Origin of the sequence: Streptomyces sp. NBC_00249, assembly GCF_026342355.1 — a bacterium.
Lineage (GTDB): Bacteria > Actinomycetota > Actinomycetes > Streptomycetales > Streptomycetaceae > Streptomyces.
Genome location: NZ_JAPEMV010000003.1, coordinates 454003 through 566412 on the forward strand (window position 1 = coordinate 454003; position 112410 = coordinate 566412).

A 112410-nucleotide genomic window follows, 5' to 3' on the forward strand; every position below is an offset into this window, starting at 1 on the left:
CTTCACATCGGACAGGCTTGGCCATGTCAACCAGCGATATCGCAAGCAGTTGTCGCAATCAATCATGGAATCGAAAGTGAGTCTCGTCGTGCGTCGCTTCACCGCAGTCTCCGCGTCCGCCGTCCTCCTCTGCCTGGCCGGGGCTTCCGGCGTGGCCCAGGCCCAGCCCACGAGCCTGTACGCCCCGTCCGCCATGGTCTTCACCGTCACCCAGGGCGACGCTGCCACGGACACCGTCCTGCGGGCCTCCGTCCTCAGCTGTACGCCGACCGCCAAGGGCACCCACCCCGACCCCACCGCCGCCTGCGGGGCCCTCAAGGCCACAGGCGGCGCCTTCGAACGCCTGCTGGCCGCCCCGGACGTGGACAGGGCCTGCCCGATGCACTACGACCCCGTCACCGTCACCGCGGACGGCGTGTGGCAGGGTGGCCGCGTCGCCTGGAAGCACACCTTCTCCAACGCCTGCGCCATGTCCGCGACCCTGAACGGCAACGCCGTCTTCGCCTTCTGACGCGGAGCCGTCCCGTATGGCAACAGCCGCCCCCGCTCCGTAGGCTCGGGTCCCGGAGCACTCGACGCGCCCGGGACGCACGGTCGCGTCGCGTACGGACTGGACGGGGAGCCTTCATGACCACACCGCGGGACCTGCTGATCGTCGCCGTCGACAGGGGGTCCGGCCGCCCCGTCGAGGAGGGCGACCTGTCGCTCGCGCTCGCGGGCGCCGAGGTGATCGACCTCCTCGCCGCCGATGCCGTGCGGCTGGCCGGGGAGCACATCGTGCCCGGCTACCAGCAGGACCTGGCCGACCGGATGCTGGACGAGGCGGCCGCCTCCCTCGTCCGGGAGGCGCCCTACGAGTCGGTCACCGACTGGCTGTGGCGCAGGGGCCGCGACCTGTCCGCCGCCTACCGGGCCGCCCTGGAGGCGGACGGGCAGCTCACCCGGCAACGCCGCCGCGGGCTCTCCCCCAAGGCCGGCGAGCTGATGCCGGCCGACTCGCCCGCCCGCCGCCGGGCCGCCGACCGCTGGACGTCCGACGAACCCGTCCTCGCCGCGCTCGCGGAGGCCGTCGGGCTCCGCGGCGAGCGCGCCGGGGACTCCCCGGACGTCACCGACGAAGCCGTGGCGACCGTACTCGCGGCCGTCAGCGACGCCGTGGTGGAGCTGGGGAGCGTACGGCAGCGCCGTGCCGTCGAGCAGGCGGCCTTCGACAACATCTGGCGGGGCGGCGGGCAGTGACGGGCGGGCACTCCCGCGGCCGGTGAACAGTCCGATAATCGATCTTCCCCGCACGGTAACTGAACTATCGTCAGGAAGGTGATCCACCTCCCTCTCGTCGTGCCCGCCCTCATCCTCCTCTTCAGCGCCGTGGCGTCGGTGTGGGCCGTGGTCCGCACCCGCCGGCTGCGGGCCGCGTGGCACAGCGGGGTGCAGGTCGGCGGGCGGTGCGTGAGCGGATACGTCGTCACGCGCCGCCGCAGCGGCGCGGCCCCGACCCGTACGCACCGTCACGTGTACGAGTTCGCCACCGCCGACGGCCGCGTCCACCGGTTCGAGGAGGCGGGCGGCCCGGCCACGACGGTGCCCGGCGACACGGTCCTCATCCGCTACCCGGCGGACCGGCCCGACCGCGCCACCGCCCTCGCCCCGAGCCCGGGCAAGGCCACGGCCGCCCTCGTCGTGGTCCTCACCTTCAGCGGACTCCTGGCCGCGGGGGCGCTCGCGTTCGCCGTCTTCTACGAGACGCAGGTCGCCGACCGGATCGACCGGCTGCCCGGCCTCCCCTCGCTGCCGCCCCCCGGGCCGGCCACGCCCTCCGCGGAACTCCCCCCGGGCTTCCCGACGGACCTCCCCACCGGCCCGCCCCCGGGCTTCCCCACGGGCCCGCCGCCCGGCTTTCCCACGGACTTTCCGACCGGCCCGCCGCCGGGCTTCCCCACGGACCTTCCCGCCGGCCCGCCCCCGGGCTTCCCCGCACCCCGCGTGCCGTAGGCCGTCCCCGAAAGGGACGGCCCGGGGTCACGGCCGCGTCGGACGAGCGGTCCACTTCGGCGCCCATTGGCCCGTGCGGTGCGCCCCAGCCTCGGATTGGCTGGTTCCGGACCTACCAGTTGATCTTGTCCGACCCGAGGAGTCCCCCGATGCCAGTACACGGACTTCCGCCCGGCACGCCGAGAGCACGCACCAGACGCCGCGGGGCCGCCCTCCGGGCGACGACGGGAGTTTGACGACAGGCCCTGGCGGGCCCGCGGCCGGATACCCTCGCCCTGGCTCGCGTACGACCGACTCGCCTGGGGGGCAGGGCACATGGACGTGGTGGTGGCGGCGGCCGACGCGCCGGGGACACGTTGATCACGACCGGGCCGGTGGCGGGCCTGCGCCCCGGCGATCCCGCCGTGCTGGGCGCCTGGCGGCTGGCGGGCGTACTCGGAGAAGGCGGCATGGGGACCGTCTACCTCGGCCGGGACGGACGGCGGGTCGGCGCCGTCAAGACCCTGAAGGCCGGCCTGACGGCGGATCCGCACCTCCTGGCGCGGTTCCGGCGGGAGCTGGAGGCCACGGGGGCCGCGCGCAGCCCCTACCTCCCCCGCCTCCTGGGGGCCGACCTGAGCGGGGCCGTGCCCTGGATGGCCACCGAGTTCGTGGCGGGGCCGACCCTGGAGCAATGCGTCGAAGGGCGCGGCCCGCTGCCGGCGGACACCGTACGGCAGCTCGGCGCCATGCTCGCCTCGGCGCTCGACGCGCTCCACCGGGCCGGCGCCGTGCACCGGGACCTCAAACCGTCGAACGTCCTGCTCGCCGTGGACGGGCCGCGCCTGGTCGACCTCGGGATCGCCCGGATGCCCGGCAGGACCACGCTCACCCTGACCGGACAGCGGCCCGGGTCCGCCGGGTACATGTCGCCCGAGCAGGTCATGGGGCGCGAACCGGGGCCGCCCGGCGACGTGTTCACACTGGGAGCGCTCCTGGTGTACGCGAGCACCGGGCACCACGCCTTCGAGGGCGGGCCCGCGCTCGCCGACTACCGGATCGTGCACGAGGAACCCGACCTGTCGCGCGTACCGGACCCGCCGGCCGCCCTCGTACGCCGCTGCCTGGACAAGGACCCCGGCCGCCGTCCCGCCCCCGCCGAACTGGCCGCACGGTGGCAGGCGCCCGCCCGGCGGGGCCCGGCGGGGTGGCTGCCCGAGGACGTCGCGCGGGACATCGAGACCATTCGCCGCCGTACGGCCCGGGCGGCCGGGCAACGGCCCGCACGGATGGGCCGGCGCCGGATCCTGGGCCTGACGGGAGCCGCCGCCGTGCTCGCCACGGGCGGCGGCGCGGCCTGGCGGTGGTACGGCGCCACCACGGCACGGGAAACCGGCACGGTGCCGCTGTGGGACGGGGCGCCCGGCGAACGCCCCGAGCCGCTGTGGAGCGTGACGGGCCTCGACCCGGAAGTCCCCTTCGGCCCCGCCCGGGCGGGCGGCGTGCTGCTCGTCGCGCACACCGGCCGGGTGAGCGCGCTCGACCCCCGCACCGGGAACCGCCTCTGGTCCTACGCCGGGGGCCGTGCGCCCGCCCCCTCCGCGCCCTGGCCGGTGCTGATCGGACCGGACGGGGTGCTGCGCGCGTTCGAACCCCGCACGGGCGAGGTGAACGGGCAGGGCCCCGACGGGCTCGCGCGGATCCTCGCCGCCGACGCCGACACCGTGTACGCGGCGGACACCGCCGGGCACCTGGTCGCCGTACGGCATGGCACGCGAGCGCCGCTGTGGCGCTCGCGTGACCCCCTCGCCCCGGCCGGCGCGGTGGCCGCGGCGGGCGCAGGACAGGTCCTGGTCACCCTCGCCGACGGCGCCACCCACGCGCTCGACCCGGCCACGGGGGAGCGGCGGTGGGCCGCCCCGGGCGGGAAGGGCGGCCTGCCCGCCGCGCCCGACACCGCCCTCACGGTCCTCGGCGGCCCGACCCTGCGCGGCCTCCTCCCCGCCGACGGGACCCGCCGCTGGGAGGTCCGGCCGATCGGGGTCACGGGAGGGTTCGGGGCGCCACGGATCCACGACGGGCACGTCTACGTCGCCGACGACGACGTGGTCCGCTGCCTGCGCCTCGCGGACGGCGCCGACGTACGCCAGCTCACCGGGGCGGGCGGCGGCTACGCACCCGCGCAGCCGGTGGCCGCCGCGCACGGCCTCTACGTCCCGCTGGCCGTCGCCGCGGCCGGCATCGCGGCGTTCCCCCTGACCGGGGACGCGGAACGCTACCGGTTCGCGCCCGCCGCCGAGCGGGACCGGATCTGTGAAGTGGCCGCGGTGGAACCGGTGATGGCGGTGCAGAGCGGCGACCGTCTGTACGGGCTGCCGCAGTTCTGACCCCCGGATTCCCTGCGGGACCGGAACCGATCACTTCCCGTCCTCGTCCTGCCCTCTCGGGATAACGTGTCGCGCAGGCCGCTGCGGACACAAGTGCCCAGCGGAGAAGGGGGTTTGAGGACGCGATGGCCGCGATTGCCGATGGTCTGGAGCAGTTACGGGAGGCCGACCCGCGCCGCATCGGACCGTACGCGCTGCTCGCGCGGCTGCGGGAGAACGCCTGCGCCGTCGAGTTCGTGGCCCGGGACGCCGACGGCCTCACCGTCACCGTCACCGCCCCCCACCCCCGCCTGGCAGGGTCCCGCGGCTTCGGCCGGAAGTTCGACGCGGAGTCGGCCCTGGCCGCCGAGGTGTCCGGGCCGTGGGTCGCACCCGTACGCGAAGCCGCGGACGGGCGGCTCGTCGCCGCCTACCGGCCGTCACTCACCCTCGGCTCCGCCGTCGACCGGCACGGCCCGCTGCCCGAACACACCCTGCGGATCCTCGGAGCCGCGCTCGCCGAGGTCCTCGTACGCCTGCACCGGCACGTCCCGGTCCACCAGGGACTCGCCCCGCACACCGTGCTGCTCGCCGCCGACGGACCCCTCCTCGCCGGATTCGGCCCGCTCGCCGCGGCCACCGACATCGGCCCGGACGGCGCAGGGCTGCGGCTCAGCCTGGGATTCCTCACCCCCGAGCAGGTCGCCCGGCACACGCCCGGCCCCGCCTCCGACGTGTTCATGCTGGCACTGCTCCTCGTCTACGCCGCCACCGGACGGACCCCCTTCGCCGCGGCCACCCCCGACGGCATCGCCACCACCGCCGCCGACCTCACCGGCGTACCGGAGCCTTTGCGCCCTCTGCTGGCGCGCTGCCTCGACAAGGATCCGGACCGGCGGCCCGCCCCGGCCGACATCGCCGCCGCCTGCGCACCCGGCGGGGCCGCCGCGCTGCTGGAGGCCGGCTGGGTGTCCGGACCGGTCGTCGCGGAACTGTCCGGACAGGCCGCCGCCGTGCTGGCCCTTGAGGCCCCCGACCCGGACCAGGAGACCCCACCCCCCGACACCCGGACCACGACGGAGCCCGGACCCCAGGCCCCTCCCGCGCGGCCCCCGCTCCTCACCCCGGGCCGCCGCGCCTTCCTCGGCACCGCGGCGGGCCTGGCGGTGGGCGCGGGCGGCGGCTGGGCCCTCGCACGCTCCCGCGAGGGCCGGGCCGCACCCGAGGCCAAGGCCGCGCCGGGCAGCCAGGCACCCCAGCGCGTCGCCGGGGCGCCGCCCGCCGCGCTCTGGTACTACAAGGCGCAGGACCTGATCGGGAATCCGTGCGTGGCCCACGACCGCACCCTGATCCTGCCCGCCTACGGCCGCACCGTCGGGCTGGACCTGCGTACCGGGAAGGAACGCTGGGCCAAGGAGATCCTGTGCGCCAACGGTCCCGTCCCCCTCCGCGACGACCTCATGCTCGTCTCCACCGACCGGGGACTCCTGCGTTTCTCCTCCGAGACGGGCACGGTCCGCGACACGGACGCGAGGCTCTACGGAGCCGGCGAGATCCTCGCCCGGGACGGCGACCGGCTGTGGTTCATGGGCTATGTGAAGGACGCCAAGGCCGATGCGGACAAGGGGAGTTTCCTCATCTGCTACGACGCCTGGGCGCGCGAGGAGGTGTGGCGCGTGGAGGTCCCCGACGGCTACGAGAAGGACGGCGTCACCGGCGTCCTGGGCGAGACGGCCCTGTTCCTCCAGCGCTACACGGACCCCACCGTCGGCGAGGGCAAGGACAACCCCGCCGTCTTCCTCGCCGTGGACCGCGCCACCGGACGTACCCGGTGGGAGAAGTCGTACGGCGAGGTGGCCGTCAAGAACTACGCGTGGCTGTCCTCCGCCGGCGTCCTCTACGCGGAGGACCGGTCGGCGCTTCGGGCGTACGACCTGGAGAGCGGCAAGGAACTCTGGGCGAAGGGCGGCGGGGGCGACGACGAAATCGTGGCCCCGCGTGCCCTCCTGGCCCTCGGCGGGGCGCTGTACGTCGCCGACAGCGCCAGGCGCACGCACCGCGTCGACGCCCGGAGCGGCCAGACCCGCTGGACCATGCGCCCACTGAACGAGTACGGCGAGCCCACCAACTACGAAGGCGTGGCGGCCGGGTTGTCCGGCACCCCGCTGTACCGCCTCGACTGGGAGGAGATCACGGCCCACGACCCCGAGGACGGCAGGATCCTGTGGGTCTTCCAGGGCGTCGGGGCCTCCCCGGAGCAACGCGGTCTGCTCTGGCGGATCTTCAGCGGGACGCACACCGCCGTGTTCTCGCAGGAGTACAGCAGCGACTACTTCGGCCTCCCGGTCGGATGAGCGCCGTGGACGGGGCCGAGGGCGCCGCACCGCTCCAGCCGCTGGGCCCCGCCGATCCGGAGAGGGTCGGCGGCTTCACCCTGCTCGGCCGGCTCGGCAGCGGGGGGATGGGTACCGTGTACCTGGCCCGGTCGGCGGGCGGGCGCGTCGTCGCCGTGAAGACGGTGCACGAACGGCTCGCCCGCGAACCGGAGTTCCGCGTACGGTTCCGGCTGGAGGCGGAGGCGGCGCGCACCATCGGAGCCCGCCACGGGGCCAGTGTCGTCGACGCCGACACCCAGGGGGCGCTGCCCTGGCTGGCCACGGAGTACGTCCTCGGGCCCTCGCTCGCCGAGACCGTCGAACGGTACGGCCCCCTGCCCGAACCCGCCGTACGGGCCCTCGGGGCCCGCCTCGCCCGCGCGCTCGCCGACCTCCACGCGTCGGGCATCGTGCACCGGGACCTCAAGCCCTCCAACATCCTGATCACCGCCACCGGCCCGAAGATCATCGACTTCGGCATCGCCCGGGCCCTCGGCGCCCGCCGGCTCACCCGCACCGGACAGGCGGTGGGCACACCCGCCTACATGTCCCCCGAACAGGCCACGGGACAGGAACACGACCCGCCGGGCGACCTGTTCGCCCTGGGCGGCGTCCTGGTGTTCGCCGTCACCGGCCACGGGCCGTTCAAGGGCGCCCAGGGAGCCGACGTCCTGAACCGCGTCCGGTACGAGGACCCGGACCTCACCGGGGTCCCGCCGTCACTGCTCCCGGACCTGACGGCATGCCTGGCCAAGGCACCGCCGACGAGGCCCTGGCCCACGGACCTCGCCGACCGGCTGGAGGACGGCCCCGGCGACTTCGCCACCCTGCTCCCCGGCCCGCTCCTCGCCGACCTCGGCCGCCGCGCCGCCGGGGTGTGGGACCTGCGCCCCGCCAGACTGCCCGGCCCCGCGCGCGAGCCGGACGGACCGCCACCCGCCGCACCCCTGTCGAGGCGGCGCCTGCTGCTCGCCGGCACGGGCACGCTGGCCGTGCTCGGCACGGGGGGTGCGCTCTGGGCGCGCTACGGCGCCGGCCCGGCGGGAACACCCCGTGCGGCGAAGCCGTCCCGGCCGCCCGGCCTGGCCCCCGACCCGCTGTGGACCTTCCCCGCCGGGGCCGAGACCACCGTCCAGGGCGTCAGCAACGGGGTGGTCGTCGTCTCCGTCGGCAACGAGGCCAAGCGGCGTTCGCTCGTCGGACTGGACGCCAGGACCGGAAAGCCGGTCTGGCACCAGCCCCGCTACGTGGCCTTCGTCGACTCGGGGGCGGGACAGCTCCTCCGGGAGTCACAGCTGAGCTGGGACGGGGACCACGACGGCCCGCTCTTCCGCCTCGACCCCGCCACCGGGGCCCTCACGCCCCTCTTCGGAGCGTTCGGCGCCGTGCTGCCGCTGTCGGACTGCGGTGTCACGGCCGTCGCCGACGGCACGCTGTACCTCAACGGCTTCGTGCGCCAGGGCCCGCGCCTGAGCCGGGTCCCGGCACTCGCCGCGTACGACATGGCCGGCGGGAAGCAGCTCTGGCTGAGACGGACGGGTGACCGGTACCCGTCGGGGCCCGGCGCGGCCACCGGCGACCTGCTCCTGTACAAGACGACCCAGGAAATCGTCGGCGTCGCACGCTCCGACGGGCAGGAACGCTGGCGGGTCAAGCTCACCACGGACGTCCTCTCCGACAACGTCCCCCTGACCGCCCGGGCGATGGCGGACGGCCGTGTCCACATCTGCGGGACCGAGGTCAGCGCGGTGGACACTGCCACCGGAAAGCTGCTCTGGCAGGCCCTCGCGGACCGGCCCGCGCCTCGCGGTGTGAGCAAGCGCTACGGGCATCCGGTCGTCCAGGACGGCACCGTCCACCTCATGGCCCTCGACGCCCCCGATCCCCGTGACCCGAACCCGCTCGCCTACACCAGCCTCATCGCGCTGCGGGCATCCGACGGCGCGGTGCAATGGGAGTACCAGACCCGGGTGCCCCTGCGGTACGACACACTGCCGCACATCCACGGGGGCACCTTCTACCTGGACACCGGCCAGGTCGCCCAGCCGCTGCTCCCCATCGGGCTCACGGCGCACCGCCCGCCCTGGACCTACCGGCGCGACACCCAGGACGACGGCCGCTCCTCCCCGACCGGGAACGGGAGCCGTACCGCCCTGCGCCTCGCGGACGGACGGCTCCACCTCTCCTGCGGCCCGGAAGTGATCACACTTCCCCTGGGCTAGGGAAGCTGGATGGCGTTCCAGTTCCAGCCGGCGTTGGCGGGGACGCTGTAGCTGGCGGTGAAGGGTTGGATGTGGCCTGCGTTGTCGGCGAGGCCGGTGAACATGGTGATGGCGCCGTCGGCGTAGCGGTACATCATGCCGATGTCGGTGCGGCGGTCTCCGTTGAAGTCTCCGGAGATGAGCTTCATGGAGTTCCGGTCCCAGCTGTTGGGGGGAACGGTGTAGCCGACGGTGTAGTTGCCGAAGCCGCCGTCGGGGTTGGTGAGGGAGCTGTAGAAGGCGATGGAGGAGTCGGCGTGGTGGTAGACCATGACGGCGTCGGAGCGGCCGTCGGCGTTGAGGTCGCCGGAGTGGAGTTCGATGGCGTTCCAGTTCCAGCCGGCGTTGGCGGGGACGCTGTAGCTGGCGGTGAAGGGTTGGATGTGGCCTGCGTTGTCGGCGAGGCCGGTGAACATGGTGATGGCGCCGTCGGCGTAGCGGTACATCATGCCGATGTCGGTGCGGCGGTCTCCGTTGAAGTCTCCGGAGATGAGCTTCATCGAGTTACGGTCCCAACTGGCGGGCGGAACCGTGTACCCGACGGTGTAGTTGCCGAAGCCGCCGTCGGGGTTCGTGAGGGAGCTGTAGAAGGCGATCGACGAGTCGGCGTGGTGGTAGACCATCACCGCGTCCGAGCGGCCGTCGCCGTTGACATCGCGCTGCGCACCCGGCCGGCGGGTCGTGTCCTTGACCCAGGCGTCCAGGTTGTCGATGCGCGCGGAGACCGCCCCGGTACGGGTCTCGGTGGCGGGCATGCCCAGGCAACCACCCTGCCATGAGCGGCTGTTGACGCCGACCAGCTCACCGGCCGCGTTCACGAGCGGCCCCCCGGTGTCGCCCTTGCAGATCGCGTCCGTGCCCTTGCCGGTGACCGCGAGGGTGGTGGCGTCGGCGGAGTTCGCGGTGAAGGCGCCGGTGTGGAGCTTGTCCGGCACCCACTGCGTTCTCGTACGTCCGAACCCGGCCGCGGTCATGTCGGCGCCCGCCGCCGGGGCGGCGCCGGCGCGTCTGATGCCCGTGATCCCGGTGGCGGGGGCGGCGAGCCTGGCCAGCACCAGGTCGCGGTCGGTGCGCGGTACGAGATCGGCGACCTCGACGGTCTTCCCGGTGCTCAGGGTGGCGGTGCTCCTCGACGCGGGCTTCCCGGCGGGGAGCGTGCTGCCGGGGGTGGAGGCGAAACAACTGGCGGCGGTGGCGATCCACCACTCGTCGAGCAGGGTGCCCGTACAGGCGCGGGAGGTGGCCTCGTCACCGATGTTCAGCCGCACGACGGAGGCGTACGATCCGGCGGCGGCCTCGGGACCGGCCACCGCCTGTGCGGGGGCCGCCGACATCAGGCCCGCCGAGACCACGGCGGCCGACAAGAGGAGGCCGGTCATCCGCGCCGGGCGCGGACGGGGTGCAAGCATGCTTCTTCCTTCGGTCGGACAGAGGTGGGGGAAGCGCGTGAGGCGGTGAGGCGGGTGAAGAGGTGGAGCGGCGGGCCTACTTGGCCGTGCGGATCTCCATCAGCATGAAGTCGCGGCCCTGCTCGTCCGCGCTCTCGCCGACCGGGGTCCAGGCGTTCTTGTTCACGTCGAACGTCTTCGACTCGGTGCCGACGGACATGTCCACCTTGGTGGTGTAGTCGTTGCCCTTGACCGCGAAGACCGCCGGGATCTCCATCGTCAGGTAGCCCTGGGTGCCGGTGACGCGGAAGCAGATCTTGTCGTTCGCGCGGGACCAGATCTCCAGCAGGCCGGTCGCACCGGTGCAGTCGGCGAGTGTGATGTGGCCGTCGCCGCGCTTGAGGGTGATGTGCTGCTCGGCGAGGATCTTGTCCGCGTTCGGGTAGCCGAAGTCCTCGATGGCGTAGCCCGGCCCCTCGTCGGCGACCGCCTGCAGGGAGGCGGTGTCGCCGGCGGCAGCCCCGCCGGTGGGCGCGCTCGCGAGCGCGAACCAGGCCAGGGCGCTCGCGGCCACGGCCGCGCAAGCGGTCCGCACCATTGCCTTACGTGCCTTCATCACTGTCCTCTTCGTCGGTCCCGGGGATTCCGGAACATGTTTCGGCGCGGAGGGGAAGGCCACTCTTAGGCCACATTTAAATCCCGCGCTCCCGTAAAGATCAAATCAATGTGACCGGTGTGTTTCGGGTCCCGAAAAAATACCGGGCGGTGGGAAAGCGGCAGGATAGTGAACCCCCGCGGCCACCCGTATGGAAACACCCGGTACGGCACTCGTCCATACGTGCAAACACTCTCAAACAGGGGCGATTTGGCTTCATTGAGAGTGAGCTGCGCCACTTTTGTTGGAAGTGGGGATTCCATATTCGGGGCGGGCAGAGGGATGCGGCCCTATTGCGTTGCGACGTCTGGTCAATACGCCGTGCGCCGCATAGGGTCCGATGCGCATCCGCCGTGTCCTCGGTCAACTCACCGACATGCCGCAGGCGCGGGAATGGCCAGAAAAACCCTCTGTCTGGCGACATGCCGACGTGCGCGCACTGCCCGCCAGGCGCCGATCCCGAAGGAATGTCTTGGACACCACCTATTGGAGCAGGCGGCGCATTCTCGGCGCCGTCGCCGCCACCACGGCCGCCGCCACCACCTCCAGCCTCGTCCTCAACCCCTCGGCGGCGTGGGCCGCCACACAGCGGGCGGGATCGGGCTTAGCCGCCGACGGTGGCGAGGGCGACCCCTTCCGGCTGCCCGACACCGACCGGGCCAAGGTCGTCAAGGCCTGGCTGCTGGGCGGCAAGGCCGTCCGCGCCGCCGCGGCCGCCGCACTGACCGGTTCCGACGCCGACGTACAGAACTTCCTGACCGTCAGACTCCCCGCGGAGACGGCGGTGGACAACCGCGTCGCGATCGTCACCTCCCTGGCGGGCGGCGGCAAGGGCACCCGGCGCGAGGCCGCCGCCGCACTCGGCGGCGGCGACGCCGCCATCGCCGCCTACCTCGCGGGCGGCTTCAAGAGCGCCATCGCCGAGGACCTGCGCGTGGCCACCTCCACCGTGATGGCCGTCGGCGGCAAGGCCGTCAACCGGGCGGGGAACACGGCGCTCAACGACGGCGGCCAGGGCGCTCTGGAGACCTTCCTCCTCGACGGCCAGTACACGGCCCGCCTGGAGGACATGCGGGTCGACGCCTCCAAGCTGATGGTGCAGGCGGGCCCGGAGGTGCAGAAGTACGCCTCCCGGGCCCTGTCCGGCACCCCCGGCGACATCGAATGGTTCCTGGACACCGGCCAGCACATCGCCCGGGCCCGCGACCAGGAGGCTTCGAAGATCCAGGAACTCGTCGCGGTGGTCCAGCGCGAGGGCAAGAGGGCCGACGCGATGACCAAACAGGCCGAAGAGGCCTCCGCCCGCGCCGTGGAGGCCGCTGCGAAGGCCAAGGAAGCGGCGGAGAAGGCCGCGTCCGAGGCCCAGGCGGCGCAGCAGGACGTGGCGAAGGCCGGCAGGGCGGCCCGTAAGGCCTCCGAGGCCGCGCAGGGTGCGGCCGACGCGGCACGGGTCGCCACCAGCGCCTCCCACGCCGCCATCCAGGCGTCCCGCCGCGCCGCCTACGCCGCGGCCGGCGCGAGCCAGGCGGCGGCCACCGCGGGCTCCGCCGCCGCCCAGGCCTACAGCGCCGCCATCGCCGCCTCCCAGGACGCCTCCCGGGCGGCCTTCGCCCGGGACGCCGCCGTCAACGCCCGGATGGCCGCCTCCCAGGCCCGCACCGCAGCCCAGGCCGCCGACCAGGCCGCGACCGCCGCTTCCCAGGCCGCGGGGGCCGGGTCGGCGGCCGCGTCCGCGGCACGCAACGCCGCCGCCGCGGCGGACGCCTCCGCGGCCGCGGCCGGTGCCGCCGGAGCGGCTCAGGCCGAGGCCGCCGAGGCCAAGCGCCAGGCGCAGATCGCCGGTGCGAACGCCCAGATCGCCACGAACGCCGCCGGTACGGCGCAACTGCTGGCGAACACCTCCGCGACGGCAGCCCGCGCCGCCCGCGACGCAGCGAACAGCGCGGCCGGACACGCCGACAAGGCCGCCACCGCCGCCGAATGGGCGGTCCAGTACGCGGGCCAGGCCGTCGACCACGCCAACAAGTCCACCGAGTTCGCCAACGAGGCCACGATGGCCGCGAACACCGCCACCGACGCCGTCACCCAGGCGGTCGCCGTGGAGCAGAGCGCGCGGGAGGCCGAATGGCAGCGCCTGGACCACGACATGCGACAGGCGACCGTGGAGACCCGCCAGCTCGCCCAGATCGAAGCGAGCGAGAAGGCCGGGTTCGCCCAGCGCCGCACCCAGGCCGAACAGGCCGAGCAGGCCACGAAGGACCTCGTCGCCCAGGCCGAGGCGGCGCTCCGGGCCGGTGATCTGGCGGGCGCCGCCACCCTCGGGCGCAAGGCGGCCCTCGCACTGATGGGCTCCCGGGGCTCCTGGTCCCAGGAAGCCGCACGGTTCGCCCTGGCCGGTACGGACGCCGACGTGCACGTCTGGGTCGACACCGACCGGCGGATCGCGCAGCGGCAGGACGACCGGGAGACCAGCCTCTACCTGGCCCGGACCTGCGCCCCGGACATCGCCCTGGCCGCCAGCCAGGCGCTGGCGAGCAACGACCCGGACGCCGCGACGAAGTTCCTCGGCGCGGGCGTCGTCCAGGCCGCCGCCATGGACAACCGCGTGGCCGTCAGCCGCGTCGCGGGCAACAGCCCCGGCCGGGCGGTGGCGAAGGCGGCGAACGACGCACTCGACGCCGGCACGCCCGAGGCGATGTACACCTTCCTCAGCAGTACGTACGAGGCGGCGCAGCAGGAGGACGACGCCGTCGCCACCGCCGCCCTCATCAGCACCGGAGGCCCTTACACCAAGGCCCATGCCCAGGCCGCGATGGAGGGACCGGCATGGATGCGCCGCAACTTCCTCGCCTCCGCCCAGTACAGGACGGCGCAGCTCGACCACGACTCGGCCACCCACATCGCCGCCATGCAGGGGGCGATCGCCGCCGCCGCGAAGATCGCGTACCGGGCGCAGGAGGACGCCGCCCGGGCCCAGGAAGCCGCGGCGAGGGCCCGTGACGCCGCCGCGGAGGCCGTGGAGTGGGCCCAGCGGGCGACACAGTCGGCGGCGCAGGCCGCCACCTCGGCACAGCAGGCCAACACCCTCGCCGCCAGCGCCGAACAGTCGGCCCGGTCGGCGCAGGCCTCGGCGGACAGGGCGAAGCAGGCGGCCGCGGTCGCGCGCACCGCCGCACGCTCGGCGAACCACTCCGCCAACCGCGCCGTGGACTCCGCCTTCCAGGCGGTCGCCTCGGCCAACTCCGCCCAGTCCTCCGCCACTTACGCCTACACCTCGGCCGCCCAGGCGGGCCGGAGCGCGCAGGAAGCGGCGCAGGCCGCGCACGAGGCGCTCGGGATCGCCGTGCAGCAGCGGGCCGCCGAGGTCGCGGCGGAGGCCAGGAGGGCGGCGGAGGAGGCACAGGCGGCCAAGGACGCCGGCCGCAACCCCTGCGACATCCCGGACAACGACAGCGTCAAGGGCGGCCTTCCCTGGTGGAAGGAGGACGCGCGGTGGCTGGCGGACGCCACGAACGCCCTCAGCATCATGTTCGGGTTCGCCGCGGCCTTCACCGGCCTCGCCGGCCTGGCCATCGGTGTGTTCTTCCCGCCCGCCGTTCCCTTCGTGGAGCACCTCGCCAGCGGCTTCGCGTACACCTCCCTGGCCTTCGGCGGACTCAGCACCCTGTTCACCGGCATCGGCTACGGATGGACGAGCAGCCAGTTCAAGTCGTCCATGGCGAGCACCGCCCTGGGCGTCCTGACCTTCGGCCAGTCCTTCTGGATCGGGAAGCTCGGCACCCTCGGCGGCAAGGCCGTGGCTCCTGTGGCCACGAAGCTCACGCAGTTCGGGCACGACCTCATCTCGCCCGTGACCGGGGTCCTGTCCATGTTCTAGACGGCGGGAGGACGGCGGGAGGACGCGGGCGGGAGGACGGCACGCACCGGGGCGGGGCCGACGGCGGACGGGCCGCCGGCCCCGCCCGGGCTGCCACGGCGCTCACTCCAGCAGCGCCGCCACCGGGGACATCGGGTCCCAGCCGGGGTCCCGTCCCGTCAGTCGGGCGGTGACGCGCGACCAGGCGTCCGGGTCGGTGCCGAGGCGGGCGGCGACCAGACCGGTCAGCTCGGCGAGGGCCGCGCCCGCCTGGGCCGGGGCGTCGGTGCGGCGTCCGGCCGCGCCCAGGTAGGCCAGCGTCACCGCCGCCGGGGCCGCCGTGTGCAGCAGGTCGGAGCCGGTGAGCGCGCCCGACGCCAGCAGCCCGTCCAGCTGCGCGGTGGGCGGGCAGTGGTACAGCCCGCCCAGACCGTACCGGGCGCGGGCCCGGGTCAGCTCCGGGCCGCCGGGCAGCCCCTGGGCTCCGGGCTCGTCCAGCAGACGGGCGTGGCGCAGCCGCAGATCCGCCGGGGCGCCCCGCAGGTTCACCAGGAGCCGCCAGTTCGGGAGCGGATCCTCCTCGTGCGCCGCCTCCAGGGCCGCCCAGTCGTACCCGACGAGCGCGGCCCCCGCGGCGCTCGCCGTCTGCCAGGGGTGCTCGGCCTTCCGCAGCCGCGCGACGAGCTTGGCCGGAGCCAGCTCACGGTCGGCCCGCGCCCGCAGCACCGCCGCCGGGTCGGCGGATCCGAGGGCCTTCACGCACAGCTTCGTGACGGCCTGACCGAGCAGATCCCGGGACACGAGAGCGGCCAGCCGCCCGGCGCCGCCGTGCTCGACCAGGTTCAGGCAGCCCAGCACCTGCTGGACGAGGCCCAGTTCGGAGCCCTGGCGGACGAACACCTCCTCGATCAGCTCCGGTTCGGCCGAGGACAGCCAGCGGGTGCCGCCGGCCGGGGAGGCGGCAGGGTCGGCCCGCAGCTCCGCCAGGGCCAGGGACCCGACCGTGGGGCCGTCCCCGGCGGACCGGGGACGGGACCGGGCCACGACGCGGCGCGCGAGGTGCTGCGGGCAGCCGCGGTGCAGCAGGACGAGGTCCACCTCGGGATCGTCGAGGCCGACCAGCCGCTCCGCCGTCGCCTCGGACAGGCGGCGCCCGTACGAGGCGAGGAGCCGCAGCGCCCGCGGCTCGCGCAGGGCCAGCAGCCGGTCGAGGACCACGTCCGGGACGGTGTCGTGGCGCAGCGCGTACGCGGCGAGCAGCCAGGGGCCGTCGGGCCCCAGGAGCGGGAGGACGGCGTCGACCACCTCGGCGTCGGCCAGGCACAACAGGGTGCCCGCCGGCCAGACCCACAGGTGGTTGCCGCGCTCCGCCAGCCGGATCGCCTCGTCGGGAGTACGGGGGCGGGGCGTGGACGTACCCGCCGCCGGCTCCTCCAGCGGACGGCCGAGGCCGGCTCCTCCCGCGCCGCCGGACCGGGCGAGGCGCAGCAGCTCCACCCAGCTGAGCCCGTCCGGGCCCGTCCCCGCAGCCGGCCCGCCGGCCGCCGCAGCCGTCTCCGCCAGCCGCAGCCAGGCCTGCGGATCGGCACCGAGTTCGCTGCGCAGCAGGCGGGCGACGGCGGCCCGCCACGCGCCGGGGAAGCACAGCCGCCGCCAGTCGTGCGGGAGCCGCAACAGCCGCCGCGCCGGGATCAGGCCCGGCAGCTCGTCCGCCGGGAGGAGGCCCTGGACGTAGGCCCGTTCGGTGGCTTCGGCGCTGGAGCCCCAGGTGTCCGGAAGCTCCCGCCGGACCTCGTCGCGGTCCGGCGGGGTGTGCCAGCCGCCCGCCGGGGCCGCCACGCCCCGCGCCGCGCAGGCACGGACCAGCCACTGCGGGGTGCCGAGTCCGGGGGAGTCCGCCTGGCGGTGGTGCGCGAGGAACCGCAGGACACCGGGCTCGTCGGGCAGCGGGGCGCCCTCGGGCGCGAGGGCGCGGAGCAGGTCGAGCGCCGCGAGCCCGGCCCGCTGCACCGGCGTACCGGGAGCCCGCGGCGGCTCGAAGACCACCGGCGGGTCGGCCGGCGCGGCGGGACCGGCCGCGGGCCCGTCGGGCCGGGCTCCGGTCCGGCCGGGGTTCGGGGCGGTGGGCGAGGGCGGGGCGGTCCGGGCCGCGGCGGTGATGAGTTCCCGCAGGGTGCCCCGGTGTTCCGGCAGCAGGGTGTCCAGTGCGGTCCAGGCCTCGGGGTGGTCGCCGAGGTGGGCGGCGGTGAGGGCGCGCAGTTCGGCGAGGGCGGCGGCCGGGAGGAGGGAGCGGTCACCGAGCACCGCCAGCGCCTTCACCGCCTCCACCGCCGGGCGGGCCGTGCGGATCAGCTCGACGGGATCGAGCAGCCCGGCCGCGACCACCCCCTCCGCCCACCGTGCGGCGCCCGGGTCGAGGGGCTCCTCGGCCAGCCGCCGCGCGGGAAGGCGGACGTTCCCGGTGCGCCGGCCCGCCGTCCGCCAGGGCTCGTTCAGCACGCTCAGCCGGAACGCCAGCCGCTGCGCGTCGTCGGCGTCCTGGTGCCGGGCCAGCTCCTCGCAGGCCCTCGGCATGAAGGGGGACTTCGCGTGCGCCTCGGCGAGGGCCGCCACGTCCTGGACGTACGGCTCCGCCAGCAGGTCGCGCAGGCTGCTCGTGCCCCGGGTGGTGGCCAGCAGGCCCGGCAGCCGCGCCGGGTCCTCGTACGGTTCGCACCGCTCCCGCAGCCGGCGCAGCGCCCCCGGACCGTCCGCCTCCGCCTCCGCCTCGGCCAGCGCGCCGGTGACGGCCGCGACCACGGGCCCGGCCAGGTGCCGGGCGGTGGCCGGGTCGGCCAGTAGAGCGCGCACCGCCCCGGCCCCGGCGCACTCCCACACCCTGACCAGCGCGTACTGCTGGGCGACCGTGCGGACGCCGTGGTGCAGAGCCCGCGCGACGAGCTGCGGATCACCCGAGCCGAGCAAGGGGGTGAGCCAGGTGCCGGGGAGGCGGGCGCCCGGGTCGGTCAGTTCGGCCCGCAGCTCCGCGTCCATGGGTACGGCGGCCGACCGGTGTGCGAGGGTGCGGCGCAGCGACTGGGTGGCGCGCGGGTTGCGGTACACGGCGGCCCCGACACGGGCGTCCCCGACGGCCACCAGCCGGGCCAGCACCCGCGTGTCGAGGCGGGAGTGGCGGGCGAGCGCGACCCGGATCCGGGAGTCGCCGTACTCCGTCACGGCGCGGACGGCGACCGGGCCGGGCAGTGACCCCGAGGCCAGCAATGCGTCGAGGGTGCGGTCCGGCAGCGCGGCCAGGGCCACCGCCGCGTGCTCCGCCGGGGCGTGCTCCAGCAGCAGGGCCAGCGTGGTGTGGACGCTGCGGGGCGCGGGCGCGCGGACCTCACCCGGCGCGGCGGCCGGGGCGGGCGGCGGTACCTCGGCCAGCAGCGCGGGCAGCGTGCCCTTGTGGGCGGCGAGCGCGTCGTGCGCACCGAGCCACCGCTCGGCGCGGTCCCCGAGGTGTTCCCGTACCAACTGCCGCAGCAGCGCGGCGGTTTCGCCGTCGACGCCACCGGCGGCCGCGACGCCCGCCCCGACGGTACGCGCCGGGCGCCCCTCCGCCACGAGCCGCAGCCCGGTCCCCATCGGCACCGAGGGTGCCGGGGCAGGGGTGGACGCGAGGAGGGTGCGCAGCACCTGACCGGCCGAACTGTCATGCGAGTACGTCATGGAGCCATGCTAGGAAGGGGGTCTGACATCCTCAGCAGACCGGCCGCCGCCCCGCGTCCCGCGCCGCCTCCTCCTCCGCCGCCACGGGTGTCGGAAGCTCCAGGTCCGGCTGGCCGAGCGCGATCAGATGCCCCGTCAGCCCGGCGCTCACCCCGCCGCCCTTCGCTACGACCCGGCCCGTCGACACCGCCGTCAGGGTGCCGAGCGCGGCGACGTACGCGACGAAGCTGTCCGTGTCCCGGCGGTGGCGGGCCGGATCCCGGAAATCGCCGAGCGCCGGGTAGCCGTCCTGCCCGGTGAACGTGTACGAGGTGGTCACCAGCCGGTAGCTGACGTCCAGCCGCAGCGCCGCGCCCCCGATGCGCACGTCGGCGGGGGACACCCGGTCCCCGGCGCGCCCCGCCGCGTCGAAGGAGTACCGGACGTTGTCCGACACCGCCAGCGGCGCGTACGTCAACCTGCCGCCCGCGTCCAGCGCCCACTGCTGCTCCAGCGCGTCGTGCAGCTGCCGGCCGCTGACGGTGGCCGTGACCAGGGGGCTGCCGTACCCGACGGCCCGCCAGGCCCGTTCGAAGCTGACCGGGTCCTCCACGGCGGAACCCAGCAACAGGTCCGTGTTGACGACACTGCGGCCGGTCCTCGGGGCCAGCGCGATCAACGCCAGGTCGGCGTGGCCGCCCCCGGGGCGGGGACTGGTGTCGAAGGAGTCCGGGGCCTGCCCCGACGCCCACAGCGCCCAGTCGGCGACGAGGTTGCCCATCGTGCTCTCGCCGGACGGTGACAGGGCCCGGCGGAAGGAGGCGCGCTGCCGGCCGATGGCCGCCGCCCCGTGCCGGGCCGCGTAGCCGTTCCAGTGGTCGACCACCGTGTGCATCTGCGGATCCGGGGTGACGTCACGGGTGTTGGGATGGTTCGTCGAGGTGGTCAGCTCGCGGACCACCGCCCCGGTGTCCGGGTCGAGGCGCAGCACGATCTCGTTGACGATCTGCCCGTGGCAGCCGGCCTCGACGAACGGCCGCGGCCGCCCCGCCGGGTCGGGCAGCATCATCGTGAAGGCGCAGTGCCAGTGCCCGGTCACGATCGCGTCGATGTCGGCGGACACGCGCAGCGCCAGGTCGTACGCCGGTCCGCTCGGGTCGGTGCCCGAGTCGAAGGCGGATCCGGCGACCGCCCCGTCGTGCATGCTCAGCACGATCGCATTGACCCCGCGCGCCTTCAGCTCGGCGGCGCAGCGGTCGGCGGCGGACAGCTCGTCCAGGGTGGTCAGGCCCGGCTGGAAGGAGTTGGAGAACCGCTCCGTGCCCACGGCCGTCAGATGGATGAAACCGACGGGCAGCTGACGGCCGCCCGGGGCCTGGACCCATTCGATGTGGTACGGCGGCAGGACCGTCGCCCCGGCCGGGCCGCCCGCGACGGCGTTCGCGCTGTAGTAGCGGAAGTCGGCTCCGGGGAAGCGCCGTCCGCGCGAGTCCGGGAACGAGTTGGTGCTCCCCGCCCCGTCGTACGGGACGCCCTGCTCCATGTGCTGCACGAGGAACCCGGGCGTGCGGTCGAACTCGTGGTTCCCGGCGGTCGCGAAGTCCAGCCCCAGCAGGTTGAGCGCCTCGATCGTCGGCTCGTCGGCCAGGGTGAAGGCGGGGAACTCCCAGCCCGAGAAGAGGTCGCCCGGCGCGAAGAAGAAGGAGTTCGCCCGCCCGGCCCGCAGCCGCTCCAGGTGCGTGGCCATGTACGCGACCCCGCCCACCGTGTACTTCTGCCCGCCCGCCCCCGTGAGGACCGAGTCCCGGGCCGGGGCGGCGCTCAGGTAGCCGTGCAGGTCGGTGATGTTCAGCAGCTGCACGTCCACGTACCCGGCCGCGCTCGCGGCGTCGGACGCCGCGCGGGTGGCCGCGGCGGCGGTACCGGTGACGGTCCGCAGGCCGAGGGCCCCCGCCGCGGTCAGGAACACGCGCCGGCCGATTCCGTCCATGGCCACTCCCGGGGCGATGTGCGAGGGGTACGAGGGGTAGGAGAGCTGCGATGAGACACGCTCCCGCCCAGTCTTCCCGCCCCGTACGGCCGTCCGGTGTGCGGCGCGGGCCCGCGGGACGAAACTCGGGCGAATTCCGTTCCCGCGGGCCCCTGTTCGGGTGTGTCAGTGCCCGAAGGCGAACCAGTTGACGCTGACGAAGTCGGCGGGCTGGCCGCTGGTGAAGGTCAGGTACACGTCGTGGGTACCGGTGACCGCCGAGATGTTGGCCGGGATCGTCCGCCAGCTCTGCCAGCCGCCCGTACCGGCCACCGAGAAGCTGCCGACCGGGGCGTTGGAGCGGCTGTCGAGGCGGACCTCGACCAGCCCGCTGACCCCGCCGGACGCGCCGCTCGCGACCCGGGCGTAGAACTGGGTCGCCGCCGTGGAGCCGAAGTCCACCCCCTTGTACTGGGCCCAGTCGCCGTTCGCGGCGGCGGCGACGGCCTGGCCGCCGCCGGTGTCGGTGGTGGTCGTGGTGGTCAGGCCCGCCTGGGCGTCGTGGGACTCGGCCTGGAGGGTGGCGTACGCGTCACGGTGCCCGGCCGGCGGGGGACTCGAGGGCGCAGTGCCGGTCGGCGTGGGCGTGGGGGAGGGCGGGGTGGTGCTGTCCGTGCCGCCGCGCCACACGGCGACGTAGTCCACCGTCATGGGGTGGCCGGGCTGCGTGCCCGCGTCGGGGCCGCCCCCGAAGGCAGCCGGGAACTGCCCGCCCATGGCGACGTTGAGGATCAGGAAGAAGCCGTGGTCGGTCGCCGCGTTCCAGGTGGAGGCGTCCATCTGGTCCGCGCGGACGGTGTGGAAGTTGACGCCGTCCAGGTAGAAGCGCACCTGCTGCGGGCTGGTCCCGCGGTCCCATTCGGCGGCGTACGTGTGGAAGCCGGCCTGGCAGCTGAGCGGGGAGCAGACGCGCTGGCCGCCGATGCCCGAGGTCTCGTTGCAGGGGCCGCCGGGGCTGGTGCCGCAGTGCATCGTGGCCCACTCGTTGTTGATGCCCTGGACGTTCTCCATGATGTCGATCTCGCCGACGCCCGGCCAGTTCCACCAGTTGCCGCGGTAGGGGGCGCCGAGCATCCAGAACGCGGGCCAGTACCCCTTCGCGGCCGCACCCGTGACGTCCGGCATCCGGATGCGGGCCTCGACGCGCAGCTTGCCGCCCGCCGGGGGCTGGAAGTCCGAGCGCCGGGACTCGATCCGGCCCGAGGTCCAGTTCCCGGCGGCGTCGCGCTGCGGGGTGATGCGCAGGTTCCCGGCGCCGTCGAGCGACACGTTGGAGGTGGAGGCGGTCATCGTCTCGATCTCGCCCGTACCGAAACCGGCGGGTCCGCCCGGGTAGCTCGTGCCGGTCGTGTACTGCCAGTCGGCGCCGTTCACCCCGGAGCCCGCCGGACCGTCGAAGTCGTCGCGGAAGACCGACGTCCAGCCGGGCGGGTCGGCGGGGACGGAGGCGTTGGCGGGCATCGAGACGAGCACGGCGGCGGCCGGGACGAGTAACGCGGCCACGGCGAGGGCCAGACGCCTCAGCGTCCGGCGGGGCGCGGAGCCCTCGCGCGGGGGATTCTCTCTCATCGGAACCCTCTCTCAGGGGTCGGCTGTGCACAGGGACGAGAGCGCTCTCAGCCATCGAGTGCGCGGCAGCTGTGCTCCTCCGTGCCGTCTACGGGCAAGAAGTGAACACAGGGACAGGGGGGAGCGGCGCTGCGCCTTCGGCTACTGAACCGCCGCGGCCTCGCCGGGCAGTTCGCCCCGGGCGACCACCTCGGCGTACCAGCGGGCGCTGTCCTTCGGGGTCCGCCGCTGCGTCGCGAAGTCGACGTGCACGATGCCGAAGCGCTTGCTGTAGCCGTGCGCCCACTCGAAGTTGTCCAGCAGCGACCAGAGGAAGTACCCGCGGACGTCGGCCCCGTCCGCGATGGCCCGGTGCACGGCGGCCAGATGGGTCCGCAGGTACGCGATCCGCTCGGTGTCGCGGACCCGGCCCCGCGGATCGACGTGGTCCTCGTACGCCGCCCCGTTCTCGGTGACCAGCAGCGGGACGCCGGGCAGTTCGTCGCGCAGCCCCGTCAGCAGCCCGTGCAGTCCGTCGGCGTCCACCGGCCAGTCCATGGCGGTCCGGGGCCCCGGCAGACGGGGGAACCGTACGTGGCCCTCGGCCGCGGGCCAGGGCGAGGGCCGGGCGGAGCTGCCGGCCGCGACGACGGTGGGCGCGTAGTAGTTGACGCCCAGGGAGTCGATCGGCGCGGAGACGGTCCGCAGGTCGCCGTCCCGGACGAAGGACCAGTCCGTCAGCGGCGCGGTGTCGCGCACCAGGTCCTCCGGGAGGCGCCCGTGGAAGACGGGATCGAGGAAGATCCGGTTGCCCAGCGCGTCGATCCGCCGGGCCGCGTCCCGGTCGGCCGCCGAGTCCGTCAGCGGCCGCACCGCGTGCAGGTTCAGGGTCAGGGAGACCTCCGCCGGAGCGGGCAGCGCGGCCCGCAGCGCCCCGACGCCGAGCCCGTGCGCGAGGTTGAGGTGGTGCGCGGCGCGCAGGGCCGCGGCCGGGCTGGTGCGCCCCGGGGCGTGCTCGCCGGAGGAGTAGCCGAGGAAGGCCGCGCACCAGGGCTCGTTGAGGGTGGTCCAGGTCGCCACCCGGTCCCCGAGCGCCTGCGCCGTGAGCGAGGCGTACGCGGCGAAGTGCTCGGCGGTCTCCCGCCGGGGCCAGCCGCCCGCGTCCTCCAGCTCCTGCGGCAGGTCCCAGTGGTAGAGCGTGGCGACCGGCCGGATCCCGGCCTCCAGCAGGGCGTCGGCCAGCCGCCGGTAGAAGTCCAGGCCCTTCTGCACGGCGGGCCCGCGCCCGGTCGGCTGGACCCGGGGCCATGCCACGGAGAAGCGGTAGTCGCTCACGCCGAGGCGCTTCATGAGGGCGACGTCCTCGCGCATGCGGTGGTAGTGGTCGGTGGCGACGTCCCCGGTGTCACCGCCGCTGACCCGGCCCGGCGTGTGGCTGAAGGTGTCCCAGATGGACGGCGTACGGCCGTCCTCGGTGGCGGCGCCCTCGATCTGGTAGGCGGCGGTGGCGGTGCCCCAGCGGAAGCCGCGGGGGAAGCGCAGCCCGGCCGGGGTCCGGGGGCGCGGGTCGACAGTGGTCATCAGAGCGGAACTCCTCGGGGAGGAAGGATGGTTGCCATGGGGGGGAGGGAGGGCTCAGCCCTTGACGGCGCCCTGCATGATGCCGCCGACGATCTGCCGGCCCAGGAGTCCGAAGACCAGCAGGACGGGCAGGGTCCCGAGCAGGGTGCCCGCCATGATCACGGACTGGTCGTGGACGTAGCCGCCGCCGAGCTGGCGCAGCGCGACCTGGACGGTCGGCTCCTGCGAGGAGAGGGCGACGACGGGCCAGAAGAAGTCGTTCCAGGAGGTCATGAAGGTGAGCAGGCCCAGCACGGCCATGCCGGGGCGCGCGATGGGGAGCACGACCGACCGGAAGATCCGGGCGGTGGAGGCGCCGTCGACGCGGGCCGCCTCGATCAGCTCGTCGGGCAGGGACTGCACCAGGATCTGCCGCATGAAGAACACGCCGAAGGCCGACACGAGCCCGGGCAGCACCACGGACTGGAGCTGGTTGACCCACTGGAGCCGGGCGATGAGCATGAACAGCGGGATCACCGCGAGCTGCGGCGGGATCATCATGGTCGCGACGGTCAGGCTCAGCAGCATGCCGCGGCCGCGGAAGCGCAGTTTGGCGAAGGCGAACCCGGCGAGCGTCGAGCACAGCACGGTTCCGACCGTGACGGAGCCGGAGACGATCAGGGAGTTGAGCAGGGCCCTGCCGATGTCGGCCTCCACCAGGACCTGTCGCAGGTTGTGCCCCAGGTTCGGTCCGGGCAGCAGGGAGGGCGGGGTCCGGGCGAGGTCCGCGTTGGAGCGGGAGGCGGCGACGATCGTCCAGTAGAACGGGAACGCCGAGACGAGGACCGCGATGCCCAGGACCGCGTGGGCGATCCGTCCGCCGTGCCGGCCCCGCCCGGCCCGGCTCCGCGGCGGCCTGCCCGGCCCGCGCCCGGACCGGCCGCGGCGTCCCTCCGGGGCGGCGGGAGGCCCGGCGGGCGGTGCGGCGAGTGCGGTCATCGGCCCGTCTCCTTCCGTGAACGGCGTCGCGCGGCCAGGGCGTTGGCTCCGACCAGCAGCAGGATCAGCAGGAACATCACCCAGGCCACGGCGGCCGCCCGGCCCAGGTGGAAGAAGCCCCACCCCTGTTCGTAGAGGTAGAGGCCGAGCGTCTGGTACTGGTGCGAGATGCCGCCCGAGACCGAGCCCTCGAAGAGCAGCGGCTCACCGAAGAGCTGGGTGGCCCCGATCGTCGAGACGACGGTGGTGAAGACGATCGTGGGACGCAGCCCGGGCAGCGTCACGTGGACGAACTGCCGCCACCGGGAGGCCCCGTCGAGCTCCGCGGCCTCGTACAGCTCCTCGGGGATGGTCTGCATCCCCGCCAGGTAGATCAGCGCGTTGTAGCCCGTCCAGCGCCACACGACGATCGAGGAGACGGCCAGCTGCGAGGCCAGTGTGCCGCTCTGCCAGTCCACCGGGCCGACGCCCGCCAGCGAGAGCAGCTGGTTGACGAGCCCGAAGTCCCGGCCGAAGAGCTGGGCGAAGACCAGGGTGGCGGCGGCGACGGAGGTGGCGTAGGGCAGCAGCATCGCGGTACGGAAGAAGGTGCGGGCCCGCAGCTTGTGGTTGAGGAGGTGCGCCAGCCCCAGGGCCATCGCGAGCTGCGGGACGGTGGACAGCACGCCGATGGTGAAGGTGTTGCGCAGCGCGAGCCAGAAGTAGGTGTCGGAGAGCAGCGCCGTGTAGTTGCCGAACCCCCGCCACCGCATCTCGCCGGGTGTCTGGAGCTCGACGCGGTAGAGGGAGACGAAGGCGGTGTAGAGCAGCGGGAAGAGGCCGAAGGCCGCGAAGAGCGTGAAGAACGGGGCGACGTACGCGTACGGGGACAGCGCGCTCCAGGAGCGGCGGCGGGCCGCCGCCGGCCGGGGCACGGGTGTGGACGGGGGCGGCGGCCCGGGTGCGGGCGGGCTGGCGGTGAGGGTCATGGGCGCGGCCCTTCGGAGGAGGCGGCGGACGGGCGTGCGTGCGTACGGTGGCGGGGGGAGGGGCCGTCAGCCGGTGGCGTTGCGGACGCCCTTGCGCGCGTTCTCCCAGGCCTTGTCCGGTGCGGTGCCCTTGCGCTCGACCTCGCTCAGCGCGTTGACGATCTGGTCCGCCACGCTCTTGTCGCCGACACCGAGCACCTGCACGGGGGAGGCCTTGGCGGCCTCGCCGAAGATCCGGCCGATGGGCGCGTCGGAGAAGTACGGGTCCTTGACGTCGGCGACCTTCGCGATCGCCCCGGTGGAGGACGGGAAGGAGCCCTGCGCCTCGAAGAGCCGGGCCTGCTGCTCGGGAGCGGTGAGCCACTTGACGAGCTCGTACGCCTCCTTCTTGTGCTTGGCGGCGCGCGGGACCGCCAGGTAGGAGCCGCCCCAGTTCCCCGCGCCGCCCGGCAGCCGGGCGACGTCCCACTTGCCCTTGCCGGCCTCGCCCGCCTGGCCCTTGATGTAGCCGAGCATCCAGGCCGGGCACGGCATCGTCGCGAAGGACCCGGCGGCGAAGGCCTGGTTCCAGGGCGGCGACCACTGGTCGAGCCCGGCGCTCAGCCCGTCCCCGGCGGCCCGTACGGAGGTGTCCCAGGCGCGCTTCACGGCCGGGTTCGACTCGTAGACCAGCGCGCCGGAGGAGTCGTAGTAGCGCTCCTTCTCCTGGCCGACCATGACCTGGTAGAGGCTGCCGACGCTGTCGATCCAGGCGCTCTTCTCCGGGGCGTTCTTCTTGTACTGGCGGCCCAGCTCGAGGTAGCCGTCCCAGCCCGGCCACTTCGCGGCCAGCTCCTCGCGGTCGGTGGGCAGCCCGGCCTTCTCGAAGAGGTCGCGGCGGTAGCACATCGCCTCGGGGCCGACGTCGGTGCCCAGGCCCAGCACCTTCCCGTCCCCGGTGACCGCAGCCGACCACTTGGCCTCGGCGAAGGAGTCCTTGAGGGACTGCGCCCCGTACGCCCGCAGGTCCTCGAACCTGTCCGCCTGCTGCCGGGTGACCGAGGCGATCCGGCCGACCTCGATGCCCTGCACGTCGGCGAGACCGCCGCCGCCCGCGAGCCGGGTCTGCAGCGACTTCCAGTAGTCCTGCTCGTCCTCGGTGTCGGTCTGCTTGACCTTCACTCCCGGGTGGAGCTTCTCGTACTCGGCGTAGAGCCCGGCCTCCTCGTAGCCGAACGAACCGAACAGGTCGACGGTCAGCGTGACCCCGCCCCCCGGACCCGCGGCGTCGGAAGGGCCCTGCGGGGAACCTGATCCGCAGGCGGCCAGCAGCGCTCCCGCGAGGGCGACCGCACCCAGGCGGACGGCGGCGCTCCTGGCGCTGGCGGTGGCGGCTCGGGCTGTGGGCCGGGCTGTGGGCATGGGTGACCTCTCCTCGACGTGGGGCGGGGTACGGCCTGAGGAACGAGAGCTTGAGAGCGCTCTCAAAGGCTGCGTCAGGAGCGTGCCCCCGGCCGGAAGGTCCCGTCAAGACCTGAACGCGTAACGGCTGCGCACAGCGCGCCGGTTGATGACCGGAAACCGGTGGTGTGCACGCGCCGGGCGGGACCCTCCCCGGCGGGATCAGGCCGAAGCCCTGCGCACCAGCCTGGTCGGCGTGATCAGCGAGGACGGGGTCACCGCACCCGCCCGGTCCCGGTCCAGCGCCCGGAGCAGCAGCCGGGCCATCAGCCGGCCCATGCCCTCGATGTCCTGGTGCACCGTGGTCAGCGGCGGATCCGTCGACTCGGCCACCGACCGCATGTCGTCGAAGCCCACCAGCGCCACGTCCTCGGGCACCCGGCGCCCGCGCTCGCGCAGGACGCGCAGCGCCCCCACCGCCATCAGGTCACTGGCGGCGAACACGGCGTCGAGGTCCGGGCGCCGGTCCAGCAGCTCCGCCATCGCCCGCGCCCCGCCCTCCTCCGTGAAGTCCCCGTCGGCCACCATCAGCGGATCCGTGTCCACCAGCGCGTCCCGGTAGCCGTCGAGCCGGTCCGTCGCCGACGTCATGTCACCGGGGCCCGCGATGTGCGCGATCCGCCGGCGGCCCAGACCGATCAGGTGCCGTACGGCCTCACGCGCGCCGCCGCGATTGTCGGCGTCCACGTACGCCACCGCGCCCGGCCCGCCCGGACCGGGCGTCCAGCCGGGACGCCCGCCGTACACCGTCGGCAGGCCGATCCGGCCCGCGATCGAGGGCAGCGGGTCGTCGGTGTGCAGGGAGAAGGCGAGGGCGCCGTCGACGTGGCCGCCGGCCAGGTACCGCGCGATCCGGTCGTAGTCCTCGGGCCCCTCCACCAGCAGCAGCACCAACTGGGTGTCGTTGGCGGTCAGTTCCTTGCTGATGCCGCGGATCTGGACGGAGAAGAAGGGGTCGGAGAAGATCCGCGGCTCCGGCTCGGCGATGATCACGGCGACGGCCCCGGTGCGCCGGGTGACGAGCGTACGGGCCGCCGGGTTGGGCACGTAGCCCAGCTCCTCCACCGCCTCGCGCACCTTCTCCACGACCGGTCTGCGGACCCCCGCGCCGCCGTTGACCACCCGCGAGACCGTCGCCCGGGACACCCCGGCGCGCGCGGCGACGGCTTCCAGTGTGGGGCGCTGTCCTGTGGGCTGCTGCGGCACGGCGGACCTCCTCGTCGGTCGCAGTCGGCTGCGGGCGGCTGCGTCGGACCCAGCGTATCCGCTGCCTCCGAGCCCTGAGAGCGCTCCCGGCAACCCGACGGGCCGACCCCGGACGGAACCCGTCGCGGCCCCGCACCGGCCGCAAGGCCACCCGGCCGCGCGGACGTTCAGGTGCGGCGGCCACCCCGCCGCCGGGCCTTCGCCGCGTGCGACGGGGCGTCCGAGTCGGACAGGGCCGCCGTCAGCGCGGCGTGGTCGGAGACCGTCAGGTCGGCGTAGCGCAGGGCGAACCGGCCGACGGCCTCGTCGAAGACGTCCCCGGCCCCCAGGTAGCCGGCGATGGCGAACCGGTCGCCCGTACGGGCGTGGGCGCGGGCCAGGGTCCGGCCGCACAGCCGCGCGTAGCCCTCCAGCATCAGCGGGTCCATGGTGGCCACGTCCGCCGTGCCCTTCATGTCGCGCAGCTGACGCCAGTAGAAGTGCCGCCCCCGGGCCCGGTGGCCCAGCCGAGGAAGATGTCGCCCGCCGCCTGCAGCAGCCGCTGCCCGGCCACCACCCGGTGCCCGGCGTGGCGGTGCCGGGAGGCGCCCGCATGGGCCTCAAGGACCGACGGGCCGGCCTCCTTGACCTGGAGGAACAGCGGATCGCCCGGGTCCCGGCCGGTCAGCAGCACCACGTAGCAGCGGGTCCCGACGCTGCCGACCCCCACCACCTTCCGCGCCACGTCCACCACCTGGAAGCGGTCCAGCAGCAGACGCCGTTCCTCCGGGAGCGTGGACCGGTAGTCCGCGAACACCCGCCGCACCGTCTCGGAGTCCGCCTCCCCGGCCGGGTCCAGCAGCGGCGGATCGCTGCGGATCCGCAGCGATCCGTCCACCAGCTCGGTCAGCTTCTCCAGCGCCTGGAGACTGGTCCGCCGCCGGGCCCGCTCCAGCGCCGACGCCACCCGCTCCCGGTCCCGCCGCCGCACCAGCGGCAGCACCTCCGCGCTGTCCACCCGCTCGTACCAGACGGCCAGTTCACCGAGCCCGGCCAGCCGGCGCATGTTCCGCCGGTACGCGGCCGCGGCTGCCGCCGCCGACCTGCGGGCGGCCTTGTCGCCGTGCCCGTTCTCCCGCGCGGCGACGGCCACGCTCGCCGCCAGCCGTTTGACGTCCCATTCGAAGGGGCCGGGCTGCGTCTCGTCGAAGTCGTTCAGATCGAACAGCAGGGCCCGCTCCGGCGAGGCGAACAGACCGAAGTTCAGCAGGTGAGCGTCCCCGCACAGCTGCACCAGCAGCCCGGTGTGCGGCATCGCCCCGAGGTCGCCCGCCATCACGGCGGCCGCTCCCCGCAGGAAGGGGAAGGCGCCCGCCGCCATCCGCTCGTACCGGATGGGCAGCAGCTCCTGCACCCGGTCGGCGCCCTGCGCGGCCAGTACCGCCACCGGATCCGGGCGGCCCTCCAGCCGGGGCGTCGCGGCGTGCTCCGAGCGCGGCAGCCGCTTGCGCCGCGCCCGACCGCGCCGGGCCCGCTCGTCGGGGGAGGCGGGCAGGGACATCCTCCAGTCATACCATCGCACCCACACGCCCGCCCCCGGACGCCCGCCGCCCCCCGATCATTCGACGACGAGGTCCGCCCGGGCGCGGCCCGGCGCGATCAGGGCGGCGTTCGCCTCGTCGGAGCGCGAGACCCACGAGGCGGCCTGCGCGGGCTCCTTCCCGTGCCGGACGTGCCGGTCGATCAGCCGGCGGACGCGCAGCGAGTCGTCGGGGGCGAGGAACCAGACCTCGTCGAGCAGCGGCCTGACCCCGGCCCAGGCGCCGTCCTCGTGCAGCAGGTAGTTCCCCTCGGTGATGACGAGGGGCACCCCGGGCGCGACGGCGATGCTGCCGGCGACCGGTTCCTCCAGCTCCCGGTCGAAAGCGGGCGCGTACACGGCGCCGGCGCCGGTCTCCGGGGCCCGCAGCCGGCGCAGCAGGGCGACGTACCCGGCCGCGTCGAAGGTGTCCGGGGCGCCCTTGCGGTCGGCGCGGCCGAGCCGGACCAGTTCCCGCTGCGCCAGGTGGAAGCCGTCCATGGGTACGACGGCCACCAGGCCCGGACCGAGGGCCGCGGCCAGGCGCCCGGAGAGGGTGGACTTTCCCGCGCCCGGCGCCCCCGCGATGCCCAGGATCCGCCGCCGGCCCGACGCGGCCAGCGCACGGGCGCGGAGCTCCAGCGCGGCGAGGTCCCCCGGCCCCGCCATCAGGACTGCCCGTGGAAGCGGAGCTGGAGGGCGCGCACCTCGCCGGTCAGCGCGGCGACCGGGCCGACGACGGGCAGCCCGGGGACGATCTCCCCGACGGGCAGCGTACGGACCGGGGGCGCGGCAACCCCCAGCCCGGCCAGCCAGCCGCCGAGCTGCGCGGAGGAGGCGGCGTACACGAGCCCCACCCAGCCGTGGGCGGCGGCGCACATCGGGCAGTGCTCGTTGGAGGTGTAGACGGTGGCGGCCGCGCGTTCGTCCGGGGACAGGTGGGCGGCGGCCCAGCGGGCCAGCTCGAACTCCGGGTGCCGGGTGCGGTCGCCGCCCGCCACCCGGTTGCGGTCCTCGGCGAGCACCGTCCCGTCGGCGTGCACCAGGACGGAACCGAACGGCTCGTCGCCCGCCGCCAGGGCCTCGGCCGCCAGCTCCAGACACCGCCGCAGGTGCCGCAGCCCGGCTTCGTCCACCTCGGCGCCGGCGGCGTCCGGGTCTGCCGCCCGGTGGCGGGATTCCTGCTGGTCGGCCATGGCGGCATCCTCCGGCTCGGCTCGTCGGGCGGTCCCGATCCTATGCGCCGCCCGCAGCCCCGGACCGGCTTCCGCTCCACCGCCCCGGGACATCGGCGGAGTGCCGGGGCGCGGTGGGTGGCGGATCCTGATGTCATGCGTGCCCACGGTGCCGGCGGTGCCAAAGGCGACGCCGACGCCGCCCGCGCCGGTGGCGCCGCCCGCGCCGGTGGCGCCGCCCGCGTCGGTGGCGCCGCCCGCGCCGGAGATGCCGAGGGACCCGCGCCCGTCGGCCGGCTGCGGCTGCCCGTGGCCTACGCGGGGGCGGCGCGCCGTTCGCTGCGGGTCACGTTGGCGGCGGGGGCCGGGTTCTACCTGTTCCTCTACGGCTTCGGGCAGACCGTCGGCGCCACGTACGCCCTGTTCACCGCCGTGTCCCTGGCGGGCCTGTCCCGCATCCCCGGCACCGGGCGGCAGCGGGCCGCCGTCCTGGTGCGGCTGGCACCGGCGGCCTGGGCGCTGGTGGCCGTCGGCACCTTCCTGGCGGTACGGACCTGGAGCGCGGTGGCCGGAATGCTGGTCATCGGCTTCGCGCTGGCATTCGTCGCCGTCGGCGGACCCCGCCCGGCGGGCGCCGCACCGGGACTCCAGCTGCTGTACATCCTGCCCTCCTTCCCGCCCTACGCCCCGGACACCCTGGGCGAGCGGCTGACGGGCACCACCGTCGGCCTCGTGCTGCTGGTCCTCGCCGAAGCCTTCCTCTTCCCCGACCCGCCGACCGTGCCGTACCGGGAACTCGCCGCCCGCGCCGCGCTCGTCGCCGAACGCTGCACCGCGGAGCTGGCCCGTGCGCCGTACGGGCTGACCCCGGCGACGGCGGACGCGGCCCGGACGGCGGGCGAGTCCCTGCGGCCCTCCCAAGTGCCGGAGGCCGAGCGTCCGGCCGGGCCCGGGGTCCGCGACCGCGGCCTCGCCCACACCGGGCTCGCGGCCCGCACCCTGCTCAACCGGCTGGCCCGGCTGCCCGCCCTGCCGCCGGCCCGGGCCCCCCGCGAGGCGGGCCCGGACCTGCTGCGCGCCGTAGGGCGGTCGGCCGCCGACAGCGCCGCCCTCCTGCGCGGGGAGCCGGGCGAGGGTGCGGAGGACGCCACGCCCGCCCGGGAGCGGGCCCGGCTCGCCGCCGCCCCGACGCGGGGCGCGAGCCCGCAGGAGCTGCGCCGCCGCGCGGCCCTGCTGGAACTGGCCGACGCGGCGCTGGCCCTGGCGACCGCGGCCGGGCTGGCGGTGCGGGGCCGGGCGGCCGCGTCGTCCGGACTGCCGTACGGGCGGTTCTGGTACGCGCGGATGCGGGCGCCGCAGCTGTGGTGGCACCGGCTCGGCGGGCACGTGGGCAGCAGGTCGGTCTTCTTCCAGAACGCGGTACGGATCAGCCTGGCGCTGGCGGCCGCCCGGGCCGTCGCCGGACTGGACACCCTGCCGCACGGCTTCTGGGCGATGCTGGCGACGCTGACGCTGACCCGCACCACCCTGGGCGCGACCCGCACCGGCATCCGCCAGGCCCTCGCAGGCACCCTGATCGGCGCCCTGTGCACGGCGGGCCTCCTCGCGCTGTTCGCCGGCGACACCACCGTGTACGCGGCCGTGCTGCCGCTGCTGCTGCTGATCACCTTCACGGTGGGGCCGGTGAAGGGCGTCGGCTGGGCCCAGGCGATGTTCGCCGTCACCGTCGCCCTGGTCTTCGCCCAGCTGGCGCCCGCCACCTGGAGGCTCGCCGAGGTCCGGATGCTGGACGTCCTGGTCGGCAGCGTCATCGGCGCGGTGTTCGGGCTGCTGGCCTGGCCGCGCGGGGCGCGGGACGAGGTACGCCGCTCCGGCGCCGTCCTGCTGCGCTGCTCCGCCGAGGCGGTGGTCACCACGGCGTCCGCGGTCGCCGCAGGCGGGGTGCGGGGCGCGGGCGCGCTGCCCGGGTACGGAACGCTGCGGCACGCGCTGGTCATGGCGGAGTCGGCGTTCGCGCAGTTCCAGAGCGAGCCCGCGGAGCCGGGGGAGGAGCCGCCGGCGGTCGACTGGCAGGCGGTGCTGCTGGCCGGGCACCACACCCTGTGGGGCGCGGAACGGGTCCTGGTGCCGCCCGCGCCGCCGCCGGGCCTGCCGCGTCCGGTCGCCGCCGCCCCGCCGGCGCCCGCCGCGGCCGCCGGGATCGCCCGGCTCGGGGACCGGGTAGCGGGGCGGATGCTGCTGCTGTCCTCCGCCCTCGACCCGCTCGGGGACACCCCCGGGAGCCCGGTGGCGCCGCCCGCGGCGTACGCGGAGCCCGGACCGGCCGGGGCGCCGGGCGGCGCCTACGCCGCGGACGCCTGGCTGCGGTCCCTGCTGCTGGACCTGGAACGCATCCCCGGCGGCCCCGGCCCGGGCTCCGACCGGGCCACCCGCCTGTGGTGAGCCCGCACGGGATGCCTTAGCAGACCGGCGGCCATGCCGTCAGCTCAAGGCCGGATACCGCCGTGCCCGGACCGGGGCGGTGGGACGATGGCTCGCGGGGTCGACGTCACCAGGGGGTGCCATGAACGTGGACGTGCGCAAAAGGCTCGCCGAACTCGGACTGCGGCTGCCGGCGGTCAGCCCGCCCAAAGGCGCGTACGTACCCGCCGTGCGCAGCGGGCCGTTCGTGTTCGTGGCGGGCCAAGTCCCCCTGACTGATGGCGAGTTGACCGAGACCGGCCGGGTCGGCGCGGAGGTGTCCGCCCTGCGGGCCAGGGAGCTGAGCCGGCAGTGCGCGCTGGCGGCCTTGGCGGCCGTGGACTCGGTGGCCGCGCTGGAGTCGGTGGTGCGCGTGGTGAAGGTGGTCGGGTACGTCTCCTCCGCGCCCGGGTTCACCCGGCAGGCCGGGGTGGTGGACGGGGCGAGCGAGCTGTTCGTCGACCTGTTCGGCGAGGCCGGCCGGCACGCGCGCAGCGCCGTCGGGGTGGGCATCCTGCCGCTCGACTCGCCCGTGGAGATCGAGATCGTCGTGCAGGTCTCCGGGCCGGAGGGCCCGGTCAGCTGATGCTGATCGGGACGGCCGTGCCGGTGACTTCGATGCCGGCGGCCGGATCCGCCGGTACGCCCACCGTGATGAGGCTCGGGCGTCCCATGTCGGCGCCCTGGTGGATCGTCAGGACGGCGGGCGTCTCGACGAGCCGCAGGTCGCGCAGGTAGCCGCCGAGCGCCGCCGACGCCGCGCCGGTCGCCGGGTCCTCGAAGACACCCCCGGGCGGGAAGGGGTTGCGGGTGTGGAAGACGGTCGGTGACTCGCGCCGGACCAGTGTGACGGTGGTCCAGTCCCGCCGCGCCATCAGTTCACCGAGGGCGGCCGTGTCGTAGTCGAGGTCTGCGAGCCGTTCGCGGCTCGCGGCCGCGATCACCGGGTGCCAGGCCCCCGCGTACGCGACGCGCGGCGGCAGCTCCGGGTCCAGATCGTCGGCGGACCAGCGCAGCGCGGCCAGGAGGGCGGCCAGATCGACCTCTTCCAGGGCCACGGTACGGGGTTCGACGCTCACCAGGGTCGCGGTGACCGCTCCGTCCGGGCCGGCGGACGTGCTCACCGGGACCCGGCCCGCCTGCGTGTGCAGCAGCAGATCGCCCACGCCGTGACGCTGGGCGTGGGCGACGGCCGTGGCGATGGTCGCGTGCCCGCAGAACGGCACCTCGGTCTGCGGGCTGAAGTAGCGGATGTCGAGCGCGCCGTCCTGGCGGGGGAAGACGAAGGCGGTTTCCGAGTAGCCGACGTCCGCCGCGGTGGCGGCCATCGTCGCCTCGTCGATGCCGGTGGCGTCCAGCACCACTCCCGCCGGGTTCCCGCCCAGCGGGTCGGTGCTGAAGGCCACGTAACGCAACAGGTCCATCACCCGAACGTAGCGGGATTCCTGGCGGACCGTCAAAATCTGGCTGTGGTCGCCGAGTTGACGCCGAAAAAAAGGGAACGTGCAGTTCGGCGGGATGGAGTCAGGCCCAGGTGAGCAGCTGACCGGACGTACCGATCCCCACCGCGAACCCCAGTGCGATTCTGCGGTCCCCGTGGCTGGGGCGGACCGCGTGGAAGTTGCGGGGGTCGATGAGCAGGGCCTCGCCGACCTCCGGGGCCAGCTCGATGGACTCGGCGCCCCGCACCACCGACTCGTCGTACCCGTACGAGGCGTTGGGCAGCCGGTACGCCTCGTCCCCGGGCTGCCAGCGGTGGCGCCAGAGCACCGTCTCGCCGCCCGAGGGCGGCACGCTGAGGTACAGGTTGAAGGCGAACTGGCCGATCAGCGGGGTGTCGAGGAGGTCCTCCTCGTACTCGCGCAGGGCGTCGTCGAAATGGACCCGGAACCCCTGGTTGGGCTCCCGGGCCACCCCGTCGCCCATCTCCCGGCCGCCCCGGCGGCCGACCTCCACCCCCTGCGGCCAGTGCGTGGCGAGCCCCTCCCGGCAGGTGCGGAAGGGGTCGAAGGACAGTCCCAGACTCTGCCAGGCCTCGTGATGCCCTTCCAGGGCCTTCCAGTAGCTGTCGGCGACCCCGCCGTCCGCCATGTGGTCGCTGACACCCACGCCGAACCGCATCACCGGCGGATGGATGCGGGTCGTGCCGTACGAGTCGAACGCCCTTTCCTTCAGGGCGCCGAGCACCTCCTCGCACCAGGCGCGGGGCAGGAAGCCCGGCACCCGGACCGCCGCGTACCGTCCGGCGGCGAGGCCGGCGAGGAGGTCGTGGGTGAAGGCCGGCGCGGTGGCGGCCCGGAAGTAGGGATCGTGCGGCGCCTGCGGTAACGCGCCGTGCGTGGATTGCGCTGAGGTCATGCGGTCGCCCCCCGGTCGTCGAGAACAGAGAACCGAACAGAGTGCAGAGAACAGCGGCTGTACGTCCGTGCGTCGATCCGTGCGTGGTTACCTCGTCATGTCCGTGCGTTCACGCGGGATGCGCCGCACTGGTGACGCGGAACGCGGTCTTGGCGTCGAGTTCGAGTGCCTGGCGGCCGGCATCCAGCGCTTCCAGTGCGATGCGTCTGCCGACCTCCGCCTGAAGCTCTTCCAACTCGCTCCCCGGGGCACCCCATGGCTGGGACTGGTCGTCGTTCGTATCGGCGGGGAGAGCGTTCATCGGCGGACCTCCGTGCATGTTCGTTCGGTGTGGGGTGCGTCACACAGGGTGAGGCACCGTCAGGCTACGCGCAAGCCCGCCACCGACGGTGGAGTTCCGCGCAACTGGCCCCGAAAACGGCGGGTTTCAGTTGGGCATCTCCCGGTCCAGTTTCTCCAGCACCGCCCTGGCCTGCACGGACAGCGGATGCTCCGAGGCCACCACCCGGTCGAGGTCGCGCACCAGTGCCCGCAGTTTGTTCACCGCTTCGGTCGTACGGCCCACGATGGGCAGGAGCACCAGGACGTGGGTCCACCGCAGGCGCATCACGAGGTTGGAGTCCGGGGGCTGGGACGCGTCGTGCAGGGCCTCCTGGATGATGTGCTCCGCCTCGCGGTGGCGGTTCTGATACAGCAGCGCGTGCGTCATGGTCTCCCGTACCCGCAGGATCTCGGGGGTGGACGGCGGCCAGTGGTTGCGGCGGCTGATGTCCAGGATCTGCCGGGCTTCCTCCTCCGCCTCCGCGTAGCGGTCGAGGGTGATCAGCGCCCGGGCGAGGGTGTGGCGTACGACGAGCGTGTCGTAGTACTCGGGGCCGCGGACGTTCTCCTCCGCCTCGACGATGGACCGCAGCATCTGCTCGACCTGCTCGTTCTTCTTCCGGTCCCCCTCCTGCTCGTTGATCGCGCGGGCGAGCTTGTGCCTGCTCGCGAGGGTGTCGGCGTCGTTCTCCCCGAGGATGCGGGTGCGCACCTCGACCACGAGCCGCAGCTCCTCCTCGGCCAGTGTCAGCCGCTCCCCTTCGAGGTGCATGCGGCCCTGCTCGTGCCGCAGTGCCAGGATCTCCCGGTCGTCGCGGTCGAAGCCGAAGGAGGCGCAGCCCTCGATCAGCGGGTGGACGAAGTCGTACGCGGGTGTCAGCAGCCCCATGGCGATCAGGTAGCGGGAGGTCAGCCGGGCCAGTTCGAGGGCGGCGGTCCGCACGGTGCGGTCGGACGGCTTGAGCTCGCCGATCAGGCAGGCCCGGACGACCTCCATCGCGTGCGGGGCGAGCGCGGACCACAGCGGCCAGTTGGTGGGGTGGTCGGGATTGCGGTGGTGGGTGGCCGACAGGACCATCCGTACGGCCAGTCCGTAGTAGTCCGCGGACCGGTCCCGTACCTCCTCGTCCTCCCGCAGGACGCCGTGGACCACGGGGTGCAGGGTCAGTACGTGGGCCAGGTCGTGTTCCGCGAAGCCCTCGCGGTGGTAGGCGTCCACCAGCCCGAAGTCCTCCAGGCCGGTCAGGGCGATGCGGTTCCGCTCCGGGGTGGCACCGGGGAACAGCGGGGAGTCGCCGAGGGTGGAGCCGCCGAGCAGGCAGCGGTAGGGGATCGGGGCGATGCTCAGGCAGGCGAGGACCTTCAGCAGGGTGGCGGAGCGGGCCAGTTCGCGTCGGCGCAGCAGGTCCAGGGCGATCCCGCAGACCTTTTCCACGATCTCCCGGCCCAGCAGCTCGCTGAGGTCCGGTCCGGCCTGGTGCGCGGAGGTCTCGACCCGGGCGGCGAAGGTCCGGCGGAAGGTGTCGAAGTCCCGTATGTCGCTGTCCAGGGAGACGTGGCCCCCGTTGACGGCCTTGATCACGTCGGCGGCGTGGCGCAGCGCCAGCGGCAGCCCGCCCAGCTCCCGCGACAGCCTGCGGGCGTCCTCGTTCGTACCGCCCAGGCCCCCGGTCCGCTCCAGCAGCAGGGAGGCGCCGTCGTCCTCGTGCAGGGGCAGGACCTGGTGGACGGTGCTCCAGTCGCCCCAGGTCTGCTGACGGCGCACCCGGCTGGTGACCAGGACGGTGCCGCGCGCGTTCGGCGGCTTGCGCAGCCAGCCGGTGCCGTCGGAGACCAGGCCGTCCTGGGGGCCGAGCCGGGCGGGGTCGTCGACGTTGTCGAAGATCAGGAGCCAGGGGTCGGGGCAGTCGCCGAGCAGCTTCCAGACCAGGTCCATGGAGTTGCCGAGCCGCCAGGCCCGTTCGACCACGATCGAGGGGGCGCCGAGATCGTGCGCCATCATCCGCATGCGGAGGTTGAGTTCGGGCATCGACACCCACCACACGCGGTGTCCGGCGCGCTGGGCGCGGTCGGCGACCTCCAGGGCCAGCCGGCTCTTGCCGGACCCGCCGAGACCGGCCAGGACGTGCACCTGCTGCGGGGACTGCCCGGACAGCAGCGACGAGGCCAGGCTGTGCCGGTCCCGGCCCTTGAACTGGCCATCCTCCAGCTGCCCGTACGGCGGCGGCGGGAAGGGCGCCAGGTCCATCTCCCCTGCGGCGGGCGGCGGCAGCGAAGGCCGCCCCGAGGCCTCGGCCGGGGAGAGGGGCCGCGCGGACGACGCCCCGAGGGGCAGCGGGGCGAACTCCTCCTCGGGGCGACGGTCCCGGGCCGCTTCGAGGAGGGCTCCGCGTACGGCCATGTAGGAGTCCGCCGTGCGGTCGGCGGGCTGGACGATCGAGAAGTGGTCGGCGGTGACCACCCCGCCCTTGGGGAAGACCCCGCGGGCCACGACCGGCGGGACGATGTCGTCGGCGGAGCCCCCGTAGGCGCGGACCGGGATGGGGCACTCCTGGTCGGTGTGCGTGCGGGCGTGCACCACCGCGCTCAGCACCGTGCGCTGAGCCTCCGTCACTGCCCGGTCGAAGGGACGCAGTTGCTGCTCCTGCGGGTTGCGCCAGAGCTTGAGGAACTTGCGGACGGTGAGGAAGAAGCCCGAACCGGTATTGGGGCAGGCGAACATGGTGAAGTGCTTGATCCGGGCGAGTTCCGCGCCCTCGCCGTTCCACAGTTTGCGGGCCAGGAAGCGCTGGACGACCAGCCCGCCCTGGCTGTGGGTCACCAGCACGATCCGTTCGGCATCGGCGAGCCGGGTCTCCAGGTACGTGCCCAGCTGGTCGGCGACGTCGTCGGTCTCCGCGACCCGGCGGTCGGGCCGGAGCCGGACCATCGGGGAGTCGTACTCGAAGCGGTGGACGCTGACCCAGTCGGACAGCTCCGGATCGGTGGTGATCAGCGAGTGAAAGGCCTTCCACACCTTCGCCGAGGAGAACAGGCCGTGCACGAGCACGAGGTGGACGCGTGTCCGTACCGCCATCGCGAACCTCCGCAGCCATAAAGCGTGTTGAAGCAGATGGAATTCGGTCGCAGATGAAGAAGCAGCCGGGTCAATGATGCATGAGGGACGACCTGAGGGGCCAGAACGAGACAGTCGCGGTTGCGCGGGGCGCCCGCGCCGGGCGGAAATCCGTGGCGGGACTCCGCTGCCCGCCGCGATCATGGACCGCTGCAGCCCCCCGCCACGATCATGGACCGCCTCCGCCCCCGGGGCGGTCGAGGGCCGCGTCCTGGCGTACGGAACCGGCCCCTCCTGAGCCCCTGACCTGCGGATATTCGGATCCCGCGGCCGGAAGAGGCCTGTCCGGTCACTGTGGTAATCGTTACATTGAGCCCCAAAACGGACGTTTTCGCGAGATCGTCGTAGTCCGGAAACGTCATCTAGGGGCTGCCAGCGGCGGCCCGCGCCCCGCTCGGCCGGTCGGCGCCACGAGGAGACACATGGGACGCGCGGGCAACTGGACGAGCAATTGGCGGATCGCCCTGCCGGTGGCAGGCGGAGCCGTCGTACTCGGGCTCGGCGGCCTCTACGTCACCGGGCTCGTGACCGGCGGCGACATCGACCAGGGCACGCGGGTCCTCGGCATCGACCTCGGCGGCATGAGCCGCGCCGAAGCCCGCCAGGCGCTCGACCGGGAGCTCGGCCCCACCGCCGCCGCGCCCGTCGCCATGAAGATCGGCGACCGCGTGGAGCAGGCCGATCCCGCCACGCTCGGGCTGTCCCTCGACACCGGCGCCACCGTCGACCGCGCCGCGCACAGCGGCCACGGCCCCGTCACCGTCATCGGCAGGCTCTTCGCCTCCGGCGACCGCGACGTCGAGCCCGTGGTCCGTGTCGACGAGGACGCCGCCAGGGCCGCCGTGGACCGCCTCGGCGCCACCACCCGGCAGCAGGCCCGCGACGGCCTGATCGCCTTCGACGGGGGAGCCGCGAAGACCGTCGCCCCCCGGGGCGGCGTCACCCTCGTCGAGGACCAGGCCCTCACCACCCTGCGCGCGGCCTACCTGCGCGAGGACACCGCCCCCGTCGTCCTTCCCGTCGAGCGCACCGAGCCGCGCGTCGGGGCCGAGGAGACCGGACGGGCCATGCGCCAGTTCGCGGGGCCCGCCATGTCCGGCCCCGTCACGATCACCGTCGCCGGCACCCGCATACCCATAAGCGCCGCCGTCCTCGGCGAGCACCTCAGCATGAAGGCCGACGGCCAGGGCCGTCTGGTGCCGGACCTCGACTCCAAGGGCCTGCTCGCCGACCCCGCCGTGGCCGGGCCCGTCGGGGAAGCCGCCCGGAGCCCGCGCGACGCCGCCCTGGACGTCGACCCCGCGGGCCGCGTCGTCGTCCAGGACGGCCGCCCCGGCATCCAGGTCACCGAGGCCGCGCTCGGCCGGACCGTGATGCCCCTGCTCACCCGCACGGGCGCGGCCCGCAGCGGCGAGGTGGCCACCCGGACGGTCCAGCCCGGCCTGACCGCCGCCGACGCGCAGCGCCTGGGCATCAAGGAGAAGGTCTCCTCCTTCACCGTCGCCTTCCCCGCCGCCCCGTACCGCACCACCAACATCGGCCGCGCCGTCGAGCTGATCAACGGCTCCGTCGTCCTGCCCGGGCAGGAGTGGAGCTTCAACAAGACCGTCGGCGAGCGGACCAAGGAGAACGGCTTCGTCGACGGCATCATGATCAACGACGGCCAGTACGTGAAATCGCCCGGCGGCGGCGTCTCGGCGGTCGCCACCACCATGTACAACGCCGCCTTCTTCGCCGGCGTCAAGCCCGTCGAGCACGGCGCGCACTCCTTCTACATCGAGCGCTACCCCGAAGGCCGCGAGGCCACCGTCGCCTGGGGCACCCTCGACCTGCGCTGGCTCAACGACTCCGGCCACGCCCTCTACGTCAAGGCCGAGTCCACCGACACCTCGCTGACCATCACCCTCCTCGGCACGAAGAAGTACGACGAGATACGCGCGACCAAGGGCCCCCGCACGAACGTCACGCCCCCCGGCAAGCGCACCGGCAGCGGCCCCACCTGCGAGGTCCAGACCCCCCTCGAAGGATTCGACGTCTCCGTCGGCCGTATCTTCGTCCAAGGCGGCCACGAGGTGAAGAACGAGGAGTTCAAGACCCACTACACCCCGCGCGACGAGGTCACCTGCACCCCGCAGGGCTCGGAGAGCCCGCAGCCCCCGCAGGGCTCGCAGACCCCCTCCGCGCCCTCCGCCACGCCCGGCGACACCGCCCGCACCGCGAGTTAGCCGCTGTCGGGGGCCCCGGCCCCCGGGAAGTGCTACAACTGGTTCGTGACCCTTCCTCGCCACCCGTGCCGGGCATGCCGGTGCGGTCTCCCCTAGGCAGCAGGACCAGGAGCGTCGCCGGACAGGTATTCGTCCTCCAGGTGGCGATCGTGGTGTTGCTCGCCGCCGGAGCCCTGCTGGCCCTGCTGCTCCAGACCCGGCACGACATCGACCGCGAGGCACGCAACCGCTCGGTGGCCGTCGCCCAGACCTTCGCCCACTCCCTGGGCCTCCAGCCCGCGCTGAAGACCTCCGACCCGTCCGCCATCCTGCAACCGCTGACCGAGACCACGCGCAAGGACGCCGGCGTGGACTTCATCGTGGTCATGGACACCCAGGGCATCCGCTACACCCACCCGCAGCCCGACCGCATCGGGAAACGGTTCGTCGGCACCATCGAGCCCTCCCTCGCCGGACAGGTCCACACCGAGAGCGTGCAGGGCCCCCTGGGCAAGGAGATCCAGGCCGTGGTGCCCGTCACCGCCCCCGACGGGCAGGTGGTCGCACTGGTGTCCGCCGGCCTGACCGTCAAGAACGTCACCGGCGTCGTCGACCGCCAGCTCCCCGTCATCCTCCTGGCCATCGCCACCGGCCTGGCCCTCGCCACCGGCGGCACCGCGCTCATCAGCCGACGGCTGCGCCGCCAGACCCACGGGCTCGGCACGCAGGAGATGACCCGCATGTACGAGCACCACGACGCGGTGCTCCACTCCGTCCGCGAAGGCGTGCTCATCACCGACGGCGAAGGCCGGCTACTGCTCGCCAACGACGAGGCCAAACGGCTCCTCGGCCTGCCGGAGGACGCCGAGGGCCGCCACATCGGCGAGGTGCCGGGCCTGGACCAGCGCATGGCGGACCTGCTGCTGTCCGGCCGGGTCGCCACCGACGAGGTACTGGAGACCGGGGACCGGCTGCTCGTCGTCAACCAGCGGCCCACCCACCCCCGGGGCCGCCCCGAGGGCACCGCCGTCACCATCCGCGACTCCACCGAGATGCAGGTCCTCACCACCAGGGCGGACACGGCCCGCAGACGGCTCAAGCTGCTCTACGACGCGGGCGGCGACGTCGGCACCACCCTCGACGTGGTCCGCACGGCCGAGGAACTCGCCGCCGTGGCCGTACCGCGCTTCGCGGACTACGCCACCGTCGACCTCGCCGACGCCGTCCTCGACGGCGACGAACCCGGACCCGGCGCCGACATGCGTCGCACCGCCGTCAGCGGCATCCGGCCCGACCACCCCCTCTACCCGCGCGGCCGGCTGATCGACTTCCTGCCGTCCACCCCCCAGGCCCGCGGCTACGGCACCGGCCGCGCCGAACTGGTCCCCGACCTGGCCGACGCCCCCGGCTGGCACGCCCAGGACCCCCCGCGCGCCCGGGCCATCGTCGACTACGGCATCCACTCCCTCATCGCCGCCCCCCTCAAGGCCCGGGGCGTCGTCCTCGGCGTCGTCAACTTCTGGCGCTCGGAGAAACCGGAGCCCTTCGACGAGGACGAACTCTCACTGGCCGAGGAACTCGTCGCCCGCGCCGCCGTCAGCATGGACAACGCCCGCCGCTACACCCGCGAGCACGCACTCGCCGTCACCCTCCAGCGCAGCCTGCTCCCGCGCGCCCTGCCCGAGCAGAGCGCCGTCGACGTCGCGCACTTCTACCTGCCCGCCCAGTCCGGGGTCGGCGGCGACTGGTTCGACGTGATCCCGCTGCCCGGCAGCCGCGTCGCCCTCGTCGTCGGCGACGTCGTCGGACACGGACTGCACGCCGCCGCCACCATGGGAAGGCTGCGCACGGCCGTGCACAACTTCTCCTCGCTCGACCTGCCGCCCGACGAGATCCTCGCCCGCCTCGACGCCCTCGTCCAGCGCATCGACCACGACCACGACGGCGACGGCGCGGACGCCGACAACGCCGGCGTACTCGGCGCGACCTGCCTCTACGCCATCTACGACCCCGTCTCCCAGCACTGCACGATGGCCCGGGCAGGCCACCTGCCGCCCCTGGTGGTCGCCCCCGACGGCACCACGGAGATCGTGGAGCTGCCCACCGGACCCCCACTGGGCCTCGGCGGCATGCCCTTCGAGACCGCCGAGATCTACCTGGCGGAAGGCAGCCAGCTCGTCCTGTACACCGACGGCCTCGTCGAGGAACGCACCCGCGACATCGGCGTGGGACTGGAACTGCTGCGCACGGCCCTCAGCCGGCCCGGGACCGACCCCGACGAGAGCTGCTCGGCCGTCCTCGAGGTCCTGCTGCCCACCCGCCCCACCGACGACGTGGCACTGCTCATCGCCCGCACCCGCACCCTCGGCCCCGACCGGGTCGCCCAGTGGGAGGTGCCCTTCCAGCCCGACGCCGTCGGCGTCATCCGGAACGCCGCCACGAAGAAGCTCGACGAATGGAAGCTGACGGAGCTGAGCTTCGCCACGGAACTGATCCTCAGCGAACTGATCACCAACTCGCTGCGCCACGGCAGCGCCCCCGTACGGGTCCGCCTCCTGCACGACCACACCCTGACCTGCGAGGTCTGGGACGGCAGCAGCATCGCCCCGCACCTGCGCTACGCGGCCACCACCGACGAGGGCGGACGCGGACTCTTCCTCGTGGCCCAGCTCAGCGAGCACTGGGGCACCCGCTACACGCCGTACGGCAAGGTGATCTGGGCGGAGCAGACCCTCCCCGGCGCCCCCGGCACCAAAGCCCCCGCCGACCCTCCGCTCGCCGCCTTCCTCGACGACATCGAACCCCTCTGACGGCGCACGAGCGCGTCGGGCCCTCACGCCGCCGTCCAGCCGCCGTCCATCGGGAGGGAGGCGCCGGTCACGTGCCCGGTGTGCGGGCCGCACAGCCACAGGGCGACCGCGGCCACCTCCGCCGGCTCGATCAGCCGCTTGATGGCCGAGCCTCGCAGCAGCACCTCGGTGACGACCCGCTCCGCCGGGATCCCGTGGGCCAGCGCCTGCGCCTCGATCTGCCGCTCCACCAGGGGGGTGCGTACGTAGCCGGGGTTCACGCAGTTGCTCGTCACCCCGTACGGGGCGCCCTCCAGGGCCGTGACCTTGCTGAGCCCCTCCAGCGCGTGCTTCGCCGTCACGTACCCGGACTTGAACGGGCTGGCCCGCAGCCCGTGCACGCTGGAGATGTTGACCACCCGGCCCCAGCCCCGCCGGTACATGTGCGGCAGGGTCCGCCGCAGCAGCAGGAACGGCGCGCCGACCATCACCCGCTGCATCCGCTCGAACAGCTCGGGCGGGAACTCCTCGATGGCCGACACGTGCTGCAGCCCGGCATTGTTGACCAGGACGTCCACCGCCTCCGGCAGCCCCGCGAGGGCGTCCGGATCCGCGAGGTCCGCCGTATGGGCCCGCCCGCCGACGAGCTCGGCGACCGCCCCGGCGGCCCGCCCGTCCACGTCCACGACGTGCACGAGCGCACCGGCGGAGGCCAGCGCCACGGCGCAGGCCCGCCCGATACCGCTGCCGCCACCGGTCACCAAGGCCACGCGCCCCGTCAGATCGACCCCCGCGGAGGCGGAAGCCGTCACCCCGGGCACCGTGGAGAATCCGCTCGTCATGACCCGAACGTTAGACAAGCGCGCCGGACCGGCCGATGTGCGCCACCGCCACAGTCGGCCCGCCACCCATGGCGTCCGCCACCACCGGGCCTACCGCGAAGTGGGCCGCCAGCCCGGCATCCCGGTCGGAGGCCGGCCCGCCATCACCTGGGCCAGGGCATGGAGGATCTCTTCCGCATCCCGCCGGACCTGCCCGGGTACGTCACCGCGCTCCCGTATGAGCTGGGCGTAGATCGGCGCGTCGCTGCTGCTGGTGCTGCTCACTTAGGACTTCGCTCCCCTGAAGCCGGCACCTTCGGCCGGGCGGGCACCAGTGTAGGAGGCCCGGTCCGGTCGACCGAACGAAGATCGGCACTGGTTAGGGTGCTCCATGAGCTGGAACCCGCCGAGCGTGATCGAACAAGAGCTGTACGAGGCCAGGTTGAAGGGGGACTGGGCGCTCTACCACGACGTGCTCGCGCGCAGCGAGCTCTTCCTCGCCGCCCCCCGACAGGACGTGGACGCCGAACCGGACGCCGTCCGCTTCTACCCGGCCAACGACGTGCAGCTGCACGTCTGGACCGAGGGCGCCCTGCCCGACCCGACGGACGACCTCGTCTTCCACGGCAGGGACTTCGGCTGGTTCGCCGCCGTCTGGGAGGACGGGGACCCGCCCTACCTGACCGTCAACCCGGGCACCCCCTGCGAGGCCAACCTCCCCGCCGCCGACCGCGCCCGCTGGACCCGGCACGCCGAGCGCGCCACCCGCTACGGCCTGGAACAGGGCCGGGTGCAGACGCTGCGGCCCGCCCGGCCGCTCCCCGCCCCCGTCGTCCTGGGCCTCGCGGCAGGCGCCCACCTCTCCGTACGCAACGGCCTCTTCTGGAACGCCCTCGGCTACCAGGGCCAGGGCTACCTCCTCGAACAGGAGAAGCTCCGCGACTCCTGGGGCGTCACCACCCGCGAGGAGTGGCTCGCCTCCACCGAACGCCTCCTCGCCGGTGAGGTCGTCGACCCCCTGTGGGAGCTCGCCCTGCACGTCCGCAACGTCCTGCACGAGCACCACGGCGAACCGCCCGCCCCCGAGGAGTGGAGCCAGGAGCTGGCCGACGGGATGCGGCGCAGCGCCGCCCGCACCGGCAACCCGGGCTCCGCCCGGGAACTGGAGAGCCTGATCGGGCAGGGCCGCATGCTCGTCGGACGCATCGGCCGCTACGAGGAACGCTTCCGCGCCGACGGACTGCTGGCCGACGGCGCGTACGTCCGCTCCGTCCTCGCCTGGGACTACGGCCGGGCCTCCCAGATGGCCCGCTGGGGCCTCGGCGCCCGCTTCGGGACCCTCGCCGAGACCGAGAAGGCCGTCGTACGCGCGGGCGAGGCCGCCCGGGCCGTGTACGGCTCCTGGGAGGACCTCTCGGCCGGATTCGTCCTCGGGCGCTGCCTGCACTTCGACGAGGAGCGGTTCGGGGACTGGTACGAGGAGATGGTCGTCGCCCACCACGAGCTGACGACCGATCCCGACAGCCCCTGGCTCGCCATCAGTCTCTAGGCCGGCCTGCCGGTGCCGCACCGCGTGGCGATCACCCGTGGACGGTCCGAGAATGGGACTGCCGGGAAGACATCCGCCCGACGCCGGACGGTCCTGCACGTCCTGGAGGGCTGATGCGTCCCTATCCGCCGATTGCCGATCACGGTCTGATCGGGGACCTCCAGACCTGCGCGCTCGTCTCCTCCGAGGGCGTCCTGGACTGGTTCTGCGCGCCCCGCTTCGACTCGCCCAGCATCTTCGCCGGACTGCTCGACCACGACCGCGGCGGACATTTCTCCCTCACCGCGGACGCCCCGGACCTCCCGGACGCCGTCGGCGCGGGCGGGCCGGGCGCCGGGGGCGGGGTCGTCACCCGCCAGCTCTACCTCGCCGACACGGCCGTCCTCATCACCCGCTTCCTCACTCGGGCGGGCGTCGGGGAGGTGGTCGACTTCATGCCCGTCCACACTCCCCACACCGCCACCGACCGGCACCAGGTGGTGCGCGTGCTGAGGGTGGTACGCGGCTCCGTGCGCTTCGCCCTGGAGTGCCGGCCCCGCTTCGACTACGGCCGCGCCCCCCACCACCTCACCCTGGACGGCCCCACCGCCCGCTTCGACGGCCCGGGCGTCACGGCACACCTCCAGGCCCTCGGCTCCCTCGCGCCGGAGGCCGACGGCGACGACGTACGGGCCACGGCGACCCTGAGCGCCGGCGAGCGCGCGGCCGTCGTCCTGACGGTGTGCGACGCGGGGGCCGCCGCCCCGCCGCCCCTCGACGCGGACGCCCTGGCGCAGGAGTTCACCGCCGTGCGCCGCTTCTGGCACGACTGGATCGGACGCTGTACCTACCGCGGCCGCTGGCAGCAGATCGTCAACCGCTCCGCCATCACTCTCAAGCTCATGACGTACGCGCCCACCGGCGCGCCGATCGCCGCCGCGACCATGGGCCTGCCCGAGGAGGAGGGCGGCGAGCGCAACTGGGACTACCGCTACACCTGGGTCCGCGACGCCTCCCTGGCCGTGCGCGCCATGCTCGACCTCGGCTTCACCGAGGAGGCGAACGCCTTCCGCCACTGGCTCCGGCTCCGGCTCGAGGACGGGGGAGCCCCCGGAGGCGAACCGTTGCAGATCATGTACCGCGTCGACGGCGACCCGCACCTGGCCGAAGAGGTCCTCGGCCACCTCACGGGCTGGCGCGGCTCCGCCCCGGTGCGCGCGGGCAACGGGGCCGCCGGGCAGCTGCAGCTGGACATCTACGGCGAGGCCTACTACGCCCTCGCCCAGGCGGGCCGGGCAGCCGACGTGGGCGGCTACGACGGATGGCAGCGCGCCGCGGCCGTACTGGACTGGCTGTGCGACCACTGGGACCGCCCCGACGAGGGCATCTGGGAGACCCGGGGCGGCCGCAAGGACTTCACCTACAGCCGCCTCATGTGCTGGGTCGCCCTCGACCGCGGCATCCGCCAGGCCACCGCCTTCGCCCGCCCGGCGGACGTGCCCCGCTGGACCGCCGCCCGCGACGCCGTCATGCGGCAGGTCATGACGCGCGGGTGGAGCGAGGAGCGCCAGGCGTTCGTCCAGTACTACGGCGGCAGCGTCCTGGACGCCTCCCTGCTGCTGATGCCGATGGTCGGCTTCATCGCCCCGAAGGACCCCCGCTGGCTGTCGACGCTCGAAGCCATGGACGACGAGCTCGTCTCCGACAGCCTCGTCTACCGCTACGACCCCGCCGCCTCCCCCGACGGCCTGCGCGGCTCCGAGGGCACCTTCTCCCTGTGCACCTTCCTGTACGTGTACGCCCTGGCGCGGGCCGGCCGCCTGGAGCAGGCCCGCTACGCCTTCGACAAGATGCTCACCTACGCCAACCACGTGGGACTGTTCGCCGAGGAGATCGGCCCCACCGGTGAGCAACTGGGCAACTTCCCCCAGGCCTTCACCCACCTCGCCCTGGTCGCCGCGGCCCTCGCGCTCGACACGGAACTCGACCGCGCGGCGAGCCGCGGCTAGGGCGTCTCCTGCGGCCCTACTTGCAGACGGTGCCGTCCGCCGGCGCGGTGCCCTCGACGAGGAACGCGTCGACGGTCTTGGTCGCGCAGCTGTTGTTCCCGTACGTGCCGTGGCCCTCGCCCTGCACGGTGACGTTGACGCCGACGCCCTTGCCGAGGGCCTCGGACATCCGCTTCGCGCCCTCGACCGGGGTGGCCGGGTCGCCGGTGTTGCCGATGACCAGGATCGGGTCCGCCCCGGCCGCGCCGACCTGCGGCTTGTCGGTGGCGCCGCGGACCGGCCACTCGGAGCAGCCCAGCAGCCCCTCCACCGTGGACGGGCCGAAGACCGGGGAGGCCGCGCGGAAGGCGGGCTCCTGGGCCTTCATCTCCTCCACCGTGTGGCGGCGGCTGGTGTCGGCGCAGGTGATCGCCGCCTGTGCGGCGTTGCTGTTGCTGTAGCGGCCGTCCTCGCCGCGGCCGCTGTAGGCGTCGGAGAGGGCCAGCAGCAGGTTGCCCGTGCCGAGCTTCTGCACCTCGCCCAGCCCCTGGACGAGGTACTCCCAGCTCTCCTCGTCGTAGAGGCTGGCGACGATACCGGTGAGGGCCTGGTCGGAGGTCAGCTTGCGGCCGCCGTCCGTGGGCGCGGGCTTCGTCTTCAGCTTCTCCAGCATCGCGGATATCCGCTGGTTGCCCTCCGCGTCGCTGGCGCCGGTCGGGCAGTTGGCCGTGTACTTCCCCCGGCAGTACTTCATGGCGTGCTCCAGGGCCTGCTGGAAGCCCTTGGTCTGCCCCAGGCCCTGCTGGACGTCGTCCGCCGTCGGGTCCACGACGGCGTCGAAGACGGTCCGCCCGACGTTCTTCGGGAACAGGTGCGCGTAGACGCCGCCCAGTTCGGTGCCGTACGACATGCCGAAGTAGTTCAGCTTCCGGTCGCCCAGCACCTGCCGCATGAGGTCCATGTCGCGCGCGGTGTCGGCCGTCCCGACGTGGGGGAGGAGCTTGGCGGAGTTCTTCTTGCAGGCGTCCGTGAACTTCTTGACGTCGTCGAGCGGGTTCTGGCTGCCGGCGCCCTCGTCGAGGGTCTTGTCGTCGAGGCAGGTCACCCCGGCGGTGTTGCCCACACCGCGCGGGTCGAAGCTGACCAGGTCGTAGACGGTGTTCAGCTTCTTGTACTCGGCCGCGGACTGGGGCAGCGTCTGGACGCCCGAGGCACCCGGGCCGCCGAAGTTGTACACCAGCGAACCCAGGCGCTTGGCCGTGTCGGTCGCCTTCTTGCGGATCAGCGCGACGTCCAGGCTCTCACCGCCCGGAGCGGTGTAGTCCAGGGGCGCCTTCATCGTCGCGCACTCCCAGCCGGTGCCCGGGGCCTTGCCGCCGCCCTGGGCCGCCGACGGCGCCGGGCAGGGCCGCCAGTCGGGCTTCTGCGAGGTCAGCGCGGCGGGCAGCACCGCCGGGACGGCCGGGGCGCTCGTGGCGGGCGAGCCCGAGGGCTTCGCGTCGGCCTTCTTCCCGGCCTCCTCGCCGCCGCAGGCCGCCAGGACGGGGACCGCCAGCAGTGAGGCGGCGGCCAGGAGCGCCGTACGGACGGGGCGGCGGACGGTGCGGCGTGCGGCGTGCGGCATACGAGGGCTCCTGCGCGGGTCGGACGTGATCAGGCAAACAGACAGTAAAGGTCATGGTTGGTTTCTCGCCAAGTCCTCCCGGTCGCGATCAGGTCACGCCTGTGCACTCGCTACGGCCGGCCCCGCCCGGCTGCCCGACGTCAGTGACACGTCAAGGACACCGCGGACCGCGTCAGGAGAGCGTCAGGAGCCGCCCGCACCCCGTGGACCCGCCCGTTTCATGGAAACCGCCGCAGCGGAGAACACAGAGGGAGCGGGCCGTGCGCAGAGTCGTGGTCGGAGTCAGTGGAACCCCGGGCAGCCTGGCCGCCCTCCACCGGGCAGCCGTCGAAGCCCGGACGCGGTCGGCCGAACTGTGGGTGGTCATGGCCTGGCAGGCGCCCCGGGCCCCGACGGCGCGGCGCTGCCCGCGCGAGGACCCGGTCCTCGCCGCCTGCCGGGCCGCCGCCGTCCAGCGCCTGCGCGAGGTACTGGACACCGCCTTCGGCGCCGGGCCGCCGCCCGGGGTCACCCTGGCCGGCCTCGCGGTACGGGCCACCCCCGGCGCCGCCCTCGTGGACACCGCCGACGGCCGCGAGGACCTCCTCGTCGTGGGCACCGGCTCGCGCTCCGCGCTGCGCCGCCTGCGGCCCTCGGTGGCCCGCCACTGCCTGGCGCACGCCGCCTGCCCGGTGCTGACCGTGCCGCCGTCCCCGCTGGAGGCCGAGCTCGACGCCGCACGCCGCCGCAACCTGTGGCGGCTGCCGCTGGACGCGCGCGAGCTGACCCCGTGAGACAGGCCCCAGGGGCGTCAGGCCGTCGGGAGGGGGGCCGCCCCCGTCAGCGCGTCCCGGTACCTCCCGGGGGTCGTCCCGAACTCCCGGCTGAAGGCGTGCGAGAAGGCGTACGGACTGCCGTAGCCGACCCGCCGAGCGACCGCGGCCAGGGGGTCCCCGGTGTCGCGGAGCTGGGCGGCGGCGAGGTTCAGCCGCCACCAGGTCAGGTACGCCATCGGCGGCCGCCCGACCAGCGAGGTGAACCGCCGGGCCAGCGTGGGCCGGGAGACACCCGCCTCGGAGGCCAGCCGCTCGGTCGTCCACGGCGCGGCCGGGTCCGAGTGCAGCGCCCGCAGCGCGGCGGCCGCCACCGGGTCGCCGAGGACCGCCGGCCACGCACCGGAGGAACCCTCGGCCAGCCACGAGCGGACCATGTAGACGAGGAGCAGGTCGAGCAGGCTGGGCACCGCGACACAGGCGCCCGGCCGCTGCTCGCCCACCTCACGGCCCAACAGGTCGATCGCCGACCGGAGTTCCGGATGGCTGCCCACCCGGTTCGGCAGGTGCACCACCTTCGGCAGCTCCGCCATCAGCGGGTGCGCCCGGCTCCGGTCCAGCCGGTACTTCCCGCACAGCATCTCCACCGCGCCCGGCCCGCCGTCCGGGCCGGCCGGCCGCGCCCAGTCGCGCGCCGCGACCTCCTCGAACGGCACCGCCCGCGCCACCGCCGCCGGGTCGGCGGGGGAGTCGGCGATCACGTGGCCCGTCCCGTGGGGCAGCAGCACCGCGTCCCCCGTCCCGAGCGACAGCGGGGCGCCGCCGTCGGGCAGCAGCCAGCAGCCGCCCTCCAGGACGATGTGGAACCCCGCCCCGTCGTACGGGGCGAAGCGCGCGCACCAACGCCCGCCCACCCGCACCCGGTCGGAGGAAGGCCGCCCCACACGCACGGCGGAGATCGCGTCGCTCACCACGTCCATCGCCCCAGAGTAGGCCGTCCCGCCGTCCCGTCATCGATGAGCGGATCGCGTATCCCCCTGATCCGATTGAGCATTGAGGCGATCAGAGCGCCTGCCTAAGGTCGGATCATGAACAACGAGACGCAGAACGAGAACACGCCGGGCATCCAGCTGGGAGACGTCGAGGTCATCCGGGTCGTCGAGTGGCAGGGCGCCTTCATACCCGCACGCGGCCTCGTACCGGACTCCCCGGAGCGGCTGTGGAAGGACAACGAGGACTGGCTCGCCCCCGACCACTGGCACCCCGAGGACGACACCGCGGTGGCGGCCCTCCAGAGCTGGGTGCTGCGCAGTGGCGGACGGACCGTCCTGGTCGACACCGGTGTGGGCAACGGGCGCGAGCGGCCCGGCTCGCCGCAGTTCCACCACTGGCAGGGCGACTTTCTCGGCAGCCTGGCCCGGGCGGGCGTACGCCCCGAGGACGTGGACCTCGTCGTCAACACCCACGTCCACGGCGACCACGTCGGCTGGAACACCAGGGACGTGGACGGGGAATGGGCGCCGACCTTCCCCAACGCCCAGTACCTCGTGCCGGCGGCCGACGACTTCCACTTCGGCCCGCGCGGCGGCTACGGCGGCGGTGCCCGCGAGGACGACCGGCTGATCTACGAGGACAGCATCGCCCCCGTCCACCGGGCCGGCCAGGTCGTCCTGTGGGACGGCGCCCACCGCATCGACGAGCACCTCACCCTGGAGACGGCCCCCGGGCACACCCCCGGCTCCTCGGTCCTGCGCCTGGACTCCGGCGGCGAGCGGGCGGTCTTCGTCGGGGACCTCCTGCACAGTCCGGTCCAGATCCTCGACCCCTCCTGCAACAGCTGCTTCTGCATGGACCCGCGGCAGGCGGCGGCCACCCGCCGGCGGATCCTCGGCCGCGCGGCGGCCGAACGCGAACTGGTCGTGCCCGCCCACTTCGGCGGATCCGGCGCCGTCGAGGTCCGCGAGGACGGTCCGGACTTCGCCCTCACCCGCTGGGCCCCCTTCGGCCCGCGCGGCTGATCCGGCCCGGAACGCGCCGCGGCGGCCGTCCGTCGTCCATCGTCCGTCGTCCGCAGGACGGATTGATGGGTCGGATGATCCGACTGTTACCGTCCGAGGTATGCCCGAGCTGATCGCCCCCACGGCCCGACTGCACTCCTCCTGGCTGGACGCCCAGCGGGAGTGGGGCCTCGACGCGCACATGGACGGCGCCGGACTCGGTGGCGACGACGACGTGGACAGCCCCGAGGGCTTCGCGGCCTGGGCGCAGCGGCTGCGCGGGTACGCGGACCGGACGGCGCCGCTGGAGCAGGGCCGGGTCCACGCCACGTACTGGTGGATCGCCGAGGGCGACACCTACCTCGGGGCGATCGACCTGCGGCACTACCTGAACGGCTTCCTCCTCGACGCGGGAGGCCACATCGGCTACAGCGTCCGCCCCTCCGCACGCGGGCGCGGACTGGCCGGCTGGGCCCTCGGCGAGGTCCTCCACGAGGCGAAGCTGCTGGGAATGGACCGGGTCCTGCTGACCTGCGACCCCGGGAACGCCGCCTCGGAGCGCACGATCGAGCGCGCCGGCGGGGTGTTGGAGGACGTCCGCGAAACCCTGATCGGGCCGAAGCGGCGCTACTGGATCGACCTCTGACCGGCTTAGGGCCTGTCGTCCTAGCGGCCCGGTGAGGTGAGCCGGCGGGTGAGCGCGACGAGCATCCCGCGCCGCGCGTCCGGCCCGGCCCCCGCCTCGCCGGCGGGGGGTTCGGGCAGCAGCATGCGGGCGATCTGGGGCAGCGTGAACCAGCTGCTCGTGAGCGCGATCACGGTGTGCATGAGCTGAGCCGGAGGCACGTCGGCGGTGAGGGCCCCCGCCCGCTGCGCCTCGGCGATGGCGGCCACCTTCAGGGCGTAGTGCTCGGTGCGCTCGTACTCCGCGACGACCCGGTCCTGGCACATCAGCCCCTCCCAGGCGAGGAGCCGCAGGAAGTGCGGGTGGGCGCGGTGGTAGTCGTAGGTGCGGCCCGCGTAGTCGCCCAGGTCGGCGGCCTGCTGCGGGGTCAGGGGCACGGCGGTGGCGAGTTTGGCCATCTCGGCCTCCAGGACCGCGGCGAACAGCTTCTCCTTGTTGCCGAAGTACTGGTAGATCCGCTCCTTGTTGACCCCGGCGCCGGTGGCCACCCGGGCGACGCGGGCGCCCTCGGGCCCGTACTCGGCGAACTCCTCGACCGCGGCGTCGAGGAGGAGCTGCTTGGTGCGTGCGGTGTCCCAGGCCATGCGGCCATCCTACGTTATTCCCAACCATCCGGTTGGATTTGGGGATCCGGCTGTGCCACACTCCAACCAGATGGTTGGAAATCCCGGTTCCGGCCGCCGTACCAGGGGGAGTACCCGTGTCCGCACCCGCACCCGCACCCGCACCCGCAGCCCCGTCCGTCCACCGCCGCGCGCTGATCACCTGGCTGGCCGTCTATCCGACCATCACCGTCGCCCTCGCCCTGCTGCGACCGGTCATGCAGGGTGTGCCCCTGCCGGTGCAGACGCTGGTCCTGACGGCGATCGCCATACCCCTCGTCGTGTACCTGCTCGTCCCGGCGCTGCTGAAGGCGAACGCCGCCCTCTCCGCCCGCTCGCGCTGACCCGGCCGCGACGGCGTCAAGATTTCCTTGACATTGTGATCACGTCAAGGAAGTCTTGACGCATGAACGTTTCCCGGGAGCCCTCGGCTGCCTCCAGCACCCCTTACGTCAGCCTCGTGTTCGGTCTCCTCGCGGTGGCGGTGAGCCTCATCAGCGTGGCGCTGACGCTCGCCGACGGCCTGGGGGCCGGCCCGACCGCCGCGCTGATCGCCGCGGACCTCGTCCTCGTCGCCGCCATGGGCGCCCTGGCCGCCACCCTGCGGCCCGAACCGGCGCGCAGGAGCCGTGACGAGCGGCTCCTCGACGAACTGGAGCCGCTGCTCCCCGCGGAGGGCCCCGCATCCGGCCCGGCGGGCGGCGGACGGTGACCGGCGCGGAAGGGGCTGGCGCGGAAGGGGCCGACGCGGAACTGATCGGCGCGGCCGAGGCGGACCGCATCCGGGAGGCCGTCGCGAGCGCGGTCCTCGGAGCGTCCGAAGGGCTCGCCGCGTCACTGGAGCACGACGCCGAGGGCTACTTGAGGCTCGTGGCCGCCGCCCGTATCGGCGCCGAGGAATCGAGCCGGCTCCTGCGCGAGGCCATCCAGGGCGCCCGGGCCGCCGGCCACAGCTGGGACGCCGTCGGCGGAGTCCTGGGCGTCAGCCGACAGGCCGCCCAGCAGCGCTTCGCCGTCAAACAGCCCTCCGGTCCCACCGGTGCGGGGGACGGCCCCGAGCGCAGGGAGATCACTCCGGTGACGGCCTTCACGGAGATGGCGGCCCTCGACGAAGCCGGGAAGGACGGCTGGCACCTGGTCGACTACGGCTCGTTCCGTCTGGTCGTGGAAGCCTCCGAGCACACCTGGGAACACCGCAGGGCCGTCGGCGGCCACCGCCGGCTCGCCGCCGAGGGCTGGACCCGGGTCGGCCCCGGATCCTTCCCCTGGAGCTACTACAAACGCCGCTGCGACCCAGCGTCCTAGGCGACGAACTCCTCGTCTCCGTAACGGACCTGGGCCCGGTTCCAGTCGACGCCCAGCTCCGCCGTGAACTTTCGGGCCAGGTCCAGCTCCGACAGCGGGGCCACGAGGACCAGCCGCCCGCCGAGGGTGACCGAGCCGCCGCCGAGCCGTTCGCGGGCCTCGGTGTCGGCGGCCAGCGCGTCGTGCAGACGGGTCGCGTCGACGCCGTCGGCCTGGATCTCCACCGCGTCGGTGTCCGGCGCGTCACGCGGCAGGCAGCGGAAGGTCAGCACCGACTCCTGGTCGTACCGCTTGCGGATGACGTCCGCGATGTGGTGCAGCCCCTCGCGCCCGACCCGGGAGACGTCGAACTCCCGCGAGCGCTCATAGGTGGTCTGCTGCAGCTCGCCGGACCAGAACACGCCGTCCAGCAGCGTCGACCCCTCCGCCTTCGCGCCGTGGGTGCGGATGATGCTCCGCACCTCGTGGTCGAAGCGCGTCAGACGGGTCGTCAGCCGGGGGTCGGCCGGATCCGTGATGATCGCGGTGTTGTCGGTGGCGAAGATCTCCGCCGTCGGGCAGTCCGGCTTCCCCGGACTCGCCTGGGCGCTGCCCGCGCCCACCGACCCCAGTGTCAGCACGCCGACCGTGACCAGGACACCCCACCGCTTCATTCCCCAACTCCCCGTACATGGACTCGTGGTGGCGCGCCCGGAAGGACGCGTCGGGCTCATCCTAGGAACCCGGCGGGGGTCCGCGTCGAACCGTGCACCCGAATGGCGGACAACCGATGCGGGATCGGCCGTCGGAACACCGCCCGGGCCCGCTCTAGGGTGGGGGCGTGGCGAGAGACGCGAACGCAAGTACGAATGACAGTGCGGGTACGGGTACGGGCGGCGGCCCGGCCGGCCGGCTGCTGTACGGCTGCATGGGACTCGGCGGGACCTGGGAGCCCGACCCGTACGGCCCCGCGGACGTGGACGCCGCCGAGGCCGCGATCCACGCCGCCCTCGACAGCGGGATCACCGCCTTCGACCACGCCGACATCTACCGGCACGGAAAGGCCGAGGCCGTCTTCGGCGAGGTCCTCGCACGGACCCCCGGCCTGCGCGAGCGGATAACCCTCCAGACCAAGTGCGGCATCCGGCTGGCCGGCCCGGACGGCCCCGGCAGGTACGACCTGCGCGGCGAGAGCATCCTGCGCCGGGTGGAGGAGAGCCTGACCCGGCTGCGCACCGACGTCCTCGACGTCCTCCTCCTGCACCGCCCCGATCCCCTGGCCGACCCGGACTCGGTCGCGGCGGCGCTGACGGACCTGCACCGGCAGGGCCTCGTACGGAGCTTCGGGGTCTCCAACACGGGCGCCGCGCAGATCGCCCGCCTCCAGGCCCGCCTCGACCTGCCGCTCGTGGCGAACCAGCTGGAGATGAGCCTGCACAGCCGCGACTGGGTCGAGGCCGGAGTCCTGCTCAACACGCCCGCGGCCACCGGCAACGGCTTCCCGTTCGGCACCCTCGAACACTGCCTCGACCACGGGATCCGCCTCCAGGCCTGGGGCGCCCTGGCCCAGGGCCGCTTCACCGGCCGTCAGCGGACACCCGCCGAACACGCCACCGCCGAGCTCCTCGCCACCCTCGCCGAGCGCAAGGGCACCACCCCCGAGACGGTCCTGCTGTGGTGGCTGATCCGGCACCCCGCCGCCATCGTCCCGGTCGTCGGCACCGCGCGTCCCGAGCGCATCCGCGCCTGCCGCGACGCCGCGCTGCGCGCACCGGACCTCACGCACGAGGAATGGTACGAACTGTGGACCACGGCCCGGGGCCGCCCACTGCCCTGAACCGCCCCCCGGCGCTCAGTCCCGAGGCCGGCCGGGGGCGAGGCGGGCCACCACCTCGGCCAGGTCCTCACACACCTGCTCGATGCTCAGGCGGATGTTGTTCTGCTCGGTGACCAGCGCCGACAGCAGCAGCGCGGTCAGCGCGGCCGCACCGTTGAGGGCCTGGAGGTTGACCATGACCTCGAAGAGAGTGTGCCGGGCGAACGGCCCCGCCCGGTCGGTCGCCGCCGAGATGGACAGGACGGACACCAGCAGGGCGCAGGGCGCACTGCCCGCGAGCTGGAAGCGCACCGCCGCCCAGATCAGCAGCGGGAAGACGAGGAAGAGCAGCGACAGCGAGCTCCGGGTGGCCAGCACGGTGACGACGGCGGTCGTGCCCAGCAGCGCCACCGCTTCGAGCACCCGGTACGGGTCCACGGGCAGCCGGGGGCGGCGCAGGGCCAGCAGCAGCGGGGTCACCAGCAGTACGCCCATCGCGTCCCCGGCCCACCAGGCCGCCCACGCCGACCAGAAGCGCGCCGTCGGCAGGTCACCGGTGAGCACCAGCGTCCAGGTCCCGGCGGTCGCGCTGATCAGCATCGGCAGCAGACCGCCCAGGAACACCAGCAGCAGCCCGTCCCGCAGCCGGTCCAGCGCGGGCCGGAAGCCCGCCTGGCGCAGCAGCGCGTACGCGCACAGCGGGGCGAGCGTGTTGCCGGCGAGGATCGCGATGTCCGCGGCCTGGAAGGTGCTGATCCGCTCGATGGCGAAGTAGGTGCCGAGGGTGATCCCCGGCCAGATCCCGGGACCCATCCGCAGCAGGGCGGCGACGGCGATCCCGGTCGGCGGCCACAGGGGGGTGATCACCGCTTCGTGGATGGCCACCTGCTGGAGCAGCCCGAGCCGCCCGGTCGCGTAATAGGCGACGGCGACGGCCAGGATCCGCACAAGAGCCTCGGCCTGACGTCGCCATTCCACGGTGCGCACCACAGCATCAGACAACAGCCCGGCTCGCCGGACGGACGTGACACGCGGCAGCGGCCAGGAGCGCGGGCCGGGCAGGATCCGAAAGGGACGGCCTACGCCACCGCGTCGTGGCCGATGACGAGGACGGCCGCGTCGTCGGCGTGGCCGGTGGAGTCGGCCACCTTCATCACCTCGGCGGCGAGCTCGTCGGGTTCGGCCCCCGCCGCCTCCCGCACGATCCCCACCACGCGCTCCAGCCCCACGTCGATCGGGAACGACGGCCCCTCCACCACCCCGTCGGTGACCAGCACGATCGTCCCGGCCCGGGTCAGCCGCCGCCGCGTCACCGGGTACGCCGATCCGGGGAGCATGCCCAGCGGCAGCCCGCCCGTGTCCTCGGCTATGCCGTACCGGCCGTCGACCGTGGCCCAGACGCTCGGCACGTGCCCGGCGCGGGCGCTGGCCAGCTCTCCCGTCCCGGGGTCGAAGCGGAGCAGGGTGCACGTCGCGAACAGCTCGCAGTCCATCGCCAGCAGCACCTCGTTGGCCCGGCTCAGCACCTCGCCCGGGTCGACGACCACGGAGGCCACCGCCCGCAGGCAGACCCGGACCTGCCCCATGAAGGCGGTCGCGGCGACGTCGTGCCCCTGGACGTCACCGATGGAGAACGCCACCGCGCCCTGCGGCACGCGGAAGCCGTCGTACCAGTCACCGCCGATGTCCAGCCCCCGCCGCGCGGGCGCGTACCGGGCGGCGCTGCGCAGCCCGGGCAGGACGGGGAGCGCGGAGGGCAGCAGCTCACGCTGGAGCGCCTCGGCCAGCTCGACCCGGGCCTGCTGGAACTCGGCCCCTTCCCGGGCCTGCGCGGTGAGCTGCCCCAGCATCGTGAGCAGATCGGCGCTCCCCGGCCGGGAGGGACGGCGCGGGGTCACGGACCGCTCCGACGAACATCCATATGTGTCCCTGCTCCCGCCCTGAGCCGCGCGAAGGACCCGCGCCCATCATATTTCGGCCCGCCCCACGACGCCCTTCCACCGGGTCCGGGACCGGGCCCGGCCGCAGGGGACCGAACGGCGGATCCGGGGGAGATCGCGCGTGCGGTGGCGCCGGGAGCGGTTAGGGATGTCCCGACCGCCCGCCGCCGGCCACCATCCCCGGGAGACTCCGATGAGCTGCATCAACCGACGTGACCTCGCCCTGCTGGCACTGCGCACCGGCACCGGCGCCGTACTGATCGCCCACGGGACGCAGAAGCTCTTCGGATGGTTCGGCGGCGGCGGTCTGGAGGGCACGGCGGCCGCCATGGAACACATGGGCTTCCGGCCCGGCCGGCAGAGCGCGATCGCCGCCGCCCTGGGGGAGGCCGGGGGAGGGGCGCTGCTGGTGCTCGGGCTGGCGACCCCGGCCGCCGGAGCGGCGGCGGCCGGGGCGATGGCGGGGGCCGTGGCGGTCCACGCGCCCGCCGGGTTCTTCGCGCAGGAGGGCGGCTACGAGTACCCCGCCTTCCTCGGCTTCACCGCGGCCGCCGTCGGTCTCGCCGGGCCCGGCCGCTACTCCTTCGACCACGCCACCCGCCACCACTTCGACCAGCCCTGGACGGTCGCGCTGGCCTTCGCCGGGAGCGCGCTCGCGGCGTACGCGGTGGTCTCCAAGCGGGCCAGGGAGCGGGCGCGGGAGGAATCCGGGGCTTCCTGACAGGGCCTGACCCCGTATGTAATGTCACATGGCATGACCTTCTTACGCCGTACGGCCCTCAGCGCCGCCACCGCCCTGCTCGGAGTCTGCGCCCTCCTGCCCCCCGCCATCGCCCATGCGGACCCCGCGCCCGCCTGCCGCACCGCCCCCGCCCCGGTCCAGGACCCGGAGCAGGGCCGGCTGAGCGACCCGCGCACCGCCGCCTTCCCGCAGCGGGCCGCGCTGGACGCCTTCGTACGCCGCCTCCCGGCGGCGCTGTGCGGCGCGAGGAACGCCGCCGGGGCGGAGCGGCTCCTCGACACCTGGGGCGAGGCGCTCTGGCAGGCCGCCGTGGACCGGGCGCAGGGCCGCCGCCCCGGCGGGGACCTCGCCGCCGGGGACGACCGGCCGCTGTACTGGGCCCGGCTGGCGATGACCGCCGCACTCGACCGCTGGCAGCCGCCCTTCCCCGTCGACCGGCCCGCCCTGCGGACCCGCCTCGAGGACGCCTCCCGGGGCCTCACCTCCAACGAGTTCCGCCGCACCCCGGGCGTGCGCCGGATCTTCGTCAGCGGCTTCGACCCCTTCGGGCTGGACACCGAACTGCGCCGGGGCAACCCCTCCGGCTCGGCGGCCCTCCAGCTCAACGGACGCCGCGTGACCCTGGCCGACGGCACCGTCGCCGAGATCCGGGCGGTCGTCCTGCCCGTGCGGTACGCCGACTTCGACGCCGGCATCGTCGAGCGCGCCTACGGCCCCCGGCTGGCACCCGGCCCCCGCGCCGCCGACATGATCACCAGCATCAGCCAGGGCTACCCCGGCCTGTTCACCCTCGAAGCCTGGGCGGGCCGCTCCCGCTCCGCCGACCCGTACCCGGACAACACCCGCGCCCTGTCCGGCGGTACGTACGAGCACCCCGTCACCGCGCCCGGCATGGGCCCCGGCGCGGAGTTCCTGCGCACCAGCCTGCCCACGGACGCCATGACCGCCGTCCAGAGCCCCTACCCGGTCCGGCTCAACACGGCCGTCACCGAGATACCGGCCGGCCAGGAGGCGCCCGTGGCGCGCCAGGACGGTCCGACCCCGGGCTCGCGCGCCGTGGCGGGCGGAGGCGGCGGCTACCTCTCCAACGAGGTCGCCTACCGCTCCAACCGCCTCCGCCTGGAGCTGCGTCCCGAGCTGCCCGGCGGCCACCTGCACACCCCCGTGCTCACGGGGCTGCCCGCCGACCCCGACCAGCTGACGGGGGCCGACTTCGAACGCGAGGAGAGCGCCATCACGGCCCAGGTGCTGGAGGTGCTGCGGCACTCCGTCTGAGCGCCGCCTCAGGGCAGTGCCAGCCGGACGGCCTCGCTGACCGCTTCCAGGGCGGCGGGACTGAGCCGCAGCCCCATCGCCTCCACGTAGTGCGCCGAGGGCCGCACCGTGGTCAGGAAGTCCACCAGGACGTGCCCGCCGACCCCGTCGACGAGCACCTCGCCCGCCGCCTCGAAGGGCACGGACGTCGGCCACGCGTCCGATCCCGTACCGAGCTGCGCGACGACGACGGTGTCGAGGAGGGCGTTGCGGGTGTCGTTCGACACCACCACCCACAGGCCGCCGCGCCCCTCGGCGCCGATCGCGAGCACGTCGCCCCGCCGGAACTCCGTCACAGGGTCCCCTCCTGGGCGACCACCGCCAGATAGGTGGCCCGGTCCGCGAGGGGCGCGCCCTGCTCCGACAGATTGCGGTGCATGTCCTCGTAGGCGGCTCTCAGGTGGTGTTCCCACGCCTCGGCGAGGGCGGCCCCGCGGACGAAACGGGCGAGCGACTGCCCGGCCGAGGCCGCCGCCAGCCGGAGGAGGGCGAGTTCGTGCTCGGCGAAGGTGACGTTGAGGGAGGGCACGGGAGAACGGTACTGATGCACGGTGCAGGAGTCCGGTGCTAATCAGGTCATTGCTCCTCACCCCCGCGTCACGCAAGGCCGGGCCCCTGGCCGTTGACCCCCGCCGATCGAGACAGTCGCAGGTGGAAGGCCTGGTTGACAGCCCCGTACGGCGTTCCGGTGCCGTAGACATCTGCCTGACAGGTACGGACCTGCGTACCTGTGACCGCACCTGGACGTGACCGGAAACAAGGGAGAACCAGAACCATGAAGAAGCGTTTGGTCGCCACAGCCCTGGCTTCCGCCGCCATCGCGCTGGGCACCGCGCTGCCGGCCTCCGCCGGCACCACGGACACCACCGGTGGAACGGGCACGCAGAACTGCATCAGCCGCAGCGTCAGCCGCGGCGAGGGCCATGGCTGGGCGCAGACCTGCGACGGCCGCAACGTCTCCGGCTGGATCCAGGACGACAGGGCGGACGGCCGCTGTCCTTACGTCATCGCCTACCACCGTGGCGGCGGCGAGACGGCCGGCCCGCGCGTCGGCCCGAAGGGCAAGCGGATCGACTTCAACTTCTGGGCGAACGGCGAGGTCAGCGACTTCGGCATCGGCTACTCCACCTGCTGACACCGTACGTGCACCAGGGCGCCGCGTCCCCAGGACGCGGCGCCCCGCCGTGTTTCGGGGACCGCCTAGGCGGCCTAGTAGCCCCAGCGGGCCTTGGAGCCGTCCTGGCGGCAGTGGATCATGCGGCCGTTCCCGGCGTGCGTGGAGCGGCCCACGTCGGCGTTGCGGCAGTACTGGCCGGCGTTGTAGCAGTTCCCGGCGTTGGAGACGATCTCGCAGTCGGCCTTCGCGGGCTCGGCCGGGGCCTCGGTGGTGGGCCGCGGGGCCGGCTTGGTCGCGGCGCGGGTGGGGGCCGGGTCGGAGCCGGGCGCCTTGTAGTCCGAGCCGGAGGGCGGCGTCGGCGTCGGCTTGGGAGCGGTCGTGGGGGTCGCCGACGTGGTCGGGGACGCGGAGGGCGACGGCGTCAGGGAGGGCGTCGGCGACGGAGCCTCGGTCGTCGGAGCCGAGGAGGAGAGGGTCGGCGGCGCGGAGACGGCGGGCCCCCCGCCCTCCGCCGGACCGCAGGCGACGGCGACGCCCGCCACCAGCAGGGCGACGAACGCCCGTCTCAGAGGACCGCCGGGCCGTCTGCGGTCACGACGCGTGCCACGGGATGCGCTGTTCATCGGTGTACCCCCACATGAAGCGTGAAATGGAGGCACATCATATGAACGGACAATCGACTACGTGAGGTGTGTTCCGAATCGTGACCAACCATCAGACGCGGCACGCGCCGACGCCGCGGGCGAAGGGCCCGCGACGCCGGTCGTAACCGCCCGGACCGGCCCGTGTCAGGCCGGCGGAAGGTGCGTCAGCGAGCCCCGCGTCAGCGGGCGTTGCGCTCCGGAAGGTCCACCTCGGCCGGGGCGAGGGCGGCCGTGTCACCCTGGGCGGCCGGGGAGGCCGCGAGGCCGCGCGCCGTCGGCTGCGCGGGCTTCTTGCCGCAGAACGCCGCCTCCAGGGTGCCGCCGAGGGCCGTGTTCGCCACACCCCGGTTCGAGGTGTTCGCCATGGCCGTCAGGCTGCGGGCGCCGTCGCGGGTGGTGAAGGCGTAGGTGTAGAAGCCCTGCACCGTGCCCGTGTGCCCGAAGACCTGGGTGCCGCAGGACAGGTCGTAGCGGCGCAGGCCCAGCCCGTAGAAACGGGTGTTCGTGGCGTCCGTCGGGGTCATCGTCAGCATCGCGTCCAGCAGCTCCGGCGACAGCAGCTTGCCGCTCACCAGCGCCGACATGAAGGTGCTGAGGTCCGCCGGGTTCGAGATCATCGCCCCGGCCGTCTGCGCCCACGACACCGTCTGCTCGGTGGAGTCCACCAGCGGCGCGCCGGCCGCGTCGGGGGTCAGGTAGCCGTGGGTGTGCAGGCCCTTGATCTCCGCGTCGGGGTGCACGTACGAGGTGTTGCGCAGCTTCAGCGGCTTGATGATGCGGCGCTCGTACTCCTTGGCCACCGGGCGCCCGGTGGCCTTCTCGATGAGCATGCCGACGACCACGAAGTTGGTGTTGGAGTACTTGTACGACACGCCGGGCTCGGTCGTGCGCGGCTCGTTCAGCGAGAGCTGGACCAGCTCCTGGTGGCTGAACACCTTGTTGCGCACGGCCTCGAAGCCGGGAACGGTGTCGTTGAACATGGCGTTCGTGTAGTCCGCCAGGCCGCTGCGGTGGGTCAGCAGGTGACGGACCGTGATCCGGTCGTCCGGCAGCAGGCCCGGCAGGTAGTGGTTGACCGGGGTGTCCAGCTCGATCTTCTTCTCGGCCACCAGCTGGAGCAGCACGACGGTCGAGAACGTCTTGGTGACGCTGCCGATCCGGAAGCGGGCCTGGGTGTCCATCGCCTCGCCGGTGGTCGTGTCGCGCACGCCGACCGTCTTGGTCCACAGGCCCTGGGTGTCCTTGATCCGGGCCAACGCGCCCGGCGCGCCCGCGTCCTTGGTGTTCTGCAGCGCCTGGAGCAGAGCGTCGAGGTCCGGTGCGGGACGGGTCGTGCCGGCCGCCTGCGCCGCCTCGGCGGACAGGGCGGCGGCGGGCGCGGCATGGGCGGCGGTCGCGGGGGCCACACCGGCCACCAGGGCCAGCAGTGCGGCGCTGACGGCCAGACGACGGTTCATGGGCGGGGTCATGGGGGTTCCTCGACTCAGTAGTGCGGCACTGGACCGGAAACCGCCGGCGCACTGGGCGCGGGGCCTGCCGACGGCCGGTTCGTGGCGAGCTTACGCAAGATCAAATGATGATGCGTCATCGCAGGTCAGGCGGGCTGTCCCTGGCCCGCGAGACCGGCCAGATCCAGTGCCCGCCGCATGGCCGAAAGGTCACGTTCCCCGCACGTGCAGCCCGCGGCGAAGGACTCCAGGACCTCGGGCGCCAGCCGCCGCCGCTCCGCCGCCTCCAGCAGACCGGCCGCCGTGTGCGCGGGCTCCGGGCCCGGGTCGCAGGTGCAGTCCTGCCCGACGCCGTCCAGCAGCCCCAGCAGCTCCCGGCGCACCACGAAACGGCTGATCCCGCAGTCCAGCCCGTCGTCCTCGACGCCCTCCGGGTACGGGGCGCGGGCCCAGGCGCCGTCCTCGAACCAGTAGACGCAGCCCAGCTCCCAGCCCCGCCCCAGCTCGCGCAGGGTCTCGTACGGCAGCCAGTCGGGCCCGCCCGCCAGCATGTCGACGGCCGGCTCGTGCCATTTGACGTCGCTCGACTCGTCCTCGCCGTAGAGCACGTACCGCCCCTCGCCCATCGGGGCCAGGCACCACCAGGTGCAGCCGCAGTCGTCGAGGTGGAGCCCGCCCCCGTCGATCCAGTGGCCGGTGCGGTGCACGCCCCGGCCCTCCGCCTCCGTGGTGGCCTCCAGGACGGCGACCAGGGCCCAGCGCGCCCACAGTTCCCCGGCGGGCGGCAGGTCCCCGGGCAGGCCGGGACGGTGGATGGTCATGACGGGATCCCCCTGGAGACGAACTGGTGGTGACGGCTGTTCACGGCCCGAGCCTACGGGTGCCCCGAAGGCGCGACGGCCCCGGAGCCCGCGGCGGGCGCGTCGAGCGCGCGCAGCTCCGCCACCGCCTCACCCTGCCGGGGACTGCCCAGCTCGCCCAGCGCGGCGCAGGCCGTCACGAGGGTCTCGCGGGCCTCCCGGTGGCGGGCCAGGCGCCGCAGTACGCGCCCCAGGTCGAGCCGGGCCGGCTCGCTCCAGGCGGACATCCGCGCGGCCTCGAAACCGCTCAGCGCCAGCCGCAGCGGTGCCTCCGCCTCGCTCCACCGCCCCAGCGCCGCCAGGTCGTTGCCGACCTGCTGGCGGGCCACCGCCAGGTACACGGCGAGGAGTTCCGCCGGCTGCCCCGGAATCCCGGCCCGGCAGGCCGCCTCGCTGCGCAGGTGGATGCCCAGGGCCTCCCCGGCCCGGCCGGCCTGGCGCAGCTTGTCGCCCAGGGCGTTCAGGGTGGTCAGTTCGCCGAGCCGGGCCTGCGCGGAGCCCTGCGCGCCCAGGCAGTCGGCGGCCGCCCGGAACCGGTCGAGGGATTCCCCGACCCGGCCGGCGCGGTGCAGCGCCCCGGCGCCGTACCCCAGCGCCCAGCCCACCTGGAGTTCGTCCCCGACCTCCCGCGCGAGCGCCAGCGCGGCGTCGGCGGCCTCCAGGGCGCGCCGGTGGTCGTGCGCGCACATGCTGTAGGACCAGGCCAGGTAGTTGAGCTGGACGGCCTCCTCCCGCCTGCTGCCGAGCGCGCGCGCCGAGTCGACCGCGCCGCGGAAGACCTCCACCCACAGCTCCCAGTGCTGGTTGAGGTCCGAGAACCAGTGCATGGCCTCGGCCGCGTCGACGACCTCCCGGTGCCGGCCGGCGGCCCGGGACCGGCGCAGCGCCGCCACCCACTGCGCCCGCTCCGCCTCCAGCCAGGCGCGGGCCCCCTCGCGGCCGACGGGCGCCCCGGCCGGGTCGGGATCTCCGCCGCACGGGTCCCGGTGCCGGTCCGCGTCGAAGCGCAGCGCCGCCGCGGTGGCCCGGCGCAGCATCCACCGCGCGGCCCGGTCCTGGGCGGCCTCGCACACCTCGGAGCCGTCCTCCCGGTCCAGTTGCCCGGCCGCGAACAGTCTGAGGAGGTCGTGGAATCGGTACCGCTCGGCGGCCGGGTCGGACTGCAGGAGCCCCGCGTCGGTCAGCTCCTCCGCGCACCGGGCGGCCCGGGCGAGCGGCAGACCCGCCAGCAGGGCGGCCGTCTCGGCGCTGAAATCGGGACCGGCGGCCAGGGCGGCCCGGCGCAGCAGGGTCCGGGAGTCGGCGGGCAGCTGCCGGTACGACAGGGCGAACGCCGCCCGTACGCGCAGCTCGCCGGAGTGCAGCGCGTCCAGCCGACCGCCCTCCTCGGAGAGTTGGGCGACGAGCCGGGCCAGGCGTTCGTGGGGCCGGGCGGCGAGCCGCTGCCCGGCGATGCGCACGGCCAGCGGCAGGTACCCGCACAGCCCGGCCAGGTCACGGGCGGCCTGCGGCTCGGCGCCGACCCGCTCGGCGCCGACGATGCGGGTCAGCAGCTCCACGGCCTCCTCCCGCCGCAGCAGGGCGAGTTCGCTCCGGTGCACCGAGGCGAGACCGGCCAGGGCGTGCCGGCTCGTGACGAGGGTCAGCGAGTACCCGGTGCCGGGGAGCAGGGGGCGCACCTGCGCCTCGTCCGCCGCGTTGTCCAGCAGGAGCAGCACCCGGCGGCCTTCGAGCGCGGACCGCAGGAGCCCCGAGCGGTCCTCCGTACCGGCCGGGATCGCGTCCTGGGCGATCCCCAGCGCCCGCAGCAGGCGGGCCAGTGCCTCGTGCGGAGGAGTAGGTCTCGGGTCCGTGCCGTGCAGGTCGAGGGCGAAGGCGCCGTCGGGGAAGCGCGGTGCGAGGCGGTGCGCGGCGCGCACGGCGAAGGCGGTCTTCCCGAGGCCGGGCTGCCCCGGGACCACGACGACCGGCGGATGGGCGGGACCGGCCTCCTCCACCAGGGCGTCCAGCCGCTCGAGGTCCGGGCCGCGCGCGGTGAAGTCCCGTACGTCACGGGGCAGGGCGAGCGCGTGGTGGGCCGCCCGCCCCGCCGCGGCCGCCCGACCGGCCTGGAGTGCCGGGGCCGCCAGACCCGCCGCAGCTACCCGCCCCGCCGTACCCGCCCGGTCCTTCGGTCCGGTCCGGCCGGGGTTCCGCCCCGCCCGGGGCCGCCCCAGGCCGGCGGCGTGCTCGAGCTCGGCGGTGCCCGCCGGGTCCAGCTCCAGCGCCCGGGCCAGGGCCTGGACGGTGCGCCGCTGCGGGCCCCGGGTGCGCCCGCGCTCCAGGTCCGCCAGCGCGCGGACACTGACACCGGAGGCGTGCGACAGCTCCTCCTGGCTGAGTCCGGCCCGCGTGCGCAATTCCCTCAGCCGGTGGCCGAGTTCCCCCGCGGCCGGTGTACCGGTGCCCATGGTCGACATCCCCCGTCGGCGTGGCCCCGCCCCGAATGTGAGCCCCCGGCAGAAGTATGTCTGACGCCGTTTCCGCCGGTGGAACCGCCTGGGCAGCCGCAGCGCGCGCGTGGTCGACTCGCTCCGGGGCGGCGCCCGACCCCCTCGTGGCGCCGTCCCGCCGGCATTGACCCGCACGGGGCCGCGTCGCGCCCGGTGTGCCGATTCATTAGCTTATGTCGGGTTAGTGTCGGCGCATGGACGGTGATCGTCGAGGGTGGCCGCAGTGTCTGCTCGCCGGCAGCGTGTTCGCCGTGTGCATGGCGGGCACCACGCTGCCGACCCCCCTCTACGGCCTCTACCAGCAGAAGTTCGGCTTCTCCGAGCTGACGGTCACCGTCGTCTACGCCGTCTACGCCTTCGGGGTCATCGGCGTGCTCCTACTGGCGGGCAACGCCTCCGACACCGTCGGCCGGCGCCCCGTGCTCTGGTGCGGCCTGGGCTTCGCGGCCGCCAGCGCCGTCTGCTTCCTGTGCGCCACCGGCCTCGGCTGGCTGTACGCGGGCCGGCTGCTGTCGGGCCTGTCGGCAGGCCTGTTCACCGGGGCCGCCACCGCGTACGTGATGGAACTGGCGCCGCCCGGCGGCGGCTCCCGGGCCACCTTCGTGGCGACGGCCGCCAACATGGGCGGCCTCGGCTGCGGTCCGCTGCTCGCGGGCTTCCTCGCCGAGTACGCCGCCCGGCCGCTGTACCTGCCGTTCGCCCTCCACCTCGCCCTGGTGGCGGTCTCGGCGGCGGTCCTGTCGGCGCTCCCCGAAACCGTACGGGAGCGGAGTCCCGCCCGTACCGTACGGCCCCAGCGGCCCGGCCTGCCCGTACAGGTACGGGCGGTGTTCACCCCCGCCGCCATCGCCTCGTTCGTGGGGTTCGCGCTGTTCGGGGTGTTCACCTCGGTCAGCCCCGCCTTCCTCGCGCAGTCCCTGCACGTGGAGAACCACGCCGTGAGCGGGTCGATCGTCGCGCTGGCCTTCTTCGCCTCGACCGCCGGACAACTGGCCGTCGGCCGGGTCGGGGTGACCCGCTCCCTGCCCCTGGGCTGCGCCGGGCTCCTCGCCGGACTCGCCCTCCTCGCGGGCGCCCTCTACTGGGAACTCCTGGTGCTGGTGGTGCTCAGCGCGCTCGTCGGCGGGGTCGGGCAGGGCCTCGCCTTCCGGGGCGCGCTCGCCGCCGTCGCCGGGGCGTCCCCCGCCGAACACCGTGCGGCCGTGATCTCGACCCTGTTCGTGGTCGCGTACGCCGGCATCTCGGTGCCCGTGATCGGCGTGGGCCTGCTGTCCGGGCCGCTCGGCCTCGAAGGCGCCGGGCTGGTGTTCATCGCCTGCATGGCCGCCCTGGTCTCGACCGCCGCCGCCTACCTCCTGCGGCGCCCGGTGCGCGCGGGGAGCTGACCCCGGACGGCGGTCCCACGGACGGCCCCAACACCCCGCGAGGGCGTTGCCTCGTGATCACCGGTTCGTTGTCCCCTGGGCCGCGCTCGCGCGCCCCCCGCACCCGTCCGTGAGAAGGAGCCCCCATGCCCGCTCGTGTCCCGGCCCCGGCGTCCGGCGCCGCACGGACAGCCCTCACCCGCCGGAGGATCCTCACCGGCGCGTTCGGCCTCACCGCTGCCGGCCTGTGGTCCCCGCCCGCGTACGCGGCGCCCGCCACCGGCCCGGTGATCTTCGACTGCGGGGCCTGGGGCGCCCGGCCCCCGTCCGAGCCCGTCGAGGTCCTCGCGGCCCCGCCCCGGCGGATCATCGTCCACCACACCGCGACGCGCAACGTCGAGGACTACTCCCAGCAGCGGGCCTTCGCCCTCGCCCGGGCGATCCAGAACTACCACATGGACGTCCAGGGCTGGATCGACACCGGCCAGCACTTCACGGTCAGCCGCGGCGCGTTCGTCACCGAAGGCCGCCACCGCAGCTTCACCGAACTGACGGCGGGCGGGTGCCAGGTGCGCTCCGCGCACTGCGTGGGCCAGAACGACGTGGCCGTGGGCATCGAGAACGAGGGCACGTACACCACCGAGGAACCCCCGGCCCGGCAGTACGAGGCCCTGGTCTCGCTGTGCGCGCACGTCTGCGCGACGTACGGGCTCCCACCGTCGGAGATCCGGGGCCACCGCGACTTCAACGACACCGAATGCCCCGGGGAACGCCTCTACGCCCTCCTGCCGAAGCTGCGCCAGGACGTCGCCCAGCGCCTCGGCGTACAGCCGTGGCCCGAGCCCGAGCCGGAGACCCCCGAGGAGCGCCACCCCTGGCCCGGCCCGCCGGAGTACCTCCCGCCGGAGGCCCTGGCCCGGGAACTCGCCCACTGGACCCCCCGCCGCTAGGCCGACGGGCTGGGTCGCCAGTCGGTCGGCGGTGGCGGTCGGCGGTTTCATGAGCGCAAGGCTGCAACCGTGCGTCCGGACGGGCGGGTTCAGCGGGCGTAGTAGTAGCGCAGGACGCGGGAGCCGGCCGTCGCCTCGCTCAGGCCCAGGCCCGTCGCGATCTCGGCGTCGGGGATCTCGTCGTTCCTGATGTTGAAGGCCGCCGTCCGGGCCGTCCGGGACGTCGTCCGCTCCAGCGCGCCCGCCGCCCGCAGCGCCGCGAGCGGGGCGTCGTCCGCGAGGTTCTCCAGCTGCCGGTCCAGTTCCCGCAGCAGCCCGGCGAGTTCGGCCGGCAGCGGGACCGTACGCGCCTCGACCTCGGTGACGTGCCGGTCCCATTCCTCCTCGGGGCCGGAGGTGTCGTACTCCTCGGGGTCGTCGGCGCGCACCTGCTCCCAGTCCAGGGGGTGGAGCGGAGCACCGCGCCAGCCGCAGGAGCAGGCGGCGCGCAGGGCGGCCGCCTCGGGGGCTCCCAGGGTGCCGTCGTAGACCCACCAGTCGGAGGTCCGGTGGAACTCGGAGCCGCTGCCCACGTCGTAGATCATCGGTTTGGGTTCGCTGCCGTCGGCCAGGACCGCCGCGGCCCGGCCCTCGTGCTCGCCCTCGAACTCCTCCGTCTGCCACGTCATGACGTACTCCTCATCCTCGTGAGCGGGAGGTACCGACCTGGTTCCCTGCCGACGATGCACCATGACGGCGGGTATGCGCGGGCATATGCCGAAACCGGCCGGACCTTCGGGCACGCGCCGGGCGCGCGCAGGCACCGGGGGCGCGCGGGCGTACGCGTGGGGGCCAACCGGTGTACGCGGAGCAGATCCGCACGTCCGTCCGGACACCACGGTCTGCCGGGCCCGGCCCCCGCAGAGGCCCACGGAAAAGCCGTGGCGGGCGGCGCGGGGGGCCGGTAGTTTTCCCCGCGATGACTCCTTCCTCCCTTCACAGATCGGGGGTCCCGTCCGCGCAAGGTGAGTGCTGATGCTCACTCCCACCGTGGACGGGGATTCCCGCCTTTCCCTCTGGCTGCGCGTGCGCGAGTTCGCCGTGCCGCCCTCCATGATCGAGACCGCCACCGCCCGCCGGCACGCCGGTGACTGGGCCGGGGCCTGCGCCGCCGCGGGTTTCGAGGCAGATCTCGACCTACGGTCCGTGGCACGTACCCACGGACGCCACCTCGCGGCCCGCATCCGGGCCGACCTGCGCCACCTGGCCCCCGACCTGCTGCGCTGGCACATGCCGCGGATCGCCCCGCACGGGCTGCTGCGCCCCGGGCTGACCGTCGCCCTGGCCCGCTACGAGGCCGGGGAGGCGGGCGGCGCGCCCCCGCTGCACCTCGTGGCGCGGACCCCACCGGCCTGGGCGGACGCCGGCCAGCGGATCAGCCTCGCCCTGTGGGACGGATCCCGCTCCGGGCTCGGAGCGGGCCCGTACCACCCGCACCCCCGTCCCGGCGGGCGGTTCCGCCTCGACCTGCACCGCCACCTCTGGGACGCGCGCAGGACCGGCGAGCTGCGGATCCGCTCCGGGGCCGGTCTGCCGCCCGCCGAGGGCGCCTTCGGGCCCCCGGAGCAGGAGCACGAGCAGGAGCACGGCGCCCGCGCCGTCGGCCGATGGGCCGCCGAGGCGGGGATCCTCCTGCACGCCGGGGGACACGACACCCGTACGGGCACCGCCACCGTCGGGGTCCGCCTCGGGGCCCGGAACCGGCTGGTCCTGGACCTCGTGGCGGACGGCCGGGAGCGCCCCGGGCCCCTGTCCGCGTGGCGGATCGCGGCCGTCCGGGAGGACCCCGGCGACCGCACGCGGCCGGTCCTGCCCGACGCCGCGACCTGGATCCCGCCCGACCTGGAACTGATCCGCTCCGGTGCGATCGACCCCGGCCGGCTGCACCCGCTGGTCGCCCCGGCACTTCTGCCGGGCCACGCGTCACCGGCCGCGCTCCCGGCCCAGGACCCGGCGGGGCGGCCGCACCTCGTGGACTGCCGGGGAACCCCGCACCGGATCGGCCTCGTCGACGGGGTGCTCGCCCCGCTGGACCACGACCCCGCCGAGATCCGCCGCGAGGAACTCCTGGCCGCCCTGACGGGCACCCCGCTGCCCTGCCTCCAGGTGATCGACCAGGCGCACCGCGAACCGGACTGCCTCACCGGCGTCCGCGAACGCCTGCACCACGGCGACATCACCGGCGCGCTGGCCGTCGTCGAAGGCCTCCTCGGTCCCGGCGCGCTGCTGCGCGACGGCGCCCTGCGCGAGGCGCTGGAGCGGGCCGCCCGGCGGCGGATCCTCTACGGGCTGTTCCGGGCCGGCCTGGCCGAACCAGGCCCCGACCGCGTCCGCCCGGGCCTGCCACGCCCCCGCCGACACCGCTCGCACCCGCGCCACACCACGGGCCGCTGACCCCGGACCACCACCCGTCCCCCCCATCACACCCAAGGTGATCACCCATGCCCCTGACCACGTACGCCCCGCCCGCCGCCGCACAGCCCCGTGCCGCACAGCCCGCCGTCCCGCCCGCCGCCGCACAGCTCGACGTCGCCGCCGACCTGCTGTCCCTGCTCCGCGCGACCACCACCGAACCGCGCCCCGACATCCAACTGGAGGCCCTGACCCTCGCCGTGGCCGCCGACCTGCCCGTCCTCCTGTGGGGCGAGCCGGGCATCGGCAAGACCGCCGCACTGACCCAGCTCGCCGAGGCCCTCGACCTCCCGCTCACCACCGTCATCGCGAGCGTGCACGAACCGTCCGACTTCTCCGGACTGCCCGTCGTCGGGGACGACCCCGCCGGACAGGGCGTGCCCATGGCCCCGCCGGACTGGGCCGTGCGCCTCGTACGGGCCGGCCGGGGCCTGCTGTTCCTGGACGAGCTGTCCACCGCCCCGCCGGCCGTCCAGGCCGCCCTGCTGCGCCTCGTACTGGAACGCCGGATCGGCGCGCTCCAACTGCCGCCCGGCGTACGGATCGTGGCCGCCGCCAACCCGCGCTCCTCGGCCGCCGACGGCTGGGAGCTGAGCCCGCCCCTGGCCAACCGGTTCGTCCACCTCCAGTGGACGCACGACCACGAGGTCGTCGTCCGCGGCCTCGGCGGCACCTGGCCCCGGGCCACCCTGCCCCGGCTCGACCCGGAGCGGCTGCCCGAGGCCGTGGACCTCGCCCGCCGAGCCGTGTGCGGGCTGCTCGCCGCCCGCCCCGCCCTCGTGCACCGGCTGCCCAGCGGCGAAACCCGCCGGGGCGGCCCCTGGCCCTCACCCCGCAGCTGGGACATGACCCTGTCCCTGATCGCCTTCGCGACCGCCGCCGGCTCCTCCCGCGAAGTACTGTCCCTGCTGGTCAGGGGCACCGTGGGGGACGGCCCCGGACTGGAACTCCTCGCGGGCCTCGACCGGATGGACCTGCCCGACCCCGAGAGCCTCCTCGCCGACCCGGCCGGCGCCGTCCTGCCCGAACGGGGCGACCTGCGCCAGGCCGTACTCGACGGCGTCGTGGCCGCGGTCCGCGCCCGCCCCGACCGGGCGCGCTGGGACGCGGCGTGGGCCCTGCTGGTCAGGGCCCTGGACACCGGGGCCCCGGACCTGGTCGTCGTCCCCGCGACCACCCTCGCCGCCCTCCGCCGGCAGGACTGGGACGTCCCCGCCTCCATCGAACGGCTCGCCGGGGCGGTCGCCCTGTCCCGCCGGGCCGACCGGGCGGCCGCCCGCACCGCCGCGAAGGCCGGCCGGTGACCGGGGCCGCGCCCGCGCCGCTGGACATCGACAAGCTCTACGCCGCCCGGCTCCAGGCCGTACGCGCCCGCCCCTACCTGGCGACCGCGCTGTTCGCCCTGCGCACCGTCGAGTCGAGGCGGGTGCCGACGATGGCCGTCGACCGGCACTGGCGGTGCTACGTCTCCCCGGGCTTCGTGGACCGTACCCCCGTGGAGGAACTGGCCGGGGTGTGGGTCCACGAGGTGTCCCACCTGCTGCGCGACCACCACGGGCGCAGCGACCGCTTCGCCCGCGAACACGGTCTGACCGGAGCGGCCGAACGGCTGCGGATGAACATCGCCGCCGACTGCGAGATCAACGACGACGCCTTCGGCGACGGGCTCGCCACCCCCGAAGGCGCCGTCGAACCGGGGCTGCTGGGGCTCCCCACCGGCGAGCTCATGGAGGAGTACCTGCGCCGGTTCCGCCTCGGCCCCCGTACGGAGGGCCTCGCCTGGCTGGACTGCGGCAGCGGGGCCGACGGACTGGACCGGGAGTGGGACCTCGGGCCCGACGGGGCGCACGGCCTCAGCGAACAGGAGAGGGACGCCGTCCGCTTCCGGGTGGCGCAGGGCATCACGGGGCGCCCCGGCAGCGCCCCGAAGGGCTGGCGGCGGTGGGCGGAGGAGGCCTTCCACCCGCCGCAGCCGTGGCGGGACCTGCTGGGGGCCGCGCTCCGTTCGGCGGCCTCCGGCGCGGGCGCGGGCGAGGACTACACCTACGGCCGCCCCTCGCGCCGCTCGGCCGGGTTGCCCGGCGTCGTCCTGCCGAGCCTGCGGCGCAGGCCGCCCCGGGTGTCCGTGGTCATCGACACCTCCGGATCGGTCAGCGACGCCGAACTGGGCAGCGCCCTCCACGAGGTCGCCGCGATCGCCCGGGCCGTCGGCGGCCGCCGGGACCTGGTCACCGTCCTGTCCTGCGACGCGTCCGCGCAGGCCGTGCACCAGCTGTGCCGGGCCGAGGGGATCCCGCTCGTCGGCGGGGGCGGCACGGATCTGCGTACCGGCTTCGCCCGGGCGCTACGGGCGCGGCCCGCCCCCGACGTGGTCGTGGTCCTGACGGACGGCCAGACCCCCTGGCCGGACGCCCGGCCGCCCTGCCGCACGGTGGTGGGCCTCTTCCCCCGTCGCCACACGACCACCTCCTACGACGAGGACGACCCCACCTACGTCCCGGACGCGCCTCCGCCCTGGGCCCGCGTGGTCGAGATCGGCTAGGAGACGGGCCCGGCGGTGTCCTGGAGCAGCCGGGTCCGCAACAGGTCCAGCACCTGGTCCAGCGCCGCGCGGGTGGCCTGCCCGGGCTGGTCGACGAGGTGCTCGGTGAGGACGGAGTGCGGCGGCAGCACGGCTTCGGGGTTGGCGTCGTCGTCCTCGAGCTCGACGGCGACGAAGGCGTCACCGAGCTCGCGGCGCAGGAACGCGAAGCGGGCGTCGGGCGTGAGCCGGTCGCTCCTGAAGCGCAGCCCCAGCACCTGGAGCCCCTCGCGCTCGCAGCGTCCCCGGACGGTGGCGAGGTCCTCGGGCGAGATGTCGATGCCGCCGCGCCGGCGGGCGGTGATGCCCAAGGGGAGGGACGGCTGGGACAGGACGGGCACGAGGAGATGCTCGTCGACGGCCATCGCGAGGGCGAAGCCGCCGGTCAGGCACATGCCGACGGCGCCCACGCCCGGGCCGCCGCACCGCTGGTGCTCGTACGCGGACAGCGCGCGCAGCCAGCTCACGACGGGCGAACTCCGGCCGGTGGCCAGCACGGTGAACTCCCGGCTCACGCACACGTTCCAGGTGCTGGACGCGGTGTACAGGGCGCCCCGCAGCATGCCGCGGGCCGTGGGGTGGGGGTCGCGGCCGGGCGTGCCGAACAGCACCGGGAGCACGGCCGTGCAGCCCAGCGCGGCCACCCGCTCGGCGAACTCCAGGACCTTCGGCGTGATCCCGGGGATCTCCGCGATCACGATCACCGCGGGCCCGCTGCCGCGGCGCAGGACGGGACGCGTGCTGCCCCCGTGGGTGAACGCGTCGCGCTCGAAGCCCGACAGGTCATGGTCCGCCATGGACGACCGCCTCACTCATCGACCGTGGCGCACGCGATGGACGACGCACGGCACCACCCTTCCGCTGACGGGAGGGACCGTACAACACCCGGACGGGGCGGGCCTACCCCGGAGTAACCAGCGGACTCCTACGAGGCTCCGGGCGCCCCGGGCTTCCAGCCCCAGGCCGTGAGCATGCCGGGCGACAGCCCGCCGTACCCGGGGGAGTCCAGCAGCCGCACGGCCTCGGCGAGCTGCGCCTCGTCGAGGAGCCCCGTCGCCAGCATGGCCGCCCGGGCCCGGTCCCAGGTGTCCGCCCAGAACCGGCTGATCGCGCTGCCCGGCAGCAGCGGCGGTACGTGGATCTCGGCCGCCACCGATTCCAGCCCCGCCGCCCGCAGCAGCTCGGGGTGCCGGACCACCTGCGACACGTCCGTCCCGATGCTGTCGCGCAGCCCGCGCCACATGGCCCGCACGGCGCGGGTGTACGGAGTGAGGGGCGCGGAGTCCGTCGTCAGGTCGACGGCGTCGCTGATCACCAGGACCCCGCCGGGGGCGAGCAGTTCGGCGAGCCGGGCGACCAGCCGGGGCCGGTCCGGCAGGTGCATGAGGACGAAGCGGGCGTGGACCAGCCGGAAGAGGCCCGGGGAGAAGCCGTCCGAGGTGATGTCCGCCCGGAGCGGTGTCAGCCCCGGCACGGGGTGCGCGGCGAGGAAGCGTACGTCCCGGTCCACCGCGAGGACCTCCGCGACCCCGGCCTCCTCCAGCAGCCGGCGCGCCACCGTCCCGGTCCCCGCGCCGACCTCCAGGCAGGTCCAGCCGGGGCCCACGCCCAGCTGTCGCAGCCGGGACATGGTCGTTTCGTCGTAGGTGAGGGAGCCGAGGTCGATCCGGTCCCCTTCGCCGTCGGCCTCGGGGCGGAAGACCCGCTCGCCGTAGCGCCCCGGGCCCTGGGGCCCTGTGCCGGTCATGGACCCATTGTCGCAAGGGGCCGGGGACGCCACACGTCGGAGACGGGGGCCGGGGCGCGGTGCCCCGGCCCCCCGCCCGGATCAGGTGCCGAGCGCGCTGCCCCGCCACTGCTGGTTGGTGGCCGTGGGCATGCAGTCCCACAGCCCGACCCGGGCGCCGTTGGCCGTGGCCCAGCCCAGGGCGTCGAGGCACTTGCCCGAGTGGACGCTGCGCAGCAGACCGTCCGGGAGCACCTCCCACTTCTGGTTCAGGCCCTGATGGCAGGCGTTGAGCCCGATCAGCGAACCGTTCTCGGTCTTGGCGAACTGCACGTCCATGCACCGGCCGAGCGCGCGGACCGTGCCGTCGGCCTCCAGCTTCCAGGCCTGCGCGTCCGTGCCGTTGCACTGGTAGATCTGGATCGGGGTGCCGTCCTTGGTGCCCGCGCCCTTGACGTCCAGGCACTTGCCCGAGTGCACGCCGACGATCTGGCCGGAGCCGGCCGGCGGCGCCGGGTTGCAGTAGATCTCCACGACGGCCTGGTAGTACCCGTCGCCGCCGATCGGTATCACCCGCGGACCGTTGGTCTTGGAGCAGCGGAAGGTCGCGTAGCCCTCGCCCACGGCCTGGCCGTAGGCACTGCTCCAGGCACCTTCGACGGCGATGTTGTACGGGCCGTAGCCCATGCCGGTGAAGTACTTCGGGGCGGTCGGGGCCAGGGCCGCCGAGGCGGCGGCGGGGGTGGCGGCCGGGGTGGCGGCCGCCGGGGAGGCCAGCAGCGCCGTGACGGTGAACAGGGCTGCGGCAGCGGCCGACAGCAAGCGAGCCAGCTTCACGCGTGGCTCCTTTCGGGAGAGGGGTTCGGTGGTCGAACGGAGAAGGAAGGCGCCGCCGGGCCCGCGGTCGGCTCGACAGTAGCCGCGCGGCGCGGCCGGACGGTCTCACCGTGGTGTCAACTCCGGCCAGACAACGGCTGGTTGCCTGCTGACCAGGCGGGATGCAGGGTCGGTATCGTCCCGGGAGCGTGGAGAGAACCGAGGAGCTCGCGGCGCTGCGGGCCGCCCTGGAAGCGGGACCGCCCGTCCATCTCGGCGGCGGGCTCGGCAGCGGCAAGTCCCGGCTGGCCCGGCGGCTGCCGGTCGCGGACACCGTCGACCTGTCCGGGCTGGGGGCCGCGGAGGCGGCCTCCCGGGTCCGCGCCGCACTGGCGGCCGGGTCCGGCGGGGGACTGCTGCTCGTCGACAGCGTGGACGGACCCGGGCAGGCCGAAGCCGTCGCCGCCGCCCTCGAAGACCCGCCGGCCGGCCGCGGCGGGCCCCGCAGGCCGGTGCTGCTGGCCGGCCGGCGCCCCCTGCGGGCCGCCGCCGGCTGGACGGACCGGCCCCTGACCACCCTGACCCTCGACCCCGCACCGGAGCGGGCCGTCGAGGCCCAGGTCCGGGCGAGCGGCCTCGACGACCCGCAGGCGGTGGCCCTCGCGGTCCGGCTGGCCGGCGGGAACCCGCTGCTGGCACAGCTGGCCGCCCGGACGCTGCTCGCGGGCACCCCGGCCGACGCCCCCGGCGCCGTCGCCGACGCCATGACCGAGGAGGTACTGCTCCGCCTCGACCGCGAACGCCCCGCGGCCGCCACCGGGAACGGCCGCTGGCGGCACGCCCTGCGCCTGCTGGCGACCGTACGGGCCGGGGACGAGCGGCTGCTGAGCGGTGGCCCGGAACTGTTCTCGGCGCTGGCCGGGCTGAGCCTCGTACGCAGGGAACGGCTCGGGCTGGCGGTCCGCGAACCCTTCCGCACCCTCTTCGAACTCGCCTACCAGTGGCGGCGCCCGCAGCACCACGAAGGGCTCCGCGCCCGCGCCGCCGACTACCGGCGGGCCCTGCTCACCGAACGCCGCGACCCCGAGGAACGGGCCCGGCTCGTGGAACAGGGCCTGTTCCTGTCCGGCGACCCGACCCTGCGCGGCTCACTGTTCCCGCCCGCCGAGGAATCCGCCGCGATCGGCCCCGCCCGCGCCGCGGATACCGAGGACATCGGCCGGCTGATGCGCGGATGGGCGGTGCGCGGAGGGTTCGACGTACGGCGCTGCGAGCGGATCACCGGCCAGTGGCTGGACGCGGCGGGCCCCGCCTCCTTCCGGCTGGCCCGCGACCGGGCCGGCCGGCCGGTGGGACTGGCCGCCCTGCTGCCCGTCGCACAGGGCACCCAGGCCGGCATCGAACCGCTCCTCCAGCAGCACGCCACCGGCCTCCTGGACGGCGCCCGCCACCGCCCCGGCGGACTGTTCCTCGGAGCCGCGTACGCGGCGGACCCGGTCGCCCACGCACAGGTCCTGCGGCACATCCTGGCCGAGGCGGTCCTCGCCGGGCACCTGGTGGTGTCCACGGCCAGCCCCGACTACCAGACCCTGCTGGGCGCGCTGGGCTTCCGCCCGCACGGCGGAATCCGGGACGACGTCTACCGCTGCGGGCGCCGGCCCGAGGTCTACAGCCACGACTTCACGCCCGCCGGGCTCCCCGCCTGGATGCGGACCCTCGCCACCGCCGGCCACCCGCGACCGGACACCCCGGACGCCGTCGCCTGGGCGCTGGCCCGCATCCGCGACCCGCGCGCCCTGGCCCGCAGCCCGCTCCTGGCCCGCCCGGGCCTGGACACGCCGCAGGCGCTGCGCGGCTGGCTGGACAACGCCGTACTCGAACTGGCGCTGGCCGACGCCCCCGCCGACGCGGAGGCGGGGGCCATCCTGCGCGCCTATTACCTCAGCGGCCGGCCCCGTACCCACCACCAGGCCGCCCGCGAGGTGCACGTCAGCCGTGCCACGTACTTCCGCCGCCTGAGGAAGGGGCTGGCACTGCTGGCGGACCGGCTGCCGCCCCTGTACTGAGCGGTCCGTGGTGGGCGAGGGCCTCGTGGGGGTCGTGGCCGGGGGTGGGGGCGTGGTCGGTGTGGACGGTCGCCGCGGTCAGCCTCGGTACGGCGTGGATCAGGGCGTGCTCGGCGGCGACGGCCAGCTCGTGCGCCCGCACCACGGTCAGGTGCGGCCCGACCACGATGTCGGCCTCCGCGCGCAGGCAGTGGCCGATCCACCGCATGCGCACCGGCCCGATGTCCAGGACGCCCTCCACCCCGCGCAGCGCGCCCTCCGCGGCCTCGACGAGGGCGGGGTCGACGGAGTCCATCAGGCGCCGGTAGACCTCCCGCGCCGCGTTCCCCAGGACGAAGAGGATCGCCAGGGTGATGAGCAGGCCCACGACCGGGTCGGCCGCCCGCAGGCCCAGCGCCGCGCCGCCCGCGCCGAGGAGGACGGCGAGCGAGGTGAACCCGTCGGTACGGGCGTGCAGCCCGTCCGCGACCAGCGCGGCGGAGCCGATCCTGCGCCCCGTACGGATCCGGTAGCGGGCCACCCACTCGTTGCCGGCGAAGCCGGTGACGGCCGCCGCGGAGACCGCCCAGAGGTGCGTGACGTCGCGCGGGTCCAGCAGCCGGTCGACGGCCATCCAGGCGGCCAGGGCGGCCGAGGCGGCGATGGCCGCCACGATGAGGATCCCCGCGAGGTCCTCGGCACGGCCGTAGCCGTAGGTGTAGCGGCGGTTCGCGGCCCGCCGCCCGAGCAGGAACGCGATGCCGAGGGGGACCGCCGTCAGGGCGTCGGTGACGTTGTGGACCGTGTCGCCGAGCAGGGCCACGGAGCCGGACAGGGCGACGATCACCCCCTGGACGGCGGCCGTGGCCCCCAGCACGGCGAGGGAGATCCACAGCGTGCGCATCCCCTCACGGGAGGTCTCCATCGCCGCGTCGACCTTGTCACCGGCATCGTGGCTGTGCGGCCGGACCAGATGGACGACCCGGTGCCACAGCCGGGACGCCCCGGCGCGGCCGTGCCCGTGTTCGTGTCCGTGCGCATGTCCGACCGAGTGAGCGTGCGCATGCCCATGCTCATGCGTATGACCCTCCATGCCCCTACGGTTGCACAGGGAACCCCTTGCGGCTATGGCCGTCATACGCGCCGTGACCAGCTGCGACACCCTCGCAGATGCGCCCGCGGGGCAGGCCCGTCAGGAGCAGAAGCCGATGATGCCGAAGCCGGGGCGGTTCTCCGTGTACCGCAGCCAGCCGATGACGTCCATGACGGCCTCGACCACCTCGGGATCCAGCGGCGGCGCGTGGCCCAGCCGCTTGGTCTCCTCGAACTGCTCCAGCGCCCGCGCACACTCCTCGGGCGTCCACTCGCCGCAGCCGGGCATGTACGTGTACGGCAACGCCCGGGGCAGACCGCCGAAGCTGAGGTCCTGCACGGACACGGCGGTGATACCGAGGGCCTTCAGCCCCTCGTCGACCGTGGACAGCCAGTCGCCCCGGAACGGCGAGAAGGACGAGTTGTCGAGGAACGAACCGGTCAGCGAGCACAGCCGCTTGAAGGCGTACCCGTACTGGAAGGCGTGCGCGGAGTCGTCACTGAAGGGCCCGCCGTGCACCACGGCCCGGAGCGCCTCGAAGGCCGTGGGCGCGCCGTTCTCGATCTCGGAGTCGAACCAGTCGTCGTCGTGCTCCAGGTCGGCGCCGAACCGCTCCCGGATCACCCCGAGCAACTGCTCGTCGCCCGACCCGACCAGGGCGTGCGTGGCCTTCAGGTCCAGCAGATACACACTCAAGGAGGAACTCATGCCCCGAACCTACCGACCCCCACTGACAGCCCCTCATCCGCCCGCCGGGCACCGAGGTCAACACCGCGGCGCCCGGCGGCCGGGGTGTCAGTCCTGCAAGGCGTCGACGGTGGGGACGACGGTGCCGAACAGGTCGGTGACGGTGGTCAGGGCCGCGCTCTGGAGGGCGGCGGCGGGCAGGACGGAGCCGTCGGGGGCGGTGAGGGCGCGGGTGGCCGTGGCCTCGGCGACGACGGCGGGACGGTAGCCGCGGTAGAAGGCGCCCTCGGCGGTGTAGTTGACGCACATGTGGGTCATGAACCCGGCCAGGACCAGGTCCTTGCCGCTGCCCGGTCCGAAGCCCAGGCCGGTCAGCGTCTTCTCCAGTTCGGTGGAGTGGAAGGCGTTGGGGACCTGCTTGACCACGACCGCCTCGCCGTCGACGGGGGCGAGCTCGTCGCTGATGGCGCCGATGTGGGCGCGGATGTCGTACGGGGTGCCCTCGCCGCCGTCGTTGACGACGTGGACGACGGGGACGCCCGCGGCGCGGGCCCGCTCCAGCAGGCGGGCGCCGGCCGCGACGGCCTCCTCGGCGCCTTCCAGGGCCATGACGCCGGTCCGGTAGGTGTTCTGGAAGTCGATCAGGATCAGGACGGACTCGCTCAGCCGGGGCGCCCGGTCGTCCAGGCCGCTGAGGTCGCGCAGGGTCGTCGAGGGCTGGTGCGTGGTCATGGGACGCCTTTCGTCGGGATGTTCCGGGCACGGCGAAGCCGTCCGCCGTGCCGGTGTGTTCGGGGAAAAGGGGTGGTCGGGCCGTCGGGCCGTCAGGCCGGCTGGGTGCGGAAACGGCGCCGGTAGGCGGCGGGCGTGGTGGCGAGCTGCCGCCGGAACGCCCGGTGCAGGGTCTCGGCCGAGCCGAGCCCGGCCGCCACCGCGACGTGCTCCAGCGGGTCGTCGCCGGTCTCCAGCAGCCGCCGGGCCACCTCGACCCGCGCGGCTTCGACGTAGGCGGCGGGACTGGCGCCCGTCTCCTGTTTGAAGACGCGGGCGAAGTGCCGCTCGCTCAGGCACATCCGGGCGGCGAGGACCTCGGCCGACAGGTCCTCGTCGAGGTGGTCGGCGATCCACAGGCGCAGCGCGTCGATGTCGCGCCGGGCCGACGCGGGCCGGCTGAGCGGTACGGAGAACTGGCTCTGCCCGCCCTGCCGCTTGAGGTACATCACCAGCTGCCGCGCCACCGCCAGTGCGACGTCCTCGCCCAGGTCCTCGGCCACCAGGGCGAGCGCGAGGTCCAGGCAGGCGCTGATCCCGGCGCCCGTCCACAGCCGGCCGCGGTCGGTGCGGACGAAGATCGGGTCCGGGTCGACGGTGACGGCCGGATGGTCGGCGGCGAGCTGGGCGGCGGTCGACCAGTGGGTGGTCGCCGTCCTCCCGTCCAGCAGCCCGGCGGCCGCCAGCACGTGCGCCCCCACGCACACCGACGCCACCCGCCGGGCGTGCGGGGCGGTCTGCTCCACCCACGCCACGACCCGGGGGTCGACCAGGGCCACGGGGCCGTCGTCGGTCATCTCGACCGCGCCGGGCACCAGCAGGGTGTCCACCTGCCCGCCGACCTCGTCGAAGGCCAGATCGGCCAGCAGGCGCACACCGGCCGAGGTCCGCACCTCACCGGAGGCCGGCCCGGCGAGCCGGACCTCGTAGCCGGCGCGGCCGCCGGTCTCGCGGTTGGCCAGCGCGAAGACCTCGGCCGGGCCGGTGACGTCGAGGAGGTCGACATCGGGGAAGACCGCGATGACGACACGGTGCGGAAGGGGCATGCCCCCATCCTGGGCGCCGCCACCGATGACCGCAATGACGGCTGACTGTCACATCCGGACACGCGGACATCCGGATCCGCGGCCCGGGCGTCGCCGCCGCGGCGCCCGCCGATAGGCTCGGCGGCGGGAATTTCCTACACCGGTTCGGGGGGACATGACGGTGCGCAGGCGCAAACAGGCCCTGTGGGCCGCCGTCACAGCGGCCGTCGCGGTCGTGTGCGCGGCCGCCGCCGTGGACCGGACGCTCGCCGACTACGACGACAGGGCGAAGCGGGGCGGTGCGTGGGTCTTCACCACCTACGGGCGCGAACCGGCCGTCGAGCTCTCGTTCAAGGAGGGCCGCCGGCCCGCCGGCGACGCCCTCGTCGCCCTCCACGACAGCCTGCGCGGCCTCACCCGGAAGTCCAAGTGCCTGGCACTCAGCGACACATGACGCGGCCGGCGGGAGCGACGCGGCGGCCCGGGCGGGATCACCCCTCCTGGGCCGCCGCGAGCAGGTCCCGCGCCCGGCGCTCCATCAGCACCGGCATGTACGTCCGCACGCGCGCGTAACGGTGCTCGGCGTACGCCGTGGCGACCGCCCGGCGCACCGCCTCCTCGCCCGCGTCGGGATAGTCCCTCAGCAGCCGCTCGGTCAGGTGCAGGATGGTCAGGGTGTCATCCGGTCCCGCCGTCATCAAGGGCAGCCTCTCGTCGCAGGGTGGGGAGCGCTGGACTCCACTGTGGACCAGCCCAAGGCACCAGGCCGGTCTTCCCTGCGTCAACACCCCCTCGGTGGCGAACGGAACGGCGCCGGCGAGGGCGGCCGGAAAATCCAGGCAGTGATCGTTGCTCTCTGGTGGCCCGCGGTTCCGGCGTGTAGCGTCTGCGGCAGCTGTCGTGGTTCGCAGTCCCTGCCCGCGCCCTGGCGTGGGCGTTTTGCTGTGCAGTGCAGGACCAGGACGATCACCTCCGGGTTCGCGCGGTGCGGACCCGACATCGACTGAGAGGCACCGGCATGGCCAGCGGAACCGTGAAGTGGTTCAACTCCGAAAAGGGCTTCGGCTTCATCGCGCAGGACGGCGGCGGACCGGACGTCTTCGCGCACTACTCCAACATCAACTCCACCGGCTACCGCGAGCTCCAGGAAGGCCAGGCCGTCACCTTCGACGTCACGCAGGGCCAGAAGGGCCCGCAGGCGGAGAACATCACGGTCGCCTGACCCGGCGCACGCGTGTCGATCCGCTCCCGGAGCACAGCTCCGGGAGCGGAGTCGTATCCCCGCCCCGTCCCGGGCAACGGTCCGCCGTTTGAGACCGCGGAAGCCGGGCAGACGCCTGCTGCCGCCCTGCGGTACCGAACGCGGGGCGGACCAGACGCGCCCTGGGCGGCGGGCGCGACGGAGGCGAGTGGCGCATGACCGAAGGCGGAATTCCCTACCTCTCCCGTGCGCGCGTCACGGTGCTCGGCGTGCAACCCGGCGCCCCGCCGTTCCGCATCGTGGAGGTCGACGGTGAAGTCGTGAGCACCGCCAGGTCCATGATCGACGTGCTCCTGACCGCCGCGGCGCTCGGCGCCACGATCCACGACCTGGACGACCCGGGCGAGGTCCGGTGGGTCGGCGGCGGCAAGTACCACTGGAGCACGCACTGAGACCGGCCCGCGCGGCCCGGCCACCGAGCCGCCGCCGGCGCAGGGCCCCGGTTCGCGACGAGTGAACAGGACAGGACCGGGCAGGAGCGCGGGAGCAAGCGCTGCGTCCCGCACGCAGCGGACACGAGGCTCATGGAGAGCCGGTGCCATGCACTTCCACCCGACCCCGACCCTGACCCCGCACCTGCACGTGGACCTGGACGGCAGTGCCGCGGCGGCCGACGCCCGCCATGCCGCCCGCAGCTTCCTCGCCCCGTCCGCGCACGGGCAGCCCGCGGTACCGCCCGTCGCCCTGGACGCGACCCTGCTGGTGATCAGCGAGCTCGTCACCAACGCCGTCCGCCACACCGCCGGAGGCTGCGCCCTGGACCTCCAGGTGCGGCCCGACGGCGTCGACGTCGACGTCACGGACACCAGCAACGCCGATCCACGGCCCCGGCCGCCGGACCGCCGCGGCGAGGGCGGATGGGGATGGCACCTGGTCAACCGGCTCGGGACCGACGTGGAGATCCGCCACCACGCGGTGCGGGGCGGCAAGACCATCCACGTCCACGTCCCGCATGCGAGCCCCCGGGCCGGGTAGGCGCCCGGCATGTCCGCTCTGCTCGTCGACAGCACCCTGTCCCTCCTCACCCACGGCTACGCCTGGGCACCGGACCTGCGCCGCGCCCACCAGGACGCGCCGCTGGTGCGCACCCGGCTCATGGGGCGGCCCGCGGTACTGCTGCACGGCCGGGAGGCCGTCGCCTTCTTCTACGACGACAGCCGGGTCCAGCGGCACGACGCCGTGCCGGCCCCGGTGATCGACACCCTCTTCGGCAGGGGAGCCGTGCACACCCTGGACGGCGAACGCCACCGGGTGCGCAAGCAGCTCCTGGTGTCGCTGCTCATGTCGCCGGTGGACGTCGGCGGCCTGACCGCCCGGGTGGACACCGGCTGGCGCGAGGCGCTGCCCGGATGGGAGGACCGCAGGGTGGTGCTCTTCGACGAGGTGGCCACCCTGCTCGCGGGAGCCGTCTGCGACTGGGTGGGCCTTCCGGTCCCGGAGGAGGCCGCCCGGGAGATCGGCCAGGACTGCGTGGCCATGGTGGACGGCTTCGCCACCGCCGGGCCGCGGCACCTACGGGCCCGCCGCGCCCGGCACCGCCAGGAACAGGCCCTCATGGCCGCCGTCACCCGCGTCCGCGCCGACCACCCGCACCTGACCTCCGGGACGGTGCTGGAGACGGTCGCCCTGCACCGTGAACCGGACGGCACCCTCCTCGAACCGCACACGGCCGCCGTCGAACTCCTGAACGTCATCCGTCCCACCGTCGCCGTCACCTGGTTCGTCACCTTCGCCGCGCACGCCCTCCACCGCCACCCCGGCCAGCGTGACGTGCTGCGCACCGACGACCCGGCCCACGCCCGCGCGTTCGCCCACGAAGTCCGCCGCTTCTACCCCTTCGTACCGTTCGTCGCGGGGGTGGCCGCACACGACCTGGTCTTCGCCGGTGACCACGTCCCGGCCGGCACGCTCCTCCTCCTCGACGTGTACGGGCACCACCACGACCCCGCGCTGTGGGAACAGCCGTACCACTTCGCCCCCGGACGCTTCCTGGGCCACGACCCCGAGCCCGGCGCACTGATCCCCCAGGGCGCCGGCGACCCCCGGACCGGCCACCGGTGCCCGGGCGAGGACATCACCCTGTCCCTGCTCACCACACTCGCGCCGGCCCTCGCCCACCTGGACTTCGCCGTACCGCACCAGGACCTGACCATCCCGCTGAGCCGGATCCCCACCCGCCCGCGCAGCGGGTTCGCCATCGAAACCGCATCCCGGTCGAGGAGCCGTCCGCACGGCTCGACGCGGACGCGCTGACGGGTCAGGCCGCCGTCACGTCCCGCACCTTCATGTGCGCGGTCCAGCCCACGGAGGGGGCCAAGGGTCAGGGCGACTCCTGGAGGTAGGCGGCGATCAGGGCGAGGTCGTTCGCGATGCCCACCACCTCCTCGGGGTTCTCGGTGGGTGTGGAGGCGCCGTTGACGCCCGCGAAGAAGGTGTCGAAGCGGCCTCCGCCCTTGTCGAGGTAGCCGGCGATCGTGATCGCGCCGACGGACAGGCGGTCGTTGAGGGCGTCCCCTCCGACGGCCGCGCCGGTCTTGCCGAACACCTTCCCGCGCGCCGGGCAGCTGCGGCAGTTCTCCGCCAGCAGACCGTCGACGCCGAGGATGGGCAGTGCCTCCCGGAACAGCCGCGCGTCAGGGCTGCGCTGCCAGAAGGCCAGCATCTGCACCAGCGCCCGCGGCGTGGCGCGGTCGGCGGGGTTGCCGCCCCGGCCGTCCATGAGTTCCGCCTGCTCGCGGTCGACGCCCGCCCGGTCCAGGAAGGCGGCGAGCACCGGGAATCCGTCCTCGCAACCGTCGCTGCCGGCGCTGACCGCCATCAGGCAGATGCCGAGGTTGGCACCCAGGTTGTGGCTGACCTTGAGGATCAGCTTGGCGTACTGGGCGAAGGGCGGTGAAGTGTACTCGGCCACCCGCGCCCGGCCCGCGTAGTCGCGCGGCAGCCGGCCCGTCGGGTTGGGGCCCGTGGGGTCGGCGGTGACCCGCACCCCGGCCCGTCCGAGCGCCTCGATCAGCGCCGTACGGCCGAAGGCCGCCGGGTCGGTGACCGGCGAGGTGCGCAGCAGGGGTGCGGCGTCCGCGGCGATCGTTCCCGACAGCCGGATACGGGTGCCGCCTTCGGTGGCCGTCACCGTGACCGCGGTCGGCTTCCCGGCCGCGACCGTCTTCACCGTGGACGTGACCTCGTACGGGGCGACCCGCGGCCGCCACAGCAGCCGGGCGTCCGCACCGGCCCGGTCCCCGGGGGTGGTCAGCAGGTCGATGAGGTTGTCGTTGACGATCAGCGGCGTCGGGGTGGGGTCGAGAACCGGATCGGGGGCGAAGAGCCGGCTGTCGACGACCACGTCGCCGTCGACGCGGGTGATGCCCGAGTCGCGGACCTGCCGGGCGAGCCGGTCGATCCCGGCGAGGGGGTTCTCCGGGGTGAGGGTCGCGCCGGGGAAGTCGTTGGCGTAGGTGTGGTCGAGGTCGGTGTACGCGACCGTACCGTCGGGGCGCGTCCTGCCGCCCATGGTGAGGTCGCCCTGCGCGACGAGGTCGAGGTCCCCGGTCAGCGTCGCGCCGCTGCGCTCGCCGACCGCGTACACGGGCGTCACGAAGCGGTGGTCCGAGCCGAGGGTCTGCCACGGGCCCGAGACGCTGAGCAGCTTGGCGGTGGACCCGGGGATGAAGAACTCCCCGGCGGACAGGCTGCGCACCACGCGCCCGCCGTCCGGCTGCGTCTGCAGCAGCCCCCACCGCGCATGGCGGTACTCGGGCTTGCGCATGATCTCCACGATGCGCGGGTCGAGTCCGCCCAGGCCGGTGTCCCCGTCACCGGACGGCGAGGGACCTGCTCCGGCGGCCGTACCGGAGGCGAGCGCGGTGAACAGCAGGGCGGCGCAGGCGGCGGCCGCCGCGCGCCGCAGCGGCGCGGTGTGGACCGGACGACTTCTCACAGCGCGCTCCGTTCGTCGCGGCTGTCTGCTCCCGAGGCCTGGGAACAGCGTGGCACGACCGGATTCCGTACGCATGTCACCCGATACCGCTCATGTCCCGCGGCCGGTGCGTCCGGGGCCCGCGCACGGTCGCGCCGGGGGCGCGGCGGGTGTCCGCGAGCGCTCCCGAACCGCTGTTATGGTGACGTGCGCTCGTCAAAACGGGCCTTCTCATCCACTGATTACGTCAACGGGGTTTGAACGTGAAGCTTCGCCATGTCCGCGCGGTCGCCGTCTTCGGTATCGCCATCGTCGCCCTCACCGGAGCCCGTGGATCCCACGGCGGCAGCTGCGGGGGCAGCAGCCACAGCTCCGGGTCGGGCTCCAGCAGCTCCAGCGGCGGCACCAGCGGCGGCAGCAATGACAGCAGTAGCAGCAGCACCTCGGGCGGTGTCTCCGTCCCCGGCGGTTCCAGCAGCAGGGACAAGGCCGAGCGCGACATCCGGATCGACGGGTGCAAGCTGGACGCCTCGGGCAAGAACCTCGTCGCCAAGCTGACCGTCACCAACAGCGGCTCCCTGGACTACAAGTACAACATCACGATGAAGTTCCGTGGTGACGCCGCCTCCACCGCCGCGGCGAACCCGGCCCAGGCCCAGGTGTCGGCCCTCACCGTGAAGGCGGGTGCCTCCCAGCAGACCGAGGCCACGACGCCGTACACCGGCAAGGGCAACGGCAGCGAGTACAAGGAGTGCGTCGTCGTCAGCGCCTCGAAGAGCTCCCTCTGACGGACCGTCCCGTCCGACGCGGGCCGAAGCCCCCGTACCCACCCGCCCCGGACCGGGGCAGGGATGGGTACGGGGGCTTCGGCCCGCGTCAGGCGCTTCCCCCTCCCGCGGCACATCCGAGGGTGGAGGAATCGTGATGTCCGCACGGTGCCCCGCCCCGGGCGGCACCATGGGGGCATGGATCGTGGGTATGCGGGACCGGGCGGTTCGCGGCCGCTGGTGGTGCGGGTACCGGTGGAGCCGGTGGAAGCGGCGATGGAGGCCGATGCCGTCGACGCCGTGGCGCGGGCGGGCGATGTCGTGGTGCGCGGCCCGCTGTTCGGGGTCGCGTCCCAGGGCGAGGGCGACGGGCCGCGCTGGCGGGTGGTCCTCGCCGTGACGGACGGCTGCCCGCAACTGTCCCGCGACGGGCTGAACTCACAGCTGTGGTTCCGCGCGAAGGACCACGCCCGGGACCGGGCCGAGCGGCGCGCCCTGCTCGCGGCGGTCGCCCGGCTGGAGACCGAGCGCGTCGACGAACTCTCCGTCGACGGGACCAGGTACCGCATCGTACGGGCCGAGGAGTACGCCGCCGCCGGCCCCGACGGCATGGAACAGCCGCGCCCGACCGACCCGGAGCCGCCCGTCCCCGACTGGAACCGCGGCAGCGGGAGCCCGGCGATCGACGACGGCCTGCTCCTGGACCCGGGCGCGCCGGTCACCCCCACCCAGGTCGTCGAACAGCTCGCGCTGCGCGGCCTGCGCTACACCGGGGAGCGGTTCCCCGAGGACGTACGGGCCGACGCGCGCCGGGCGCTCGACACCCACCCGGACGTCCTGCTGCTGCCCGCGACGTTCACGGTCGTGGAGCGCAGGACGCGCAGCTGGAAGCCGGTCAGCGGCCCGCACGCGACCGCGCACGACGCCCGCAAGTCGCTGGACTTCGCCCTCACGTGGATGTGGCCCCGGATGCACGGCCACATCCCCCACGACGCCGACCCGCAGGCCGACGCCCGCACCTGGGCGGCGGGCGGTGCACCGGGCGGCGGGGCCCCGGCCGACCGGCGGGCCGCCCAACTGGCCGCGTACGCCGGGGCCGCCGACGCGCTCCGGGCCGGCGGCCGCGTCGACCGGCTGGAGTTCCAGGGCGCCGAGTACCGGATCGCCCGCACCCGCCGCCTGCTGCGCTGGGGCCCCGACGGCCCGGAGGGCCCCCGCCCGTCCGACGTCAACAGTCAGGACCCGGTCCGCATGCACCCCCTGCTGGACGAGGACGGCCGCATCCTGCCCGAACCCTGAGGCCGGACCGCCGCGCCGCAGGACCCGTCAGCCCGCCGCGAGCGCTCCGGCGAGCCAGTCGGCCGTCGCCGCCAGCCAGTCGGGACGGGCGTTGCCCAGCAGGTGGTCCCCGTGCGGGACGAGGAGGTACTCGCCGCGCGGGGCGAGGCGGGCCAGCGGTTCCCCGTTCGTGACGCCGGGGATCACGTCCTCGCCGCCGTCCACCACCAGGAGCGGGCAGCCGATGAGGGGTGCCTCCTCGGTCAGGTCGACCCGGCGGATGAACTCACGGGCCGGGCCGGACCCGCCGGCGCGCCCGGCGATGATGTCGCGCAGCACGGGCGGCAGTACCTCCCAGTCGATCCGGAAGGGACCGCTCACGGTCGCGGCGGCCGCCACCCGGGGTTCGCGGGCCGCGCTCTGCGCGACGTAGTAGCCGCCCAGGCTCAGCCCCACGAGGCCGACGCGCTCGACGCCGAGCGCGTCGACGACCCGGCCGATCACCCGGTGGTAGTCAGCCTCGACGGTCGTCGTGGCGGCCAGCGCGCCCTGGCCGGGTCCGTCCATGGTGAACACGGCCAGGCCCCTGCGCAGCAGCGCCGAGGTGAGGGCGTGGAACTCCTCCTTCCCGGAGTCCAGGCCGGGCACCACCACCGCGGTGCCCGCCGCGTCGGCCGGTCCGCGCAGCCAGCCCGCGAAGCCGGGACCCGAGATGCGGCGGGAGCCGGGCTCCAGGAGGGCCAGGGCCCGGCCCATGGCGGCGTCCGCCTCCCCGGCGGCGTCCGCGCGGTCCCCGAACGGTGCCAGGGTGGCGAAGTGGAACCAGCGCGCCGCCACCTGCTGGTACTCGCCCGCGGAGACGGCCGAGGCGGCGCCCTCCGCACGGGCCAGGTACTGCCGGGCGGTGGCCACCAGAGCCTCGCTCCAGGCCTCGACGGAGGCCGCCCCGCCCGCGACGCGCAGGTACTCGTGCGGATCGAGCCCCGCGCCGGTCGCCCGGGTCAGCTGGGCGGCGGCGAAGTCCGCGGCGCTCATCGAGCCACCCCCGTGGTCAGCACGGCCTTGCCGCGGATCCGGCGTTCGCGCAGGTCGACGAGGGTCTCGGCGGTCTGCCCCCAGTCGGCGACCCGGCCGATCTCCGGATGCAGCCGCCCCTCGTCCACGAGGCGGACCAGCGTGGCCAGGTCACCGCCGTACGGGGCGCCGGCGTAGTGGAAGTGCCGGATCGAGGCGCCTTCGGGTCCGGCGAAGAAGTCGAAGAAGTTCAGCGTCACCGGGGTCCGGCTGACCTGGCCGAACCAGATCAGCGTGCCGCCCGGGGCCAGCGCGGCCAGCGCGAGGGGCAGCGCGGCACCACCGGTCGACTCCAGCACCACGTCGAACGGCCCCCGCGCCTCGGCGACATCGTGCACGACCGCCGTCGCGCCCAGCGCGCGCAGCCGCTCGCCCCGCTGGGCGGTGGCCGTCACCGCGGTGACCTCCGCTCCGGCCGCGGCCGCCAGTTCGCACACGTAGTGGCCGACGCCACCCGACGCACCGGTCAGCAGGACGCGCCGGCCCGTCACACCGCCGGCGGCGCGCAGCAGCCGCAGGGCCGTGATCCCGGCCAGCGGCAGCGCGGCGGCCCGGACGGCGTCGATGCCGTCGGGCAGCACGGCCAGCGAATGCGTGGGCACGGCCACGTACTCGGCCCAGCCGCCCCGGGGCGGATGGCCCACGACGCGGGCACCGACCGGCGGCCCCGAGCCGTCGGCGGCGGCCTGCACCACCAGCCCCGCGATGTCCTTGCCGGGAACCAGACCGGGCTTCGGCTTCTCGAGAAGGAAGGTCTCGCCCCGGTTGGGCGCGAACGCCTCCACCCTGACCAGCGCCTCGTCGGCCGCCGGCACCGGCTGGGCGTCGTCGGTGAACTCCACCGGACGCGCCGGATCTCCTGTGGGAATCAGTCTCTGCATGGCGACCATGACAGCCGCAGCGGTCCGCGACGGTCCAACAACGCACCGGCCGATGCCACAACCACCGGTTGTCGCCTAAGGTGGGAGACGTGGATCTTGACCTGGCGCAGGTGCGCGCCTTCGTGCGGACCGCGCAGGAACTGCACTTCGGGCGGGCGGCCGGCACGCTGTCGATCTCCCAGCAGGCGCTGTCCAAGAGGATCGCCCGGCTGGAGACGGAACTCGGCGCCGCCCTCTTCGTCCGCGGCGGCGGCCACGGCGTGGGACTCACCGAAGCCGGGCGCCGCTTCCTGGACCCGGCCCGGCGGACCCTGGCCGCGGCAGACGAGGCCGTGGCCGCCGTACGGGACGAGCCCCGGCCGCTACGGGTCGACGTATGGGGCCACCTGTACGCGCCGATGCGGACGCTGGCCCGGGTGGCGGCGCCGCTGGGCCCGGTGCCCGTGGAACCGGGCCACGCCCGCGACCTGCCGTCGGTGGCGGCGGCCCTCCTCCAGGGGGAGGTCGACGCCGCGTTCGGCCGCGTCCACCCGCCCCTGCCCCCGGGCCTGACGCACCGGCTGGTACGGCTGGAGCCGGTGGACGCCGTCCTCGGCGCCGGTCACCCCCTGGCGGCGGCGTCCGAACTGCGCCCGGACCAGCTGGGGGACAGCGTGCTGTGGACCCCCGGAGCGCTGGACCGGCTCGACTTCCTGCGCCGCTTCGCCGAGCGCTTCGGCGTCCGCGACCATGCCGAGGGCCCGAACCTGGGACTGGACCACTTCCTCGCCGGCCTGGCCGGCGACGCCCGGCGTTTCGCGCTGATGCCGGCCGACGCACCGCTCCCGCCCCTCCCGGGGATCCGGGCCGTCCCGCTGGTGGACCCGACGCCGCTGTACGCCTGGTCGCTGCTGTGGCGCGCCGGCCCCGGCGGGCACCCCGCGCCGGACGCGCTCGTGGGCGCCCTCGCCGCGGAGGCGGGGCGCAGCCGCTGGCTGGAGTACGACCCGGCGCGCGACTGGCTGCCGGAACCCCACGAGGAGATCGCGGACATGAGAGGCGGTGGCCGGTGACACCCGGGAACGACGAGGAGCAGCCGCGCACGATCCGGGTGCTGGCGGACTACGAGTGCCACCCCCTGTGGCCCGGGGAGAACGTCGGCGACCTGTCGCCCCACGACCCGGACCTCGGCCTGACGCCGGACCTGGCCGCGCGGCTGGACGCCTGGGCGGCGGAGTTCGACGCGATCCTGTGCCGGGACGACCCCGCCTCCTCCGCCTTCCCGACGCCGGAGGCCGAGCTGGCCTTCGCCCGGACCGGGGAGAAGCTGGCCGTCCGGCTCGCGCGGGAGCTGGGCCCCGGCTGGCGGGTCAGGTACTTCGACCCGCGGACCGGCGCCGACCGGAGCGTGCCCGCCCCCTGATCGGGCGGCCGGACACACCAAGACCCCGGGGCCGTGGGGGCGTCCCGGGGTCTTCGGCTGTCACTTCGCTGACGTCCTCACCAACGAGCGGCCCGCCCCCGCGTCACGCCCGCCGCCGCAATCGCCCCCGTACCGGGTGAGCCGCGTCTCACCCGGGCCGTGGCGCTTGTCTATGCAACGAGTTGCATAGAAGGATCGGGGTATGGCGCTCGACCACGCGATCCTCGTCTCCCTGCTGGAGAAGCCCGGCTCCGGCTATGAGCTGGCCCGTCGCTTCGACCGGTCGATCGGATACTTCTGGACCGCCACCCACCAGCAGATCTACCGCGTCCTCAAGCGCATGGAGGGCGACGGCTGGGTCGACGTCCGTGAAGTGGCCCAGCAGGCCAGGCCGGACAAGAAGGAGTACTCCGTCGCCGCGGCGGGCCGGGCCGCACTCGCCTCCTGGCTCCACGAGCCGATCCAGCCCGACAACGTCCGCCACGAGCTCGCCGTGAAGATCCGCGGCGCGGCCTTCGACGACCCGGCCGCGCTGAGCCGCGAGGTCGAGCGGCACCACCAGGCGCACGCCGACCGGCTCGCGCACTACCTCGCGGGGGAATCGCGCGACTTCACCGGCCCCGAGGCACCTCCCGTCGCCTCCGATGCCGGGCGCGAGCTCCAGCACGTCGTGCTCCGGGGCGGCATCGCCTACGAGCGGATGACGCTGGCCTGGCTCGAGGACGTACTCGCCACGCTCCACCGGCTGGCCGAGCGCTGACAACACCCCGGCCGGCCCCCCACCGGGCCGGCCGGCCTGACCGCTGACCGCAGGCACCATCCGACCCCTCGACACGAAAGGCGGCCCTCCGTGACGGACCCGCTGCTGTTCAACCCGCGGACCTACGACCCCACGCACTTCGACCCCGAGACCCGCCGGCTGCTGCGCGCCACCGTCGACTGGTTCGAGGCCCGCGGCAAGCGCAAGCTGATCGAGGACTACCGCTCCCGTGCCTGGCTCGCGGACTTCCTCGCCTTCTCCGCGAAGGAGGGCCTCTTCGCGACCTTCCTGACCCCCGCCCCCGAGGCCGGCCCGCACGAGGGGGACAAGCGCTGGGACACCGCGCGGATCGCCGCCCTCAACGAGATCTTCGGCTTCTACGGCCTGGACTACTGGTACGCGTGGCAGGTCACCATCCTCGGCCTCGGCCCGGTCTGGCAGAGCGACAACGCCGCCGCCCGCACCCGCGCCGCCGAACTCCTCACCGAGGGCGAGGTGTTCGCCTTCGGCCTGTCCGAGAAGACCCACGGCGCCGACATCTACTCCACCGACATGCTGCTGGAGCCGGACAGCAGCGCCGACGGCGGCTTCCGGGCCACCGGCTCGAAGTACTACATCGGCAACGGCAACGCCGCCGGCCTGGTCTCCGTCTTCGGCCGCCGCACCGACGTCGAAGGCCCCGACGGCTACGTCTTCTTCGCCGCCGACAGCCGCCACCCCGCCTACCACCTCGTGAAGAACGTCGTCGACTCCTCCAAGTACGTCAGCGAGTTCCGCCTGGAGGACTACCCGGTCCGCGCCGAGGACGTCCTGCACACCGGCCGCGCCGCCTTCGACGCCGCCCTCAACACCGTCAACGTCGGCAAGTTCAACCTGTGCACCGCCTCGATCGGCATCTGCGAGCACGCGATGTACGAGGCCGTCACCCACGCGAACAGCCGCATCCTGTACGGCCGTCCCGTCACCGCCTTCCCGCACGTGCGCCGCGAGCTCGCCGACGCCTACGTCCGCCTCGTCGGGATGAAGCTGTTCAGCGACCGCGCCGTCGACTACTTCCGCTCCGCCGGCCCCGACGACCGCCGCTACCTGCTGTTCAACCCGATGACCAAGATGAAGGTGACCACGGAGGGCGAGAAGGTCATCGACCTGATGTGGGACGTCATCGCCGCCAAGGGCTTCGAGAAGGACACCTACTTCGCCCAGGCCGCCGTGGAGATCCGCGGACTGCCGAAGCTGGAGGGCACGGTCCACGTCAACCTCGCCCTGATCCTCAAGTTCATGCGCAACCACCTCCTGGAGCCCGCCGAGTACGCCCCCGTCCCGACCCGGCTCGACGCGGCCGACGACGCGTTCCTCTTCCGCCAGGGCCCGGCCCGGGGCCTGGGCTCCGTACGCTTCCACGACTGGCGCCCGGCCTACGAGGCGTACGCGGCCGTCCCCAACGTCGCGCGCTTCCGTGAACAGGCCGACGCTCTCTGCGAGTTCGTCCGTACGGCCGCCCCCGACGAGGCGCAGAGCCGGGACCTCGACCTGCTCCTGGCCGTGGGCCAGCTGTTCGCGCTGGTCGTCCACGGCCAGCTGATCCTGGAGCAGGCGAAGCTGACCGCGCTGGACGAGGACGTGCTCGACGAGCTCTTCGGCGTCCTCGTACGCGACTTCTCCGCGCACGCGGTGGAGCTGTACGGCAAGGACTCCGCCACCGCCGACCAGCAGGGCTGGGCGCTCGGCGCGGTCCGCCGGCCCGTCGTCGACGAGGCCCGCGCGGCCCGCGTCTGGGCGCGCGTCGAGGCGCTGGCCGGCGCCTACGAGATGGCGCCGTAACACCTCGCCCCGTCCCGGGCGGGAGCAACCCGCCCGGGACGGCCCGCCGTCAGACCCGGCCGGCCCGGACGCACTCGATCAGGTAGTCGCCGCTCTCCTCGTCGACGGTGACCCCGTGCGTCTCGCTGCGGAAGCCCGGGAAGACCCGGTCGAAGGCCTCCAGGGCGCGCAGGTAGCGCAGCAGTGGGCCGTCGGTGTCCCCGAGGGACTCGCCGGGCATCAGGACCGGGATGCCGGGCGGGGTGACCGTCACCATGGCCGCGGCGACCCGGCCGGCCGCCTCGCCGAGGCGTACGCGTTCGGTGCCGCCCCGGATCAGCTGCCGGTAGCACGCCTGCGGCGGCACGACGGGCCGCGGCAGCTGCTGGAACGCCGCGTCGAGGGCGATGACGAGCTCCGCCCTGCTCAGGTGCTCGTGCATCTCCTGGCAGAGCCCGCTCAGCGTGGCCGCGGCGTAGCGCTGCGGGTGCCGCGCGACGAGGGCGGGCAGGACGCGCTCCAGCGGGGTGTCGGCGTCGTAGAGCGCCTTGAAGTCCATCAGGGCGTCCAGCAGCGTGCCCCACTTCCCCTTGGTGATGCCCATGGAGAAGAGGATGAGGGTGCTGTAGCTGTCGGTCTTCTCCACCACGATGCCCCGGCTCGCCAAGTACGAGGTCAGGATCCGGGCGGGGATGCCCCGCTCGGCGGTCGCCCCGGTGGCGTCCACACCGGGACAGGTCAGGGTGACCTTGACCGGGTCGAGCATGCAGTAGCCGTCCTCGAGCCCGGCGAAGCCGTGCCAGTCGGCGCCGGGCTCCAGCCGCCAGCAGGCGGGATCACCGCTCAGCAGCCCGGCCGGGGCGTCGGCGAAGGGGATGCGGCCCGTGCCCGCCGGATCGGCGACGGTGTCGGGCTGCCAGACGCCGAAGAACCAGGCGGGGCGGTCGCCGGCCTTCGCGATGCGTCGGCCGGTCCGCACGACCGCCTGGCGGAAGCGGACGGCCTCGGTCACCGCTTCGTCGATCAGCCACTGCCCCTGCGGGCCGTCCATCATCGCGGCGGCCACGTCCAGCGAGGCGATGGCCGGGTACAGGGGCGAGGTGGTGCCGTGCATCATGAACGCCTCGTTGAACCGTTCGTGCTCGACGGGGGCCCGGGGCGCGGACCTGACGTGGACCATGGCGGTCTGCGAGAGGGCGGCGAGAAGTTTGTGCGTCGACTGGGTGGAGAAGACCGTCGGCCGCTGCGGCCCTTCGAAGGTGTCCGGGCCGACGGCCATCCCGTAGCGGCCGGCGTACAGCGGGTGGAAGCGCGCGTAGGCGAACCACGCCTCGTCGAAGTGGAGCCGGGGCGTGCTCGGCGCCAGCGCACGGGCGAGCTGGACCGTGTCGTAACACAGCCCGTCGTACGTGGAGTTGGTGACCACCGCGTACTGGGCCGCGTCGGAGACGGCCCCCGCTGTCAGGGGGTTGGCCGCGACCCGGGCCGCCACCGCGGCCCGTTCGGTCATGTGCGGGGGCAGTGGGCCCGCCAGGCCGTAGCCGTTGCGCGTCGGGACGAGGTAGACGGGCCGGGCACCGGAGATCACCAGGCCGTGCAGCACCGACTTGTGGCAGTTCCGGTCGACGAGCGCGATCTCGTCGGCGGTGACGCAGTAGTGGCCCACCATCCGGTCGGCCGTCGAGTTGCCGTGCAGTACGAAGTACGTACGGTCCGCTCCGAACACGCGCGCCGCGTTGCGCTCGGCCTCACCGATCGGACCGCTGTGCTCGAACAGGGAGCCCAGTTCCTCGACCGAGATCGACAGGTCGCTGCGCAGCAGCCGCTCGCCGAAGTAGTCGAAGAACACCCGCCCCACCGGGGACTTGAGGAACGCGACGCCGCCCGAGTGCGCCGGGGTGTGCCAGGAGTACTCGTGCGAGTCGTCGAAGCGGCGCAGCGCGTCGAAGAACGGCGGCAGCAGGTTCTTCTCGTACGAGCGGGCGGCGCTGACGACCCGCCCGGCGATGAAGGGAGCGGTGTCCTCCAGCGGCCACACGTAGCCGACCACGGCCTCGGACACCCACAGCGGCAGTCTCTCCAGGTCCTGATCGGATTCGTCCGCCATGACGAGGAACACCGGCAGGTCCTTGAAACGCCGGCCGATCCGGCGCAGCAGCGTCGCCCCGCCGCCCTCGTCCCCTGTACGCCCCTGTGCGTCCGGCAGGTCCCAGGCCACGACGGCCGCGGACAGTCCCGCCTCGGTCCGCAGGGCGGCCTGTGCGTCCTGGGCGGTCCGTGCCCAGCGCACGTCCAGACCCCTGTTCTCCAACTCCTTCCCGATGCGCCGGAGTTGTTCGGTCCCCGCCCCGCCCCCCAGGGGATCCTCGCGCAGCGCCAGCAGGACCGTGCCGTTCGTCATGAGATCTCGCTTCCTTGACCGGTTGGCGTGGCGGGGCCCAGTATCCGGGCAGGGGAGCGGCAGATCCGCTGACCTCCGTGCGGACAACCCGTATGGGGGAGGGGGAGTGGAGACCCCGGTACGATGCGCAGTCGACCGGACAGGACGACGAGGGTGGTCGGTATGAGCACGTACACGGGCGGCGGCTGGTATCCGGGACCACCCGGACCACCCGTGCCGTACCCGGCTGAGCCGACGCGGGGACGCAAGCTCCTGCGGCTCCTCCTCAACCCCCTGTACGCCGCCCAGCTGGCCTTCCGGCCGACACGCCCCGGGATCGTCACGGACCCCACGGTGCGCGGGCTCCAGGTGTGGCGGACCGTGCTGGGCGTCGCCGCGTGGCTCGCGCTGACGCTCACGTACTCCGCCGTCTCCAGCGCCGGCGACGCCGGGGCGGTCGCCGGGGAACGCCTCGACCAGAGCTGGACCAGCTTCCTCGTCCTGGCCTGCACCTTCCCCCTCGTGGTCGGCGCCTTCGCGGCCGCCGCCCGGGGCGGCATGCGGCGCGTCTACCTGCGGCGGGCCCTGCGCCCCCTCGGCGCGGTGGCGGCCCTGATGACGGCCATGGCCACCTTCCCCCTGGCCATGGCCCCGGAGTCGCAGGGACTGCGCGACGCGGTCGGAATCCCGGGAAAGATCGTGATGGGGCTGCTGTGCCTGTGGTCCCTCGGCTTCGCCGGCTACGGCATCGGCCTGTCGCTCGTCCACGTGCTGCGCACCGCCGACGTCCACGAGCTGCTGCCGCCCGTCCTCGCCACCGTGCTGGTGTGGGAGATGGCGGTGCTGGACCTGGTCACCGGCGCCTACGGGCAGGTCCCGCCCGGCGTCAGGCTGGTCTTCGTCCTCGGCGCACCCGTCACGGTGACGGTCCTGTCGGTCTGGGAGCTGTACCGGCTCCACCGCCACGGTCTGTCCGTGCGCGGCGCCCTGAGCCGCTGAACGGCCGGCCACCGGTGACCTCCCGGCCGGGCCGCCGCCCGGCTGTGGCAGAGTGCGGGGGAAGCCGTCCGACAGCTCAGGAGCGCACCCCAGGATGAACACAGCCGACGCGATCGACCACGGAATCGACCACGGAGCGGCCGTCCTCGCGGAGACCGCCCGGTTCGCGGCCCTGCTGGAGGGCGCCGAGATGGCCGCGTCCGTCCCCACCTGCCCGGGCTGGACGCTCGCCGACCTGACCCGGCACGCGGGCGGCGTACAGCGCTGGTTCTCCGTACTGCTGCGCCAGCGCGTCCAGGAGCGTCCGACGAGCCGTGACGTGGACCTGCGGCTGCCGCAGCGGGAGGACGAGTACGCCGACTGGCTGCGCGCGGGCGCCGCGGAGGCGGCCGAGGTGTTCGCGGCCACCGACCCGGACGCGCCGATGTGGGTCTGGGGCGCCGACGCCCGGGCCCGGTTCTGGGTGCGTCGGATGCTCTTCGAAACCCTCGTGCACCGCGTCGACGCGGAACGGACCCTGGGAGTCCGCTCCGAGATCGACCCCGTGCTCGCGCAGGACGGCGTCGACGAGTTCCTCGTCAACCTGCCCTTCGCCACCCCCTTCGCCCCCAAGGTCGCCCACCTGCGCGACTCCGGCCGGACCATCCGCTTCCAGTGCACCGACGGCGAAGGCCGGTGGCTGGTACGGCTCCGGCCCGACGGCTTCGGCGTGGCCGAGGACGCCGACGCGGGCCCCGCCGACGCGACCGTCCGGGCAGGAGCCGCCGACCTCCTCCAGCTCCTCTACGGCCGCCTCGACCGCACCGCCGGGGCGATCGGGACCACCGGGGACGAGGACCTCCTCGACCTCTGGTTCGCGAACTCGGAGTTCTGAAACGCCGACCGGCCTACGCGTCGCGCGTCATCGGGTACGTGTCCCCGTCGATCCACAGCTTGTCGCGGTCGGTGACGAAGAGGAACAGCCCGACGGAGGGGGGCGGGTTGCGCAGGTAGGCGACCGCGGATTCGGTGAGGCGGACCCGGCCGCCGCCCAGGTGGGTGATCCCCGCCGGTTCGGTGTGCCCGGCGAGCCACTCGGCCCGCTCCACGCCCATGACCACGCTGTAGGTCCGCGCCCGGCCCGCCCGCTCGGAGTGGCGCAGGAGGTCGTCGTAGCGGGCGAAGGTCACGACCCTCTCCAGCGCCTCCTCGTACGTCAGCGGTCCCAGGAACTCCCTGTTCCTGAAGGAGTTGCCGTGGGGCACACGGGCGTAGGCGATCCAGGTCGACGGCGTGGAGACGACGTGGCCGACCGGGAAGCCGTCCGGATGACCGTCGTCCAGGCGCACGGACACGGTCACCTCGCCGCGGTCGTGGGGGGACGCCGGTTCCCGGAAGAGGAAGAGCCGGCGCACCTTCAGCTGCTCCTTGAGGGCCCGGCCGATGCGGTTGATGTCCATGAGGTCCTCCTCCACGCGAACGGCGCCCCGTCGGGGCCCAAGTGGCCAACTCTGAGGCATCCGGGGGCAGTTTGTCTGCCCTCGGTCCGGTTCCTGGTTACGCTGACGCCGTGACCAGCGCAGGGGTGAGCCGCCGACGGGTGATGGGCGCCGGGCTCGGCGGGCTGCTGACCGGTTGCGCGGGGGAGTCCGCGCCGGTGCGGGTGCTGCGGCTCGCCACCGGGCCGGAGGGGGGCCCGTACAACGCCTTCGGCAAGGCCCTGGCGCGGGCCGTCGCCGCGAGCGGCGGCGGCCCGGAGATCGTCCCCGTGAGCACCGCGGCCAGCGTGGACAACCTGCGGCAGCTGGAGGACGGTTCCGTCGACCTGGCGCTCGCGATGGCCGACGTCGCCGAGGACGCGGCGCTGGGCCGGGAGTCCTTCTCCCGCCCCGCGACCCGCGTGAGCGCGCTGGCCCGGGTCTACGTGAACTACACGCACCTGCTCGTCCCGGCCGCCGGCCCCGTGCGCGAGGCCGGCGCACTCGCGGGCCGTCCGGTCGCCGCCGGTGCGAGCGGGTCGGGCGTACAGGTGGTCGCGGGCAGGGTCCTGCGGGCCGCCGGGACGGACGAACGGCCGCTTGGGCTCGCCGAGTCGGTGAGGGCGCTGCGCGCGGGCACGGTCGACGCGCTGTTCTGGTCCGGGGGCGTGCCCACCCCGGCGCTCGCCGAACTGGCCCGCGAACTCCCGCTGCGCTTCCTGCCGCTGGACGCCCACGTGGGCCCGCTGCGGGAGCGCTACGGCCCCGTCTACACGGCCGTCACCCTCCCGGCCGGGGTGTACGGGCTCGCGGAGCCGGTGGGCACGATCGGCGTCGGCAACTACCTCCTGGCCCGCCCCGACGTCCCGGCGGACACCGTCGAGGCGCTGCTGCGGGTGGTGTTCGACCGGTGGCGGGACCTGCTGCGCGAGGTCACGGCGGGAGCCCGGCTGGAGCCCCGGTTCGCGATCTCGACCGGCAAGGTACCGCTGCACGCGGGCGCGGTGGCCTACTACCGGTCGGTGTACGGATGAGCGCTCACACCAGGGGCAGCCGGAGCTCCAGGGCCAGGCCGTGCGGAGCGTTCCCGGAGGCGATGAGGCATCCCCCGCCGGCCCGTGCGATCTCCTCGGCGATGGCCAGCCCCAGCCCGCTGCCCCGGACGTTCTGGTGCTCGGGAGCGCGCGCGAAACGCCGTAGCAGCAGGGGGAGTTGATCCTCCGGCACGCCGGGGCCGTCATCGCTGACCCGCACGACCGCGTCCCCGTCGGCGGTGCGGGACACCCGCACCTCGACGCTGCCGCCGGGCGGAACGAACTTCACGGCGTTGTCGAGGAGGGCGTCCAGGACCCGGCCCACCGCGTCCGGCAGGGCCCGCACCACCAGGCCCTCGGGGAGCGCGCCGCCCGCCGCCAGCGCCAGTCCGGCGGCGCGGAACACCGGGCTCCAGGCCGCCGTCCGCTCCCGTACCGCCCGCGCGACGTCCTGCTCCTTCAGCTCCGCCGTACCGGACTCCACCCGGGCCAGCGCCAGCAGGCCGTCGAGGAGCTCCTCCAGGCGTTCGGCCTCGTCCAGGGCGCGGGTGTGCTCGGTCAGGCCGGGCCCGGGGGAGATGTACGGCTCGACGTTCTCCATCTGCAGCACCAGTGTGGCCAGCGGATTGCGCAGCTGGTGGGAGGCGTCGGCGACGAAGTCGCGCTGGCGGCCCATGGAGTCGGCCACGGCCTGCGCCATGGTGTTGAAGTGCCTGCGCAGACGGCGCAGTTCGGGCGGTCCGGTGTCGGAGACGGCGCGCGCCTGGAGACTGCCCGCGGCCAGCCCCTCCACGGCCCGGTCCAGATCGCGGACGGGCCGCAGCAGCCAGCGCGCGATCCCCACCGCGACCAGGGCGGCCGCCGCGAAGGCGGTGAGCGCCCCGGCGGCGATGAGTGCCCACCGCACCGTGACGTCCCGGCGGGCCGCCCCGGTCGGCAGCGCCATCAGCACGGCCCCGCTCACCCGCTCGTCCCGGCCCACGGGCTCGGCCAGCACCACGGAGTCCGGGCCCCAGGGCCGGATCGTCGGCAGCCGGTCGGTGGAACGGCCGGTGAGGGCGCGCCGCCGGGCGTCCACCGCCGCCGCGGGGACGGGACCCGAGCCGGCGGAGGCCTCCAGGGGCGCGGTCGCTCCGGCCCGGGCCACCGTCCGGCCCGCCGTGTCGACCACGGTGACCGCGGCCCCGTACAGCTGCGCGTACCGTCCGATCTCCGCGGCGAGTTCGGAGCGGTCGGCCCCGGTGCGCATCCGCTCGGCGAGGTCGGCGAACCGTACGGCCTCCGACCGGCGTTGCAGCAGCAGGTGTTCGGTCCGGCCCCGGGCGTAGGCGTCCGCGAGGGGGACGCAGAGCAGCAGGGTGGCCGCGCCCATGAGCACCAGCAGCACCGCCAGCAGCCTGCGCCTCACCGCGCGCGGTCCCTGTCACCGCCGGTCGCTTCGTCGTCCGCGGAGGCCGGGCAGCCGAGCTGGTACCCGAACCCCCGTACGGTGCGCACCAGTTGGGGTCGGCCGGTCTTGGCGCGGACGCCCGCCACGTGCACGTCCAGCGAGCGGGAGGTGCCGAGGAAGGCGTCCCCCCAGATCCGGTCCAGGATCTCCTCGCGGGAGTGCACCTCGTCCGGGCGCGCCGCCAGGAAGGCGAGTACGTCGAACTCGCGCCGGGTCAGCCGTACTTCGCAGCCCGCCACGGTCACGGTGCGGCCCGCCGGGTCCACCTCCACGTCCCCGGTCCGCACGCTCCGCCCACCGCCGTGCCCGGCGCCGGTGTCCTGGGGGCCGGCGCTCCGGCCCGAGCGGCGGCGTACGGTGTCGATGCGGGCCATCAGCTCGGCCATCCGGAACGGCTTGACGACGTAGTCGTCGGCTCCCGCCCGCAGTCCCTGCACGATGTCGCGTTCCTCGCACCGCGCGGTCACCACGATCAGCGGGGCGTCGCAGACGGTACGCAGCCGCCGCAGCAGTTCGAGTCCGTCCAGGTCGGGCAGGCCCAGGTCGAGCAGGACGAACTCCGCCTCGCGCAGGTGCAGCAGGGCGTCCATGGCCCGGCCGACCCGGCGGACGGTGTGCCCGCGCTGGGCGAGCGCGGTGCCGAGGGCCTGGGCCATCCGGTCGTCGTCCTCGACGAGAAGCGCGTGCATCGAATGTCTTCCTCGTGACCCTTGAACCGTGGATCGTGATCCATGCCCCCGTGAGCTGGGGCAGCAGCCTACGTGAGCGGCCGCCCCAGGTCACCGGTGCCGCTTCAGCGCGCGGCGTCCACGGAGGCCGCCGCCTTCTCCCGCGCGCCCGCGTCGCCGTCGGTCTCGGCCTCCGCACGGCTGAGCGCCGTGTTGCGGGTGTCGGGCATCAGGACGTAGGTCACGAGGGAGACCAGCGCGCACCCGGAGACGTACCAGAAGAACATCTTCTCGTGGCCGCCGCTCTTGAACCACAGGGCGACGTACTCGGCCGTGCCGCCGAAGAGCGCGTTGGCGATGGCGTACGGCAGCGCCACGCCCAGGGCCCGCACCCGGGTCGGGAACAGTTCCGCCTTGACCGCCGCGTTGATCGAGGTGTAACCGGTGACGATCACCAGGGCCAGCAGGGACAGCCCCAGCGCGGACCAGTACGAGGACGCCGACCCGAGCGCGGTCATGATCGGGTACGTGCCGACGGTGCACCCCACGGCGAAGGTGATCAGCAGCGGTCGCCGCCCGATCCGGTCCGACAGCATTCCGGCGAAGGGCTGGAGCACGGCGAAGACGGCCAGCGCGGTGAAACTGACCAGGGTGGCGGTCGTCTTGGCCATGCCGGCGCTGCCGACCAGGTACTTGGTGAGGTAGGTGGTGTACGTGTAGTAGGCCACCGTCCCGCCGAGGGTCAGCGCCATGACCAGTCCGGCCTGCCGCCGGTGCTGCCACAGCACCTTGAGGGTGCCGCGCGCGCTGTCGTCGGAGTCCGCGGCCACGTCCGCCGACTGCTCCTTGAAGGCGTCGGTCTCCTGGAGGCGCCGGCGGATCCAGAAGACGACCACCGCGAACAGCGCCCCGAGGACGAAGGGGATGCGCCAGCCCCAGCTCTGCAACTGGGCCGTGGTCAGGGTGTGCTGCATCGTGATGAGGATGCCCAGGCCGAGGAGCTGGCCGCAGGTCATCGACACGTACTGGAAGGAGGAGCCGAGGCCGCGCCGGTTCCGGGCCGAGGCCTCGGTGAGGTAGGTGGCGCTGGCCGCGTACTCGCCGCCGATGCTCATGCCCTGGAGCAGCCGGGCGAGCAGCAGCACCAGCGCGCCGAAGTAGCCGGCCTGCCCGTAGGTCGGGGCGACGGCGATCAGCAGCGCGGCCACCGACATCATGCTGACGGTGAGCGTGAGCGCGCTCTTGCGCCCGTGCCGGTCGGCGGCCCGGCCGAGCACCCACCCGCCGACGGGACGCATGAGGAAGCCGACGGCGAAGATCCCCGCCGTGTTCATCAGCTGCGTCGTCGGGTTGTCGCCGGGGAAGAAGGAGTCGGCGAAGTAGATGGCGAAGCTGGCGTAGACGAACCAGTCGTACCACTCGACGAGGTTGCCGAGCGAGCCGCCGATCAGGGCGGTACGGCGCTTCTTGCGCGCGTCCCCGGGCAGTGGCGCGGGGACGGGGAGGGGCGAGGACATGACGCCTCCAGTGGAGTCCCGGACGGGGGACGGGAGCGGCCCCGAGGTGGGGAGTGCCCAGAGCATGCGTCCGCGCGGCCCCCGGGACAACGCCCGGCCCGCAGATCTAACGTCCCGCTAAGAAAGCCCGCGCCGTGAGCCGGGTCACAGTGGGGGAGCGTCACGGTTTCCCGCCGCCACGTGTCTCGATGGGCAGCCGAGGAGAGGAGCCGTGTGGTGACGACCGGACACCGGAGCACAGCGCTCACGGCGAGATCGCCGCCTCGATCGGCAAGGCCGAGACCACCGTCCGGCAGATCGCCCACCGTGCACGCCGGCGCGTCCACGCGCGGCGCCGCCGCTTCGAGCCCGACTCCGACGCGAGCCGGGAGATCGTCGACCGGTTCCTGAGGGCGGCCGCCACCGGCGACGTCCGTACGCTGAGCGGGCGCTAGGCCCCAGGGGCGGGGGCCGGGGCTCAGATGATGTGGATGCGCTCCAGGGCGCCGGAGGCGTCACGGATCATCAGGTCGTGGCCCTTGGCACGCTCCTGCTCGATGAAGCCGAGCAGGAGCACCGCCCGGTTGATCACGTCGGACTTGCTGACGCCGGTCGCGGCCGTCAGCTCCGCGACCGTGGTGACGGCGGGCGGGCACAGGGTCACGGAGTACCGCTCACTGTCGGGGTGAGGGGGAAGCTGCTGCACGGGAAGATCCTTCCGCTGGTTCGGATGTGCACCATGTCTGTGCTCATGGTGCACATCCGGGCACCGGTTTCGCACCGGATTTACGGCACGGTGGTGCGCTGGGGGTTGACGGGTGGTCAGCCGGCCGCCGGGTCGGCGCCGGCGGGGACCTCGTGGATCCTCCCGTCGACGCCGGCCCGGTAGAGCCTGCCTGCGGAGAAGCCCTCGCGGCCCTGTCCGTAGGTGACCTGGGTGGAGAGGTGCAGCCCCGACTGCACGGCGCACAGGGCCCCGTCCTCCACCCGCCAGATCTGGCCCGCCGTGTGGGTGGCGATGAGCGGGCGTCCCCGGCTGTCGAGCGTCAGGCCGTCGGGGAGGGCGAGGGAGTCCAGGGGGCTTGCCGAGAGCCACCGTCGCGGGTTCGCCGGGTCGCCGACGGGGATGCGGTACAGGCCGGGGGCGACGGTGGTCTGGACGACGTAGACCTCGCTGCCGTCGGGGGAGACGGCGATCCCGTTGGCCTGCGGCACGCGGGCCCAGGCGGGGTCGACGCGGCCGTCGGGGGTGACGCGGCCGATGTGACGGCCGCCGATGGTCGTCGTGTACACGGTGCCGTCGGGGGCGAGCGCGACCCCGTCGATGCCGCCGAGGCCGGAGGCGTACGTGGAGACCCCGCCGGTGTCCGGGTCCACCTGGAGGAGCCGGGACACGGGGAAGAGGTCGCCGGTGGTCGAGTGCACCAGGTCGTTGCCCGTGCCGACGAGGAGCCGGCCGTCGGGACGGACCACGATCCCGCCGTTGGCGCCGATGTTCCCGGTGATCGGGACGGGGGCGCTGCCCGGGGCGTCGATGCGGTAGACCCGGCCCGTGTAGTAGGCGGTGGCGAACATCCGGCCCCGCCGGTCGACGGCGATCGACTCGACCCAGTCGGGTACGTGCGCCACTTCGACGGGCGCCGCCGCACCGACGGCCCCGCACACCGGCGCCGCCTGGGCGGGAGCCGGCGCGAGCACACTCGCCGCGGCCGCCAGTACGGCGGCCGCGGCGATCCTGCGGCGCGGCCTGCGCGCGGCGGTGCGGAACATCTCGGTCAGGCTCATCGGTCCCCTCCACGGTCGGTGCTGCTGCCCGGCGCAGTATCGGCCGCGACCGCTCCCCGCACCACCCCGCCCCGTCGGCCACGGCGGCCTTCGGCGGGGTCCCGGATGCCCCTGAACCACCGCGCGCGCGTGGACGAGTACGGCAGGAAAGGGCCACTGCCGCACGGTTTCGAGACGCTTCACGCCGACTGCGGGACGCGTCGCCGCCGCCGCGGTGATGATCGCCGGGACGACCGCGACGGCCCGTACCGGGTCTCCCGCGTCACCACGGACCGAGAGCGGAGCGGACACATGACCCAGACCGGCAGTGCCACCAAGGTCGCCGTCTACGGGCCCGGGGCCATGGGGCTGCACGTCACCAGGATGCTGCACGCGCGGGGCCTGCGGATCGTCGCCGCCCTCACGCGGCCCGGCTCCGACAAGGTGGGCCGGGACCTGGGCACGCTGGCGGGCATCGCCCCCCTCGGGGTCCCCGTCCGCGACGACGCCGAGCGGGCGCTGGCGCAGACGGCGCCGGACATCGTGGTCGTCACCGTCAGCACCTACCTCGACGAGACGCAGTACGAGATCTTCGCGACCGCCGTCCGGGCCGGAGCGAACGTGATCACCCTGGCCGAGGAGATGCTCTACCCCTTCCCGACCGCCGCCGCGCGCGCCGAGGAGCTGGACGAGCTCGCCAGGCGCCACGGCGTCACCGTGACCGGCACCGGCCACCAGGACGCCTACTGGGTCAACCTCGTCTCGGTGCTCGCCGGTTCGGCCGACCGGCTGGAGAAGGTGGAGGGCAGGCTCGCCTGGAACGTCGACGACTTCGGCCCGGCGCTGGCGAAGCAGCAGCAGGTGGGCGCGACCGTGGCCGAGTTCGACAAGTGGCTCGCCGACACCGCGCGCAGGCCCACCTTCGGCAGGAGCTCGCTGTACGCCCTGGCGGCGACCGCCGGGCTGACCCCGGGCCGGGCCGAGACCCGGACCACGGCCGTCGTCGCGACGCGGACGACCCCCTGCGAGGCGCTGGGGCAGGACATAGCCGAGGGCCGGGTCCTCGGCTACACGGACACGGACACCCTGCACACCGAGGAGGGGGTCGAACTGGTCATCAGCTCGACGGGCAAGGTGTACGGGGCCGGCGAGTCGGACTTCAACGAGTGGCGCACGACGGGCACTCCGGCCCTGCACCTGCGCAACGAAGGGCTGATCACCGCCGACACCACCTGCGCCACGCTCGTCAACAGGATCCCGCAGGTCCTGGAGGCCCAGGCGGGCATCGTGACGATCGACCGGCTGCCGCAACTGCGCTACCGGCCCCCCTTCCGGAGCACCGCCACCCGGGTGTAGTCATCATGTCCATGCCATCCTCCTCCAGGAAGCAGGCCACGATGCACCACCCGCCGCCGACCGCCCCCGCCACGGACCGGACCGTACGGACCGTACGGACAGGCCGCACCAGGCGCCGCACCGGACGCCTGGGCACCGTGCTCGCCGCCACGGCCCTCGCGCTGCTGATCCCGGCTTCGGCCGCCCACGCCGACCCGCCGCACAACCTCCCGCAGAACGCCGACGGCTGGGAGCAGACCTTCTCCCCGGCCTTCGACTACGACACCGACGGCTGCTACGCCACCCCCGCCATCGGCCCGGACGGCACCCTCGCGCCCGGCCTGAAGACCACCGGCGCGATCAACGGCAGCTGCCACGACCTCTCCGACCTCGACAACTCCCAGACGTACGCCCGCGCCAGGTGCAACAACGGCTGGTGCGCCATCGTCTACGCCGGCTACTTCGAGAAGGACCAGGCCGTGCACGGCAGCGGCCTCGGCGGCCACCGCCACGACTTCGAACACGTCATCGCCTGGGTCGACACCAGGTCCAACCGCGTCGAGTACCTCTCGACCACCCAGCACAGCACCGTCAAGACCTACCCGCGCTCCGACGTCCGCTTCGACGGGACGCACCCGAAGGTCGTCTACCACAAGGACGGCGCGGGCACGCACTTCTTCCGGCTCGCGAACGGCAACGACGAACCGCCGGAGAACCACTACCACTCCTGGCGCTACCCGCCCCTGGTCGGCTGGAACGGCTGGCCGAGCACCTGGCTGCGCGACCGGCTGACGGGCGCGGACTTCGGGTCGGCCACCATCAAGATCACCGACGAGCGGTTCCCGAACCTCCTCAGCAGCGCCAAGCCCTCCGGCATCCCCTTCGACCCCTGGGGCTGAACCCCGCGTACCCTTCACTGCGTGCCACCCTCCCCCTTGCGTCACGTCGCCGTCCTCGTACTGGAGGGGGCCAAGCCCCTCGACGTCGGCATCCCCGCGCAGGTCTTCACGACCCGCGCGAGCGTGCCGTACGAGGTGAGGGTGTGCGGGGCCGCCCCGGGGCTGGTGACCGGCGGCGACGGCCTGTCGTACTACGTCGAGCACGGCCTCGAGGCCCTGGAGTGGGCCGACATCGTCTTCGTCCCCGGCTACCGCTTTCCCGACCGCGACGACCCGCCGCGGGCCGTGGTCGACGCGCTGATCGCCGCCCACGCCCGGGGCGCCCGGCTCGCCGCCATCTCGACCGGCGCCTTCGCGCTCGCCGCCACCGGCCTGCTCGACGGCAGGCGCGCCACCACGCACTGGCACTACGCGCGGGCACTCGCGGCGAAACGTCCGCTCGTCCAGGTCGACGAGAACGTCCTGTTCGTCGACGAGGGCAGCGTACTGACCTCGGCCGGCGCCGCCTCGGGCATCGACCTGTGCCTGCACATCCTGCGGTCCGACCTCGGCGTGGCCGCCTCCAACCACACGGCCCGGCGCCTGGTCGCGGCCCCCTACCGCAGCGGCGGCCAGGCCCAGTACGTGCCGCGCAGCGTGCCCGAGGTCCTCGGCGAGCGGTTCGCCGCCACCCGGGAGTGGGCGCTGCGCCGGCTGGGCGAACCCCTCACCCTGGAGGCGCTCGCCCGGCACGCGGCGGTGTCGCCGCGCACCTTCTCCCGGCGCTTCGCCGAGGACACGGGCTACACGCCGATGCAGTGGGTCATGCGCGCCCGCGTCGACGTGGCCCGCGAACTCCTGGAGCGTTCCGAGCGCGGCATCGAGCAGATCGCCGCCGACGTGGGCCTGGGCACCGGCGCCAACCTGCGCATGCACTTCCAGCGGATCCTCGGCACCAGCCCGAGCGAGTACCGGCGCACCTTCACCCGCGGCGAGTAGCCGCCCCGTCCCGGGGCCGTGGCTGCGGCCGTGGCTGCGGCTGTGGCGCGATCCTTGCGGACCCTGGCGATCCCGCCGCTGTCACCGGCGGATCCGGCGGGCGAACCTGGGGGCGAACCCGAAAGGACACGCCTCATGACTCGCATCGCCATCAACGGTTTCGGCCGCATCGGACGCAACGTGCTGCGCGCACTGCTGGAACGCGACAGCGAACTGGAGGTCGTCGCGGTCAACGACCTCAGCGAGCCCACCACCCTCGCCCGGCTGCTGGCCTACGACACCACGTCCGGCCGGCTCGGCCGGCCCGTGCACGCCGACGGCGACACCCTCGTCGTCGACGGCCGCCGCATCAAGGTCCTCGCCGAGCGCGAACCGGCGCAGCTGCCGTGGGCCGAGCTCGGCGTCGACATTGTGCTGGAGGCGACCGGCCGCTTCACCTCGGCCAAGGCGGCCCGCGCCCACCTCGACGCGGGTGCGAAGCGGGTCCTCGTCAGCGCCCCGGCCGACGGCGCCGACGTCACGCTCGCCTTCGGGGTCAACACCGACGCGTACGACCCGGAGCTGCACACCATCGTCTCGAACGCCTCCTGCACGACGAACGCGCTCGCGCCGCTGGCCTCGGTGCTCGACGACCTCGCCGGGATCGAGCACGGCTTCATGACGACGGTGCACGCCTACACGCAGGAGCAGAACCTGCAGGACGGGCCGCACCGCGACCCCCGCCGCGCCCGCGCCGCCGCCGTCAACATCGTGCCGACCACGACGGGCGCCGCCAAGGCGATCGGCCTCGTGCTGCCGCAGCTCGACGGCAAGCTCTCCGGCGACTCCATCCGCGTCCCGGTGCCGGTGGGCTCGATCGTCGAGCTCAACACGACCGTCTCCCGCGAGGTGACGCGCGAGGACGTCCTCGCCGCGTACCGCGCCGCGGCGCAAGGGCCCCTGGCCGGAGTGCTGGAGTACTCGGAGGACCCCCTGGTCTCCTCCGACATCACGGGCAACCCGGCCTCGTCGATCTTCGACTCGGAGCTCACCCGTGTCGAGGGCCGTCACGTCAAGGTGGTCGCCTGGTACGACAACGAGTGGGGCTTCTCGAACCGTGTGATCGACACGCTCGAACTGCTCGCCGCCCGCTGACCGACGGGCCGGGCGACGCACGTGAGGGGGCGACCGCGGAAGCGGCCGCCCCCTCACGGTCTCAGCGGCGGTGGAACGCGACCTCAGGGTCCGCGTCCGTCGGCCCGTCCAGGCGCGGCGCCGGCGTCCCGCGCAGGTGGAGGTCGAAGAACGCGCCGACGTACCCCCGCGTGATCTGCTGCGAGCGGGTGCCCGACAGCGGTGTCTCCGGATGCGGGTAGCCCG

The 112410-nt window shown here is 74.2% G+C and carries 98 protein-coding genes and 1 pseudogene (1 of these 99 only partly in view); 48 read left to right on the top strand and 51 right to left on the bottom strand.

From position 1 onward, the window contains the following. The first annotated feature begins 76 nt into the window (after nt 1-76). From OOK31_RS16300 to OOK31_RS16325, 6 genes are all read left to right on the top strand, one after another. The gene (locus OOK31_RS16300) at nt 77-511 is read left to right on the top strand and encodes a subtilase-type protease inhibitor (RefSeq protein WP_267087941.1); all 435 of its coding nucleotides are present in this window, start codon (nt 77-79) and stop codon (nt 509-511) included. Between the two features lie 116 nt (nt 512-627). Continuing rightward, nucleotides 628-1239: a GPP34 family phosphoprotein gene (locus tag OOK31_RS16305; RefSeq protein ID WP_267087942.1), complete on the top strand. Its 612-nt coding sequence runs from the start codon at nt 628-630 to the stop codon at nt 1237-1239. 78 nt (nt 1240-1317) lie between these two features. After that, on the top strand, nt 1318-1992 hold the full coding sequence (locus OOK31_RS16310) for a DUF3592 domain-containing protein (protein ID WP_267087943.1): 675 nt from the start codon (nt 1318-1320) through the stop codon (nt 1990-1992). Nucleotides 1993-2348: 356 nt separating this feature from the next. Further along, a complete protein-coding gene (locus tag OOK31_RS16315) occupies nt 2349-4358 on the top strand; it encodes a protein kinase (RefSeq protein ID WP_267087944.1) in 2010 nt (669 codons plus the stop codon). A gap of 125 nt (nt 4359-4483) precedes the next feature. Then, nucleotides 4484-6691 (top strand): PQQ-binding-like beta-propeller repeat protein, encoded by a 2208-nt coding sequence (locus OOK31_RS16320; protein WP_267087945.1) that lies wholly within the window; start codon nt 4484-4486, stop codon nt 6689-6691. Further along, nucleotides 6688-8934, top strand: a complete 2247-nt coding sequence (locus OOK31_RS16325) for a protein kinase (protein ID WP_267087946.1) — start codon at nt 6688-6690, stop codon at nt 8932-8934. The genes OOK31_RS16320 and OOK31_RS16325 overlap by 4 nt, the downstream gene beginning before the upstream one ends. Here the strand turns inward: OOK31_RS16325 and OOK31_RS16330 are convergent. Both OOK31_RS16330 and OOK31_RS16335 read right to left on the bottom strand, forming a co-directional pair. Continuing rightward, complete coding sequence (locus tag OOK31_RS16330; RefSeq protein ID WP_267087947.1) at nt 8931-10382, bottom strand: trypsin-like serine protease; 1452 nt, start codon at nt 10380-10382, stop codon at nt 8931-8933. The genes OOK31_RS16325 and OOK31_RS16330 overlap by 4 nt on opposite strands. Before the next feature lie 76 nt (nt 10383-10458). Beyond that, a complete protein-coding gene (locus OOK31_RS16335) occupies nt 10459-10977 on the bottom strand; it encodes a hypothetical protein (RefSeq protein ID WP_267087948.1) in 519 nt (172 codons plus the stop codon). Between the two features lie 511 nt (nt 10978-11488). On the opposite strand from OOK31_RS16335, the gene OOK31_RS16340 reads away from it, so the two are divergent. Continuing rightward, nucleotides 11489-14893, top strand: coding sequence for an ALF repeat-containing protein (locus tag OOK31_RS16340; protein ID WP_267087949.1), 3405 nt, complete (start codon nt 11489-11491; stop codon nt 14891-14893). A gap of 102 nt (nt 14894-14995) precedes the next feature. On the opposite strand, the gene OOK31_RS16345 is transcribed toward OOK31_RS16340, so the two are convergent. From OOK31_RS16345 to OOK31_RS16395, 11 genes and pseudogenes are all read right to left on the bottom strand, one after another. Then, nucleotides 14996-18580: a hypothetical protein gene (locus OOK31_RS16345; protein WP_267087950.1), complete on the bottom strand. Its 3585-nt coding sequence runs from the start codon at nt 18578-18580 to the stop codon at nt 14996-14998. 31 nt (nt 18581-18611) lie between these two features. Further along, nucleotides 18612-20549 carry a bifunctional UDP-sugar hydrolase/5'-nucleotidase gene (locus OOK31_RS16350; RefSeq protein WP_267087951.1) on the bottom strand — a complete coding sequence of 646 codons (1938 nt, stop codon included), beginning with the start codon at nt 20547-20549 and terminating at the stop codon, nt 18612-18614. Nucleotides 20550-20714: 165 nt separating this feature from the next. Further along, nucleotides 20715-22157 (bottom strand): glycoside hydrolase family 16 protein, encoded by a 1443-nt coding sequence (locus tag OOK31_RS16355; protein ID WP_267087952.1) that lies wholly within the window; start codon nt 22155-22157, stop codon nt 20715-20717. Nucleotides 22158-22298: 141 nt separating this feature from the next. Then, nucleotides 22299-23717 carry a GH1 family beta-glucosidase gene (locus OOK31_RS16360; RefSeq protein ID WP_267087953.1) on the bottom strand — a complete coding sequence of 473 codons (1419 nt, stop codon included), beginning with the start codon at nt 23715-23717 and terminating at the stop codon, nt 22299-22301. A gap of 54 nt (nt 23718-23771) precedes the next feature. Further along, a complete protein-coding gene (locus tag OOK31_RS16365) occupies nt 23772-24695 on the bottom strand; it encodes a carbohydrate ABC transporter permease (RefSeq protein ID WP_267087954.1) in 924 nt (307 codons plus the stop codon). Next, nucleotides 24692-25663 carry a carbohydrate ABC transporter permease gene (locus tag OOK31_RS16370; RefSeq protein ID WP_267087955.1) on the bottom strand — a complete coding sequence of 324 codons (972 nt, stop codon included), beginning with the start codon at nt 25661-25663 and terminating at the stop codon, nt 24692-24694. The genes OOK31_RS16365 and OOK31_RS16370 overlap by 4 nt, the downstream gene beginning before the upstream one ends. A gap of 66 nt (nt 25664-25729) precedes the next feature. Further along, nucleotides 25730-27064 (bottom strand): ABC transporter substrate-binding protein, encoded by a 1335-nt coding sequence (locus OOK31_RS16375; protein ID WP_267087956.1) that lies wholly within the window; start codon nt 27062-27064, stop codon nt 25730-25732. Nucleotides 27065-27265: 201 nt separating this feature from the next. Then, the gene (locus tag OOK31_RS16380; RefSeq protein WP_267087957.1) at nt 27266-28309 is read right to left on the bottom strand and encodes a LacI family DNA-binding transcriptional regulator; all 1044 of its coding nucleotides are present in this window, start codon (nt 28307-28309) and stop codon (nt 27266-27268) included. Between the two features lie 167 nt (nt 28310-28476). Then, nucleotides 28477-29849: pseudogene (locus OOK31_RS16385) on the bottom strand (DUF2252 domain-containing protein). A gap of 57 nt (nt 29850-29906) precedes the next feature. Further along, the gene (locus OOK31_RS16390; protein ID WP_267087958.1) at nt 29907-30536 is read right to left on the bottom strand and encodes a nucleoside/nucleotide kinase family protein; all 630 of its coding nucleotides are present in this window, start codon (nt 30534-30536) and stop codon (nt 29907-29909) included. Then, nucleotides 30536-31063, bottom strand: coding sequence for a nucleoside deaminase (locus OOK31_RS16395; RefSeq protein WP_267087959.1), 528 nt, complete (start codon nt 31061-31063; stop codon nt 30536-30538). The genes OOK31_RS16390 and OOK31_RS16395 overlap by 1 nt, the downstream gene beginning before the upstream one ends. 135 nt (nt 31064-31198) lie before the next feature. Here OOK31_RS16395 and OOK31_RS16400 point away from each other — a divergent pair, with 135 nt between their 5' ends. Together OOK31_RS16400 and OOK31_RS16405 are read left to right on the top strand one after the other, a co-directional pair. After that, the gene (locus OOK31_RS16400) at nt 31199-33484 is read left to right on the top strand and encodes an FUSC family protein (protein ID WP_267087960.1); all 2286 of its coding nucleotides are present in this window, start codon (nt 31199-31201) and stop codon (nt 33482-33484) included. Between the two features lie 121 nt (nt 33485-33605). Next, entirely contained in the window at nt 33606-34088 is a 483-nt protein-coding gene (locus tag OOK31_RS16405; protein ID WP_267087961.1) for a RidA family protein, read from the top strand. Here OOK31_RS16405 and OOK31_RS16410 read toward each other — a convergent pair. The 4 genes from OOK31_RS16410 to OOK31_RS16425 form a co-directional block, all read right to left on the bottom strand. Then, the gene (locus tag OOK31_RS16410; protein WP_267087962.1) at nt 34081-34926 is read right to left on the bottom strand and encodes a PhzF family phenazine biosynthesis protein; all 846 of its coding nucleotides are present in this window, start codon (nt 34924-34926) and stop codon (nt 34081-34083) included. The two genes, OOK31_RS16405 and OOK31_RS16410, sit on opposite strands and share 8 nt — an antisense overlap. 100 nt (nt 34927-35026) lie before the next feature. Next, nucleotides 35027-35860, bottom strand: coding sequence for a proline hydroxylase (locus OOK31_RS16415; protein ID WP_267087963.1), 834 nt, complete (start codon nt 35858-35860; stop codon nt 35027-35029). A gap of 109 nt (nt 35861-35969) precedes the next feature. After that, nucleotides 35970-36161 (bottom strand): hypothetical protein, encoded by a 192-nt coding sequence (locus tag OOK31_RS16420; RefSeq protein ID WP_267087964.1) that lies wholly within the window; start codon nt 36159-36161, stop codon nt 35970-35972. 126 nt (nt 36162-36287) lie between these two features. Continuing rightward, a complete protein-coding gene (locus OOK31_RS16425) occupies nt 36288-39257 on the bottom strand; it encodes an alpha/beta fold hydrolase (RefSeq protein ID WP_267087965.1) in 2970 nt (989 codons plus the stop codon). A gap of 461 nt (nt 39258-39718) precedes the next feature. On the opposite strand from OOK31_RS16425, the gene OOK31_RS16430 reads away from it, so the two are divergent. Beyond that, nucleotides 39719-41521 (top strand): VanW family protein, encoded by a 1803-nt coding sequence (locus tag OOK31_RS16430; protein WP_267087966.1) that lies wholly within the window; start codon nt 39719-39721, stop codon nt 41519-41521. A gap of 74 nt (nt 41522-41595) precedes the next feature. Beyond that, a complete protein-coding gene (locus tag OOK31_RS16435; protein WP_267087967.1) occupies nt 41596-44310 on the top strand; it encodes a SpoIIE family protein phosphatase/ATP-binding protein in 2715 nt (904 codons plus the stop codon). A 23-nt stretch (nt 44311-44333) separates the two neighbouring features. Here the strand turns inward: OOK31_RS16435 and OOK31_RS16440 are convergent, their stop codons facing one another. Together OOK31_RS16440 and OOK31_RS16445 are read right to left on the bottom strand one after the other, a co-directional pair. Then, complete coding sequence (locus OOK31_RS16440) at nt 44334-45131, bottom strand: 3-hydroxybutyrate dehydrogenase (protein ID WP_267087968.1); 798 nt, start codon at nt 45129-45131, stop codon at nt 44334-44336. Nucleotides 45132-45221: 90 nt separating this feature from the next. Continuing rightward, complete coding sequence (locus OOK31_RS16445; protein ID WP_267087969.1) at nt 45222-45395, bottom strand: hypothetical protein; 174 nt, start codon at nt 45393-45395, stop codon at nt 45222-45224. A gap of 106 nt (nt 45396-45501) precedes the next feature. Between OOK31_RS16445 and OOK31_RS16450 the strand changes: the two genes are divergently transcribed. Both OOK31_RS16450 and OOK31_RS16455 read left to right on the top strand, forming a co-directional pair. Beyond that, nucleotides 45502-46659, top strand: coding sequence for a DUF1266 domain-containing protein (locus tag OOK31_RS16450; protein WP_267087970.1), 1158 nt, complete (start codon nt 45502-45504; stop codon nt 46657-46659). Between the two features lie 113 nt (nt 46660-46772). Further along, a complete protein-coding gene (locus OOK31_RS16455) occupies nt 46773-48647 on the top strand; it encodes a glycoside hydrolase family 15 protein (RefSeq protein ID WP_267087971.1) in 1875 nt (624 codons plus the stop codon). A gap of 16 nt (nt 48648-48663) precedes the next feature. Here OOK31_RS16455 and OOK31_RS16460 read toward each other — a convergent pair whose 3' ends face one another. Further along, nucleotides 48664-50250: an alpha/beta hydrolase gene (locus OOK31_RS16460; RefSeq protein WP_267087972.1), complete on the bottom strand. Its 1587-nt coding sequence runs from the start codon at nt 50248-50250 to the stop codon at nt 48664-48666. Between the two features lie 260 nt (nt 50251-50510). On the opposite strand from OOK31_RS16460, the gene OOK31_RS16465 reads away from it, so the two are divergent. After that, nucleotides 50511-51023: a universal stress protein gene (locus tag OOK31_RS16465; RefSeq protein ID WP_267087973.1), complete on the top strand. Its 513-nt coding sequence runs from the start codon at nt 50511-50513 to the stop codon at nt 51021-51023. Between the two features lie 17 nt (nt 51024-51040). Here OOK31_RS16465 and OOK31_RS16470 read toward each other — a convergent pair whose 3' ends face one another. Continuing rightward, entirely contained in the window at nt 51041-51982 is a 942-nt protein-coding gene (locus OOK31_RS16470) for an AraC family transcriptional regulator (RefSeq protein ID WP_267087974.1), read from the bottom strand. A gap of 108 nt (nt 51983-52090) precedes the next feature. Between OOK31_RS16470 and OOK31_RS16475 the strand changes: the two genes are divergently transcribed. Both OOK31_RS16475 and OOK31_RS16480 read left to right on the top strand, forming a co-directional pair. Further along, a complete protein-coding gene (locus OOK31_RS16475) occupies nt 52091-53020 on the top strand; it encodes an MBL fold metallo-hydrolase (RefSeq protein ID WP_267087975.1) in 930 nt (309 codons plus the stop codon). Nucleotides 53021-53120: 100 nt separating this feature from the next. Then, nucleotides 53121-53645 carry a GNAT family N-acetyltransferase gene (locus tag OOK31_RS16480; RefSeq protein WP_267087976.1) on the top strand — a complete coding sequence of 175 codons (525 nt, stop codon included), beginning with the start codon at nt 53121-53123 and terminating at the stop codon, nt 53643-53645. A 20-nt stretch (nt 53646-53665) separates the two neighbouring features. Here the strand turns inward: OOK31_RS16480 and OOK31_RS16485 are convergent, their stop codons facing one another. Further along, nucleotides 53666-54268, bottom strand: a complete 603-nt coding sequence (locus tag OOK31_RS16485) for a TetR family transcriptional regulator (protein ID WP_267087977.1) — start codon at nt 54266-54268, stop codon at nt 53666-53668. Nucleotides 54269-54384: 116 nt separating this feature from the next. On the opposite strand from OOK31_RS16485, the gene OOK31_RS16490 reads away from it, so the two are divergent. The 3 genes from OOK31_RS16490 (at nt 54385) to OOK31_RS16500 (ending at nt 55591) form a co-directional block, all read left to right on the top strand. Next, nucleotides 54385-54630 (top strand): hypothetical protein, encoded by a 246-nt coding sequence (locus OOK31_RS16490; RefSeq protein WP_267087978.1) that lies wholly within the window; start codon nt 54385-54387, stop codon nt 54628-54630. Nucleotides 54631-54692: 62 nt separating this feature from the next. Then, the gene (locus OOK31_RS16495; RefSeq protein WP_267087979.1) at nt 54693-54998 is read left to right on the top strand and encodes a hypothetical protein; all 306 of its coding nucleotides are present in this window, start codon (nt 54693-54695) and stop codon (nt 54996-54998) included. Next, entirely contained in the window at nt 54995-55591 is a 597-nt protein-coding gene (locus OOK31_RS16500) for a hypothetical protein (protein ID WP_267087980.1), read from the top strand. The genes OOK31_RS16495 and OOK31_RS16500 overlap by 4 nt, the downstream gene beginning before the upstream one ends. Here OOK31_RS16500 and OOK31_RS16505 read toward each other — a convergent pair. Continuing rightward, nucleotides 55588-56244, bottom strand: a complete 657-nt coding sequence (locus OOK31_RS16505; protein WP_267087981.1) for a hypothetical protein — start codon at nt 56242-56244, stop codon at nt 55588-55590. The two genes, OOK31_RS16500 and OOK31_RS16505, sit on opposite strands and share 4 nt — an antisense overlap. 167 nt (nt 56245-56411) lie before the next feature. Between OOK31_RS16505 and OOK31_RS16510 the strand changes: the two genes are divergently transcribed. Further along, on the top strand, nt 56412-57407 hold the full coding sequence (locus OOK31_RS16510; RefSeq protein ID WP_267087982.1) for an aldo/keto reductase family oxidoreductase: 996 nt from the start codon (nt 56412-56414) through the stop codon (nt 57405-57407). Nucleotides 57408-57422: 15 nt separating this feature from the next. Here the strand turns inward: OOK31_RS16510 and OOK31_RS16515 are convergent, their stop codons facing one another. Together OOK31_RS16515 and OOK31_RS16520 are read right to left on the bottom strand one after the other, a co-directional pair. After that, nucleotides 57423-58376, bottom strand: a complete 954-nt coding sequence (locus OOK31_RS16515; protein ID WP_267087983.1) for an MASE1 domain-containing protein — start codon at nt 58374-58376, stop codon at nt 57423-57425. Nucleotides 58377-58465: 89 nt separating this feature from the next. Then, the gene (locus tag OOK31_RS16520) at nt 58466-59284 is read right to left on the bottom strand and encodes a PP2C family protein-serine/threonine phosphatase (protein WP_267087984.1); all 819 of its coding nucleotides are present in this window, start codon (nt 59282-59284) and stop codon (nt 58466-58468) included. Nucleotides 59285-59519: 235 nt separating this feature from the next. On the opposite strand from OOK31_RS16520, the gene OOK31_RS16525 reads away from it, so the two are divergent. Then, nucleotides 59520-60047 carry a DoxX family protein gene (locus OOK31_RS16525; RefSeq protein ID WP_267087985.1) on the top strand — a complete coding sequence of 176 codons (528 nt, stop codon included), beginning with the start codon at nt 59520-59522 and terminating at the stop codon, nt 60045-60047. A 33-nt stretch (nt 60048-60080) separates the two neighbouring features. Beyond that, nucleotides 60081-61343, top strand: a complete 1263-nt coding sequence (locus OOK31_RS16530; RefSeq protein ID WP_267087986.1) for a pyroglutamyl peptidase — start codon at nt 60081-60083, stop codon at nt 61341-61343. An 8-nt stretch (nt 61344-61351) separates the two neighbouring features. Here OOK31_RS16530 and OOK31_RS16535 read toward each other — a convergent pair whose 3' ends face one another. Further along, nucleotides 61352-61678 (bottom strand): type II toxin-antitoxin system PemK/MazF family toxin, encoded by a 327-nt coding sequence (locus OOK31_RS16535; RefSeq protein WP_267087987.1) that lies wholly within the window; start codon nt 61676-61678, stop codon nt 61352-61354. Further along, complete coding sequence (locus tag OOK31_RS16540; protein ID WP_267087988.1) at nt 61675-61911, bottom strand: hypothetical protein; 237 nt, start codon at nt 61909-61911, stop codon at nt 61675-61677. Before OOK31_RS16540 ends, OOK31_RS16535 begins: the two co-directional genes overlap by 4 nt. 246 nt (nt 61912-62157) lie before the next feature. On the opposite strand from OOK31_RS16540, the gene OOK31_RS16545 reads away from it, so the two are divergent. After that, nucleotides 62158-62517 carry a hypothetical protein gene (locus OOK31_RS16545; RefSeq protein WP_267087989.1) on the top strand — a complete coding sequence of 120 codons (360 nt, stop codon included), beginning with the start codon at nt 62158-62160 and terminating at the stop codon, nt 62515-62517. Nucleotides 62518-62591: 74 nt separating this feature from the next. Here OOK31_RS16545 and OOK31_RS16550 read toward each other — a convergent pair whose 3' ends face one another. The 4 genes from OOK31_RS16550 to OOK31_RS16565 form a co-directional block, all read right to left on the bottom strand. Further along, complete coding sequence (locus OOK31_RS16550) at nt 62592-63122, bottom strand: hypothetical protein (RefSeq protein ID WP_267087990.1); 531 nt, start codon at nt 63120-63122, stop codon at nt 62592-62594. Nucleotides 63123-63322: 200 nt separating this feature from the next. Next, entirely contained in the window at nt 63323-64612 is a 1290-nt protein-coding gene (locus tag OOK31_RS16555) for a serine hydrolase (RefSeq protein ID WP_267087991.1), read from the bottom strand. Nucleotides 64613-64737: 125 nt separating this feature from the next. After that, complete coding sequence (locus tag OOK31_RS16560; protein ID WP_267087992.1) at nt 64738-65412, bottom strand: hypothetical protein; 675 nt, start codon at nt 65410-65412, stop codon at nt 64738-64740. Between the two features lie 53 nt (nt 65413-65465). Further along, complete coding sequence (locus OOK31_RS16565; protein ID WP_267087993.1) at nt 65466-67901, bottom strand: helix-turn-helix domain-containing protein; 2436 nt, start codon at nt 67899-67901, stop codon at nt 65466-65468. Between the two features lie 236 nt (nt 67902-68137). Here OOK31_RS16565 and OOK31_RS16570 point away from each other — a divergent pair, with 236 nt between their 5' ends. Then, nucleotides 68138-69328 (top strand): MFS transporter, encoded by a 1191-nt coding sequence (locus OOK31_RS16570; RefSeq protein ID WP_267087994.1) that lies wholly within the window; start codon nt 68138-68140, stop codon nt 69326-69328. 125 nt (nt 69329-69453) lie between these two features. After that, nucleotides 69454-70257 carry a peptidoglycan recognition family protein gene (locus OOK31_RS16575; RefSeq protein WP_267087995.1) on the top strand — a complete coding sequence of 268 codons (804 nt, stop codon included), beginning with the start codon at nt 69454-69456 and terminating at the stop codon, nt 70255-70257. Between the two features lie 89 nt (nt 70258-70346). Here the strand turns inward: OOK31_RS16575 and OOK31_RS16580 are convergent, their stop codons facing one another. Continuing rightward, nucleotides 70347-70925 carry a hypothetical protein gene (locus tag OOK31_RS16580; protein WP_267087996.1) on the bottom strand — a complete coding sequence of 193 codons (579 nt, stop codon included), beginning with the start codon at nt 70923-70925 and terminating at the stop codon, nt 70347-70349. Nucleotides 70926-71271: 346 nt separating this feature from the next. On the opposite strand from OOK31_RS16580, the gene OOK31_RS16585 reads away from it, so the two are divergent. The 3 genes from OOK31_RS16585 to OOK31_RS16595 are packed head-to-tail and all read left to right on the top strand — an operon-like array spanning nt 71272 to nt 75250. Beyond that, nucleotides 71272-72690, top strand: a complete 1419-nt coding sequence (locus OOK31_RS16585) for a hypothetical protein (RefSeq protein WP_267087997.1) — start codon at nt 71272-71274, stop codon at nt 72688-72690. 47 nt (nt 72691-72737) lie between these two features. Continuing rightward, nucleotides 72738-74012 carry a MoxR family ATPase gene (locus OOK31_RS16590; protein ID WP_267087998.1) on the top strand — a complete coding sequence of 425 codons (1275 nt, stop codon included), beginning with the start codon at nt 72738-72740 and terminating at the stop codon, nt 74010-74012. After that, nucleotides 74009-75250, top strand: a complete 1242-nt coding sequence (locus OOK31_RS16595) for a VWA-like domain-containing protein (RefSeq protein WP_267087999.1) — start codon at nt 74009-74011, stop codon at nt 75248-75250. The genes OOK31_RS16590 and OOK31_RS16595 overlap by 4 nt, the downstream gene beginning before the upstream one ends. On the opposite strand, the gene OOK31_RS16600 is transcribed toward OOK31_RS16595, so the two are convergent. The 3 genes from OOK31_RS16600 to OOK31_RS16610 form a co-directional block, all read right to left on the bottom strand. Further along, a complete protein-coding gene (locus OOK31_RS16600; protein ID WP_267088000.1) occupies nt 75247-76086 on the bottom strand; it encodes a dienelactone hydrolase family protein in 840 nt (279 codons plus the stop codon). The genes OOK31_RS16595 and OOK31_RS16600 overlap by 4 nt on opposite strands. Nucleotides 76087-76214: 128 nt before the next feature. Further along, the gene (locus tag OOK31_RS16605; RefSeq protein WP_267088001.1) at nt 76215-77036 is read right to left on the bottom strand and encodes a trans-aconitate 2-methyltransferase; all 822 of its coding nucleotides are present in this window, start codon (nt 77034-77036) and stop codon (nt 76215-76217) included. 81 nt (nt 77037-77117) lie between these two features. Next, a complete protein-coding gene (locus tag OOK31_RS16610; protein WP_267088002.1) occupies nt 77118-77852 on the bottom strand; it encodes an RICIN domain-containing protein in 735 nt (244 codons plus the stop codon). Nucleotides 77853-78040: 188 nt separating this feature from the next. Between OOK31_RS16610 and OOK31_RS16615 the strand changes: the two genes are divergently transcribed. Further along, nucleotides 78041-79897, top strand: coding sequence for a hypothetical protein (locus OOK31_RS16615; protein WP_267088003.1), 1857 nt, complete (start codon nt 78041-78043; stop codon nt 79895-79897). On the opposite strand, the gene OOK31_RS16620 is transcribed toward OOK31_RS16615, so the two are convergent. From OOK31_RS16620 to OOK31_RS16635, 4 genes are all read right to left on the bottom strand, one after another. Beyond that, on the bottom strand, nt 79821-80969 hold the full coding sequence (locus tag OOK31_RS16620; protein ID WP_267088004.1) for a cation diffusion facilitator family transporter: 1149 nt from the start codon (nt 80967-80969) through the stop codon (nt 79821-79823). The two genes, OOK31_RS16615 and OOK31_RS16620, sit on opposite strands and share 77 nt — an antisense overlap. Before the next feature lie 99 nt (nt 80970-81068). Next, nucleotides 81069-81677: a hypothetical protein gene (locus OOK31_RS16625; RefSeq protein ID WP_267088005.1), complete on the bottom strand. Its 609-nt coding sequence runs from the start codon at nt 81675-81677 to the stop codon at nt 81069-81071. A gap of 87 nt (nt 81678-81764) precedes the next feature. Next, nucleotides 81765-82388: an isochorismatase family protein gene (locus OOK31_RS16630; protein ID WP_267088006.1), complete on the bottom strand. Its 624-nt coding sequence runs from the start codon at nt 82386-82388 to the stop codon at nt 81765-81767. 92 nt (nt 82389-82480) lie between these two features. After that, complete coding sequence (locus tag OOK31_RS16635) at nt 82481-83473, bottom strand: GlxA family transcriptional regulator (RefSeq protein WP_267088007.1); 993 nt, start codon at nt 83471-83473, stop codon at nt 82481-82483. Nucleotides 83474-83627: 154 nt separating this feature from the next. Between OOK31_RS16635 and OOK31_RS16640 the strand changes: the two genes are divergently transcribed. Next, complete coding sequence (locus tag OOK31_RS16640; protein WP_267088008.1) at nt 83628-83906, top strand: hypothetical protein; 279 nt, start codon at nt 83628-83630, stop codon at nt 83904-83906. A 37-nt stretch (nt 83907-83943) separates the two neighbouring features. Here the strand turns inward: OOK31_RS16640 and OOK31_RS16645 are convergent, their stop codons facing one another. After that, nucleotides 83944-84150: a three-helix bundle dimerization domain-containing protein gene (locus tag OOK31_RS16645; RefSeq protein ID WP_267088009.1), complete on the bottom strand. Its 207-nt coding sequence runs from the start codon at nt 84148-84150 to the stop codon at nt 83944-83946. 320 nt (nt 84151-84470) lie between these two features. Between OOK31_RS16645 and OOK31_RS16650 the strand changes: the two genes are divergently transcribed. The 4 genes from OOK31_RS16650 (at nt 84471) to OOK31_RS16665 (ending at nt 86966) form a co-directional block, all read left to right on the top strand. Beyond that, nucleotides 84471-84674 (top strand): cold-shock protein, encoded by a 204-nt coding sequence (locus OOK31_RS16650; protein ID WP_267088010.1) that lies wholly within the window; start codon nt 84471-84473, stop codon nt 84672-84674. Nucleotides 84675-84868: 194 nt separating this feature from the next. Then, the gene (locus OOK31_RS16655) at nt 84869-85105 is read left to right on the top strand and encodes a hypothetical protein (RefSeq protein WP_267088011.1); all 237 of its coding nucleotides are present in this window, start codon (nt 84869-84871) and stop codon (nt 85103-85105) included. Nucleotides 85106-85253: 148 nt separating this feature from the next. Next, a complete protein-coding gene (locus OOK31_RS16660) occupies nt 85254-85688 on the top strand; it encodes an ATP-binding protein (RefSeq protein ID WP_267088012.1) in 435 nt (144 codons plus the stop codon). 9 nt (nt 85689-85697) lie between these two features. Continuing rightward, nucleotides 85698-86966, top strand: coding sequence for a cytochrome P450 (locus OOK31_RS16665; RefSeq protein ID WP_267088013.1), 1269 nt, complete (start codon nt 85698-85700; stop codon nt 86964-86966). Nucleotides 86967-87033: 67 nt separating this feature from the next. Here the strand turns inward: OOK31_RS16665 and dacB are convergent, their stop codons facing one another. Next, nucleotides 87034-88650 carry a D-alanyl-D-alanine carboxypeptidase/D-alanyl-D-alanine-endopeptidase gene (gene dacB / locus OOK31_RS16670; RefSeq protein ID WP_267088014.1) on the bottom strand — a complete coding sequence of 539 codons (1617 nt, stop codon included), beginning with the start codon at nt 88648-88650 and terminating at the stop codon, nt 87034-87036. A gap of 242 nt (nt 88651-88892) precedes the next feature. On the opposite strand from dacB, the gene OOK31_RS16675 reads away from it, so the two are divergent. Both OOK31_RS16675 and OOK31_RS16680 read left to right on the top strand, forming a co-directional pair. Further along, nucleotides 88893-89417: a hypothetical protein gene (locus tag OOK31_RS16675; RefSeq protein WP_267088015.1), complete on the top strand. Its 525-nt coding sequence runs from the start codon at nt 88893-88895 to the stop codon at nt 89415-89417. A gap of 177 nt (nt 89418-89594) precedes the next feature. Then, the gene (locus OOK31_RS16680) at nt 89595-90695 is read left to right on the top strand and encodes a DUF5954 family protein (protein WP_267088016.1); all 1101 of its coding nucleotides are present in this window, start codon (nt 89595-89597) and stop codon (nt 90693-90695) included. Nucleotides 90696-90722: 27 nt separating this feature from the next. Here the strand turns inward: OOK31_RS16680 and OOK31_RS16685 are convergent, their stop codons facing one another. Beyond that, nucleotides 90723-91709 (bottom strand): S9 family peptidase, encoded by a 987-nt coding sequence (locus OOK31_RS16685; RefSeq protein ID WP_267088017.1) that lies wholly within the window; start codon nt 91707-91709, stop codon nt 90723-90725. After that, entirely contained in the window at nt 91706-92629 is a 924-nt protein-coding gene (locus OOK31_RS16690; RefSeq protein WP_267088018.1) for a zinc-binding dehydrogenase, read from the bottom strand. Before OOK31_RS16690 ends, OOK31_RS16685 begins: the two co-directional genes overlap by 4 nt. Nucleotides 92630-92718: 89 nt before the next feature. Between OOK31_RS16690 and OOK31_RS16695 the strand changes: the two genes are divergently transcribed. The 4 genes from OOK31_RS16695 (at nt 92719) to OOK31_RS16710 (ending at nt 96612) form a co-directional block, all read left to right on the top strand. Then, nucleotides 92719-93681: a LysR family transcriptional regulator gene (locus tag OOK31_RS16695; RefSeq protein WP_267088019.1), complete on the top strand. Its 963-nt coding sequence runs from the start codon at nt 92719-92721 to the stop codon at nt 93679-93681. Continuing rightward, entirely contained in the window at nt 93678-94031 is a 354-nt protein-coding gene (locus OOK31_RS16700; protein ID WP_267088020.1) for a hypothetical protein, read from the top strand. Before OOK31_RS16695 ends, OOK31_RS16700 begins: the two co-directional genes overlap by 4 nt. A gap of 202 nt (nt 94032-94233) precedes the next feature. Then, entirely contained in the window at nt 94234-94791 is a 558-nt protein-coding gene (locus tag OOK31_RS16705) for a PadR family transcriptional regulator (protein ID WP_267088021.1), read from the top strand. A 90-nt stretch (nt 94792-94881) separates the two neighbouring features. Next, nucleotides 94882-96612, top strand: coding sequence for an acyl-CoA dehydrogenase family protein (locus OOK31_RS16710; protein ID WP_267088022.1), 1731 nt, complete (start codon nt 94882-94884; stop codon nt 96610-96612). Between the two features lie 49 nt (nt 96613-96661). Here the strand turns inward: OOK31_RS16710 and OOK31_RS16715 are convergent, their stop codons facing one another. After that, the gene (locus tag OOK31_RS16715) at nt 96662-98992 is read right to left on the bottom strand and encodes an Orn/Lys/Arg decarboxylase N-terminal domain-containing protein (protein ID WP_267088023.1); all 2331 of its coding nucleotides are present in this window, start codon (nt 98990-98992) and stop codon (nt 96662-96664) included. Nucleotides 98993-99154: 162 nt separating this feature from the next. Here OOK31_RS16715 and OOK31_RS16720 point away from each other — a divergent pair, with 162 nt between their 5' ends. After that, nucleotides 99155-99970: a hypothetical protein gene (locus OOK31_RS16720; protein WP_267088024.1), complete on the top strand. Its 816-nt coding sequence runs from the start codon at nt 99155-99157 to the stop codon at nt 99968-99970. A 94-nt stretch (nt 99971-100064) separates the two neighbouring features. Continuing rightward, nucleotides 100065-100844 carry a maleylpyruvate isomerase family mycothiol-dependent enzyme gene (locus OOK31_RS16725; RefSeq protein WP_267088025.1) on the top strand — a complete coding sequence of 260 codons (780 nt, stop codon included), beginning with the start codon at nt 100065-100067 and terminating at the stop codon, nt 100842-100844. Nucleotides 100845-100857: 13 nt separating this feature from the next. Here OOK31_RS16725 and OOK31_RS16730 read toward each other — a convergent pair whose 3' ends face one another. Beyond that, nucleotides 100858-101409, bottom strand: a complete 552-nt coding sequence (locus tag OOK31_RS16730) for a hypothetical protein (protein ID WP_267088026.1) — start codon at nt 101407-101409, stop codon at nt 100858-100860. A gap of 110 nt (nt 101410-101519) precedes the next feature. Between OOK31_RS16730 and OOK31_RS16735 the strand changes: the two genes are divergently transcribed. Beyond that, a complete protein-coding gene (locus OOK31_RS16735) occupies nt 101520-102461 on the top strand; it encodes a TAXI family TRAP transporter solute-binding subunit (RefSeq protein ID WP_267088027.1) in 942 nt (313 codons plus the stop codon). Nucleotides 102462-102465: 4 nt separating this feature from the next. Here OOK31_RS16735 and OOK31_RS16740 read toward each other — a convergent pair whose 3' ends face one another. The 3 genes from OOK31_RS16740 to OOK31_RS16750 form a co-directional block, all read right to left on the bottom strand. Beyond that, nucleotides 102466-103869: a HAMP domain-containing sensor histidine kinase gene (locus tag OOK31_RS16740; protein ID WP_267088028.1), complete on the bottom strand. Its 1404-nt coding sequence runs from the start codon at nt 103867-103869 to the stop codon at nt 102466-102468. Next, on the bottom strand, nt 103866-104600 hold the full coding sequence (locus OOK31_RS16745) for a response regulator transcription factor (RefSeq protein WP_267088029.1): 735 nt from the start codon (nt 104598-104600) through the stop codon (nt 103866-103868). The genes OOK31_RS16740 and OOK31_RS16745 overlap by 4 nt, the downstream gene beginning before the upstream one ends. Before the next feature lie 104 nt (nt 104601-104704). Then, nucleotides 104705-106096 (bottom strand): MFS transporter, encoded by a 1392-nt coding sequence (locus tag OOK31_RS16750; RefSeq protein WP_267088030.1) that lies wholly within the window; start codon nt 106094-106096, stop codon nt 104705-104707. 188 nt (nt 106097-106284) lie between these two features. Between OOK31_RS16750 and OOK31_RS16755 the strand changes: the two genes are divergently transcribed. Further along, nucleotides 106285-106530, top strand: coding sequence for a hypothetical protein (locus OOK31_RS16755; protein WP_267088031.1), 246 nt, complete (start codon nt 106285-106287; stop codon nt 106528-106530). Between the two features lie 23 nt (nt 106531-106553). On the opposite strand, the gene OOK31_RS16760 is transcribed toward OOK31_RS16755, so the two are convergent. Both OOK31_RS16760 and OOK31_RS16765 read right to left on the bottom strand, forming a co-directional pair. Next, nucleotides 106554-106781, bottom strand: coding sequence for a hypothetical protein (locus OOK31_RS16760; RefSeq protein WP_267088032.1), 228 nt, complete (start codon nt 106779-106781; stop codon nt 106554-106556). Nucleotides 106782-106897: 116 nt separating this feature from the next. After that, nucleotides 106898-107860 (bottom strand): SMP-30/gluconolactonase/LRE family protein, encoded by a 963-nt coding sequence (locus OOK31_RS16765; RefSeq protein WP_267088033.1) that lies wholly within the window; start codon nt 107858-107860, stop codon nt 106898-106900. 291 nt (nt 107861-108151) lie between these two features. On the opposite strand from OOK31_RS16765, the gene OOK31_RS16770 reads away from it, so the two are divergent. From OOK31_RS16770 to gap, 4 genes are all read left to right on the top strand, one after another. Further along, the gene (locus tag OOK31_RS16770) at nt 108152-109195 is read left to right on the top strand and encodes a Gfo/Idh/MocA family oxidoreductase (protein WP_267088034.1); all 1044 of its coding nucleotides are present in this window, start codon (nt 108152-108154) and stop codon (nt 109193-109195) included. Nucleotides 109196-109200: 5 nt separating this feature from the next. Then, nucleotides 109201-110073 carry an NPP1 family protein gene (locus OOK31_RS16775; RefSeq protein WP_267088035.1) on the top strand — a complete coding sequence of 291 codons (873 nt, stop codon included), beginning with the start codon at nt 109201-109203 and terminating at the stop codon, nt 110071-110073. A 21-nt stretch (nt 110074-110094) separates the two neighbouring features. Further along, entirely contained in the window at nt 110095-111051 is a 957-nt protein-coding gene (locus tag OOK31_RS16780; RefSeq protein WP_267088036.1) for a GlxA family transcriptional regulator, read from the top strand. Nucleotides 111052-111186: 135 nt separating this feature from the next. Beyond that, nucleotides 111187-112185 (top strand): type I glyceraldehyde-3-phosphate dehydrogenase, encoded by a 999-nt coding sequence (gene gap / locus OOK31_RS16785; protein ID WP_267088037.1) that lies wholly within the window; start codon nt 111187-111189, stop codon nt 112183-112185. 61 nt (nt 112186-112246) lie between these two features. On the opposite strand, the gene OOK31_RS16790 is transcribed toward gap, so the two are convergent. Further along, on the bottom strand, nt 112247-112410 hold the end of the coding sequence (locus OOK31_RS16790; protein ID WP_267088038.1) for an alpha/beta hydrolase. 1009 nt of this gene lie beyond the right edge of the window; 164 of the gene's 1173 nt are visible here — the last part of the coding sequence; its start codon lies off the right edge, out of view — the gene reads right to left on this strand; it ends in the stop codon at nt 112247-112249.

What these genes read in the sequence shown, in the direction of transcription:
- OOK31_RS16410 (WP_267087962.1), bottom strand. Translation starts at nt 34,926, where the DNA reads ATGGACCTGTTGCGTTACGTGGCCTTCAGCACCGACCCGCTGGGCGGG.
- OOK31_RS16320 (WP_267087945.1), top strand. Translation starts at nt 4,484, where the DNA reads ATGGCCGCGATTGCCGATGGTCTGGAGCAGTTACGGGAGGCCGACCCG.
- OOK31_RS16685 (WP_267088017.1), bottom strand. Translation starts at nt 91,709, where the DNA reads ATGAGCGCCGCGGACTTCGCCGCCGCCCAGCTGACCCGGGCGACCGGC.
- OOK31_RS16680 (WP_267088016.1), top strand. Translation starts at nt 89,595, where the DNA reads ATGGATCGTGGGTATGCGGGACCGGGCGGTTCGCGGCCGCTGGTGGTG.
- OOK31_RS16575 (WP_267087995.1), top strand. Translation starts at nt 69,454, where the DNA reads ATGCCCGCTCGTGTCCCGGCCCCGGCGTCCGGCGCCGCACGGACAGCC.
- OOK31_RS16660 (WP_267088012.1), top strand. Translation starts at nt 85,254, where the DNA reads ATGCACTTCCACCCGACCCCGACCCTGACCCCGCACCTGCACGTGGAC.
- OOK31_RS16705 (WP_267088021.1), top strand. Translation starts at nt 94,234, where the DNA reads ATGGCGCTCGACCACGCGATCCTCGTCTCCCTGCTGGAGAAGCCCGGC.
- OOK31_RS16605 (WP_267088001.1), bottom strand. Translation starts at nt 77,036, where the DNA reads ATGACCGGCACAGGGCCCCAGGGCCCGGGGCGCTACGGCGAGCGGGTC.
- gap (WP_267088037.1), top strand. Translation starts at nt 111,187, where the DNA reads ATGACTCGCATCGCCATCAACGGTTTCGGCCGCATCGGACGCAACGTG.
- OOK31_RS16765 (WP_267088033.1), bottom strand. Translation starts at nt 107,860, where the DNA reads ATGAGCCTGACCGAGATGTTCCGCACCGCCGCGCGCAGGCCGCGCCGC.
- OOK31_RS16430 (WP_267087966.1), top strand. Translation starts at nt 39,719, where the DNA reads ATGGGACGCGCGGGCAACTGGACGAGCAATTGGCGGATCGCCCTGCCG.
- OOK31_RS16480 (WP_267087976.1), top strand. Translation starts at nt 53,121, where the DNA reads ATGCCCGAGCTGATCGCCCCCACGGCCCGACTGCACTCCTCCTGGCTG.
- OOK31_RS16590 (WP_267087998.1), top strand. Translation starts at nt 72,738, where the DNA reads ATGCCCCTGACCACGTACGCCCCGCCCGCCGCCGCACAGCCCCGTGCC.
- OOK31_RS16370 (WP_267087955.1), bottom strand. Translation starts at nt 25,663, where the DNA reads ATGACCCTCACCGCCAGCCCGCCCGCACCCGGGCCGCCGCCCCCGTCC.
- OOK31_RS16545 (WP_267087989.1), top strand. Translation starts at nt 62,158, where the DNA reads ATGAAGAAGCGTTTGGTCGCCACAGCCCTGGCTTCCGCCGCCATCGCG.
- OOK31_RS16650 (WP_267088010.1), top strand. Translation starts at nt 84,471, where the DNA reads ATGGCCAGCGGAACCGTGAAGTGGTTCAACTCCGAAAAGGGCTTCGGC.
- OOK31_RS16345 (WP_267087950.1), bottom strand. Translation starts at nt 18,580, where the DNA reads ATGACGTACTCGCATGACAGTTCGGCCGGTCAGGTGCTGCGCACCCTC.
- OOK31_RS16750 (WP_267088030.1), bottom strand. Translation starts at nt 106,096, where the DNA reads ATGTCCTCGCCCCTCCCCGTCCCCGCGCCACTGCCCGGGGACGCGCGC.
- OOK31_RS16505 (WP_267087981.1), bottom strand. Translation starts at nt 56,244, where the DNA reads ATGAAGCGGTGGGGTGTCCTGGTCACGGTCGGCGTGCTGACACTGGGG.
- OOK31_RS16755 (WP_267088031.1), top strand. Translation starts at nt 106,285, where the DNA reads ATGGGCAGCCGAGGAGAGGAGCCGTGTGGTGACGACCGGACACCGGAG.
- OOK31_RS16565 (WP_267087993.1), bottom strand. Translation starts at nt 67,901, where the DNA reads ATGGGCACCGGTACACCGGCCGCGGGGGAACTCGGCCACCGGCTGAGG.
- OOK31_RS16690 (WP_267088018.1), bottom strand. Translation starts at nt 92,629, where the DNA reads ATGCAGAGACTGATTCCCACAGGAGATCCGGCGCGTCCGGTGGAGTTC.
- OOK31_RS16580 (WP_267087996.1), bottom strand. Translation starts at nt 70,925, where the DNA reads ATGACGTGGCAGACGGAGGAGTTCGAGGGCGAGCACGAGGGCCGGGCC.
- OOK31_RS16415 (WP_267087963.1), bottom strand. Translation starts at nt 35,860, where the DNA reads ATGACCTCAGCGCAATCCACGCACGGCGCGTTACCGCAGGCGCCGCAC.
- OOK31_RS16560 (WP_267087992.1), bottom strand. Translation starts at nt 65,412, where the DNA reads ATGACCATCCACCGTCCCGGCCTGCCCGGGGACCTGCCGCCCGCCGGG.
- OOK31_RS16435 (WP_267087967.1), top strand. Translation starts at nt 41,596, where the DNA reads ATGCCGGTGCGGTCTCCCCTAGGCAGCAGGACCAGGAGCGTCGCCGGA.
- OOK31_RS16555 (WP_267087991.1), bottom strand. Translation starts at nt 64,612, where the DNA reads ATGACCCCGCCCATGAACCGTCGTCTGGCCGTCAGCGCCGCACTGCTG.
- OOK31_RS16440 (WP_267087968.1), bottom strand. Translation starts at nt 45,131, where the DNA reads ATGACGAGCGGATTCTCCACGGTGCCCGGGGTGACGGCTTCCGCCTCC.
- OOK31_RS16360 (WP_267087953.1), bottom strand. Translation starts at nt 23,717, where the DNA reads ATGACCACTGTCGACCCGCGCCCCCGGACCCCGGCCGGGCTGCGCTTC.
- OOK31_RS16355 (WP_267087952.1), bottom strand. Translation starts at nt 22,157, where the DNA reads ATGAGAGAGAATCCCCCGCGCGAGGGCTCCGCGCCCCGCCGGACGCTG.
- OOK31_RS16325 (WP_267087946.1), top strand. Translation starts at nt 6,688, where the DNA reads ATGAGCGCCGTGGACGGGGCCGAGGGCGCCGCACCGCTCCAGCCGCTG.
- OOK31_RS16550 (WP_267087990.1), bottom strand. Translation starts at nt 63,122, where the DNA reads ATGAACAGCGCATCCCGTGGCACGCGTCGTGACCGCAGACGGCCCGGC.
- OOK31_RS16365 (WP_267087954.1), bottom strand. Translation starts at nt 24,695, where the DNA reads ATGACCGCACTCGCCGCACCGCCCGCCGGGCCTCCCGCCGCCCCGGAG.
- OOK31_RS16730 (WP_267088026.1), bottom strand. Translation starts at nt 101,409, where the DNA reads ATGGACATCAACCGCATCGGCCGGGCCCTCAAGGAGCAGCTGAAGGTG.
- OOK31_RS16390 (WP_267087958.1), bottom strand. Translation starts at nt 30,536, where the DNA reads ATGGCGGGGCCGGGGGACCTCGCCGCGCTGGAGCTCCGCGCCCGTGCG.
- OOK31_RS16620 (WP_267088004.1), bottom strand. Translation starts at nt 80,969, where the DNA reads ATGGAGGGTCATACGCATGAGCATGGGCATGCGCACGCTCACTCGGTC.
- OOK31_RS16745 (WP_267088029.1), bottom strand. Translation starts at nt 104,600, where the DNA reads ATGCACGCGCTTCTCGTCGAGGACGACGACCGGATGGCCCAGGCCCTC.
- OOK31_RS16455 (WP_267087971.1), top strand. Translation starts at nt 46,773, where the DNA reads ATGCGTCCCTATCCGCCGATTGCCGATCACGGTCTGATCGGGGACCTC.
- OOK31_RS16335 (WP_267087948.1), bottom strand. Translation starts at nt 10,977, where the DNA reads ATGAAGGCACGTAAGGCAATGGTGCGGACCGCTTGCGCGGCCGTGGCC.
- OOK31_RS16655 (WP_267088011.1), top strand. Translation starts at nt 84,869, where the DNA reads ATGACCGAAGGCGGAATTCCCTACCTCTCCCGTGCGCGCGTCACGGTG.
- OOK31_RS16665 (WP_267088013.1), top strand. Translation starts at nt 85,698, where the DNA reads ATGTCCGCTCTGCTCGTCGACAGCACCCTGTCCCTCCTCACCCACGGC.
- OOK31_RS16770 (WP_267088034.1), top strand. Translation starts at nt 108,152, where the DNA reads ATGACCCAGACCGGCAGTGCCACCAAGGTCGCCGTCTACGGGCCCGGG.
- OOK31_RS16460 (WP_267087972.1), bottom strand. Translation starts at nt 50,250, where the DNA reads ATGCCGCACGCCGCACGCCGCACCGTCCGCCGCCCCGTCCGTACGGCG.
- OOK31_RS16395 (WP_267087959.1), bottom strand. Translation starts at nt 31,063, where the DNA reads ATGGCCGACCAGCAGGAATCCCGCCACCGGGCGGCAGACCCGGACGCC.
- OOK31_RS16475 (WP_267087975.1), top strand. Translation starts at nt 52,091, where the DNA reads ATGAACAACGAGACGCAGAACGAGAACACGCCGGGCATCCAGCTGGGA.
- OOK31_RS16645 (WP_267088009.1), bottom strand. Translation starts at nt 84,150, where the DNA reads ATGACGGCGGGACCGGATGACACCCTGACCATCCTGCACCTGACCGAG.
- OOK31_RS16570 (WP_267087994.1), top strand. Translation starts at nt 68,138, where the DNA reads ATGGACGGTGATCGTCGAGGGTGGCCGCAGTGTCTGCTCGCCGGCAGC.
- OOK31_RS16420 (WP_267087964.1), bottom strand. Translation starts at nt 36,161, where the DNA reads ATGAACGCTCTCCCCGCCGATACGAACGACGACCAGTCCCAGCCATGG.
- OOK31_RS16525 (WP_267087985.1), top strand. Translation starts at nt 59,520, where the DNA reads ATGAGCTGCATCAACCGACGTGACCTCGCCCTGCTGGCACTGCGCACC.
- OOK31_RS16530 (WP_267087986.1), top strand. Translation starts at nt 60,081, where the DNA reads ATGACCTTCTTACGCCGTACGGCCCTCAGCGCCGCCACCGCCCTGCTC.
- OOK31_RS16470 (WP_267087974.1), bottom strand. Translation starts at nt 51,982, where the DNA reads ATGGACGTGGTGAGCGACGCGATCTCCGCCGTGCGTGTGGGGCGGCCT.
- OOK31_RS16640 (WP_267088008.1), top strand. Translation starts at nt 83,628, where the DNA reads ATGACGGTGCGCAGGCGCAAACAGGCCCTGTGGGCCGCCGTCACAGCG.
- OOK31_RS16330 (WP_267087947.1), bottom strand. Translation starts at nt 10,382, where the DNA reads ATGCTTGCACCCCGTCCGCGCCCGGCGCGGATGACCGGCCTCCTCTTG.
- OOK31_RS16585 (WP_267087997.1), top strand. Translation starts at nt 71,272, where the DNA reads ATGCTCACTCCCACCGTGGACGGGGATTCCCGCCTTTCCCTCTGGCTG.
- OOK31_RS16495 (WP_267087979.1), top strand. Translation starts at nt 54,693, where the DNA reads ATGAACGTTTCCCGGGAGCCCTCGGCTGCCTCCAGCACCCCTTACGTC.
- OOK31_RS16450 (WP_267087970.1), top strand. Translation starts at nt 45,502, where the DNA reads ATGAGCTGGAACCCGCCGAGCGTGATCGAACAAGAGCTGTACGAGGCC.
- OOK31_RS16425 (WP_267087965.1), bottom strand. Translation starts at nt 39,257, where the DNA reads ATGGCGGTACGGACACGCGTCCACCTCGTGCTCGTGCACGGCCTGTTC.
- OOK31_RS16600 (WP_267088000.1), bottom strand. Translation starts at nt 76,086, where the DNA reads ATGGCGGACCATGACCTGTCGGGCTTCGAGCGCGACGCGTTCACCCAC.
- OOK31_RS16350 (WP_267087951.1), bottom strand. Translation starts at nt 20,549, where the DNA reads ATGGACGGAATCGGCCGGCGCGTGTTCCTGACCGCGGCGGGGGCCCTC.
- OOK31_RS16720 (WP_267088024.1), top strand. Translation starts at nt 99,155, where the DNA reads ATGAGCACGTACACGGGCGGCGGCTGGTATCCGGGACCACCCGGACCA.
- OOK31_RS16485 (WP_267087977.1), bottom strand. Translation starts at nt 54,268, where the DNA reads ATGGCCTGGGACACCGCACGCACCAAGCAGCTCCTCCTCGACGCCGCG.
- OOK31_RS16715 (WP_267088023.1), bottom strand. Translation starts at nt 98,992, where the DNA reads ATGACGAACGGCACGGTCCTGCTGGCGCTGCGCGAGGATCCCCTGGGG.
- OOK31_RS16630 (WP_267088006.1), bottom strand. Translation starts at nt 82,388, where the DNA reads ATGACCACGCACCAGCCCTCGACGACCCTGCGCGACCTCAGCGGCCTG.
- OOK31_RS16775 (WP_267088035.1), top strand. Translation starts at nt 109,201, where the DNA reads ATGTCCATGCCATCCTCCTCCAGGAAGCAGGCCACGATGCACCACCCG.
- OOK31_RS16375 (WP_267087956.1), bottom strand. Translation starts at nt 27,064, where the DNA reads ATGCCCACAGCCCGGCCCACAGCCCGAGCCGCCACCGCCAGCGCCAGG.
- OOK31_RS16405 (WP_267087961.1), top strand. Translation starts at nt 33,606, where the DNA reads ATGAACGTGGACGTGCGCAAAAGGCTCGCCGAACTCGGACTGCGGCTG.
- OOK31_RS16400 (WP_267087960.1), top strand. Translation starts at nt 31,199, where the DNA reads ATGCGTGCCCACGGTGCCGGCGGTGCCAAAGGCGACGCCGACGCCGCC.
- OOK31_RS16305 (WP_267087942.1), top strand. Translation starts at nt 628, where the DNA reads ATGACCACACCGCGGGACCTGCTGATCGTCGCCGTCGACAGGGGGTCC.
- OOK31_RS16625 (WP_267088005.1), bottom strand. Translation starts at nt 81,677, where the DNA reads ATGAGTTCCTCCTTGAGTGTGTATCTGCTGGACCTGAAGGCCACGCAC.
- OOK31_RS16725 (WP_267088025.1), top strand. Translation starts at nt 100,065, where the DNA reads ATGAACACAGCCGACGCGATCGACCACGGAATCGACCACGGAGCGGCC.
- OOK31_RS16635 (WP_267088007.1), bottom strand. Translation starts at nt 83,473, where the DNA reads ATGCCCCTTCCGCACCGTGTCGTCATCGCGGTCTTCCCCGATGTCGAC.